Origin of the sequence: Streptomyces sp. A0592, from assembly GCF_004795115.1 — a bacterium.
GTDB lineage: Bacteria > Actinomycetota > Actinomycetes > Streptomycetales > Streptomycetaceae > Streptomyces > Streptomyces erythrochromogenes.
In genome coordinates this window covers 1-111,992 of record NZ_SSBM01000024.1, presented here as the reverse complement: position 1 = coordinate 111,992, position 111,992 = coordinate 1, and the positions used below count along the sequence as shown (strand labels likewise).

Sequence of the window (111,992 nt, the reverse complement as noted above, 5' to 3'; positions counted from 1 at the left end):
CGCCGCGGTGGCCGATGACCGTCGGGTACGGAAGGCCCCGGTAGCCCCTGTGGCCGTGCCCGCCGCCCGCGGCGGACGCGGAGGCCGTTCCCGCCGCGAGGGAGGTGATCCCCGTCCCCGCCGCCAGGACCGCCGCCCCCAGGACCGTGCGCCGCGCTGCCCCACCCTGTGTCATGAGTGCCACTCCTCGTCGTGAAAGGGGCCGGCGGTCCCGGGACCTGTGGCGTCACGGCGTTCCGCGGCCCGCGATCGGCGTGCCGATGGTAGGCAAAAGGGGGTGGCCGCAGGGGGTGCCTCGAAGGCACATTCGGGGAACTTGGCGAAAACGCGCGTCAACAATACGTATCCGACACGTGAACCCGATGTGCGCCGGGAGCTGACCCGCGAGTATCGTCCTCACCTGCGCCACCCGCCGAGCGGTGGGGGCGCGAGCCGCTTTTCGATGCCGGAGGGCCCACGTTGTTCCGTACGAAGCTCATCAAAGCCACTGTCGGACCGGTCATGCGCACGATGTTCCGTACCCGCGTGGAGGGCGTCCGGAACATCCCCGGCTCCGGACCGGTGATTCTGGCGGGCAACCACCTCACCTTCATCGACTCCATGATCCTTCCGCTGGTGTGCGACCGCACGGTCCACTTCATCGGCAAGGACGAGTACGTGACCGGCAAGGGCATCAAGGGCCGGCTCATGGCGTGGTTCTTCACCGGCGCCGGCATGATCCCCGTCGACCGTGACGGTGCCAACGGCGGGGTCGCGGCCCTGATGACCGGCCGCCGGATCCTCGAAGAGGGCAAGATCTTCGGCATCTACCCCGAGGGCACCCGCTCCCCCGACGGCCGGCTCTACCGCGGCCGCACCGGCATCGCCCGCCTGACCCTGATGACCGGCGCCCCCGTGGTGCCGTTCGCGATGATCGGCACGGACAAGCTGCAGCCCGGCGGTGCCGGCATGCCGCGCCCGGGCCGGGTCACCGTCCGCTTCGGCGAGCCGATGGAGTTCTCCCGCTACGAGGGCATGGACCGCGACCGGTACGTGCTGCGGGCCGTCACGGACTCGGTGATGGCCGAGGTCATGCGGCTCTCGGGCCAGGAGTACGTCGACATGTACGCGACCAAGGCGAAGGCGGCATAGGCCCCGTTCCGCGGACCGCCCCGTCGTAGGACGGGAACGGGGTGCTCACTGCCGCCGCAGGGAGCGGCTGACGCCCGCCGCCGTCGTGGTGGCGAGGACCCAGCCGGTCACGATCAGCAGGTACGACAGCCACTGGTGCCAGCCGCTCGGCGCGAAGGCCTGTTCCTGGCCGAAGCCGATGATCGGCAGCATCAGGTCGATGGTGTAGAAGACGGCGTTGAAGTCCGGCGCCTCGCCCTGCTTGAGCGGGCGCGGGGGCTGCAGGCCGAACGCGATCGCCCCGGTGAGCAGCAGCGCCGCGAGCCAGCCCGCCGCGCGCAGGGGCCGGAAGCCGTAGCCGACGGTCGCGTCCTGGAGGAGGCCCCACAGGCGCGTGTGCCGGGGCAGTGTGCGGCGGTGCCTGCGCAGCTTGGCGAGCTGGACGGTTCGGGCGGCCGCCTCGTCGCCCGCGGTGCGGTAGGCCGCGGCCAGCTGCTCGTACGGGTACGGGAGGTACCCGGGCTCGCCGGTCTCCAGCGCGGCCAGCCGCTCCTCGGCGGGCAGGTGCGGCCCCAGCGTGCGGTAGGTGAGGCCGTCCAGGCGCAGCGGGTCCCGCCAGGTTCCGGCCCGCATGTTCAGCAGGTCGAACTGCGAGCGCCGCAGGTTCACGGTGCCCCGTACGTCCTCGCAGGCGGGCAGCCACACCTCGCCGACCGTGCAGCTGGAGGCGCGCAGGGCGATGCCACCCGGGTTCTCCAGGACGGCGTGGGCGAGGTTGAGGCGGCCGGGTATCCGTGCGCCGGTGAGGTTGAGGCGGCCCTGCGTCCGGGCCCGGGCGGCGTGGAGGTTGGTGCCGACCAGGAGGGTCTCGGCCTGGAGGGCGGTGCCGTCGGGGGCGAGGAGACGGGCGTCGTCCAGGTTGATCCGGCCGCCGACGACGGCTCCGTTGAGGCGGAGCTGGCCGTGGACGGTCAGGTCGTTGGCGATGATGTCGGTGCCGACCTCCGCGTGGTTGAGCTGGAGCGGGGGTTCGTCCGCCTCCTCGCCCGACGTGGGGCCGACCACCGCGCCCTGGAGGAAGAGGCCGCCGGATATCTTGGCGCCCTGGAGCCGGACGGGTCCGGTGATCCGGCAGCAGGAGAGCCGCAGGACGACGTCGACGCGCAGGGTGGCCGCGGTGAGGCCCGGCAGGGTGGAGTAGCCGAGGACGAGGGCCTTGAGCTGGGCTCCGTACAGGAGCGGTTTGCGTTCGAACCAGCAGTCGCGCATCCGGATCGGGTGGTCGATCACCGCGTAGCGCAGGTCGAGCTTGCCGACGATCCTCGCGCCCTTGATCTTGAGCCCTGCGACCCGGCCCTCCGCGGCGGGCGCGGCGCCCAGCAGCAGGGCCCGCAGCACCTCCGCCCGCAGCGTGCGGTCGGGTCCCCAGCCGGCCCCGTCGACGGAGCTGTCCTCGGGGTGCTCCCGGAAGTCGACTCCGTCACCGCGCGGGAAGGCCTCCCATACGCGGCGCTCGGCCGGGGTCAGATCGTTGATCTCCATCGCGGGGATGGTGTCCCGGGTTCGACGGGCTGTCAACTCGGTTTGGGAGGAAGGCCCTTGGCCCGAACATCCTCCAGGCGGACCCTGTCACCGCCCCCAGGGGCCCACCGGCCGGGCTTGAGCGACTGGATGCCGTTCAAGCCCCCCGGGAGTGGGCGGTCGCGCCCTCCTAGTACGACAGGTCCTTCTGCTCCGTGATCAGGCGGCCGGCAATGTGCAGGTTGCCGTCGGAGTCCAGGACGGCGATGACCTTTTTCGTGGAGCCGTGGTGGGTCGTGAAGTAGATCTTGTCCGCCTCCTGCGAGGAGGAGAAGTTCGTGTTCACCGACAGCTCGATGCTCACCGGCGAGCTGATGAGCACGTCCTTCTTGGGCGAGTTCGGGTAGGTCTGGTTCGGCCGCAACCTGATGCGGCCGTGGGTGTCGCCCTCGTCCCAGTCCGATGCCTGTCCGAGATCGATATCGGGCATGTGACTTCCCCTCCAGTTCGGGCGGACCGCCACTCCCCTCGCGGGTCTCCAGCCACACCGGTTCATGACTGCAGTCCGGAAAGGACGCGCCCCGCTCCCCCAGCGAAAGAACCTTCCGGCCCGGACGCGTCGCAACGCCTCCCGGCCACAGCGAGAAACTACACGGCCCGTTCACCTGATCATGGGCAAACAGCACGCTTAGCCACAAAAGGCCGAAACACATTCAGATGTCTGAATAAGTGAGTACTGGGGGCGCGGGAAGGCGTCTGCGCGGGTCAGTGCTCGACGCCCTCCTGGAGCCGCTGGCCCCTGAGCAGGAACCAGGCGGCCACGGCGGTGGCGAGCAGTACGGCCGCACCCACGCCGGAGGCGAACCGCAGGCCGTCGACGAAGGCGTCCTGGGCGGCGCCGACCATGTGGGCGGCGGTCTCCGGGTCCAGTGCCTTGGCGGCTTCCACAGCGCCGCCGAGGGACTCGTGCGCGGCGTCGGCCACCGGTCCGCCGACGGAAGCCGGGGCGGTGAAGCCCTGGTAGACGCCGGTGACGATGGAGCCGAGCAGGGCGATACCGAGGGCGGCGCCGAGTTCGTACGCCGTCTCGGAGACGGCGGAGGCCGATCCGGCCTGCTCCTTGGGCACGCTGGAGAGGATCACGTCGGCGGTGACGGTGAAGGAGAAGCCGGCGCCGAGGCCGACGACGAGCAGGGCCGCGCCGAGCAGCGGGTAGCCGCTCTCCTTGTGGATCACGGTCAGGACGGCGAGGGCGGCGCCGATGGCGGCGAGGCCGCCGGTCACTACGGAGCGCACCGAGTACCGGCGGGCGTACCTGCCCGCGACCAGGCCGGTGACCACCGCACCGATGGCGGCGGGCAGTTCGGCCAGGCCGGCCTCCAGCGGGCCGCGGCCCTGGACGAGCTGGAGGAACTGGGAGAGGAAGAAGACCAGTCCGGACAGGCCGAAGACGGTGAGCAGGTCGGCGAGGACCGCGCCGGAGAAGCCGCGGTGCCGGAAGAGCCGCATGTCGAGCAGCGGGGACGGCAGGGTGAACTGGCGGCGGACGAAGGCGTACAGGGCGCCCCCACCGAGGCCCGCGGCGACCGCGACCTCCCACGTCATGCCGTGCGTGGCGGCTTCCTTGACGGCGTAGACCACGCCGATGACGCCGACGAGGGAGAGGCCCACGCTGAGCAGGTCCCAGGGGCCGGCGACGGGGTTCTTGGACTCGGGAAGGAGCTTGATTCCGACGACGACCAGGGCGATCATCACGGGGAGGTTGATGAGGAAGACCGAGCCCCACCAGAAGTGCTGGAGGAGGGCTCCGCCGACGACGGGGCCGACGGCCGCGCCGGCCGAGGCGGTGGCGCCCCAGATGCCGATGGCGAGGCTGCGCTCCCTGGGGTCGGTGAAGATGTTGCGGATCAGCGCGAGGGTCGACGGCATCAGGGTGGCGCCGGCCACGCCGAGCAGGGCCCGGGCGACGATCATCATCTCGGGGCTGGTGGCGTAGGCGTTCAGGACCGAGACGGCGCCGAAGGCGGTGGCGCCGACGAGGAGCAGCTTCTTGCGGCCGATCCGGTCGCCGAGGGAGCCCATGGACACCAGGAGTCCGGCGATGACGAAGGAGTAGATGTCGCCGATCCACAGCAGCTGGGTGCCGGACGGCTTGAGGTCTTCGCTGAGGGAGGGTGTGGCGAGGCCGAGGACCGTGGCGTCGACCGCGACCAACAGCACGGCCAGGACGAGCACGGAGAGCGCGAGCCAGCGTCCGCGGCTCTTCTCCTCCACCCCCGTCTGACGTATCAGCTGTTCGGTACGGCTCATTTCTCCACGCTCCGTCGGGCGCCACCGAGCAGCAGCTCGATGATCATGTATTGGAAGTCCTTGGCTGCGACCCGGCCGTCCATGACGGCCCAGGCGCAGCTGCCGATGAGGCCGTAGAGGGCCTCGGTGAGCCATGCGGGGCTCAGGTCGATGCGGATGTCGCCCTCTTCCTGGCCGCGCCGGAACAGAGCGATGACGCGGGCGTCGAGCCGGGCCCAGCCCTCGTTGACCTCGTCACCCTCGAACAGCTGGTTCTCGGTGACGAGGAAGGCCAGCAGCTGGGCGTTGGGCTCGGCTTCGGCGACGAGGCGCCGGAGCGCCTCCACCGCGGTGCCCTCGTCGAGGCGGGCGTTGTCGAACGCCACCTCGAACTCGCGGATGCCGAGGCCTTCGAGGGCGCGTACGAGGGCGTCGCGCCCGGCGAAGTGCCGATGGAGGGTCGCGCGGCCGATTCCTGCGGCGCGGGCGACCTCGTCCATCGTGGCGGTCGATTTGCGGGAAAGCAGGGCGGCCGCGTCGCGGAGCACCTGGTCACGATCCATGGCCATGAGACAAGCATACCCCGATTGAGACATCCATGTCTCATTCTTTTGGAAAATCGGCTGCCCCCGGGCGGCCGGAAGGAAAGACTGCCGCGATGAAGCCACTGCTGCTGATCGACGTCGATGGACCGCTCAACCCCTACGCGGCCAAGGCGCAGCGCCGCCCCGAGGGGTACTCCACCCACCGGATGCGGCCGACGGGCTGGACGGAGAAGGAGAGCGCGAAGCCGCTGCGGGTCTGGCTGAACCACGGCCACGGCGCCGAACTGCTCGCGCTCGCGGACGCCTACGAGCTGGTCTGGGCGACCACCTGGAAGGACGAGGCCAACGACTGGATAGGCCCGCATCTGGGGCTGCCCCGGCTCCCGTTCATCGACTGGCCGGTGATGCACGGCCGGGCGCCGCGCGGCACCTTCTGGAAGACCCGGTACATCCTGGAGTACGCGGGCGAGCGGCCCTTCGCCTGGATCGACGACGACATCACGGCCATGGACCGCGAGTACGTCGACCAGCGCCACCCCGCGCAGACCCTGCTGATGCGCATCGACGAGCAGATCGGCCTGGTCCGCGGGGACTTCGACGCGCTGGCGGACTGGGCGGCGTGAGGGGCAGCGGCGAACGGCCGTCGCGCACCGGGGTTTTGATCACGCTCCGGCCGCGACTTAGCATGCCCATGCCCCCCACCCCGTACCGACGAAAGCGACTCATGCGCCTTCAGCGGATCCTCGCCGCGACCGCCACCCTCTGTTGCCTGGCCTCACTCCCCGCATGCAAGGAGGGCGGGCAGCCGGGGGCACCGGCCGCGTCGCCGTCCCCGTCCACGTCGACGTCCGCGGCCGCCGGAACGGGCCCGCTCGCCGAGGCCCAGCAGTACCTGCGGCAGTTCGCCAACTGCGACGACCTGAGCGACAGGCCCGACGACCCCCGGCTGCCGAAGGGCGACTTCCCCAAGGCCGGGCAGTGGTCGGTGAAGGAGCTGGGGGTCTGCAGCGACAAGGTCCGGCAGGGCGAGATCGTCATCGCCGTGCCCGGGGACATGAAGCAGTTCCAGGAGGGATACAAGAAGTACGTCCTGGACAGGATGGACGGCGGTGACGGCGCGTACGGGCTGGAGAGCCGGGTCCTGATCGGCAAGGGCTTCGTCGCGTTCCCGACGAGCACGAAGACGGCGCTCGCGCTGGTCCGCTCCGACCTGCGGGTCCTCGCCTGCAACCCGGGCGCTCCCGTCCCCCAGGGCTACAAGCGGGAGAAGCCGCTGGTCGAGCACTGCAGCCTCAGCGACTTCGTCGGCTCCGAGGACGGATCCGGCAGTCCGAACCTGGAGACGCCGCAGGATCCGGCCGGCGGGGGCGAGAAGCTGGGCCAGCCGAAGACGGGCAGCCTCGGGCTGCCCAGCGCCGGCAGCATCGCCGAGCTCCGGATGCTCGTGGGCAACAGCCTCGACTGCGAGAAGCACTTCTCGACCGCCCCCGACGCCGTCGCGATCGAGTCCATCGACTACGCGCCGGTGGTGACGGGCAGCGGCCTGGACTGGGGCGTGACCGGCCGCGCCCTGTGCGGGGAGCCCGCCGGGGCGCAGCGCGCCCGCAACCTCAGCTGGCTCGACACGGTCGTGGACATGAAGCTGCTCCAGACGAGGGCGAAGGCCGCCCAGTTGGCCGACTACAAGGACGACGGCAAGCTGAAGGAGACCGCGAGCCGGCTGCTCGTCGGAGAGAACATCGCGGTGGAGACCAACAGCCCGTCGTCCCGACGCGGCCTCTACCAGCTGCAGTTCCTGTACCTGAACTGCATTCCCGGATTCTCCGCCCCGTCGGGCTACCGGCTGGAGAAGTCCAAGGTCGAGGGCTGCGTCCTGACCAACTGGGAGCCGGACCACCCGCTCGACTGAGCCGGAGCCGGAGCCGGACGCGCCGGAGGGGCGGCGGGAGCACAAGGCTCCCGCCGCCCCTCCGGGCCTGTCCGCCGCGTGCGGACGTACAAGGCCCGGACCGGGACCCGGAGGAGCCGGGTCCGGCGGGCGTGCGGGCCGCAGGGCGGCGGAAGCAGTGGGGGCGCCTACTGCTTGTGGACGGCCCAGGCGTGCTGGATGACCAGGTCGGCCTTCAGCTCGGTGAGCTGGACCGCGACCGCCGAGGGGGCGGTGCCGCCGCGGCCGTTGCGGGAGGCGAGCGCGCCCTTGACGTTGAGGACGGTGCGGACCTCGGGGGTCAGGTGCTCCGAGATCTTCGAGAACTGCTCGTCCGAGAGCTCGTCCAGCTCGATGCCGAGCCCCTCGCACTCCTTGACGCAACTGCCGGCCACCTCGTGCGCCACCCGGAACGGGACGCCCTGCTTGACCAGCCACTCCGCGATGTCGGTGGCGAGCGAGAAGCCGGCCGGGGCCAGCTCCTCCATCCGCTCCCGGTTGACGGTGAGCGTGGCCATCATGCCGGTGAAGGCCGGCAGCAGGACCTCAAGGGTGTCGCAGGAGTCGAAGACCGGCTCCTTGTCCTCCTGGAGGTCCCGGTTGTAGGCCAGGGGCAGCGCCTTGAGGGTGGCGAGCAGTCCCGCGAGGTTGCCGATGAGACGGCCGGACTTGCCGCGCGCCAGCTCGGCGATGTCCGGGTTCTTCTTCTGGGGCATGATCGACGAGCCGGTGGAGAAGGCGTCGTGCAGCGTCACGAAGGAGAACTCCTTCGTGTTCCAGATGATGATCTCCTCCGCGATCCGGGACAGGTTGATCCCGATCATCGCGGTGACGAAGGCGAACTCGGCGACGAAGTCGCGCGAGGCCGTTCCGTCGATCGAGTTGCCCACCGAGCCCCGCTCGAAGCCCAGCTCCGCGGCGACCGCCTCCGGGTCCAGGCCCAGTGAGGAACCGGCCAGCGCGCCCGAGCCGTACGGCGAGACCGCCGTCCGCGTGTCCCACTGCCGCAGCCGCTCCGCGTCCCGGGACAGGGACTGCACGTGGGCCAGTACGTGGTGGGCGAAGAGCACCGGCTGCGCGTGCTGGAGGTGGGTGCGGCCCGGCATCGCCACGTCCGCGTGGCTCTCCGCGAGGCCGACCAGCGCGTCCTGGAGGTCGGCGATCAGGCCGCCGATGATCCGGGCGTGGTCGCGCAGGTACATCCGGAAGAGGGTGGCCACCTGGTCGTTGCGGGACCGGCCGGCCCGCAGCTTGCCGCCGAGGTCGGCGCCGAGCCGCTCCAGCAGGCCCCGCTCCAGCGCGGTGTGCACGTCCTCGTCGGCGACGGTGCCGGTGAAGGAGCCGTCGGCGACGTCCGCCTCCAGCCGGTCCAGGCCGGCGATCATGCGCTCGAGCTCGTCGGCCGTGAGCAGTCCCGCCGTGTGCAGCACGCGGGCGTGGGCGCGCGAGCCGGCGATGTCGTACGGCGCGAGGCGCCAGTCGAAGTGGACCGACGCGGACAGCTTCGCGAGGGCCTCGGCGGGACCGTCGGCGAACCGGCCGCCCCAGAGCCGGACGTCACCAGCGTTGTTGCTGCTCACAGCTACTGCTCCTCAAGACTGCATGTATGGATGTGCAACGGCCTCCCCGCCGCGGAGGTAACGGGGAGGCCGTTCGTGCGGGCTGGGCGGCGGGGGATCAGGCCAGGTCGCGCTTGGCCGCGATCTTCGACGACAGGGCGAAGATGTCGATGAAGCCCTGCGCCTTGGACTGGTCGAAGGTGTCGCCGGTGTCATAGGTGGCGAGGTTGAAGTCGTACAGCGACTCCTGGGACCTGCGGCCGGTGACGACGGCGCGGCCGCCGTGCAGGGTCATCCGGATGTCACCGGTGACGTGCTGGTTGGCCTCGTCGATGAAACCGTCCAGCGCCCGCTTGAGCGGGGAGAACCACAGGCCGTCGTAGACCAGCTCGCCCCAGCGCTGCTCGACCTGCCGCTTGTAGCGGGCGAGTTCGCGCTCGACGGTGACGCTCTCCAGTTCGGAGTGGGCGGTGATCAGCGCGATCGCGCCCGGGGCCTCGTAGACCTCGCGGGACTTGATGCCGACGAGGCGGTCCTCGACCATGTCGATCCGGCCGATCCCATGGGCTCCGGCGCGCTCGTTGAGCTGCTGGATGGCCTGGAGGACGGTGACGGGCCGGCCGTCGATGGCGACGGGCACGCCCTCCTTGAAGGAGATGACGACCTCATCGGCCTCGCGCGGGGTGGCCGGGTTGGAGGTGTACTCGTAGATGTCCTCGACGGGGCCGTTCCAGATGTCCTCCAGGAAGCCCGTCTCGACCGCCCGCCCGAAGACGTTCTGGTCGATGGAGTACGGGGACTTCTTGGTGGTCGCGATCGGGAGGTCCTTCTCCTCGCAGAAGGCGATGGCCCTGTCCCGGGTCATGGCGTAGTCGCGGACCGGGGCGATGCAGGTGAGGCCGGGGCCGAGGGCCTGGATGCCGGCTTCGAACCGCACCTGGTCGTTGCCCTTGCCGGTGCAGCCGTGGGCGACGGTCCCGGCGCCGTGCTTCTTGGCGGCGGCCACCAGGTGCTTGACGATGACCGGCCGGGAGAGGGCCGAGACCAGCGGGTACCGGTCCATGTAGAGGGCGTTCGCCTTGACCGCCGGGAGGCAGTACTCGTCGGCGAACTCGTCCTTGGCGTCGGCGACCTCGGCCTCGACCGCACCGCAGGCGAGGGCGCGCTTGCGGATGACGTCCAGGTCCTCGCCGCCCTGGCCGACGTCCACGGCAACGGCGATGACCTCGGCGCCCGTCTCCTCGGCGATCCAGCCGATGGCGACGGAGGTGTCCAGGCCGCCTGAGTAGGCGAGTACGACGCGCTCGGTCACGGGACTTCTCCTTGCGGTGCATTCAACGACAGGCATAACTATGCACTGCTCCGTATGTTTCGTCAATCGTGGGCGGGCGGCAGGGGCGTGACCAGGACGGATAATCCGAGCAGGGGGGCATGGCGCTGCCTACGATCGGGGCCGTAGGCCTTCGGAAGGGGTGGCGGCGGATGAACCGCACAGGACGCGGCGCAGGACGCGGCACGCAGACCGGCAGCGACGCCGCGACGGGGCGCGCCCTGGCGGAGGAGCTGCTGGACGGGCGCGCGGCCGCGGTGCCGTCGCCCGGTGCCGGGCCGGACGTCTGGCTCGCCTTCGCGGATCAGGTACGCAGCGGGGCCCACGCCGGGCGGCGGCTCCCGGTGCCGGCTCCCCCGGCGCTACGGCTCTGCCACCCGCGGGGGTGGATCCGCGAGGCCGCCCTCGCCGAGCCGGACGCCCCCGTGGAACTGGTCGCCGTCCTGACCACCGACGGGGCCGCGCCCGTACGGGACCGGGCCCGCGCCCTGATCGAGGACGCGCTCCGCATCCACCCGGAGGCCACCCTGCGGGCGGTGACCCCGCTCGTGCTGCGGCTGGGGCGGCGCCGCCGGGGCGACTGGGTCCTGGAGCGGTTCGAGGACGCGCTGCGCCGGCGGGCCGCGGCCGACACGCCGTGGTGGCACCTGCCCGGGCCGTCGACGGCTCCGGGCGGTACGACGGCCCCGGGCAGCGCGAAGGCTCCGGGTGGTACGACGGCCCGCGTCCTCGCCGAACTGCTGGACTGCCCCGACCGGCGGGCCCGGCAGTTCGCCGTCCGGCTCGCCCTCACCGGCCCCGGCCGGGCCGACGCCCTGGAGTGCGCCCGGCGGGCCGCCGCCGAGCCCGACCCGGCGACGGCCGCGCTCTGGACCGACGCCGCCCTCGCCGTGCCGGGATCCGATGGGGACGCGGTGATCGACGCCCTGATCGGCGCCCGTATCCCCGCCGTGCGCGCCGCCGGGGTCACCGCCCTGCGCCGGGCCGGCCGCGCCGCCGAGGGCATCTCGCACCTGGCCGACGCCTCCGGGCTCGTCCGGGCCTGCGCCCGCTGGCTGGTCGGCCAGGACGGCGGCGACGCCCACGGGCACTACCGCTGGCTGGTCTGCGACCCCGCCGGGCCGTCCCCGTACGCCGTGACCGGACTCGCCGAGTGCGGCCGGGGCGAGGACACGGACCTCCTGCGGACGCTCGTGGCACATCCGGTCGGCCCGGTCCGGGCCGCCGCGCTGGCCGGGCTGCGGCGCCGGGAGGCCGTCGTGGAGGACTCCGTCCTGCTCGCGCTGCTCGACGACCCGGCGCCGTCCGTGGCCCGCGAGGCGACCCTGGGCCTGCTGCCCGCGGTCCGGCGCCTGGATCCGTCGTACCTCGCCGCGCGGGTGGACGTCCGCGGCCCGCTGCACGTCCGGCGGACCGCCTTCCGGCTGTTGCGCGCCCGGGGCGGGATCCACGCGCTGCGGGCGGCGGTCGCGCTGATCGACGACTGGCACCCGAGGACGCGTGCGACGGCGCGGGCCGCGGTGTGCGCCTGCCAGTGGCACCCCGCCCAGTTCGAGGGGGAGACGGACACGGCGGAACTGGCAGCCCTGCTGAAGCGGTCCGCGAAGCTCTTCGACGCCTACGGACTGGCCCTGCGACGCAGCCGGTTGGGCCTCAAGACCTGAAACCCTCCGCCCCGCTCTCGGGTGAGGGCCACGTCAACCTGTCCCCCAAGGGCCGCGCCGGCAAGTGCCTCGCCCGCACGACGGACGAGGAGTTCGCCGCGTACTGCGAGAAGAAGGGGCACATCGCGACGAGCCTCGACGGCCTGCCTGCGCTGCCCCTGCCCCTTCCTGCCCGTACCGTCTGACATGTGCTGCGTACCGCTCTTGTCACGGGCTCACTGATCGTCACCGTCCTGCTCCCGCACGGCGCGGGGTCCTCGTCCGGGCCCCTGCCTGCCCGTCTCGCCGACACCGGCGGCGGCAGTCAGCTGATCACCGCCGTCGCGCCCGCGCCCGGATCCACCACCGGCCGGCTGACCTGGTGGGACCGGCGGGCGGGGCGCTGGTACGAGGCCGGGAGCGCGCCCGCCCGGTTCGGGGCGGGCGGCCTGACCGAGGGCGCGACCCGTACGCAGGGCACGAGCACCACCCCGACGGGTCTGTACGAGCTGCCGTACGCCTTCGGGATCCGGCGGGCGCCGGCCGGGACCGAGTACCGCTACCGGCGGGTGGCCGCGGACTCCTGGTGGTGCCAGGACAACGCCTCGACCGCGTACAACCGCTGGGTGGAGCCGCTGCCCGCGGACTGCGCGCCGGGCGAGGCCGAGCACCTGGTCACGTACGAGAAGCAGTACGCGCACGCGCTGCTCATCGCCTTCAACTACGACCGGCCGGTGCGCGGCCGGGGGGCCGGGATCTTCCTGCACGTCAACGGCAGGGGTGCGACGGCCGGCTGCGTGTCGGTGCCCGAGCGGGACATGCGGGCGATCCTGCGCTGGGCGGACCCGGCCCGGCGCCCGCACATCGCGATCGGCACGCAGGAGGGGCCGCTCGCGATCACCCGCTACTAGGAGGTGCGGCGTCGGGCGCGGCGTCGGGCGCGTCCTCGTCGCAGGCCCGGTACTCGTACGCGTCCTCCCACCAGACCTTCTCGTCCAGCCACTCGTCGCCGTCCTCGTCGTCCTCGTCGGCCCCCTCGTGGACGACCGTGTCGACGCCGCGCCAGGTGTGGCGGTCGCCGGTGCTCCGCAGCACCAGCATCCGCTGCTCCTCGTCCAGCGCCGCGAAGGCCGGGTGCGGCGCGGAGCGGACCAGGTCGCCCAGCGGGTCGCCGCAGTCCGTGCGCTCCCGGACGACCCTGCCGGCCTTCTCGGCCAGCAGCAGCGCCGCCAGACCGAGGGCGGCCACCGCGGCCCAGGCCCACTCCCGCGGACCGTGCGGGCGACCGGTCACCAGCAGCGCGCCCGCGAGGAGCCAGAACAGCATCACCAGGGCGATGCCCACGCAGCCGCAGCAGGTCAGAAAGATGTTCCCCCGACCGTCGGGCATCCGCGGGAGCGCGGGCAGCAGGGCGTCCCGTTCGGTCCGGTAGGCGCTGCGCCGCTCCGAATACCCGTCGTCGCACCAGTCGATCCAGCCGATCGACACGGGCTCTGGATCGTGCCTGCGTACGGCCTCCAGCAGGGCGGCGGGCATCGGGTGGGCGGGGGTCCGGGCGGGGTCGCGGCCCTGCCCGGTCAGGAACGCGGCACCCTCTTCGTCGATCCGCAGGTACCCGTCGAGGACGAGTTCGGCGGCGGCCGCCTCGGTCGTCTCCTGCCGCAACTGGGCGGCGTGGTACGGCTCCAGCTCGACGGCGGCGACGAGCCGGAGCGTCCGGCTGCGGACCCGGGCACGGCGCCACCACAGCAGGGCGACGGGCCCGTAGACCGCTGCGGTCACGGCGGAGACCAGTACGGCGAGGGCGAATTGGCGCACGCCTGGAGGCTATGCCGGCGGATGCCGCCGCGGCACCGGGATTTCCGGCGCCCCGGCCCTCCCGGCCGATCCGCCCCCGCTCAGCCCTCCTTCTGCGCCAGCCGCAGGAGGTGGTCGGCGAGGGCCTGGCCGCCCGCCGGGTCCCGGCTGATCAGCATCAGGGTGTCGTCGCCGGCGATCGTGCCGAGGATCTCGCGGAGCTCTGCCTGGTCGATGGCCGAAGCCAGGAACTGCGCCGCGCCCGGCGGGGTGCGCAGGACCACGAGGTTCGCCGAGGCCTCCGCGGAGATCAGCAGCTCCCCGGAGAGGCGCCGCATGCGCTCCTCCTTCGCGGATTCGCCGAGCGGCGCCTGCGGGGTGCGGAAGCCGCCCTCGCTGGGCACGGCGTAGATCAGCTCTCCGCCGGTGTTGCGGATCTTCACCGCGCCCAGCTCGTCGAGGTCGCGGGAGAGCGTCGCCTGGGTGACGCTCAGTCCGTCGTCGGCGAGCAGCTTCGCGAGCTGGCTCTGGGAGCGGACCGGCTGCCGGTTGAGGATGTCCACGATCCGGCGGTGCCGCGCGGTGCGGGTCTGCGGGACGGCCTGCCCGCCGTGCTCGTTGTCCTGCGGCTGGCTCATCGTCGTCTCATTCTCCGGATCCGTCCCCGTTGGCTGCGTCGAGGATGCCGGGCAGCGCCCGGACGAACGCGTCCGCCTCGGCCTCGGTGAGTACGTACGGGGGCATGAGCCGTACGACGTCGGGGGCGGGCGCGTTGACCAGGAAGCCGGCGTCCTGAGCCGCCTGCTGCACCTTGGGTGCGAGCGGCTCGGTCAGCACGATACCCAGCAGCAGTCCGGCGCCGCGGACGTGGGACACCAGTGGGTGCCCCGCGGACTCGACGCCCGAGCGCAGCCGCTCGCCCCGCGCCTTGACCCGGTCGAGCAGGTCGTCGGCGGCGATGGTGTCGATGACGGCGAGGCCGGCTGCGCAGGCGACCGGGTTCCCGCCGAAGGTGGTGCCGTGCTGGCCGGGCTGGAGCAGGTCGGCGGTGGGCCCGAAGGCGACCACGGCGCCGATCGGCAGGCCGCCGCCCAGCCCCTTCGCCAGGGTGACGATGTCGGGCTCGACGCCCTCGTGGGCCTGGTGCTCGAACCACTGGCCGCAGCGGCCGATGCCGGTCTGGACCTCGTCGAGGACGAGCAGGGTGCCGGTGGCCCGGGTGATCTCGCGGGCGGCCGTGAGGTATCCGGCCGGGGGCACGACGACGCCGTTCTCGCCCTGGATCGGCTCGATGACGACGAGCGCGGTCTCCTCGGTGACGGCGGCCCGCAGGGCCTCGACGTCGCCGTAGGGGACGTGGGTGACGTCGCCGGGCAGGGGCAGGAAGGGCTCCTGCTTCTTGGGCTGGCCGGTGAGTGCGAGGGCGCCCATGGTCCGGCCGTGGAAGCCGCCGTCGGTGGCGACCATGTGGGTCCGCCCGGTCAGCCGGCCGATCTTGAAGGCTGCCTCGACGGTCTCGGCACCGGAGTTGCAGAAGAAGACCTTCCCGGGACGGCCGAAGAGCTGGAGCAGCCGCTCGCCGAGCGCGATGACCGGCTCGGAGGCGAAGAGGTTGGAGACGTGGCCGAGCGTGGAGATCTGCTCGGTCACGGCCGCCACGATCGCCGGGTGGGCGTGGCCGAGGGCGTTGACGGCAATGCCGCCGACGAAGTCGGTGTACTGGTTGCCGTCGGCGTCCCAGACCTGGGCGCCCTGACCGCGTACGAGGGCCAGGGCGGGCGTGCCGTAGTTGTTGGCCAGCGCGCCCTGCCACCGTGCGCCGTACTCCTGGTTCCCGGTGCCCTTCGTCATGCTGCTCCCCCTGGCTGTTGGTCGGGCACGACCATCGTGCCGATGCCGGAGTCCGTGAAGATCTCCAGCAGGATCGAGTGCGGGATCCGTCCGTCGAGGACGCGGGCGGTGCCGACGCCGCTGCGCACGGCGTGCAGGCAGCCCTCCATCTTGGGCACCATGCCGCTGGACAGCTCGGGCATCAGCTTCTGCAGCTCGCTGACGGTGAGCCGGCTGATGACCTCGTCGCTGTGCGGCCAGTCGGCGTAGAGGCCCTCCACGTCGGTGAGGACCATCAGCGTCTCGGCGCCGAGGGAGGCCGCGAGGGCGGCGGCCGCCGTGTCGGCGTTGACGTTGTAGACGTGGTGGTCGTCGGCGCTGCGGGCGATGGAGGAGATGACCGGGATCCGGCCGTCGGCCAGGAGCGCCTCGATGGCGCCGGTGTCGACGTCGGTGATCTCGCCGACCCGGCCGATGTCGACGAGCTCGCCGTCGATCTCCGGGCTGTGCTTGGTGGCGGTGATGGTGCGGGCGTCCTCGCCGGTCATGCCGACGGCGAGCGGCCCGTGCTGGTTGAGCAGTCCGACCAGCTCGCGCTGGACCTGGCCCGCCAGGACCATCCGGACGACGTCCATGGCCTCCGGGGTCGTGACGCGCAGGCCGGCCTTGAACTCGCTGACCAGGCCCTGCTTGTCGAGCTGGGCGTTGATCTGGGGGCCGCCGCCGTGCACGACGACCGGCTTGAGGCCGGCCTGGTGCAGGAAGACCACGTCCTGGGCGAAGGCGGCCTTGAGGTCCTCGTCGATCATGGCGTTGCCGCCGAACTTGATGACGACGACCTTGCCGTTGTGGCGCCGGAGCCAGGGCAGGGCCTCGATGAGGATCTGCGCCTTGGGCAGGGCGGTGTGCTTGCGGGCGGTGCCGCCGGAGGCGCCGGGCTGCCCGGCCTTCTCGTCGCTCATGAGGAGTAGGCGCTGTTCTCGTGGACGTACTCGGCGGTGAGGTCGTTGGCCCAGATGACGGCCGACTCGCCGCCGGTGGACAGGTCGGCGGTGATGCGGACCTCGCGGTCCTTCATCGAGACCAGGTCGCGGTCCTCGCCGACCGAGCCGTTCTTGCAGACCCACACGCCGTTGATGGCGACGTTCAGCCGGTCCGGGTCGAAGGCGGCCTTGGTGGTGCCGATCGCGGACAGCACGCGGCCCCAGTTGGGGTCCTCGCCGTGGATGGCGCACTTGAGCAGGTTGTTGCGGGCGATGGAGCGGCCGACCTCGACCGCGTCGTCCTCGCTGGCCGCGCCGATGACCTCGATCCGGATGTCCTTGCTGGCGCCCTCGGCGTCGCCGATCAGCTGGCGGGCGAGGTCGTCGCAGACCTCGCGCACCGCGTCGGCGAAGTCCGCGTACACGGGCACCTGGGCGGACGCCCCGGAGGCGAGCAGCAGCACCGTGTCGTTGGTGGACATGCAGCCGTCGGAGTCGACCCGGTCGAAGGTGGTGCGGGTGGCGGAGCGCAGCGCCTTGTCGAGGGTGGCGCCGTCCACGTCGGCGTCGGTGGTGAGGACGACGAGCATGGTGGCCAGGCCCGGGGCGAGCATGCCCGCGCCCTTGGCCATGCCGCCGACCGTCCAGCCGTCCCGTGAGACGGTGGCGGTCTTGTGCACGGTGTCGGTGGTCTTGATGGCGATGGCGGCGGCCTCGCCGCCGTCCTCGGACAGGGCCGCGGCGGCGGTCTCGATGCCGGGGAGCAGCTTGTCCATGGGGAGCAGGACGCCGATCAGGCCGGTGGAGGCGACCGCGATCTCGCCGGCGTTGTGCTCTCCGCCGAGACCGGTCTCGTTGAGGGCGGCCGCGGCCTTCTCCGCCGTGGCGTGGGTGTCCTGGAAGCCCTTGGGGCCGGTGCAGGCGTTGGCGCCGCCGGAGTTGAGGACCACGGCGCTGACGGTGCCGCCGCGCAGGACCTGCTCGGACCAGTGGACGGGCGCGGCCTTGACGCGGTTGGAGGTGAAGACGCCGGCGGCGGCCAGGCGCGGGCCGTTGTTGACCACGAGGGCCAGGTCCGGGTTGCCGTTGGCCTTGATCCCGGCGGCGATGCCCGCCGCCGTGAATCCCTGTGCAGCCGTAACACTCACGGCGCGACTCCAATCGTGGAAAGCCCGAGCTGCTCGGGGAGCCCGAGGGCGATGTTCATGCTCTGCACCGCACCGCCGGCAGTGCCCTTGGTGAGGTTGTCGATGGCGCTGACGGCGATGATCCGCCGGGCGGACTCGTCGTATGCGACCTGGACGTGGACGGCGTTGGAGCCGTGGACGGACTTGGTGGACGGCATCCGGCCCTCGGGCAGCAGGTGGACGAAGGGCTCGTCGGCGTACGCCTTCTCGTAGGCGGCGCGCAGCGACTGCGCCGTGGTGCCGGGGCGGGCCTTGGCCGAGCAGGTGGCGAGGATGCCGCGGGCCATGGGCACGAGGGTCGGTGTGAAGGAGACGCAGACGCGCTCGCCCGCGAGCGGGCTGAGGTTCTGCACCATCTCGGGCGTGTGCCGGTGGCCGCCGCCCACGCCGTACGGGGTCACGTTGCCCATGACCTCGGCACCGAGCAGGTGCGGCTTGAGGGCCTTGCCCGCGCCGGAGGTGCCGGTGGCGGCGACGATCACGGCTTCGGGTTCGGCGAGCTGTGCCTGGTAGGCCGGGTAGAGGGCGAGGGAGACGGCGGTGGGGAAGCAGCCGGGGACCGCGATCCGCTGGGCTCCTTCCAGTCCGGCGCGGGCGCCGGGGAGTTCGGGGAGGCCGTAGGGCCAGGTGCCGGCGTGCGGGGCGCCGTAGAACTTGTCCCAGTCGGCCGCGTCCTTGAGCCGGTGGTCGGCACCCATGTCGACGACGAGGACGTCGTCGCCGAGCTGGGCGGCGACGGCGGCGGACTGGCCGTGCGGGAGGGCGAGGAAGACGACGTCGTGGCCGGCGAGGGCCTGCTGGGTCGTGGCCTCCAGGGTGCGTCCGGCGAGCGGCACGAGGTGCGGTTGCAGGGAGCCGAGGAGCTGTCCGGCGTTGGAGTTGCCGGTGAGGGCGCCGATCTCCACCTCGGGGTGCGAGAGCAGCAGGCGCAGGACTTCTCCGCCCGCGTACCCGCTCGCTCCGGCCACCGCTACACGTACCACCATCGGACCCTCCTCATCGATGGCATGACTATACGTACCGACGCACGTTTATGCAATGTCGTGGATCTCGGCCGAGGGGCGTCACCGAAGGAAGGGGCGCGTCACGCTCCTTGGAAAGATGTCTAGCAGGAAAGCCCCCGCCGCGGCGGCGATTGCGCCGGTGACGCAGGGAGCCGGTCCCGCAGTTGGACCGTGCTGGACCGTCCGGTGCCGCGACGGGGTCCCGTCGACCGGACGGCTCGGCCCGCCCCCCGTCGAGCGGGGCGGGCCGAGCCGGGCGGGATGTCACGCCGCTTTCATGCGGGGGCCTGCAGGCAGAGGTGCCATTGGCCGGGGCAGCCCGTGAGGGTCAGCGTCGACAAAGGCCGGACGTCCACGTTCCAGTAGGTCAGTGGCGGCGCCTTGAGGGCGTAGACCAGAGCGGCGCGGACCACCGAGGGCTCCGCCACCGCCACGATCGCGCCGCCGTCGTCGGCCGGCCGGGTGTCGAGCCATCCGCCGATCCGGGAGATGAAGGCCAGCAGCGACTCGCCCCCGTGCGGGGCGGCCCGCGGATCGCTGAGCCACTGGTCCACCGCCTCGGGCTCCTGGGCGGTCACCTCGGCGAGGGTCAGCCCCCGCCAGCGGCCCATGTCGCACTCGCGCAGCGCCGGCTGGGCGAGGGGCGCGTACCCGAGGGCCTCGCCCGTGGACCGGCTGCGCGGAGTCGGCGAGCAGTAGCGCAACTCGGCCGCGCCCAGGGGTACGAGGCCCCGGGCGGCGGACTCCACGGCCCGCCAGCCGACCCCGTCCAGCGGGCGGTCGTCGTCGAAGCGCTCGGCGAGCAGCGAGGAACTGCGGGCTGCGGCGACGAGCGAAACCCGAACGTGCATGCGGTGATGGTGGGCCGCGCGGGGCGGCGGGTCAAGCGTCCGGAGTGCGCGCCTCCTCCCCCAGGCCCGCCCGAACCCGCTGCACGGCCTCCACCAGCTCGCCCGGGCCCGAGACCCCGGCGAAGCTGAGGCGGACGTACGGAGCGGGCGGTTCGGCACAGAAGTAGGGGCGGCCGGGGGCCACCGCCACCCCGGCGCGCAGGGCCGTCGCCGCGAAGGAGGCGTCGTCCCCGCCCCCGGTCATCCTGGCCCACAGCTGATAGCCGCCCGAGGGCAGACGGGGCACGGCCAGGCCGGGCAGCTCCCGCCGCAGCGCGCCGGCGAGCACGTCCCGCCGGTGGCGCAGTTCGGCGGCCACCGTGCGCAGGTGGCGCGGCCAGGCGGGCGCGCCGACCAGTTCCAGCGCCGCCTCCTGGAGCGGCCGGGGCACGAAGAAGCTGTCCACGACCTGGACGGCGCGCAGCCGGTCCACCACCGGCCCGCGGGCCGCCAGTGCGCCGACCCGCAGGCTGGGCGAGGTGGCCTTGGTCAGGGACCTGACGTGGACGACCACCCCGTCGTGGTCCTCGGCGGCCAGGGTCGCGGGCAGCGGCCCGGAGTCGTCGTGACCGAGGGCGCGGGCGTAGTCGTCCTCGACCACGAAGGCCCCGGCCGCCCGCGCGATCCGCAGCACCTCGGCCCGGCGGGCGGGAGCCAGTACCGCGCCGGTGGGGTTCTGGAAGAGCGGCTGGCAGACGAACACCCGCGCCCCGGTCGCCTCGAAGGCTGCGGCCAGCAGGTCCGGCCGGACCCCGTCGGCGTCCACCGGTACGGGCACCGGCCGGCACCCGGAGGCGCGGGCGATGGCCAGCAGCCCGGGGTAGGTCGGGGACTCCACGAGGATCGGCGCCCCGGGCGGGGCCAGTGCCCGCAGGGCGGTGGTCAGCGCGCTCTGCCCGCCCGCGGTCACCAGGACGTCGGCGGCCCCGACCGCCCCGCCGATCTCGCGGGCGAACCAGTCGCGGAGCTCGGGCAGCCCCTCCATGGGCGGCCGGTCCCAGGCGCCGGGACGCCGCCCGGCCCGGGCGAGTGCGGCGGCCATGGCCCGCTCGGGCTGGATGGAGGCGTGCAGGTACCCGCTGTTGAGGGGGATCACCGAGGGCGGGGGCGCGGCCAGGCAGGCCAGCACCCCGGAGGCGTCCACGGAACGCGGGACGACGTCCCCGGCCCCCTCGGCGCTGAGCGCGACCTCCTGCCAGGAGGTGTCCCCCGCCTCGGGGAGCGCGGTCCGCGGGGCGGCGCGGAAGACGCCGGCGCCGGGCCGGGTGACGACGAGGCCCTCGGCGGCGAGCTGCGCGAGAGCCCGGGAGACGGTCACGGGGCTGACCCGGTAGCGCTCGACCAGGGCCCTGCTCGACGGGAGCTTTCCACCCACGGAGTAGCGGTTGAGTTCGGATCTCAGAGAATCGGCCAGCTCCGCCACACTGCTACGCTCATACATGACAGCACAGAATAGCGCTACTCTCCCGACGGCGATAGCGGTGAAGAATCCGCTGCTGCGGGGCACGGCCCTGGCCTCGCTCGGCGTCGTCGCCTTCTCGCTGACCTTCCCCGCCACCGCCTGGGGCCTGGAGAGCTTCGGCCCGTGGTCACTGGTGGCCCTGCGCAGCGTCCTGGCGGCCGCGATCGCGGGCGTCTTCCTGCTGGCCCGCCGGGTGGCGGTACCGGCCCGCCAGCACTGGGCAGGCCTCGCCGTCGTTGCCGGCGGGGTGGTCGTGGGCTTCCCGCTGCTGACGACCCTGGCGCTGCAGACCTCCACCACCTCGCACGCCGCCGTCGTGGTCGGCCTCCTGCCGCTGACCACGGCGGCGCTGTCCGCGCTGCGCACCGGCAACCGGCCCCCGCGGGCCTTCTGGGCCGCGGCGGTGGCCGGGGCCGTGGTGGTGCTCGGCTTCACCCTCGCGCAGAGCGGCGGCTCCCTCTCCGCCGGCGACGGCTACCTGTTCGCCGCGCTGCTGGTGTGCGCGGCCGGGTACACCGAGGGCGGGCAGCTGGCCCGCGTCCTGCCGGGCTGGCAGGTGATCGGCTGGGCGCTGGTGCTGTGCCTGCCGCTCACCCTGACCGGCTCCGTGCTCGGGCTGGCGTACGAGCCGGTGCACCTCACCGGCCACGGACTGGCCGGGCTGGTCTGGGCGGCGGCCGGCTCCACCTTCCTCGGCCTGTACGTCTGGTACCGCGGCATGGCCGAGATCGGAGCACCCCGGGCCAGCCAGCTCCAGCTCGCGCAGCCGCTGCTGACGCTGGTCTGGTCCGTGGCACTCCTCGGGGAGCACCTCGCCCCCGCCGCACCGGCCGCGGCCTGCGCGGTTCTCGTCTGTATCGCGGTGACCCAACGGGTCAAACAGCCCCGGAACGACCTAAACTGCTAGCACCGGATCGGAGCGCCACCGAGGAGGTCAGACATGCGAGCTACCGAGGGCGACCAGCTGGTGCAGCACGGCAGGATCGTCGGACAACACGACAAGGTGGGCGAGATCACCCAGGTGCTCGGCGAGAACGGGACGCCCCCGTACCGGGTCCGTTTCCAGGACGGACACGAAGCGCTGATGGCTCCGGGACCCGACTGCGTCGTCCGCCACCCCGAAGAGCCCGGGCACTGAATTCACCGCGGGGGCACGGCCGAGCCGTAGTGGTCGGCGACGACACGTGCCATCGCGCCGTTGGGGTCCGCGGCCACCTGCTTCGCCGAGAAGTAGACGTGGCCGCGGACCTCCGGGTATCCGCGGGCGAACCGCACGTGCTTCGACAGCTCCGCCGGATCCCGCCAGGCCGCGGTGGGGCTGCCCGCGTCGCAGCGGTAGAGCGCCTCCCCCACGTACAGGTCCGCCTTCGTGCCCGCGACGGTCCGGGCCCACCACGGGACGACCGCCGCGTAGTCGGCCGTCGAGTGCCCGATGTGCCAGTAGGCCTGCGGCACCACGTAGTCGATCCAGCCCTCCCTGACCCACTTGCGGGTGTCCGCGTACAGGTCGTCGTACGCCGCGAGCCCGCGGGTCGGCGAGCCGGCCGGGTCACGGTCGGAGTTGCGCCAGATCCCGAAGGGGCTGATGCCGAACCTGACCGCGGGCCGCAGGGCGCGCAGCCGCTGCGACATCTCGCGGACCAGGGTGTCGGTGTTGCTGCGCCGCCATGCCGCCCGCGACGAGAAGCCGCCGCCGTACTCGTCGTAGGCGTCGTCGTCGTCGAAGTACTCGCCCTCGACGGGATAGGGGTAGAAGTAGTCGTCCCAGTGGACGGCGTCCAGCGGGTAGCGGGTGACGGCGTCGAGCATGGCCTCCTGCACGAACCGCCGCACCTCGGGCACCCCGGGGTTGTAGTAGAGCTTCCCGCCGTACTCGACCGTCCAGCCGTCCTGCCGCGCCGGATGCTCGGGCACCAGCCGGTCGAAGTCGGTGTGGTTGGCCACCCGGTACGGGTTGAACCAGGCGTGCAGCTCCAGACCGCGGGCGTGCGCCTCGGCGACGGCCGTACCGAGGGGGTCCCAGCCCGGATCGCCCCCCTGCTCCCCCGTGAGCCACTGCGACCAGGGCTCGAACGGGGAGGGCCACAGCGCGTCGGCCGCCGGCCGGACCTGGAGGACCACAGCGTTGAGCCGGCGGCGGACGGCGGTGTCGAGCAGACCCAGCAGCTCCTTGCGCTGGGTGGCGGCCGACAGCCCGCTGCGCGAGGGCCAGTCCACGTTCGAGACGGACGCGATCCACATCCCCCGGAACTCGGGGGTGCCGGCGCCCCTCCCGGGGAGCGGGCCGGAGCTCCGCGGCGCGGCGAAGGCCGGTCCCCCCGTCACGGCGGCGATCACCCCCGCCGCTCCTGCCAGCAGTGCCCGTCGGCCGATGTGCGCCATGTGACGACTCCGTTTCACTGAGTGACGATGCGAGATGCCCGCCCAGCATGCCCGCCCCGGCCCGCCGGGCCGCGCAAGGTCGGGAGTAACGTCGGGGGGCGTGGCGGGCGCCGGAATCACACGGGGGACCCGCCGACGGATGAGCTGCGAAAGGCACGAAGTGACTGACCTCCCTTCCGACATCACACGGGTCGGCGTAGTGGGCTGTGGCCAGATGGGCGCGGGTATCGCCGAGGTGTGTGCCCGAAGCGGCCTTGAGGTCAAGGTCGCCGAGACCACCGGCGAAGCCCTGGAGATCGGCCGTACCCGGCTCCACAACTCCCTGACCAAGGCCGCCGAGCGCGGCAAGATCACCGAGGAGGAGCGGGACGCCACCCTGGCCCGCCTCACCTTCACCACCGACCTCGGCGAGTTCGCCGACCGCGACCTCGTCATCGAGGCGGTCGTCGAGAACGAGCAGATCAAAACCGAGATCTTCCAGGTCCTCGACCAGGTGATCACCCGTCCGGACGCGATCCTCGCCTCCAACACCTCCTCGATCCCGCTGGTCAAGCTGGCTGTCGCGACCTCGCGGCCCGACCAGGTCATCGGCATCCACTTCTTCAACCCGGCCCCGGTGCAGAAGCTCGTCGAGCTGATCCCGGCGCTGACCACGGGCGAGGAGACGATCAAGCGGGCCGAGGCCCTGGTGCGGGACGTGCTCGGCAAGCACGCGGTCCGCGCCCAGGACCGTTCCGGCTTCGTCGTCAACGCGCTCCTCGTCCCCTACCTGCTGTCCGCGATCCGGATGTTCGAGTCGGGCATCGCCAGCCGCGAGGACATCGACAACGGCATGGAGCTGGGCTGCGCCCACCCGATGGGCCCGCTGAAGCTGTCCGACCTCATCGGTCTGGACACCATCGCCTCGATCGCCGACTCGATGTACGCCGAGTACAAGGAGCCGCTGTACGCCGCTCCCCCGCTGCTCCAGCGCATGGTCGACGCCGGCCGCCTGGGCCGCAAGACGGGCGCGGGCTTCTACCCGTACGGCTGACCGCGCGGCCGGCCGCAGGGTGGACGCTACGGCCGGCCGAGCCGCAGGTGGTGCAGCAGGAGCAGCCCGGCCGCCATGTTGGCGGCCGGGATCTCCCCGTCCGCGATCATGTCCGGCACGAGCTTGAGGGGGACCCACTCCCGGCGCGACGACTCGAAGTCGTCCTCGGGGTGGCCCGTGTAGGTGGCCCCGTCCGCCCAGTACAGGTGGTGGCGGGCGTCGGTCAGCCCGTTGGACGGCTCGACGGTCATCAGGTGGTGGAGCGGGCCGGGCCGCCAGCCCGACTCCTCCTCCATCTCCCGGGCCGCCGCGGCGGCGATGTCCTCGCCGTCCTCGACCACCCCGGCGGGCAGTTCCCAGCCCCAGCTGTCGGTGATGAAGCGGTGCCGCCACAGCAGCAGCACCTCGTTGGCCTCGTTGACGGCCGTGGCCACGGCCACCGGGCGCAGCCGGATCACGAAGTGGTCCAGGTGCCGGCCGTCGGGGAGTTCCACATCGGCGAGATTCACATCGAACCAGCGGTTCTTGTACACAGTCTGCTCACTCAGGTTCGTCCACTGCACGGCTGTGCCACCTTCCGTTCGAGTAGGTGGCAAACATCGCAGCAGCTGCCCTGTCACAGCGGAACGCGCAGCGCCCCGTCGATGAGCCGCACGGTCTCCCGCGCGTCCGAACAACCGCTGGTCAGAAGCTGTTCGCGGACCGCCCACAGCCGGTCGCGCAGCCGCAGCGACTCCATCCCCCGGGCCCGTTCGGCCATCTCGGCCGCGCCCGCCGCGGCCCGGTCCGCCTCTCCCTGACGGAGCTGGATCTCGCAGAGCATCGCCAACCGGTGCACCCGGCCGCGGTCGTGCGCGGGGGTGCCGACGGCGGCGGCCGCCTGGACCCGCGCGGCCTCCAGGTCCCCCAGACTGAGCAGTGCCTCGGCGACCTGCACGTTGACGAGGCCGGGCTGGACGTAGCCGGTCTCGTCCGGTTCGCTGCCCGGGCGGATCCGCGCGGCGGCCGCCTCTGCGCCGCGGATGCACGCCAGCGCGGCCTGCGCATCGCCGAGTTGGGCGTAGGCCTTGGCCTGCATGGCGTGCAGGTCGGCGGCGAGCGCCGGGGTCGTGTGCCGGCCGGCGGCGCGCAGCGCGGCCTCGGCGAAGGCGACGGCCTGGCGGTACTCCCGCAGGTGCAGGGACTGGTTGACGATCAGGGCGATCACGTACGCGCCCAGCCCCCGGTCCCCGCTCGCCTTGGCCAGGCGCAGCGCCTGGTGGAAGTAGCGCTGCGCCAGCCCGTGCGCGTCCGAGTCGTACGCACAGATCCCCGCCACCGCCACGAGGGACCCGGTGGCCCGGTGCAGCCGGCGGCCGAGGTCGTCGGGGTAACTCCCGCGCAGCATCGGCGCGGTCTCCGTGCCGAGGAAGCGGACGATCCGGTCGCGGGTGGCGATGCCTCCGGCCCGGCGGTACATCAGCTCGTAGTGGGCGCGGGCGGCCTTGAGGATCTCGACGTGCTCGGGACCGATCCGGTTCGGGCCGTCGCGCGATACATCGACGTCCTCGGGCGGGTTCTCCCATTCCCAGACCGGGATGACGGCCGGGGTGCCGGTGACCGCCTCGGCGGTGAGCAGTTGGGGCCGCGCCTGGCCGTCGGAGCGCCACAGGGCGGCGGCCCGGTCCACGAACCCGCTGAGCGGGGAGGCATGCAGGGACACCGGGTGGTCGGACACCCCGAGGCCGATGTCGTCCAGCGCGACGGGCCGCCGCAGCCTGCCGCCGAGCACCTCGCAGATCAGGTCGGGGACCTGACCGCGGGGGCGCTGCCCCTTCAACCACCGGGTCACGGCGGTGTGTTCGTAGCGCAGGGCCAGCCCGCGCGTGCGCCCCGCCTGGTTCACGTGGGCGGCGAGCCCGGCGTGGGACATGCCCGCCTCGGCGAGGAGGGCGTCGAGCAGGACATTGGGCTGCATGGGCCGCTCCCGGAGCTCGTCGGTATCAGGCTAGTGGGTGCGCGGTTCACACGGGGTGTGAAGTGAGTACGCGCATAAATGCGATCCGCACTCTGCCGCACGGACCCCTGGAGGCGCTTCACTGAAGACCCTCGCCAAGAGGAGCTCGGGTCGTCGGCTCCCCCTCGAACAGTGCGACGACCCGTCACCGCGCCGCCCGTCCTGCTGTCTGCCCGACACTCCATGGCAGGCGGGCGGCGCCTTCCGGTTCCGCCGGCGCCCGGTTGGTCGCCGGGCCCCGGCGGCGGACCGGACCGGACGCGCGCCGGGCCCATCCACCGGGCCCGGCGTGCGTGGTCAACGCCGGTCGTTGCGGAGCACCAGCAGGGCCACGTCGTCGGCGAGCCGTCCGCCCGTGTGCCGCAGCAGGGCCTCGTGCACGTCGGCGACCAGCCGCGCCGGCGTGAGCGGTGCCCGCGCCCCCGCGAGGACGCTCCGCAGGGGGAAGAACCGCCCGGCCGGGTCGCGTGCGTCCTCGGCCCCGTCGGTGTGCAGGAACAGCGTCTCCCCGGGCCGGAGTTCCCCGCACGCGTGCGCCCGCAGGACCGGCGGTAACGGCACCACGCCGAGCGGCGGCAGAGTATCGCCGCCGAGCGGTCTCACCTCCGGAACCGTGCGCGCGGCCCCCTTCCCCGCGTCGGGCGCCGCACGGACTCCCGCCGCCGCCGGCGGCGCCGGCGCCGGCGGGACATGCAGGCTGCCCGCCGCGCAGGGTTCCGGCACCGGGGCCGGACCGATCAGGTACGGCCAGGGATGGCCGCAGTTCAGGGCCCGCAGGGCACCGTCCGCAGCGATCTGCAGGAGCAGCACGGTCACGAACTCCTCCGCCGCCGGGGACTCCGGCTCGGCCGGACAGGCCGCCGGGTGCTCGGCCCGCGCGCGGTCCCGTACGTGCCGCCCCAGGGCCCGCTCCATCCGCCGCAGGACACCGCCGAGCGAGGGCTCGTCGTACGCCGCCTCGCGGAAGGCGCCCAGGACGGCGGCCGCCGCGCCCAGCGCCGGCAGCCCGTGGCCCCGTACGTCGCCGATGACCACCCGGATCCCGTGGGCCGTCGGCACGGCCTCGTACAGGTCGCCGCCCACCGCGGCGCCCCGGCTCGCGGACAGCTGCGCAGCGGCCAGGGCCAGGCCGTCGATCCGGCCGGGCAGCGGCCGCAGCAGTGCGCGCTGCGCGGCGCCCGCGATCTCCTGCGACCGGCGCAGCTCCGCCAGCAGTCCGCGCCGGATGTGCAGGGCGCACCCGGTCGCCAGCAGCAGGAAGGCGGCGCACGTGGCCAGGCTGGGCACGAGCATGCCAGGGGTGGACAGCTCCCAGGACACGGCGGCGCCGCCCCAGGCCGCGACGCACACCCGGCGCACCCGGGCCGTCTCCCCGCGCGTGATCATCCGTAGGACTCCCCTCCGGCCGGATCGATTGTGTCGACCGGACGGCGGCCCCCGACATGGGCCGGAGGGGTTCTCACCCGAATGAGTGAGGGGCACATCCGGTTGCGGATGTGCCCCTCATCAGGCCTTGAACGGGTCCGGGGACCCTTCGGCTACGCGCCCCGGAGCACCGCCCCGGTGCGCTCCCCGGCGAGCGCCACCGCCGCGTCGCGCGCGGCCGTGGACTCCTCGGCGGTCAGCGTGCGGTCGCCCGCGCGGAAGCGCAGCGCGTACGCCAGGGACTTCTTGCCCTCGCCGACCTGCTCACCGGTGAACACGTCGAACAGGCGCAGCGACTCCAGGAGTTCGCCCGCGCCCTTGCGCAGCGCGGCCTCCACGGAGGACGCGGGGACGGACGCGTCCACGATCAGCGCGACGTCCTGGGTCGCCACCGGGAAGGAGGAGATCCGGGGCGCCTGGACGGGCTCTCCGCCGGCCGCCGCCAGGCGGTCGAGGTCGAGCTCCATCGCGCTGGTGCGGGCCGGCAGGCCCATGGCCTTGACCACCCGCGGGTGCAGCTCGCCGGCGTGGCCGATGACCTGCTCCACACCGTCGAGGGTGACGACCAGCTCGGCGCACCGGCCCGGGTGCCAGGGGCCGTACTGGCCCTGGCGGACGACGAGCTCGGTGCCGGCCTCGACGGCCAGCGCACGGGCCGCCTGGACGGCGTCGGCCCAGTCGGCCGGTCGGCCCTTGCCCCACCAGCCGGCCTGCTCGCGGGCACCGGCCAGCACGACCGCGGCGTACCGCGGCTGCGCGGGCAGAGCCGCGTCCAGGGTGGCGACCTCCTCGTCGGTGGGACGCCGGTCGACGGGCAGCCGTACGGCGACACCCGGCTGCGCGGCGGCCCGGAAGACCGAACCGGTCTCGAAGAGCGCGAGGTCGTGGCTGCCGCGGCTGTCGTTGCGGCGCAGCGCGCCGAGCAGGCCCGGCAGCAGCGTGGTGCGCAGCGCCGGCTCCTCGTCGGAGAGCGGGTTGACCAGCTTGACGACCTGGCGGGCGGCGTCGTGCGCCGGCAGCTGGAGCTGGTCGAAGACGCCCTCGCCGAGGAACGGGTAGCTGAGCGCCTCGACGTAGCCGGCGCCGGCCAGCGCGCGGCCGACCCGGCGGTGCAGCTGCTGCCGGGCGGTCAGACCGCGGCCGGAGGGCACCTGCGGCAGGGTCGACGGGAGGTTGCCGTAGCCCTCCAGCCGGATCACCTCTTCGGCGAGGTCGTTGGGCGCGGCGAGGTCGGGCCGCCACGAGGGCAGCGTGACGACGAGCTCGTCCTGGCCGTAGACGTCGCAGCCGATCTCCTGGAGGCGGCGCACGACGGTCTCGCGGCCGTAGTCCATGCCCGCGACGCGGTCCGGGTGGTCGGCGGCCATCGCGATGGTGCGCGGCGCGCCCGGGGCGATGACCTCGGTGACCCCGGCCTCGGCGGTGCCGCCGGCGAGGAGCACGAGCAGGTCGACGGTCCGCTGGGCCGCCGCGGCGGCGGCCAGCGGGTCGACGCCCCGCTCGAAGCGCTTGGACGCCTCGGAGGAGAGCTTCATCCGGCGGGCGGTGCGCGAGATCGACACGGAGTCGAAGTGCGCCGCCTCGATGACCACGTCGGTGGTCCCGGTGACGGCGCCGGTCTCCGGGTCGGTGACGGAGTCGGCGATCTCGGTGTTGGCGCCGCCCATGACACCGGCGAGCCCGATCGGCCCGCTGTTGTCGGTGATCACCAGGTCCTCGGCGTCGAGCGTGCGCTTGACCCCGTCGAGGGTGGTGAACTTCTCGCCCTGCTCGGCACGGCGGACGCCGATGGTGCCGTCGATCCGCGAGCGGTCGTAGGCGTGCAGCGGCTGGCCGAGTTCGAGCATCACGTAGTTCGTGATGTCGACGGCGAGCGAGATCGGGCGCATGCCGGCCTTCTGGAGGCGGCGCTGGAGCCAGATCGGGGAGCGGGCCTCGGGGTCGAGACCGGTGACGGTGCGGGCCGTGAAGCGGTCGCAGCCGGCCGGGTCGTCGATCTTGACCGGGTAGCCGTACGAGTTCGGCCCGGGCACGTCGAGCAGCGCGGGGTCACGCAGCGGCAGGCCGTACGCGGTGGCCACCTCGCGGGCGATGCCGCGCAGGGACATGCAGTAGCCGCGGTCCGGGGTGACGTCGATGTGCAGCACCTCGTCGACGAGCTGGAGCAGCTCGATCGCGTCGGTGCCGGTCTCGTGCTCCGGCGGCAGCACGATGATGCCGTGCGTGCCGTCGTCGCCCATGCCGAGCTCCTCGCCGGAGCAGATCATGCCGTGCGAGGTCTTGCCGTACGTCTTGCGCGAGGCGATCGCGAAGTCGCCGGGCAGGACGGCGCCGGGCAGGACCACGACGACCTTGTCGCCGACGGCGAAGTTCCGGGCGCCGCAGACGATCTCCTGGGGCTCGCCGGTGCCGTTGGCGGAGCCGACGTCGACCGTGCAGAAGCGGATCGGCTTGCGGAAGCCCTCCAGCTCCTCGATGGTCAGCACCTGTCCGACGACGAGCGGGCCCTTGAGGCCGCCGCCGAGCTGCTCGACGGTCTCGACCTCGAGGCCGGCGTCGACGAGCTTGGCCGCGACGTCGCGACCGGATTCACCGGCGGGGAGGTCGACGTACTCCCGCAGCCACGAAAGCGGGACCCGCATCAGATCTCCATCCCGAAGGGCCGGGTGAAACGAACGTCACCCTCGACCATGTCTCGCATGTCTTCAACGTTGTGACGGAACATCAGCATCCGCTCGATGCCGAAGCCGAAGGCGAACCCGCTGTACTTCTCCGGGTCCACACCGCAGGCGGTCAGCACCTTGGGGTTGACCATGCCGCAGCCGCCGAGCTCGATCCAGCCCTCGCTGGAGCAGGTGCGGCACGGGCGGTCGGGGTTGCCCACCGACTCGCCGCGGCACACGTAGCACTGCATGTCCATCTCGGCGGACGGCTCGGTGAACGGGAAGAAGTGCGGGCGCAGCCGGGTGGTGGTCTCCTCGCCGAACAGCTCCTTGACCATGTGGTCGATGGTGCCGCGCAGGTCCGCCATGGTCAGGCCCTCGTCCACGGCGAGCAGCTCGACCTGGTGGAAGACCGGGGTGTGCGTCGCGTCGAGCTCGTCGGTGCGGTACACGCGGCCCGGGCAGACGATGTAGACGGGGGGCTTGCGCTCCAGCAGCGAGCGCGCCTGCACCGGGGAGGTGTGGGTGCGCAGCACGACGCCGGACTCGTCGCCCTCGGTGCCCTCGGGTCCCTGGACGAAGAAGGTGTCCTGCATCTGGCGCGCCGGGTGGTCGGGCGTGAAGTTGAGGGCGTCGAAGTTGAACCACTCCGCCTCGACCTCGGGACCCTCCGCGACCTCGTACCCCATGGCGACGAAGATGTCCGCGACGCGGTCCATCAGCGTGGTCAGGGGATGCCGGGCGCCCGCGGGCGTGCGGTCGTGGGGCAGCGTGACGTCCACCGCCTCCTCGACCAGCACCCGCTCGTCGCGCTCGGCCTCGAGCTCGACGGTGCGGGCCCCGAAGGCCTTGTTGACGGCGCCGCGGGCCTGGCCCACGCGCTTGCCCGCCTCGGCCTTGGCCTGCGGGGGCAGGGCGCCGATCTCGCGGTTGGCGAGCGCCAGGGGCGAGCGGTCGCCCATGTGCGCGGTCTTCGCCTCACGCAGCGCGTCGAGGTCGCCGGCGGACGCGAAGGCGGCGAGCGCCTCGTCCCGCATGCGCTCGATCTCTTCCGGTTTCAGTGCCTCGACCTCGACAGGGTCGTACGACTTGTTCGGTGCCGACATCTCTTCCCGTACTTCCGATGGCTGGCTGGTTGGGTCCCCCGCGCGACGCGCAGGACGCGCTCGGCACAAGGACACAAAGGTGCCAAAGGACGAGTCTAAAGGTCGCTGGGGGTTGAGGAGCCCGTGGGCCGCCTGCCGGGACGCTCCGCAGGACTACTGCGTGAGGTACGCGGGGGCGCTCACGGGCAGGATAAATCGGAACTCGGCGCCGCCGCCGGGGCCGCGGCCGACCGTGATGGTGCCGCCGTGCGCCTCCACGATGCCCTTGACGATGTACAGGCCCAGGCCGGTGCCGCCGCGCTTGCTCCCCCGCCAGAAGCGGGTGAAGACGCGGGCCATCGACTCCTCGGGGATCCCGGGGCCTTCGTCGGACACGGTGACGGCGGTTCCCTTCTCATGCGGCGATACCCCGATGGTGACCGTTCCTTCGCCGTGGCGCACCGCATTTTCGAGGAGGTTGCCCAGGATCTGGTCGATCTTGTCGGGATCGGCCCACAGATCGGGGAGCGGGCGGCTGACGCTGACGAGGAAGCGCTCGGGGGCCTGGCCGTTCGCGGTGAGCGCCTGTACGTGGCGGCCCACCGCGGTGGCGATGTCGACCGGCTGGCGGCGCACCTCCAGGCGGCCGGAGTCGATGCGCGAGATGTCGAGGAGCTCGGTGATCAGGCGGGTGACGCGGTTGGCGTCGGCGTCGACGGTCTCCAGCATGAGCCGCTTCTGGTCGTCGGTGAACCGCTCCCACTTGGCGAGCAGGGTCGCGGTGAACCCCTTGACGGAGGTCAGGGGGGAGCGCAGCTCGTGGGCGACCGTGGCGATCAGCTCGGCGTGGCTGCGTTCGGTGCGGCGGCGGGCCTCGGTGCCCCGCAGGGTGACGACGAGCCGGCGGACGGGGCCGGTGGGGTGGGTGCGCACGTAGCTGGCGGAGACCAGCACCTCGCGGCCGCCGGGGAGCAGGAGGTTCCGCTCGGGCTGTCCGCGGCGGGTGGCGAGGCCCCCGTACGGGTCCGTCAGCGCCCACCAGCGGCGGCCTTCGAGGTCCTCCAGCGGCAGGGCCCGGTCGATGGGGGCCCCGAGCACCTGCTCCGGCGCCAGGGCGGTGATCCGCGCGGCGGCCGCGTTGAAGCAGACCACCCGGCCGGTGTCGTCGGCGACGACGAGCCCGTCGGGCAGGCTGTCCGGGTCCACGGCGAAGCCGAGGCGGTCGCCGGGGGCCTCGGTGGCCTCGGCGGCCTCCCGGGCGGCGGGGACCGCCGGGCGGGACGGGCGGGCCCGGCCCGAGTCCACCGCCTGCGGCGGTACGCCGCACAGCCCGTCGGCGGCCGCGGCCGGGGGTTCGAGGGCGTCCAGGAACCGCTCCTCGGCCGCGTCCGCGGCTCCGGGTGAGCTGTTCGTTCCGACGGTCATGTCCCCGTACCCCACATCTCCGAGTAGCGCAGTGGGCCCCCGGGCCGCCACATTACTAGCTGGGGGTCACGGAGCGGCACCCTCCGGGCGCCCGCTGTGCACGCGCGGACGCGTAGAGACACACGGCGGCGGCCGTCGCAAGGTTCAGGCTCTCCGCCTTCCCGTGGATCGGGACCCGCACGACGGCGTCCGCGAGGGCCCGGGTCTCCTCCGGCAGGCCCCACGCCTCGTTGCCGAACACCCAGGCAGAGGGGCCGCCCATGGTGCCCGCGTCCAGTTCGGCATCGAGGTCGTCCTCGCCGGCGCCGTCGGCCGCGAGGATCCGTACGCCGGCGGCGCGCAGCCCCTCGACGGCCTGCTCCACCGGGACGCCGACGGCGACCGGGAGGTGGAAGAGCGAGCCCACGGAGGCCCGTACGGACTTGGGGTTGTAGAGGTCCACGGAGGCATCGGTCAGCACCACCGCGTCGGCACCGGCGGCGTCCGCGCAGCGCAGCACCGTGCCGGCGTTGCCGGGGTCGCGGACGTGCGCGAGGACGGCGACGAGCTTGGGCTCGGCCTTGAGGATCTCCTCGAAGGGCGAGTCGAGGAAGTGGCAGACGCCGACGAGGCCCTGCGGGGTGACGGTCTGGGAGACCTCGGCGAGCACCTCGTCGGAGGCGTAGTGCACGCGGGCGCCGGCGTCCAGGGCCGCGCCGATGATCTCGGAGTAGCGCTCGGCGGCCTCGACCGTGGCGAACAGCTCGATCAGGGTCGAGGCGCCCGTGGGGCCTCGGTGCTCGACGGCCTCGCGGACCGCCTGGGGGCCCTCGGCGATGAACCGGCGCTCCTTGGTGCGGAAGTTGCGCCGCGCCAGTCGCCTGGCGGCGGCCACCCGCGGGGATCGGGGGGAGATCAGCTCGGCGGGGTGACCCAGGTCAGCCATGGTCTCTGCGGTTCTCTCTCGGGGTGCGGGCGCGGGGGCGCGATGGTGCGGGCGCGATGGTGCGGGGAAAGCACTCGGACCCGCAGGCGCATCGCCTGCGGGTCCGAGGGTGCCGACCGCGGTGCGGGCGGCCAAGCCTTACGCGGCGGCCTTGGGGGCGTTGACGTCGGCCGGAAGAGCCTTCTGCGCGACCTCGACGAGCGCGGCGAACGCGTTGGCGTCGTTGACGGCCAGCTCCGCGAGGATCTTGCGGTCCACCTCGATGTTGGCGGCCTTCAGACCCTGGATGAGGCGGTTGTACGTCATGCCGTTCTGGCGGGCAGCGGCGTTGATGCGCTGGATCCACAGCTGACGGAAGTCGCCCTTGCGCTTCTTGCGGTCGTTGAAGTTGTAGACCAGCGAGTGGGTGACCTGCTCCTTGGCCTTGCGGTACAGGCGCGAACGCTGACCGCGGTAGCCGGAGGCCGCCTCGAGGATCGCCCGGCGCTTCTTGTGGGCGTTTACTGCCCGCTTGACGCGTGCCACTTTTTAACTCCTTGTAGCGGGGCCGTGGGTGTCTTCACACGACCCGGAAATTCGATGGGGTCCCGGTCTCGACATGCATCCGCTCCCTGCGGGGGAGCGGTGGATGTCAGATGCCGAGAAGCTTCTTGATCTTCGCGGCGTCGCCGGGAGCCATCTCCGCGTTGCCGGTGAGGCGGCGGGTGACACGGGACGACTTGTGCTCGAGCAGGTGGCGCTTGCCGGCGCGCTCGCGGAGCACCTTGCCGGAGCCGGTGACCTTGAAGCGCTTCTTGGTACCGCTGTGCGTCTTGTTCTTCGGCATGGCGCCGTTATCTCCTCGTCGGTGGCGCTCCCTCGCCGGTCCGGGCCGGACCGGCTGGTGGGAGCGTCATGTTGTGTAGGTGATTCGAGACAGGTGCCTCGGAATCAGGCCTCGGCGTTCGCCTCACCGGCGTCGGCCTCGGTGACCTCGGCATCCGTGGCGTCCGTCGCCTCGACCGGAGCGGCCTCCTCGGAAGGAGCCGCCTCGTCGGCAGCGGCGGTGCCCTGGCGCTCGGCCTTGCGGGCGGCCTGCGCCTCGCGGGCTTCGGCCATCGCCTCGGTCTTCTTCTTGTGCGGACCGAGGACCATGATCATGTTTCGGCCGTCCTGCTTCGGGTTCGACTCGATGAAGCCGAGCTCCTCGACGTCCGAAGCGAGACGCTGCAGCAGTCGGTAGCCGAGTTCCGGCCGGGACTGCTCGCGACCACGGAACATGATCGTGATCTTGACCTTGTCGCCCTGCTTGAGGAACCGAACGACGTGACCCTTCTTGGTGTCATAGTCGTGCGGGTCGATCTTCGGCCGGAGCTTCATTTCCTTGATGACCGTGTGCGCCTGGTTCTTGCGCGCCTCACGGGCCTTCATGGCCGACTCGTACTTGAACTTGCCGTAGTCCATGAGCTTGCAGACCGGCGGGCGTGCGGACGCCGCGACCTCGACCAGGTCGAGGTCGTACTCCTGCGCGAGCTCAAGCGCCTTGGCAAGCGGCACGATGCCGACCTGCTCGCCGCTGGGACCGACGAGTCGTACCTCGGGAACGCGAATCCGGTCGTTGATGCGGGGCTCGGTGCTGATGGATCCTCCTCGGTAGCACCACACGACTGCCTGGCAGACAGCCGCTGACGTGTATTTCCGTCAGACCGACCACAGCGGGAGAATGAAAAAAGCCCCGCCGGGCACAGGCAGGGGCTCCAAAACAACCGGAGCACCGCCGCATGCAACACGCGGGGCGCAGACTCGGGCGGCTTTCCATCGTCCGTACGGAACGATGGATGCCGCCTGACCGGTGACCCGCCGCCCCGGAAGGTGGTCGGGTGGGAGAACGGAGCCTCCACTTGTGGGCCGGACACCACAGCATCCGGCCGGTCGATGTACATACTAGCACCCGCGTTGCAAGCCCGCCGCACGGCATATCGTGGACCGCATGACTGACGCGACACCCCCCGCCTCCACCGAATCCGCTGCCGACGGCACCCCCGACTACGACGCCATGACCCGCGACATCGCGGACGTGCCCGCCGTCGAGGTGATCACCACGGTGGCCGTGCACCTGCTGAGCGCCGCGGCGGTCAACCTGGGCCTGGACAAGCCGGACTCCGAGCACAAGGACCTCGACGAGGCCCGCAAGCTGATCACGGCCCTCGCCGGTCTGGTCACCGCGAGCGCCACCGAGATCAGCTCCTTCCACGCCGCCCCGCTCCGCGACGGCCTGAAGTCGCTCCAGCTGGCCTTCCGCGAGGCCTCGATCGTCCCGGACGAGCCGGGCCAGGGCCCGGGCGAGAAGTTCACCGGCCCCGTCTTCGGCTGATCCGGCGGGAGCACGACGCGGGTACGACGCAGGAGGGGCGGGCCGTGATGTCACGGCCCGCCCCTCCTGCGTCGTACCCGCGTGGTACTGCGCGTGCTTCAGCGGGTGAAGAGGGGCTCGCCGGGCGGGGCCGGGGCGTCCGCCGGCAGCAGTGCCAGGTTCAGGCCGCGCACCAGGCGGGCCCGCAGGGTCGTGTCCGCCGCCAGCGCCTCGGCGACGCGGCGGGCCGCGGCCGGGGCCTGGGCGTCGGCGGCCAGCACGATCGCGAGGGTTCCGTCGGCGTCCGCGCCGCCCGGACCGAGGTGGGCCCGCAGCACGGCGGGCTCCCCGGACACGGCGGCCCGTACGGCCTCCCGTACGGCGGGGTCGGCCAGCGGGTCGGTGTCCGTGCGGCCCTCGGCGAGCGCGAGCAGCGCGGGGCCGGTCAGCTGGTAGGCGACCGGGCCGGCCAGGTCCAGTACGACGGTGTCGGCCTTCTCGTGGGCGGCGGCCGCCAGGGCCTGGTGCAACGGGACGGCCACCGGCCGGGCGGCCGGGTCCCAGAGTGCGAGCGAGGCGATCGAGGTGAAGGCGGGCAGCGCCCGCCGGTCGCCCGCCCGCAGCGTCGGGACGGCCATGTCGCTGGTCTTCTCCCGCTTCAGGCCGGTCTCCGGATCGGTCTCCACCTCGCCGAGCACGGCGACCACGGGGACCAGAAGCCGGGCGCCCTTGAGCGCCGCCAGCACCCTCGGCTCCTGCGTGCGGTCCTCGGCCCAGGCGGCGAGGGCCGCGGTCAGCTCGGGATCGGCGGAGCCGTCGTCGTCGGAGAAGCCCGGGTCGGGAATGTTCTTGTTCGCCATGTTCGCCACAGTTACCCGACCCTACTGTGCCGTGTACGCGTGGCCGCCCCGGGGACCCCGTCGCGGGCGCCGGGCCAGTACGGCGGCCAGCACGAGCAGCACGGCCCCGGCGACCGCGGCGGCCGGCGCGCCGAGCCGGGCGCCGCGCTCGGGCGGGCGGACCGGCTCGGGGCCCGGGCCGAAGTACTGGCCGGCGGCCGGGGCCGGGGCGGGAACCGCGGCCTCCGGCTGCATCGCCTCCGCGACCTGGAGTGCGGCGGCGGGATCCACCGTTCCATGGCCCCGGGCGTCGTCGCGGCCGCCGGCCGGGGAGTCGGAGGCGGTGTCCTCCAGCAGCTTCTTGATCTGGGCCGGGGACAGGTCGGGGTGCGCGGCCTTGACGAGGGCGGCCGCCCCGGAGACGAAGGCCGCCGCGGCGCTGGTGCCCCAGCCCTCGTAGTAGGAGCGGTCGGGGTCGGCGATGACCACGTCCACGCCGGGGGCGCTCACGGTGGCGTACCAGTTGCGCGTGGAGAACTTGGCCTTCCGGCCGCGGCGGTCGACCGCCGTCACGGCGATGACTCCCGGGTAGGCGGCCGGGTAGGAGACCCGGTCGCCGGACTCTCCGCCGTTGCCCGCGGAGGCGACGACGACCACGCCCTTGGCGAGGGCGTACTGCACGGCCTCGTCCTCGCCCGCCTCGTGGTGGGCGGAGTCGCTGTCGTCGCCGAGGGACAGGTTGATCACGTCGGCCCCGTGGTCCGTGGCCCAGCGGATGCCTTCGGCGAGGGCGCCGCCCTTGCTCTCGCGGGCCTTGGCCCGGCCCGGGTCGCCCTCTTCGAGGATCACCCGCACGGGCAGGATCCGGGCCTGCGGGGCGATGCCGAGGACGCCCTGGCCGCGGCTGGGGCCGTGGCCGTGCCCGGCGATGATGCTCGCCATGGCGGTCCCGTGCCGGGCCCAGGCGCGGTCGCCGGGGCCGGCGCCCATGCCGATGAGGTCGGTGCCGGCGAGGACCTGGCCGGACAGGTCGGGGTGGGACTCGTCGACGCCGGTGTCGAGGACGGCGACGGTCACGCCGTCGCCCCGGGTGGTGCCCCAGGCCTCCTCGGCGCGCAGGGCCAGGAGTCCCCACTGGCGGTCGCGGATGGTGTCGGCGGCGGCCGGGGCGGCGGTGGCCGTGGCGAGCAGGGCCGCGGCGGCGAGCACGGCCGCGCCGCGGAGGGCGGCCGGGGCGGTTGCCGTGGCGGGGGCGGGGGTCATCGGGCGACCTCGGCCTTCGGCGCGGTGGTGGTGGGGGGTGCGGCGAGAGCGGCCAGGCCGTCTCCGAGGCGGGCGGCGATCGCCTTGGCCTCGTGGCCGAGGCCCGCCTGGGCGGCGGCGCCCGTGGCGTCCTTCTTGACGAGGTCCTCGGCGGGGCGCGGGGCGTCCTGGGGGCGGCCGTCGGCGAAGGCGGAGACGGCGTAGACGACGGCGGGGGCCTCGGGGCGCACGGAGGCGGCCCAGGCGGCCCGCTGGTTGTCGGCGAACCCGTAGGCGGGCGGGGCGGTGAGCCGGCCGCCCAGCGCGTTCATCGTGGGCTCGTCGGCGGGGGTGAAGACCATGCCGACGGCGATCAGGGAGCTGCGGGTGGCGTCGGTGTAGGTGGCGCGGAGTACACGGGTGCAGCCGGTCGCGGCCACCGCGGCCTGCCAGTCGGCCGGGAGGGCGGTGGGGCAGTCGGCGTCGGGGGCGAGCGCGATGCGGGTCCAGGTGCGGTCGGCTCCGCCGGGGCCGGCCGAGGGGCCGGCGAGGACGGGCGGGAGGAGGCTGTCCACGGGGGCCGAGCGCCACAGCGAGCCGGCCTTGCGGTAGGCGGCGTCGGCGGGCAGGGGGCGGTTCGCGGCGCGGTGTTCGGCCCAGGTGGTGACGGCGGCTCCGCCGACGAGGCCGCCGCCGAGGACGACGCAGAGGGTGGCGGCCGCGACGCGGCCGGGGTGGCGGCGCGGTGGGGCGTGGGCGGGCTGGGGCGGCGGGGACCAGGGGTCGGGCTCGCCCGGGATCGTGGTCCGCGGTGTCGTCGTGGTCATCCGGCGGCTCCGCCCCCCGTTCCGTACGGCTGCCTGTCCGTACTCTACGGGGTTCACGGCGAGGCCCGATCGGGCCGGTGCCCTTGGCCCGGGCCGGGCGGGCGGGATCCGGAGCCGGGGCGGGGGTCCCGCCTTCTCGCCCCGTGCGGTTCCTTCCGTGTCCGCTGCGGGTCCTCCTCGGCCGGGCCGGCCGCCTTCAGCCTCGCCGGCGTTCGAGGCGCGGGGTGCGGGGCGGAGCCCCGGGGGATGGGGGCGCGGGCCCCTACCCACCGGTACAGACCTCTGGCAAGCTGCCGCCCATGAACTCCCCCGCCGCCGACCGCGCCCGGTACGACCGGGCGACCGCGCACCTGGACGCGCCGCTGGCCATCGTGGATCTCGAGGCCTTCGACGCCAACGCCGATGATCTCGTGCGCCGGGCCGGCGGCAAGCCGGTCCGGGTCGCGAGCAAGTCGGTCCGGTGCCGCGCCCTCCTCGAACGGGTGCTGGCCCGGCCCGGGTTCGCCGGGATCATGTCGTACACCCTCGCCGAGTCGCTCTGGCTGGCCCGCTCCGGGTTCGAGGACGTGCTCCTCGCCTATCCCTCCGCGGACCGGGCCGGTTTCGGCGAGCTGGCCGACGACGCCAAGCTGGCCGCCGCCGTGACCGTGATGGTGGACGATCCCGCGCAGCTGGAGCTGATCGACGCGGCCCGCGACGGCGGGGCCGAGGAGATCCGGGTGTGCCTGGAGCTGGACACCGCCCTGCAGCTGCTGGGCGGCCGGATCCGTGTCGGCGCGCGCCGCTCCCCGCTGCGCGAGCCGGCCGAGCTGGCCGCGCTGGCCCGCGCGGTCGCCGCGCGGCCCGGGTTCCGGGTGGTGGGGCTGATGGCGTACGAGGGCCACGTGGCCGGGGTCGGGGACGCGCTGGCGGGGCGCCCGCTGCGGTCCAGGGCGATCCGGCTGATGCAGGGCGCGGCCCGCAGGGAGCTGGCGGCGCGGCGGGCCGAGGTGGTGGCGGCCGTACGGGAGGTCGTACCGGCCCTGGAGTTCGTCAACGGCGGCGGTACGGGCAGCGTGCAGCAGACCGCGGCCGAGGACGCGGTGACGGAGATCGCCGCCGGGTCGGGGCTGTACGTGCCGCGGCTCTTCGACAACTACACCTCGTTCAGCGGGCGTCCGGCGGCGCTGTTCGCGCAGCCGGTGGTGCGCCGGCCCGGTGTGGGGGTGGTGACGGTGCTCGGCGGCGGCTATCCGGCGTCCGGTGCGGCCGGCCCGGACCGGCTGCCGGTCCCGCACCTGCCGCAGGGGCTGCGCTACGACCCGCAGGAGGGAGCGGGCGAGGTCCAGACGCCGCTGCTGGGGAGCCCGGCCGACGATCTGCTGATCGGCGACCGGGTCTGGTTCCGCCATGCCAAGGCGGGCGAGCTGTGCGAGCGGTTCGACACCTTGCACCTCGTCGAGGGCGACCGGGTCACGGACAGCGTGCCGACCTACCGGGGCGAGGGCCGCACCTTCCTGTGACGGCCCCTAGAACACCGTGTCCGCCTGGTCGGGGACGACGCTGGTGTCGCCGCGGCGGACCGGTCCGGGGGTGCCGTCGTGGTCGACGTAGCCCGTGGTGGAGCAGGGGTAGGGGCTGGTCCTCCGCTGCTTCGGCTCGATGAACATCGGGTTGACGATCCACTTGCCGTCGCTGTTGTCGTAGGCCCGGCACATCAGCTCGTTCTTGTTCCGGTTCACCGCGAGCCGCAGGGCGGTCGCGTCCCGCAGGAACGAGATGTCGGTGTCGGAGTCGCCCGCCGCGAACACCTGGCGGCGGGCGGCCGGCTGGACCTTCTCGGCGGCGGGGCCGCGCACCCCGAAGATCTCCTGGTTGATCCAGCAGCGCTTTCCGTCGATGTACGTGATCATCGTGTCGGCGCCGTCCCGGACGGATCCGCAGCCCTGGAGGCGGGTGGTGTACGCCCCGCCGCGGGTCGTGGTGTTGCGGATGCCGATGACGTGGTCCGCGCCGATGCCGACGCCCTCGGCCCAGACCTCGACGACCGGCTGCGGGGAGGCCGAGCTGATCCAGACGTCGAAGCCGGCTTTCCGGAGGCTCTTGATCAGGTCCTTCTGCTGGTCGTAGTAGCGCACCCAGCCGGTGGCGCGGCCGGTGCCTACCTGCTGGGTGGCGCCGACGGGCGCGGCGAGGTTCTCGGTGCGGGCGGCGGCGGCGAAGCCGCGGATCTCGCGGGCGGTCCAGCCCTGCATCAGCTGGGGAAGCCAGGCGTACCCGGGTTCCATGGTGCGGCGGTCCCAGCCGGCGAAGGCGGCGGCTCCGGTGCGGGTCGCGGCGGTGCCGTAGACCGCGTTGATCTCGTCCGCGCAGCCGGCTCCGGCGGGGGTCCCGGTGGGCAGCGGGGTGCCGGGGCGGGCGAGGGCGCCGCAGGCGTCGCCGAGGGCCCGGCCGGCGGCGGGGGTGAGGAAGCGGCTGGTGGTGTTCCAGTCGCCGCGGGCGGGCTGGCGGATCCTGGAGTTGCGGAGCAGCCAGAACATGGTGGCGTCGCCGACGTCGTTCTTGACGACGGTGTTGTCCCAGTCGAAGACGGCGACGGGCGCGGCCCGCTCGGCCCGGTACGGGTTGCAGCGGCCGTGGCGGTCGATGAGCTGCTGGAGTCGCGCCTGGTTGTCGCCGTGCCAGCCGGGCTTCAGCTGCGGGGTGGTGCAGGGCGCTCCGGGGTGGGCGGCCTCGGCGGAGGGGGCGACGGCGACGAGGGCCGCCACGGTGATCGCGGCGGCGGCGAGCGCCTGGAGGCGCCGGGTGGTGGTGCGTGGGGACATGGGTGAACACTCCTTGGCGGTGAAGGCGTCACGGGCGGTGGAGCACGACAGCCGGGCGTCGTGCGACGCCCGGCTGTCGGGTGGGTGGTGCGGGGGTGGCGGGGTGTGCGTCTACAGGGGGGTGACGTACGCGCCGGAGATGCCGCCGTCGACGAGGAAGTCGGTGGCGTTGATGAAGGAGGAGTCGTCGCTGGCGAGGAAGGCGACGGCGGCGGCGATCTCGGTGGGCTCGGCGAACCGGCCCAGCGGGATGTGCACCAGCCGGCGGGCGGCGCGCTCGGGGTCCTTGGCGAACAGTTCCTGGAGCAGAGGGGTGTTGACGGGCCCGGGGCACAGGGCGTTGACGCGGATGCCCTCGCGGGCGAACTGGACGCCGAGTTCGCGGGACATGGCGAGGACGCCGCCCTTGGAGGCGGTGTAGGAGATCTGGGAGGTGGCCGCGCCCATGATCGCGACGAAGGACGCGGTGTTGATGATGGAGCCGCGGCCCTGGCGCTGCATGTAGGGCAGGGCGGCCTTGCAGCAGAGGTAGACGGAGGTGAGGTTGACGTCCTGGACCCGGCGCCAGGCGTCGAGCTCGGTGGTGAGGATGGAGTCGTCGTCCGGCGGCGAGATGCCCGCGTTGTTGAAGGCGATGTCGACGGAGCCGTAGGTGTCGAAGGCGGTCTTGAAGAGGGCGTCGACGTCCTCCTTGTCGGTGACGTCGACCTTCACGAAGAGGCCTCCGACCTCCTCGGCGGCGGCCTTGCCGGCCGTCTCGTCGATGTCGGCGCAGACGATGTTGGCCCCTTCGGAGGCCAGTCGGCGGGCGGTGGCGAGGCCGATGCCGCTGCCGGCACCCGTGATGACGGCGGTGCGGCCGACGAGGCGGCGGCAGATGATCTCGGTGGGCTCTACGGACATGGGTCAGGCCTCCGTGCTGATGAAGACGTTCTTGGTCTCGGTGAAAGCGGTGAGGGCGTCGGGTCCGAGCTCGCGGCCGAGTCCGGACTGCTTGTAGCCGCCGAAGGGGGTCCAGTAGCGGACGCTGCTGTGGGAGTTGACGGACAGGTTGCCGGCGGCGACGGCGCGCGAGACGCGCAGCGCGCGGCCGATGTCGCGGGTCCAGAGGGAGCCGGAGAGGCCGTATTCGGTGGCGTTGGCCAGGCGTACGGCGTCCTCCTCGTCCTCGAAGGGCAGGAGGACGGCGACGGGGCCGAAGACCTCCTCGGCGGCGACGGGCGCGGTGGGGGCGACGTCCGTGACGAGGGTGGGCGGGTACCAGAAGCCGGGGCCCTCGGGGGCGGTGCCGCGGATCGCGGTGAGGTCGTCGGTGACGAAGGACCGTACGCGGTCCAGCTGGGTCCGTGAGATCAGCGGGCCCATCTGGGTCTTCTCGTCGAGCGGGTCGCCGACGGCGACGGCGGCGATGCCGGGGGCGACGAGGTCGAGGAAGCGGTCGTACACGGAGCGCTGGACGAGGATGCGGGTGCGGGCGCAGCAGTCCTGGCCGGTGTTGTCGAGGAAGGACATGGGGGCTGCGGCCGCCGCCGCTTCCAGGTCGGCGTCGGCGAAGACGATATTGGGGCTCTTGCCGCCGAGTTCGAGGGTGACGCGCTTCACCCGGTCGGAGCACTTGGCCATGATCTGCTTGCCGACGCGCGTGGAGCCGGTGAAGACGATCTTCGCGACGTCGGGGTGTTCGACGAGGGCGTCGCCCGCGGTGTCCCCGCGGCCGGGGAGCACCTGGAAGAGGTGTTCGGGGATCCCGGCTTCGAGGGCGAGTTCGGCGAGGCGCAGTGCGGTCAGCGGGGTGGTTTCGGCGGGCTTGAGGATGACGGCGTTGCCGGCGGCGAGGGCCGGGGCCAGGCCCCAGGCGGCGATCGGCATGGGGAAGTTCCAGGGGGCGATCACGCCGATGACGCCGAGGGGTTCGAGGAAGGTGACGTCGATGCCGCCGGCGACGGGGATCTGGCGGCCGGAGAGCCGTTCCACTCCCCCGGCGGCGAAATCGAGGAGGTCGCGTACGTTGCCGGCTTCCCAGCGGGCGTTGCCGATGGTGTGGCCGGCTTCGCGGACCTCCAGCTGTGCCAGTTCCTCGATGTGCCCGTCGACGACGGCGGCGAAGCGCCGCAGCAGGCGGGCGCGGTCGGCGGGGGCGGCCGCCGCCCAGGCGCGCTGGGCAGCGGCGGCCCGGGCGACGGCGGCGTCGACGTCGTCCCGTGTGGCGGCCGGGACGACGGCGACGGTTTCCTCGGTGGCCGGATTCAACACTCTCAGATGAGAAGGGGCCAGCGCGTCGGACACGTGGTGCCTCACAGTTTCGTTCGGTGGCGTGCGGTGGCTACAGGCGTTCGAAGGAGCGGCGCAGCTCCCAGTCGGTCACCGCGGAGTCGTAGGCGTCGAGTTCCACGCGGGCCATGTTGCGGTAGTGGGCGACGACCTCGGGGCCGAAGGCGGCCTTGGCGATCTCGCTGTTCTCCCAGAGTTCGGCGGCCTCGCGCAGGGTGGCGGGTACGTGTGCGTAGTCGCCGGTGTAGGCGTTGCCGGTGCAGATCGGCGGCAGCTCCAGGCGGTTCTCGATGCCGTAGAGCCCGGCCGCGACCAGGCCGGCGACGGCGAGGTAGGGGTTGACGTCGCCGCCGGGGAGGCGGTTCTCGAAGCGCATGGAGCGGCCGTGGCCGACGACGCGCAGGGCGCAGGTGCGGTTGTCGAGGCCCCAGGCGACGGCGGTCGGTGCGAAGGATCCCGGCCGGAAACGCTTGTACGAGTTGATGTTCGGGGCGTAGAGAAGGGAGAAGTCGCGCAGCGCGGCCAGCTGGCCGGCCAGGAAGTGGCGCATCACGGGGGACATGCCGTGTTCCTCGTGGCCGTCTCCGGCCATCGCGTTGCGTCCGTCGGCGTCGGTGAGCGAGAGGTGGATGTGACAGGAGTTGCCCTCGCGCTCGTCGTACTTGGCCATGAAGGTGAGCGAGACACCTTCCTGGGCGGCGATCTCCTTGGCGCCGGTCTTGTAGACGGAGTGCTGGTCGCAGGTGGTGAGCGCCTCGTCGTAGCGGAAGGCGATCTCGTGCTGGCCGAGGTTGCACTCGCCCTTGGCCGACTCGACGACCAGGCCCGCGGCCTGCATCTCGTTGCGGATCCGGCGCAGCAGGGGCTCGACGCGGCCGGTCCCGAGGACCGAGTAGTCGATGTTGTACTGGTTGGCGGGGGTCAGGCCGCGGTAGTTGGCGTTCCAGGCCTGCTCGTAGGTGTCCTGGAAGACCATGAACTCCAGCTCGGTGCCGACCATCGCGGTGTAGCCGTGCTCGGCGAGGCGTTCCAGCTGGCGGCGCAGGATCTGCCGGGGTGCGGCCACGACGGGCGTACCGTCGTTCCAGGCCAGGTCGGCCAGGATGAAGGCGCTGCCGGGGTTCCAGGGGATGCGGCGCAGGGTGGCGAGGTCGGGGTGCATGGCGAAGTCGCCGTAGCCCCGGTCCCAGGAGGACATCTCGTAGCCGTCGACGGTGTTCATGTCGGTGTCGACGGCCAGGAGGTAGTTGCAGCCCTCGGTGCCGTGCGCGAGGACCTCGTCCAGGAAGAACTGTGCGGCGAACCGCTTGCCCTGGAGCCGCCCCTGCATGTCGGGGAAGGCCAGGACGACTGTGTCGATCTCACCGCTGGCGACGAGGGCGCGGAGCTCCTCGGGCGCGAGCGGCGGCTTGCGGTCTACCACGGGAATCTCTCCTTCGGTGAGCCGAGGAGCCCTAAGGTATTGAATAGAACCATTGCTTGGGAAGGGGAGGAGTCGAGATGACCGATACGGCGAGCGAAGGCGACGCCGCCCGGCGCCTGAACCCGGTGCTGCGCCAGGTGCGGGCGGGCAACGGGTTCGAGGAGGCGCTGGAGCAGATCCTCCAGGTGGTCCGCCTGGGCCTGGTGCCCGGCGGCGAAAGGCTGCCACCCGAGCGCGAGTTGGCGGAGCGGATGGGGATCAGCCGGGTCACCCTGCGCGAAGTCCTGAAGGTACTGCAGGACCAGGGCCTGGTGGAGGCGCGGCGCGGCCGGTACGGCGGGACGTTCGTGCTGCCCCGCCCCGACACCCCGGCCGGCGGCACCGAGGAGGAGCTGCGCAGACGGGTGGCGGGCGTGGACATCGAGGACGCACTGCGCTTCCGCGAGGTCCTGGAGGTGGGCGCGGCCGGGCTGTGCGCCTCCCAGGGGCTCACCGAGGAGGGCGCCGAGCGGCTGCTCGCCGCGCTCGGGGCCACCCACGACGCCCCGCTCGCCGACTACCGCCGCCAGGACACGCTCTTCCACCTCACCCTGTGCGAGCTCGCCGGGTCCGCCACCCTGACGGCCCAGTACGCGGCCGTCCGGGCCACGGTCAACGACCTGCTCGACTGCATCCCGCTGCTGGTCCGCAACCTGGAGCACTCCCAGCAGCAGCACAGCGCGCTGGTGGAGTCGGTACTGGAGGGCGACGCGGCGGGGGCCCGCGAGACCATGCGCGAGCACTGCTGCGGCACGGCGGCGCTGCTGCGGGGGTTCCTCGCCTGAGCCGGCCGGGAAGGAGGGTTCGCAGGGCGTCCGAGAGGTTTTCGTAACTTCTGTTTTACGCAGAGGTCTTGCGCGCTCCGCTCCACTAGGACAAAGGTACGCCCCACAACCATTGCCCTGAGGCAGGAGCGCACGATGGCCGACGACATCGAGGCACGGCTGGCAGCCGTGCCCGCACCCACCACGTCACCCGCCGGGGGCGACGGCCCGGACGACTACCTGGAGCGCCGCATGCTGCGCCGCGGCAGCGCCGGCTGGCTGCTCCTGACCGGGCTCGGCGTCGCCTACGTCGTCTCCGGGGACTTCTCCGGCTGGAACGTCGGCCTCGACAAGGGCGGCTTCGGCGGTCTCGCCATCGCCACCGTCCTGATGGGCGCCATGTACGCCTGCCTGGTCTTCTCCCTCGCGGAGCTGTCCACCATCCTGCCGACCGCGGGCGGCGGCTACGGCTTCGCCCGCCGCGCGCTGGGCCCCTGGGGCGGCTTCCTGACCGGCACCGCCATCCTCATCGAGTACATCCTGGCCCCGGCGGCGATCGTCATCTTCATCGGCGACTACGTGGAGTCCCTCGGCCTCTTCGGCCTCACCTCCAGCTGGCCCATCTACCTCGGCTGCTTCGTGATCTTCATCGGCGTGCACCTGTGGGGCGTCGGCGAGGCGCTGCGCTTCAGCCTCGTCGTGACCGCCGTCGCCGTCGCCGCCCTGCTGATCTTCGCGGTGGGCGCGTTCACCGAGTTCAGCGCCGACGGCCTCAACGACATCCCGGTCGACCCGAGCGCCTTCGGCTCGAACTCCTGGCTGCCGCTCGGCGTCCTCGGCATCTGGGCCGCGTTCCCCTTCGGCATGTGGTTCTTCCTCGGCGTGGAGGGCGTGCCGCTGGCGGCCGAGGAGGCGAAGGACCCGGTCCGCTCCATGCCGAAGGCACTGTCCATCTCCATGGGCATCCTCGCCCTGCTGGCCCTGATCACCTTCTTCGCGGCGACCGGCGCGCAGGGCGCCGACGCCGTCAAGACGGCCGGCAACCCGCTGGTCGTCGCCCTGGAGGGGGACGGCGGCCCGACCGCGCTGAGCCGGTTCGTGAACTACGCCGGGCTGGCGGGCCTGGTGGCCTCCTTCTTCTCCCTGATCTACGCGGGCTCCCGCCAGCTCTTCGCCCTCTCGCGCGCCGGCTACCTGCCCCGCTTCCTCTCCCTCACCTCGAAGCGCAAGGCCCCGTACCTGGGCCTGATCATCCCCGGAGCGATCGGCTTCGCCCTGGCCGCGTCCACCGGCAACGGCGCCCGCATGCTCAACATCGCGGTCTTCGGCGCCACCATCTCCTACGCCCTGATGGCGCTCTCGCACATCGTGCTGCGCCGCCGGGAGCCGCAGCTGGAGCGCCCGTACCGCACCCCGGGCGGCATCCTGACCTCCTCGGTGGCCTTCGTACTCGCCCTGTCGGCCCTCGTCGCCACCTTCCTGGTGGACAAGGACGCGGCATTCATCGCACTGGCCGTGTACGCCGTCGCCCTGGCCTACTTCGCCTTCTACAGTCGCCACCGCCTCGTGGCGTCGGCCCCCGAGGAGGAGTTCGCGGCCCTCGCCGAAGCCGAGGCGGAACTGGCCCGCGACTGAAACCCTGTCATCGTCCGTCCCCGTTGCTTCCGGAGGTTTTGAACGTGCCCAGGCCGCTCATCGGCATCACCACCTACGTCGAGGAATCCACCCGCTACGGGGTCTGGGACCTCCCGACGTCCCTCGTACCGACCGGGTACCACGAACTCGTCCGGGCGGCCGGCGGCGCGGCCGTCCTGCTGCCCCCGGACGAACCCGGTTGTGCGGCGGAGGTGTTGAGCCGGGTGGACGGCCTGGTCGTCGCGGGCGGCCCGGACCTGGACCCGGTCCACTACGGTGCCGCGCGCGACCCCCGTACGGGCGCCCCCGCCACGGTCCGCGACCACTGGGAGCTGGCCCTGATCAACGCGGCCCTGGAGGCGGACGTCCCCGTCCTCGGCATCTGCCGCGGGATGCAGGCGCTGAACGTGGCCCTGGGCGGCACGCTGGTCCAGCACATCGACGGCCACGTCGACACCCCGGGCGTCATGTCCTGGCACCCGGTCCGCCCGGTCCCGGGCACCCGGTACGCGGACCTGGTCCCGGAGGAGGCGCAGGTCCCGACCTACCACCACCAGGCGGTCGAGCGCCTGGGCCGCGGCCTGGTCGTCTCGGCGCACGCGCTCGACGGCACGGTGGAGGCGATCGAGCTGCCCGATCCGGCGCGCTGGGTGCTGGGCGTCCAGTGGCACCCGGAGCGCGACAAGGACACCCGGGTGATGGCGTCGCTGATCGAGGCGGCCTCGGCGCGCAGCGCCGTGCCGGTGGCCTGACCGACCGCCGGGCGCGGGGCTCCCACCCTTCCCCGGTGTCGGAGCCCCGCGCCCGGCTCCACCGCGTCCCACCCCGCCGCACGAATGGCCCTGCGGCGGGGTGACGTGCAGGCTGGAAAGGTGAGCACACAGGCACACGGCAGGGCCGCCAACCCGGTGGCCGGGTTCCTGGACAACCCGGTCGTGGGCATGGCGCCCTGGATCATCTTCTCCCTGCTGGTCGGCCCGGGACGGTTCGAGTTCGCGGTCGGACTGGCGCTGGCCGTGTCGGTCGCCCTGACCGCGCTGACCCACCTGGTCAACCGCGGCACCTCCTGGAAGCTGCTGGAACTGGCCGACATCACCTTCTTCGCCACCATGGCCGTGATCGGAGCCCTGGCGAGCGAGGGCACCCTGAACTGGCTGGAGACGTACGCGGGCGAAGTCGCCAACATCGCGCTGGCAGTGATCGCCTTCGGCTCGATGGCGGTCCGGACGCCCTTCACCCTCCAGTACGCCCGCGAGCAGGTCGATCCGTCGCTCTGGCACACCCGCGGCTTCCTGCGGACCAACTACATGATCACGGGAGCGTGGGGCATCGCCTTCCTGATCGCGGCGGCCGCAGGGGCGTACGGAGACCTGGTCCTGCACAACCCGAACAACATGTGGACCGGCTGGATCGTCCAGATCCTGGCGATCGTGGCCGCCGTGAAGTTCACCGTCTGGTACCCGGACGTCGCGCGGGCCCGGGCGGTCCGCGAGGCCTCCGGCCTGCCGCCCGAGCCGACGCCGTGGGCGGGCTTCCTGGTGCCGCTGGCGGGCACGCTCGTACCGGTCGGCATCGCCGTCCTGATCTTCGACAACATGTGGTGGCTGGGCGTCGCCCTGATTGTCGCGGGCTCCCTGCTGACGAAGACCCTCCGGTCTCGGGCCGACGAGGAGCCCGCCTGACGGCGGACTCCCGTCCCGTCAGCGGCTGAAGGCGACCGACCGGAGCCCCAGCCGCTCCGAGCCGTAGCCGGTGAGCGGCCGGAGAGTGAAGTGGTCGCCCTCGCAGCCGGGGCCTGCGACCTCCGCCAGGGTGATGCACCCCTCGCTCTGCGGGTCTTCGAGCACCACCCGCAGCGGGCGGCCGTCGAGGCCGGTGACGGTGTACTGGAACTCACCCGCGGCGGCCGAGGCCGGGACGGTGAGCAGGAGGGCCGCCCGTGCCGAATCGATCCGCCTCGCCCTAACGGGCCTGCACCCGCATCCCACGTGTTCCGCGGATCACGGTGACGGGGCGCCCTGCCGCCTCCTACGATGCGTGATCGATACAGCTACTTCCGCTCGAGGAGACCGATCCCGTGACCACCGGCGCCACACGCGAGAGCTACTACGAGCGGACGGGCGAGCACCGCTACAAGCCCACGGCCCACGCGGGCGGTGCGTGGAACACCGACGAGCAGCACTTCAGCCCGCTCGCCGGCCTCGTGGTGCACGCGCTCGACGGCCACCTGGCGCGGCGGCCCGAGCCGTTGGCGCTCGCGCGGATCAGCTACGACATCCTCGGCCGCATCGCCCTCGACGAGTGCGAGATCACCGTCGAGACCGTCCGCCCGGGCCGGACCATCGAGCTCCTGGAGGCGACCGTGGTCATCGGCGGCCGTCCTGTGGTCCGCGCCCGCGCCTGGCTGCTGGCCACCCTGGACTCCTCCGCTGTGGCCGACAGCCCGCACGAGCGCCTCCCGGCCCCCGGGGAACTCGGCGTCTGGGCGATGGACGACGAGTGGGACGGCGGCTACGTCTCCTCCATCGAGGTCCGCCGTACGCCGCCCACCCGCCGGGGCCGCACCGCGGCCTGGGTGTCCTCGCCCCTCGCCCTGGTCGCGGGCGAGCCGAGCAGCGCCCTGGCCTCGTACGTGGCGCTCGTGGACACCGCGAACGGGATCGCGGTCCAGCAGGACCCCACCGCGTGGATGTTCCCGAACCTCGACCTGACGATCCACCTGCACCGTCAGCCGCGCGGCCCGTGGACCGGCCTCGACACCACCGTCACCTTCGGCCCGTCCGGACAGGGCCTCACCAGCAGCGTCCTGCACGACGCCGACGGCCCCGTCGGCCACGCCGAACAGATCCTCACGGTCCGCCCCATCCCCTAAGAGGTACCCCGGGTCAGGGACAGCAGGTCCCGGGCCGGGCCGGCCGGGCGGGCGCCCGCCGGCCAGACCGCCCGCAGGGCCCGGCCGAGTTCGGCGCCCGACACCGGCACCTCCACCAGCCGGCGGGCCGCCAGCTCGTCCACCACGGCCAGCTCCGACAGCACGCACGGCCCGGCGCCGCCCAGCGCGGCCGCCTTGACCGCCGTCGTCGACGCCAGCTCCAGCAGCGGCGCGGCCAGTCCGCCGTGACCGGCGAGTGCGGCGTCCAGCACCTGCCGCGTACCCGAGCCGCGCTCCCGCAGGATGAGCGGGGTCGCCGCGAGTTCCGCCGCCTCCACGCCCCGCGTGCGCCGCGCCCAGGGATGGACCGGCGCCACCGCCACGACCAGCCGGTCCTGCGCGATCACCGCCGAGTCCAGCCCCTCGGGCACCGTCAGCCCCTCCACGAAGCCGAGGTCGGCCTCGTGCGTGAGCACCCGCTGCACGACCACCGCCGAGTTGCCCGCGTGCAGCGACACCGCCGTGTCCGGCCGCTGCCCGCGCAGCGCGATCAGCCACCCCGGCAGCAGGTACTCCGCGATCGTCATGCTGGCCGCCACCCGCAGCCGGGAGTCCCGCCGCCCGCGCAGTGCCTGCGCACCGGCGTCGAAGGCCTCCGCCGCCTCCACCACCCGCCGGGCCCAGTCGGTGACCAGTGCCCCCTCGGCCGTCAGCGTCGAACCCCGCGGCGAACGGTCCACCAGCGCCACGCCCAGCCTGGTCTCCATCGCCCGGATCCGGCTGCTCGCCGCGGGCTGGGTGATGCCCAGCCGCCGGGCGGCGCCGCTCAGGCTCCCCACCCGGGCGACCGCGAGCAGCAGCTCCAGCGCACCCAGGTCCGGTACGCGGTGCGCCAGCGGAACCCACTTCTCATCACCCATAACATCAGTTTATGGCCTTATAGAAAGATGATCCCTGCCGTTCGGCCCGCCCCGACGTGACGCTGGACCCATGGCCACCACCCTCGTGCGACCCCGCACCCTCCCCGGAACCGCGCCCACCGCCCACAAGGCACCGGCGCTGCGACACCTCGGCCCCAACTGGTACGCCACCGTCATGGGCACCGCGATCGTCGCCAACGCCGGCGCGACCCTCCCGTACCAGCTCCCCGGCCAGCGCGTGGCCTGCCAGCTCGTCTGGGCGCTGTCCGCCGCCGCTCTCGCCGTCCTGCTGACCGCCCGGGCCGGACACTGGCTCCACCACCGCGACCAGGCCCGCGCCCACCTCCTCGACCCGGCCGTCGCCCCCTTCTACGGCTGCCTCTCGATGGCCCTGCTGGCCGTCGGCGGCGGCACCCTCATCGTCGGCAAGGACCTCATCGGGACCGGTGCCGCCGTGGCCGTGGACGCCGTGCTGTTCACCGCGGGCACCGCGATCGGCCTCGTCGCGGCCGTGGCCGTGCCCTACCTGATGGTGGTGCGCCACAAGGTCGAGCCGAAGCAGGCCGGCCCCGTCTGGCTGCTCCCCCTCGTCTCCCCCATGGTCTCGGCCGCGCTCGGCCCGCTGCTGATACCCCACCTGCCCGCGGGCCAGCCCCGCGAGGCCATGCTGCTCGCCTGCTACGCCATGTTCGGGATCAGCCTGCTCGCCACCCTGCTGATGCTCCCCCTGATCTTCGGCCGGCTGATCGTGGGCGGCCCCCTGCCCCTGGCCCTCACCCCGACCCTGTTCCTGGTCCTCGGCCCCCTCGGGCAGTCCACCACCGCCGTGAACCAGCTCGCCGACATGGCCCCCCAGGCCATCGGCGCCCCTTACGCCGGTGCGCTCGGCGCCTTCGCGGTCGTCTACGGGGTGCCCGTGATGGGATTCGCCCTGCTGTGGCTGGCCCTCGCTGTGTGCATGCTGGTCCGGGCGGCCCGCGCCGGCATGGGCTTCGCGATGACCTGGTGGGCGCTGACCTTCCCCGTCGGCACCTGCGTCACCGGCGCCGCCGGCCTGGCCCGCCACACCGGGCTCACCGCCCTCGCCTGGCTCGCCGCCGCCCTCTTCCTCGCCCTGCTGACGGCCTGGCTGCTCGCGGCCACCCACACCCTGCGGGGCCTGCTGACGGGCCGCCTGCTCGCCGGCTAGACCTTCCCCTGCCGGGGGCCGGCCGGATCCGCACGCGGTACGCGTCCCCTCGCGGGGGCGGGATCCGGTCGCGGTGCGGGCTCCTTCGCAGGGCAGGGCGGGATCCGTCGCGGTGCGGGCGGGTCGCGGCGCCGCCGAGGGGTATCTGCTCGGCTCGGCGCGCGCGGCCACTTCTCGGCCGTACCCGGTGGTCGCGCGCTCGTCCTGCGGGGACGCCCCTCCCCGTCCCCACTCCAACGGCGCGAGCCGGGTTCCGGGAAGCACGGTCCTGCCCGGACGCAGAGCACCGGCAAGGGTGGGGACACGGCGGAGTGTCCCCGCAAGGAGCGCGCGACCACGGCCGCCTGGCCGAGGCACCCCGCACGCGCCGAGCCGAGGAGACACTCCGGCGGGGCACCGCCCCGCCCGGGCCATCCCACCCCGCGACAACCCGCAACCCCGGCGGGAGCCGAAGGGGGAGCCACCCCGCACCTCGACCGGCGAGGCCGAATGAGCGCGGGGTCCGGGGCGGCACGAGACGCCGCCGCGGGGTCCGGGGCAGCGCCCCGGGACGCCGGCCCGTCAGGTCGCGCGGCGCAGCGCCTGGGCCAGCACCCTCGGCGCGTCGGCCAACGATGGCCCGTACCAGGTCAGATGCCGTCCGCTGACGAGAGCCGCCGGCAGGCCGGGAAAGGCCTCCGGGCCGTCACCGGCCGTGAAGCGGTACGGCTCGTCCGGCAGCACCACCAGGTCGCAGCCGGCCGCGGCCAGCTCCTCCGCCGGAATCCGGGGATACCGCTCCGCGTGCCCTGCGTAGACGTTGCGCACCCCGAGCCGCGCCAGCAGGTCGCCCGCGAAGGTGTCCCGGCCCAGCACCATCCACGGCCGCCGCCACACCGGTACGAAGGCCGTGAGCTCTCCCACCGGCTCCGCGCGGGCCCACGCCGCCTCCGCGTCCGCCAGCCACCCCGGCCTCGTCAGCCCCAGCGCTCCCACCAGCACCCGGTCCAGCTCCCGCAGCGCCTGCGGCAGGTCCCGGACCTCGGTGACGAGCACCTCCGCTCCGGCCGCCCGCAGCGCGGCCAGGTCCGGCGCCCGGTTCTCCTCCTCGTTGGCGATCACCAGGTCGGGGCGCAGCTCCGCGATCCGGCGCACGTCGGGGTTCTTCGTCCCCCCGATCCGCTCCGCCGCCCCGAGGTCGCCGGGGTGCGTGCACCAGTCGGTGACCCCGACCAGCAGCCCCGGCGCGCTCACGGCCACCGCCTCGGTCAGCGACGGCACCAGCGACACGACGCGCCGCACGCCGCCGCTCACTGTCCGGGTGACGGGGGCTCGGACGTCGCGTGGATGTGGTCACCCACGGCCACCACCAGGATCCGGGTGTCCTCGGTGACGGCCCGCCAGCGGTGGCGCACGCCCCCGGACAGGAACAGCGCGTCGCCGCTCTCCAGCCGGTACGCCCGCCCCTCGGCCTCGACCTGGCAGGCGCCCTCGACCACGTACATCAGTTCGTCGTTGCGGTGCTGGTACTCGCGCCCGGCGTCCTGGTCCCCGGTGAACTCCATGGCGTGCAGCTGGTGGTGCCCGCGCACGAGGGGCCGTACGCCGGCAATCGGGGTGAGCCCGGACGCGTCGCCGGCGCGTACGAGGTCCACCGTGCGCGCGGTGTCGGAGGCGGCGAGCAGCTCGACGGCCGTGGTCTCCAGGGCGTCCGCGACGCGCTCCAGGGATCGCATGCTGGGCCGGGCCCGCTCGTTCTCTATCTGACTCAGGAAGGGCACCGACAGGCCGCTCCGAGCCGACACGGCGGCCAGCGTGAGGTGGAGCGCGCGGCGGCGCTTGCGCACGGCCACACCCACCCGCAGCGGTTCCTTGCCGTCCTTGTCCCTGCTCTTGTCGTCCCTGTCGTCCAGCTTGCCGTTCAGGCCGTCCGTGCCGTCCCTGTCGTTCATGTCGGGGCTGCCCTCCCCATGTCCGTCGCACATCGGTGTGCTGTAAGCACCTTACGCAGCAACCGGCTCCGGTTTCGCCCGCACCGGCCTTCCCGTACCCGTCCGCTCACGGTGCGTGGTGTTCGGGGGGCGGACGGGAGCACGCGGGGGCGTCCCGGCGGCCGGGACGCCCCTGCGCCGCGTTGCGGCATCATCGTCTGCGTGACGACACGACGCCTGATGCTCCTGGACACCGCCTCCCTCTACTACCGCGCCTACTTCGGCGTTCCGGACTCCGTGAAGGCCCCCGACGGCACCCCGGTCAACGCCGTGCGCGGGCTCCTCGACTTCATCGCCCGGCTGGTCCAGGACCACCGGCCGGACGACCTGGTGGCGTGCATGGACGCCGACTGGCGTCCGCACTGGCGGGTGGAGCTGATCCCCTCGTACAAGGCCCACCGGGTCGCCGTCGAGACCGAGACGGGCCCCGACGTGGAGGAGACCCCGGACACGCTGGCCCCGCAGGTGCCGATCATCGAGGCGGCCCTGGACGCCTTCGGCATCGCCCGGGTCGGCGTCGCCGGGTACGAGGCGGACGACGTGATCGGGACGCTCACCGCCCGCGCGACGGGACCGGTCGACATCGTCACCGGCGACCGGGACCTGTACCAGCTCGTGGACGACGCCCGGCAGCGGCGCGTGCTGTACCCCCTCAAGGGCGTGGGCACCCTCCAGGTGACGGACGAGGCGTGGCTGCGGGAGAAGTACGGGGTGGACGGCCCCGGTTACGCGGACCTCGCCCTGCTGCGCGGCGACCCGAGCGACGGCCTGCCGGGCGTTCCCGGCATCGGCGAGAAGACGGCGGCGAAACTCCTCGACGCGTACGGCGACCTGGCGGGGATCATCGCGGCGACCGGCGACCCGAAGTCGAAGCTGACGCCCACCCAGCGCAAGCGGCTGGATGAGTCCCGGCCGTACCTCGCGGTGGCCCCGAAGGTGGTCCAAGTGGCCTCTGACGTGCCGCTTCCGGAGTTCGACGCGGCCCTTCCGGCGGTCCCGGCGCAGCCCGAGCTGGTCGACGCACTAGCCCATCGGTGGGGATTGGGCGGCGCTGTGTCCCGTCTGAGCGGCGCTCTGCACTCCTGAGGTGCTAACTTAGGTAAGGCTAAGTTTCATGGGAGTCAGGGAGTCACCGTGGCAGAAGGACGCGGCCGCACTGTCGGCACCGCCGTTGTCGTACGCACCGAGCGGCTGTCGCCGCACATGGTGCGGCTCGTGCTGGGCGGTGAGGGGCTGGCCGACTTCGGTGCGGGCGAGTACACCGACCATTACGTGAAACTCCTTTTCGCTCCCGAGGGTGTCACTTACCCCGCCCCGTGGGACCTGGAACGCATCCGCGCCGACTTTCCTCGGGCGCAGTGGCCGCGCCAGCGCGCCTACACCGTGCGGAACTGGGACCCGGCGCACCGGGAGCTGACCCTCGACTTCGTCGTCCACGGCGACGAGGGCCTGGCCGGCCCCTGGGCGGCCCGGGCCCAGCCGGGCGAGCTCGTACGGTTCCTCGGCCCGGGCGGCGCCTACGCCCCGGACCCGGCGGCCGGCTGGCACCTGCTGATCGGCGACGAGAGCGCCCTGCCGGCGATCGCCGCGGCGATGGAGCGGATGCCGGCGGGTGCGAAGGTCCACGCCATCGTGGAGATCGACGGCCCCGCCGACGAGCTGAAGATCGCCACCCCCGACGGCATCACCCCGCTCTGGCTGCACCGCGGCGACCGCCCGGTCGGCGAGGCCATCGTCGAGGCGGTCCAGGCCATGGAGTTCCCCTCCGCGGACGTCCACGCCTTCGTCCACGGCGAGGCCGGCTTCGTCAAGGACCTGCGCCGCCACCTCCGCCTGGAGCGCGGCATCGCACGCGAGCGCCTGTCGATCTCGGGCTACTGGCGCCTGGGCGAGACGGACGAGGGCTGGCGCGCGATCAAGCGCGACTGGAACGCCACGGTCGAGCAGGAACAAGAGCACCGCGCGGCCGCTTGACCCTTCCGGGGCGGTCCGCGGTCACGGCACCCGCCCCGGCGCGTAGACCCACGCGGCCCGGCCCCGCGGCCACCTGGCCACAGGGCCCCTGGGCTACGGGCCCCGGGCCCGTACACGCCGGCCCTGCCGCCCGTCGGCTCCCCGGCCCCGCCGGGGGGCACCGCCCAGCCGGCCAGGGGAGTTCGAGGCGCCCCGGGTGGGGGGCAGCGCCCGCCCCGTTCCGGCCCCGCCCGCGCTCCAGGTACCTCGGTCCGGAACGCGCCCGCCCGATCCAGCGCCGCCTTTGCCCGAGGCACCGCAGTCCGGGTCAGCCCCGCCCGATCCAGCCCCGCCGGCATTGAGGCGCGGGGGCCAAGGGGCGGCGCCCCCGCGGTGGCACCGGAGCCCCGGCTGCCGCGACGCGCGCGCCAAGGCGCACGGCGGGACAATGTACGCATGCGTACGCTCCGCGCCCTCGGGGCGGCAGGTGCCGCGGTCCTCCTCACCGCCTCGGCGGCCGCGGCGGCACCGAGCCCGCCCCCCGCGCCGCGCCCCCAACTCACGGACGCCGCCGTCGACAAGGCCGTCGCCGCCCTCGACGGCTCCGTCACGGACAAGATGCGCCGCACCGGCGTCCCCGGCGTCGCGGTGGCCGTCGTCCACAACGACAAGGTGGTCTACCTCAAGGGCTTCGGACTCCGCCGCACCGGCGAGAGCGCCAAGGTCGAACCCGACACCGTCTTCCAGCTGGCCTCCGTCTCCAAGCCCGTGTCCTCCACCACCGTCGCCGCCGCCCTGGCCGATCCCGGCGCCTGGGACGAGCCCCTCGCCGGTTCCCTCCCCGGCTTCGCCCTCAAGGACCCCTGGGTCACCTCGCACGTCACGCCCGCCGACCTGTTCTCGCACCGCAGCGGACTCCCCGACCACGCCGGGGACCTCCTGGAGGACCTCGGCTACGACCGGGCGTACATCCTCGGCCACCTGCGCGAAGAGCCGCTGAGCCCCTTCCGCGCGAGCTACGCGTACACCAACTTCGGGCTCACCGCCGCCGCCGAGGCCGTGGCCCGCGACCACGGCGTGAGCTGGCAGAAACTCAGCGAGGACAAGCTCTTCAAGCCCGCCGGGATGACCCGCACCAGCACCGAGTTCGACGCCTACGCCACGTCCCCGGACCGGGCGTGGGGCCACGTGCGCAACCCGGACGGCACCTGGAGCCCGCGCTACGTCCGCGACGCCGACGCCCAGACCCCGGCGGGCGGGGCCAGTTCCACCGTCCGGGACATGTCCCGCTGGCTGCGGCTCCACCTCGACACCGGCAGCCTCGACGGGAAGCGGATCGTCCCCGCCGACGCCCTCGCCCGCACCTACCAGCCCGAGATCGTGTCCCAGCCCGTGACCGGCCGCGGCACCCCGCAGTTCTACGGGCTCGGCTGGAACGTCTCCTACGACGACGCGGGCCGGCTGCGCCTGAGCCACTCCGGGGGCTTCGCCCTCGGCGCGAACACCAACGTCACGATGCTGCCGCTGGAGAAGCTCGGCATCGTCGTCCTGACCAACGCCGCCCCGGTCGGCCTGGCCGACGCCGTCGCCCTGGACTTCTTCGACACCGCCCAGTACGGCAAGCCCACCGCCGACTGGATGTCGCTCGCGGGCGCGAGCTACGCCCAGACGTTCGATGCAGGCCGGTCCGAGACCGACTACGCCCACCCGCCCTCCGGTGCGAAGCCGGCCCGCGACAGCGCCGCGTACACCGGCACCTACGACAACCCGTACTACGGCAGGGCCACCGTCACCGCCGACAACGCAGGCGCGCTCACCCTTGCCCTCGGCCCGAAGCCCCTGCGCTTCCCGCTGACGCACTACGACGGCGACACCTTCAGCTTCGAGACCACCGGCGAGAACGCCATCGGCCGCACCGGCGTGTTCTTCACGGACGGGAAGTTCCGCGTGGAGTACCTCGACGAGAACCACCTGGGCACCTTCACCCGGCAGTAGCCGTAGCCGCATAGCCTGACCCCCGATGAGACGCAGAGCCCAGGCACCCCCCTCGCCCCTCCCCCAGCGGGCCGGCATCGACCCGGTCCGGCTCCGGCTGCCGCCCGACCCGGACGGCACCTGGCCGGACCTCGGCAGCTACCTCGCCGCCCGCTACGCCGGCACCCGCGGCGAGGAATCCATGGCGCGGCTGCTGGCCGCGGGCCGGGTCCTCGGCCCCGGCGGCCGGGTCCTGCACGCGCGGGACCCGTACGAGCCCGGCGCCCACCTGTGGTTCCACCGCGACATGGAACCCGAACCCCGGGTGCCGTTCGCAGTCCGCGTGGTGCACCGGGACGAGCACCTGCTGGTCGTGGACAAGCCGCACTTCCTGGCGACCACCCCGCGCGGCAGCCACATCACCGAGACCGCCCTCGCCCGGCTGCGCGAGGAGCTCGGCCTGCCGGGGCTCAGCCCCGCGCACCGCCTGGACCGGCTCACCGCCGGCCTGGTGATGTTCAGCGTCCGGCCCGAGGACCGCGGCGCCTACCAGCTCCTCTTCCAGCGGCGCGAGGTGCACAAGGAGTACGAGGCCCTCGCACCCCTCGACCCGGCGCTCACCTTCCCGCGCACCGTCCGCAGCCGGATCGAGAAGCTCCGCGGGGTGATCGCCGCGACCGAGGTCCCCGGCCCGCCCAACGCCGAGAGCCTGATCGAGCTCGTCGGCGTCCGCGGCGGCCTGGGCCGCTACCGGCTGACCCCGCACACCGGCCGCACCCACCAGCTGCGGGTGCACATGAACGGCCTGGGCCTGCCCATCCTGGGCGACCCGGTGTACCCGGAGGTGGCCGATCCCGCCCCGGACGACTACCGCCGGCCCCTGCAACTCCTGGCCCGGGTACTGGCGTTCACCGACCCGGTCACCGGCGCCGCCCACCGCTTCGAGAGCCCCCGCACCCTCCAAGCCTGGCACGACCGCCCCGGCTGGGAGACCGGCCCCCCGGCGGACCGCGCCCCCTGCGCCCCCGGCCGCTGACACGACTCGGCCGCCGCGCGGAGGAGTTCCTCCCCGCGGCGGCCGGTCACCGCGTCCCGCAGGACACCCGCTAGCCGACGGAGCTGTACGCCACGACGCCCCGCAGGAGCGCGTCCACAGCCTTGCGGGCGTTCTTCGCGACCGTGCTGCCGTTGTCGCCGGTGGCCGAGGGGGCCGCCGCCGCGATCTGCCCGAGCACGTCGATGACCTGCTTGCACCAGCGCACGAAGTCGCCGGCCGGCATCTCCGCCTCGCGCAGCACCTCGTCCAGGCTCTTGTCGGAGGCCCACTGGTACGCCGCCCAGGCGAAGCCGAGGTCCGGCTCGCGCTGGCCCACGCCCTCCGCCTGGTTGATGCGGTGCTCCTCCTCCAGCGCGTCGAGCCGGCCCCAGATGCGGACCATCTCGCCGAGCGCCGCCTTCGCCGCACCGCCCGGCACCTTCGGCGCGACCGCGTCGTCGGACTGCCGGGCCTCGAAGACCAACGCCGATACACAGGCAGCCAGTTCCGCGGGGCTCAGGCCCTCCCAGATCCTGGCGCGCAGGCATTCGGACGCCAGCAGGTCGAGCTCCCCGTACAGCCGGGCGAGCCGCTTGCCGTGCACGGTGACCTCGTCCTCGCGCAGGTAGTCCAGCTCGGTCAGCAGTGCGTGGATGCGGTCGAAGGTGCGGGCGATCGTGTTCGTCCGGCCCTCGATCCGCCGCTCCAGCGCTTGCGTGTCCCGCTGGAGCCGGTGGTAGCGCTCCGCCCAGCGGGCATGGTCCTCGCGCTCGTCGCAGCCGTGGCAGGGGTGCGCCCGCAGTTCGGTGCGCAGCCTGGCGATCTCGCGGTCGTCGGCGGCAGCCGCCCGGCCGCGGGAGCGCCGCTCCGGGGTGATGTGCCCGGCCTTGCTCCGCAGCTGGGAGGCGAGGTCCCGACGGGACTGCGGCGAACGGGCGTTGAAGGTCTTGGGGATCCGCATCCGGTCCAGTGCCTCGACCGGGACCGGGAAGTCGATCGCGGCGAGCCGCTTGACCTGCCGCTCCGCCGTGAGCACCAGCGGGCGCGGGCCCTCGGCGTACTCGTACCCGCGGTGCCCGTGGACCCGTCCGGCCGGCACGCCCGGGTCCAGGACCAGCGCGAGCCCGGCGAACTTGCCCGTCGGCACGTGGATGATGTCGCCCGGCTTGAGCTTCTCCAGCGAACTGGCCGCCTGCACCCGCCGCTGGGCCGCGCCCTGCTTGGCCAGCTCCGTCTCGCGGTCCTTGAGGTCGCGGCGCAGCTGCGCGTACTCCTCGAAGTCGCCCAGGTGGCAGGTCATGCCCTCCCGGTAGCCCTCCAGGCCCTCCTCGTTGCGCTGCACCTGCCGGGAGATCCCGACGACCGAGCGGTCCGCCTGGAACTGCGCGAAGGAGGTCTCCAGCAGCTCGCGCGAGCGGTGCCGCCCGAACTGGCTGACCAGGTTGACGGCCATGTTGTACGACGGCTTGAAGCTGGAGCGCAGCGGATACGTACGGGTGCCCGCGAGCCCGGCGAGGCCGGCCGGGTCCATGCCCCGCTGCCAGAGCACGACCGCGTGGCCCTCGACGTCGATGCCGCGCCGGCCGGCCCGGCCGGTCAGCTGCGTGTACTCGCCCGGGGTGATGTCGGCGTGCTGCTCGCCGTTCCACTTGACCAGCTTCTCCAGGATCACCGTGCGCGCGGGCATGTTGATGCCCAGCGCGAGGGTCTCCGTGGCGAAGACGGCCTTGACCAGGCCGCGGACGAAGAGCTCCTCCACGACTTCCTTGAAGGTCGGCAGCATGCCCGCGTGGTGGGCGGCGATGCCCCGCTCCAGGCCTTCGAGCCACTCGTAGTAGCCCAGGACGTGCAGGTCCTCGGTGGGGATGGCGGCGGTGCGCGCCTCCACGATCTCGCGGACCCTGAGCCGGGCGGCTTCGTCGTTGAGGCGCAGGCCTGCGTACAGGCACTGCTGGACGGCGGCCTCGCAGCCGGCCCGGCTGAAGATGAAGTTGATGGCGGGCAGCAGCCCGTCGTTGTCGAGGCGGGCGATGACCTCGGGGCGGGACGGGGTCCAGATCCGGCCGCGGGAGCGCCGCTCGCGCTCGCGGTCGGCCTCGCGGACCATCTTGCCGCGCCGCCGGTCCTTCGGGTTGTAGGTGCGGCTGTTCTCCTCGCGCGCCATGCGCAGCAGGTCGGGGTTGACCTCCCGGCGCGCGGAGCCGCGGCCGCCGTGGTCGGACTCCTCCTCGAAGAGGTCGTAGATCCGGCGGCCGGCCATGACGTGCTGCCACAGCGGGACGGGCCGCTCCTCCGAGACGATCACATCGGTGTCGCCGCGCACGGTGTCCAGCCAGTCGCCGAACTCCTCGGCGTTGGACACGGTGGCCGAGAGGGACACCAGGGTCACCGATTCGGGGAGGTGGATGATCACTTCCTCCCAGACGGCTCCGCGGAACCGGTCGGAGAGGTAGTGGACCTCGTCCATCACGACGTAGCCGAGGCCGCGCAGCGACTGGGAGCCCGCATACAGCATGTTGCGGAGCACCTCGGTGGTCATCACGACCACCGGCGCCTCGGAGTTGACGCTGTTGTCGCCCGTCAGCAGGCCCACCTTGTCGGCGCCGTAGCGCTTGACGAGGTCGGCGTACTTCTGGTTCGAGAGCGCCTTGATCGGCGTCGTGTAGAAGCACTTGCGGCCCTGCGCGAGGGCCAGGTGCACGGCGAACTCGCCGACAATGGTCTTGCCCGAGCCGGTCGGGGCGGCGACGAGGACGCCCTTGCCGGCCTCCAGCGCCTTGCAGGCCTCCACCTGGTACGGATCCAGGTCGAAGTCGTACATCTCGCGGAAGGGGGCCAGGGCGGAGGCCTCTTCGGCGGCGCGGATCCGGGCAGCGGCGTACCGCTCGGCGGGTGAGAGTTCTTCGGTCATCTTGCTGTCGAGCCTACCCGCCGGGTCTGACAACAGTCGCGATCATTTATGTGAGGAGGCGGACCGCTCCGGGTACGCACTCGGCGGTCACGGGAAGGGCCCCCAGCGGCTCCCCGTCCGCGTAGGCGGTCAGGCCGGGCGCCTCCAGGGTGATCTTCCGCGCGCGGTGGACGCTCACCTTCGGATGGGAGAGGTGTCCGCCCCGGTAGACCTGCGGGAACACCTTCAGCAGGGTGGCCCGGCTGCAGTCGCCGACGACGGTGACGTCGAAGAGTCCGTCGTCGGCCACGGCGCCCGGGCAGATGCGCATGCCGCCGCCGTAGGAGGAGCCGTTGCCGACGGCGACCAGCGTGGCCTCGGTCTCGATCACCGGGCCGTCGTCGAGGGTGATGCGGTAGGGGAAGGGCCGGAAGGCGGCCAGTTCCGCGATCATCGCCAGGTCGTACTTGAAACGGCCCGCCGGCAGCCGCATCCGGTTGCCGCGGTCGTTGACCTTCGAGTCGAAGCCGGAGCACAGCACGGTCCCGTACCAGGTGGCTCCCACGCGCCCGAGGTCGGTCTCGCGGATCCGGCCCTCCTTGAGCGCCTCGGCGGCCATCCGGCCGGCCTGCGCGGGCTCCCGTACGGGCAGGCCCATCGCGCGTGCGAAGTCGTTGCCGGTGCCCACCGCGACGACCCCGAGCGGCACCGGGGTGCCCGCGAGCGCCTGGAGCGCCAGGGAGACCATGCCGTCCCCGCCGACCGCTACCACGGCGCCGGTGCCCTCGCGCACGGCGGCCGTCAGCCGGGCCAGCGCGTCCGGGGCATCGGCGCCCACCAGGGTCCGTACGGAGAAACCGGCCGCCCGCAGAGCGGAAGCGGCCGGCTGCGCGGCGTGCGCGCCCCGGCCGCGTCCCGCGGTGGGATTGACGAAGAGGGTGACCTCGTAGCTCACCCCCGGGAATGTACCCGAGCCCCTTCCAGGGCCTCGGTCACCCCCGGCTGCACCGCCCGGGCGGGCCCGGGGCCCGCGCGTCAGGTGGCGTCGTCGTACCCGTTGATCCGCTGGCGACCGCCGTCGGCCTGCCCGGGCAGGGCGGTGGGGGCCGGCGCCGATTCGATCTCGCCTATGGGGGCCGGGGTCAGGTCGAGCTCCGAGGCCTCGTCGTCGCTCAGCCCGGCGTCGGGGTCGTTGCGCCGGCGGCGGCGGTCGTTGAGGAGGCAGAGCCCGACGGCCGCGAAGTAGAGGGCCACGATGGGCAGGGCCAGCGCGAGCATCGTCGGCGGGTCACCGGTGGGCGTCGCGAAGGCGGCGAAGACCGTGATGCCGAGGACCATGCCCCGCCACCAGCCCGCCAGGCGCTTGCCGGTGAGGACGCCGGTGAAGTTCAGCAGGATGAGCAGCAGCGGCAGCTCGAAGGCCAGACCAAAGACGATCACCATGCGGGTGACCAGGTCGAGGTAGTCGTCGACCGGCAGCAGGTTGCGCGCGTGGTCGGGCGTGAACTCGAGCATGATCATCGCGGTCTGCGGGAGGATCTTGTACGCGAGCACGGCGCCGGCCATGAACAGGGGCGCGCCGACCGCGACGAAGCTCCGCGCGTACTTCTTCTCGTGGCTGTGCAGCCCGGGCGCGGCGAACGCCCACAGCTGGTAGAGCCACACCGGTGCGGAGAGCACCACGCCGGCCATCAGCGAGACCTTCAGGGCGATCGAGAACGCCGAGATCAGACCGTTCACGGTCATGTCGGCGCAGGGGCGCCCGTTGCGCTGGGTCACCACACCGTTCGTGCAGCCGACGGAGTCCAGCATCGGCTTCAGCAGGAAGTTGATGATGTCCCGGTAGAAGAAGGCCGCGATGATCGTGATGACGAGGATCGCCAGGACCGACTTCAGCAGGCGGTTACGCAGTTCGCGCAGGTGCTCGACGAGAGGCATGCGCCCTTCGGCGTCCTTTGCCTGTCGTTCTTGTTTCCCCTGCTTGCGGGCAGACTTGAGCAACCCACGTCCCTTGTCTCGTTGCAGATGACTGGCGTGACGGGCGTTCGTCAGCCCTGGGCGGTGCGGTTCGGCTCGCTGACCGGCCGGGAGCTGGTGACGTCACCGGGCGCGGCCTGGATGGTGCGCGGGGCGACCGGGGCCTGCGCCGACGGGTCGGCGGCCGGAGCCGCGGCCGCGTCGTCGGACTCGCCGTCCTTCTTCATGGCCTTGGCCTCGCTCTTGAGAATGCGGGCCGACTTGCCGAGGGAGCGGGCCATGTCGGGGAGCTTCTTGGCGCCGAACAGCAGGATGATGACTCCGAGAATGACGAAGATTTCCCAACCCCTGAGGTTGCCGAACATAGGTATCTTCCTTTTCTCCGAGGTTCACAGCACACCGGCACGGGCGCCTGGGACTGTCTCTACCGAGGATCGTAACCCCAGGGGGTTAACGCCCGGCAATCCCCCGGCGTACCCCGTCTTGCGTCCTGGCCGGTTGTCAACCCCCCGGTCACACGGCTGTCGCGTTCACTACGGACGCACGTCGCCGCCCGCCCGCGCCAGCCCCGCCGCCTCCCGCTCCAGATCGGCCGATGCGGCGGTGATCCGGCGGCTGGCCAGCGCGACCTCGGCGGAGAGCCTGCGCACCTCCGCGTACACGCGCACAGCCGCCGCGGCGAGCACGGCGACTCCGAGGAAGCCCAGGGCAATTGCGAACATCGGCCACAGCATGGGGCCGAGCCTAGGCCACCGGCCGCCTCAGATGCTGCGCAGGGTGCTCACGCCGCCACCGGTCAGCAGTTCCACGATGCGGTCGCCGGCAGGTTTGCGGACGGCGGCGCCGCACTCAGGACACGTGAAGGAGTAGAAGGTGGCCCTGCGGCTGCCGCCGATGGCCAGCCGCAGGGCGCCCGCGTCCAGCTCGAAGCGGGCGCGGCACTCGGGACAGGAGGCCTTGAAGGCGACCGGCCCGGACGTTGGCGACATCGACCGCGTTCCCCTCAGGCCTGTTCCCCGTACCCCGCGAGTGCCTCCCGGGCGGCGCTGCGCGCACTGTCCGCCAGCTCGGCGGGCGCCACGATCCGCCCCTCGCGGCCCAGCCGCAGCGCGAGCCTCCGCAGCGAGGCCGGGTCCGGGCTGCGCAGCGTGATGCGCAGGCCACCGTCCGCGAGCTCCTCGGCGCTGTCGTGCGGGTAGTACTCGGCGACCCAGCGCCCGCCCGGCCCGACCTCGACCACGACCTCCGGGTCCTCGGCGGACGGCTGGACGAGGCCCTCGGACAGGTCGCGAGGCTCGATGGCGGGCGGCTCGGCCCGCTCGTCCAGCAGCCGGATCTCGGCCACCCGGTCGAGACGGAAGGTGCGCCGGGCCTCGGAGAGGTGGCACCAGCCCTCCATGTAGGTGTGCCCCACCGCGAAGAGCCGGATCGGGTCGACCTCGCGCTCGGTGAGCTCGTCACGGGCCGGCGAGTAGTAGCGCAGCCACAGCCGCCGGCGTTCCGCGATGGCCCGGTCGACGTCGGCGAAGACCCCGCCCTCGGACTCGAAGGTCACCGACAGCCGGGAGCTGGCCCCGGCCGCCTCGCCCGCGGCCGCCTCCAGCTTGGCGGTCGCCCGCAGCAGGGCGTCGCGGTCGCTCTCGCGCAGCCCCGGCAGCGTCGCCACGGCGCGCGCGGCGACCAGCAGCGCGGTCGCCTCGTCGGCGGCCAGCCGCAGCGGCTCGGCGGTGGACTCCCCCGAGGCGTCGGGATTGCGCCACCAGATGCGCTCCCCGTCGGTGTCGATGTCGAGCAGGTCCCCGCCCCGGAAGCTGGTCCCGCACATGGGCAGCACGTCGAGGTCCGAGATCAGCTCGTCCTCGGTGATGCCGAAGGCACGCGCGACGTCGGCGACGTGCGCCCCCGGGCGCTCGCGCAGGTACGTCACCAGGGACAGCATCCGGCGGGTCTGGTCGATGGCGTTGGCAGCCATGCTGGTACGTCTCCCCCTCAGGGCACGTCTGTGGATGTCGCGGTTTCGAATGGTGCGGCGGGCGGACCGGCCCCGGCCCCGCACCGCGGGCGGTACCCGGACGCCGGGCGGTACCCGGACGGCGGGCGGTACCCGGACAGCGTGTCAGGCGCCGGCGACGGCCCGCAGCCGGTCCACCACGTCCGACCGCAGATCGGCGGGTCCGACCACGACGACGTCGGGGCCGAACTCCACCAGCCAGGCGTCGAGCCCGTGCCCGTAGGGGATCTCCAGCTCGTCCCAGCCGTCCGTGCCCTCGCGCACCGCCGTGGCCTTGGCCCGCAGCGGGTAGCCCGCCCCGGCCCGCAGCCGGATCAGCGCCGAGCGGTCCGCGCTCTCCCCGGCCCAGCTCGCCACGGTCTCCCGCACCGTCACCACGTCCGGTACCTCCGCGGTGTACTTCGCCGCGCGCGAGCGGACCTTCCCGGTGATCCGCGACAGCCGGAACACCCGCTCCGCCCCGCGGTCACGGTCGTAGCCGGCCAGGTACCAGTGGCCGCGCCAGCACTCCAGCGCCCAGGGCTCCACCTGACGGGTCTCGGGCCGGGCCGCGGTGGACTTGCGGTAGTCGAAGACCACCGGCCGGCGGTCCCGGCAGGCCAGCATCAGCGGCTCGAAGGCCGCCTCGTGGACCGGGATGCGCGGCTCGATGGCACTGTGCTGGCCCTCGTACGGGTTGTCCGCCTCCGGCATCCCGCCCGCCCGCAGCTTCTGCAGGGCGCCGCTGGCGGCTCCCGCGAGGCGGGCCTGTTGCCAGACCTTGGCCGCCAGCCCCAGGGCCGCGGCCTCCTCGGCGTCCAGGGAGACCGGGGGCAGCCGGTTGCTGTCCCGGCGGGCCAGATAGCCCGTCTCCCCCTCCAGGTTCTCCACCGTCTCGATCACCAGACCGAGTTCACGCAGGTCGTCCTTGTCCCGCTCGAACATGCGGTTGAAGGACTCGTCGTTGCCGGCTTCCATGTAGGCCTCGATGGAACCGCGCAGCTCGCGCTTGCTCAGCGGCCGGCGGGTCCCCAGCAGACACAGCGCCAGATTCATCAGACGCTCGGCCTTGGCAATCGCCATCGACGCCCATCCCCCGTTCCTCGACACACTCGTGACCGTTGACCGTACCGTCCCGGCGGTCCCGGACAAAAGCGAGGGCCCCCGCCTCACGGCGGGGGCCCTCACGCTGTCGGCGGCCCGGTATCAGGCGGCCATCAGGTCGCAGACGAAGATCAGCGTCTCGCCCGGGGCGATCGCACCGCCCGCGCCACGGTCACCGTAGGCGAGGTGGGCGGGAATCGTCAGCTTGCGGCGGCCGCCGACCTTCATGCCCTGGACGCCCTTGTCCCAGCCCGCGATGACCTGGCCGACACCGAGCTGGAACTGCAGCGCGGAGCCGCGGTTCCAGGAGGCGTCGAACTCCTCGCCGGTGGAGAACGCCACGCCGACGTAGTGGACGGAGACGCGCGAGCCGGCCTTGGCCTCGGCGCCGTCACCCTCCCAGATGTCCTCGATGACGAGGTCGGTGGGGACCGGGCCCTCCGGGAAGTCGATCTCGGGCTTCTCGAGCTTCTCAGGCTTGCTGCTCACGGAACTGCTCCTCAAAACTGATGGGACAACCGGGACAGTCTTACATCACCGCGAGGATGTCGAGGCTGAAGACCAGCGTCGAGTTCGCCGGGATCGTCCCCTGCTCCTTGTCGCCGAAGCCCATGTCCGGCGGGATGACCAGCAGGATGCGGCTGCCGACCTTCTTGCCGACGATGCCGTCCTTGAGACCCTTCACCTGCAGCTGCTCCAGCGGCCACGTCACCGACTGGCCCGAGGTGTAGGTGCTTTCGAACGTCTTGTCGTCCTTCCACGTCTTGCCGTGGAACTTGACGACGACACTGTTCTTGTCCGTCACGGCCGGACCGTCGCCCTCGAGGACGTAGTTGGAGACCAGCTTCGCCGGCGGCGTGACGTCCTTCGGGACGGCCACGGAGACTTCCTTGCCGTCCGTGTTCGTACCGACCTTCGGCAGGTCCTTGTTGTCCTGGGCGACTTCCTTGCCCGTGGCCGAGGCCGGGACCGTGGCGCCCTTGACGATGTCCACGACGAACACCAGCGTGGCGTTGCCCTTGATCTTCGGGGGCGAGCCCTGCTCCCCGTAACCCAGGTCCGGCGGGATCACCAGCTCGACACGGCTGCCGACCTTCTGGCCCTCCAGGCCCTGGTCCCAGCCCTTGATGACGGCGCCCGCGCCGATCGTCACGTCGAACGGCTGGCCCTTGCCGAAGCTCTGGTCGAACGGCTCGGTGCCGTCCCACACCTGGCCGTAGTAGTTGACCTGGGCGATGTCGCCCTTCTTCAGCGCCGGCCCGGTGCCCTCCTTGACGGTCACCACCTTCAGCTCCTTGGGCGGCTCGCCCTTCCCCTTCGACAGGGTGGGAGTCTCCCCGAACTCAGCGCCCTTCGTGATCGCGGGCGCCCCGTTCTTCATCTGGGCGGAGTCGGAGCCGCTGTCGTCGCCACACGCCGCTGTCGACAGCAGCAGAAGGGGTACGACAAGCAGGCCGGCAAGTCGGCGCACGGGTTCCTCAGATCTCAGACGGCAAGGCGGTCGCCCGCCACTCTAAGCCGTGCACAGGGCCCCGTACGAGAAACGTACGGGGCCCTGGTGAGAAGTGGGACGTCACACCCGCTGCCCGCAGACTGCCTACATGCCGGCGATCAGCTTCTCCACACGGTCGTCGACCGACCGGAACGGGTCCTTGCACAGCACCGTGCGCTGCGCCTGGTCATTGAGCTTCAGGTGCACCCAGTCGACCGTGAAGTCCCGCCGCTGCTCCTGCGCCCGGCGGATGAAGTCGCCGCGCAGCCGCGCCCTCGTCGTCTGCGGAGGCACCGACTTGCCCTCGAAGATCTTGAGGTCGTTGCAGATCCGCGCCGCCTGCCCCTTGCGCTCCAGCAGGTAGTACAGCCCGCGCCGGCGGTGGATGTCGTGGTAGGCGAGGTCTATCTGAGCCACCCGCGGATTCGACATGGTCATGTTGTGCTTGCCCCGGTACCGCTCGATCAGCTGGTACTTCATCACCCAGTCGATCTCGGTGCCGATCCGGTCCAGGTCCTCGGCGTCGATCGCGTCCAGCGTGCGGCCCCACAGCTCCAGCACCTGGTCCACCACGCCGGTACGGATGCCCCGGCGCTCGGCGAAGTCCACGGCCTTGTCGTAGTACTCCCGCTGGATCTCCAGCGCGGAGGCCTCCCGGCCGCTCGCCAGGCGCACCTTGCGCTGACCCGTGATGTCGTGGCTGACCTCGCGGATCGCCCGGATCGGGTTCTCCAGGGTCAGGTCCCGCATCACCGTGCCCGCCTCGATCATGCGCAGCACCAGGTCGGTCGCCCCGACCTTCAGCAGCATGGTCGTCTCGGACATGTTCGAGTCGCCCACGATCACGTGGAGGCGGCGGTACCGCTCCGCGTCCGCGTGCGGCTCGTCGCGCGTGTTGATGATCGGCCGCGAACGCGTCGTCGCGGAGCTGACACCCTCCCAGATGTGCTCGGCCCGCTGGCTCACGCAGTAGACCGCGCCCCGAGGGGTCTGCAGCACCTTGCCGGCGCCGCAGATCAGCTGACGCGTGACGAGGAACGGGATGAGAATGTCCGCCAGGCGCGAGAATTCCCCGTGCCGGGCCACCAGGTAGTTCTCGTGGCAGCCGTACGAGTTGCCCGCCGAGTCGGTGTTGTTCTTGAAGAGATAGACGTCGCCCGCGATTCCCTCCTCGTGCAGGCGGCGTTCGGCGTCGACGAGCAGTCCTTCGAGAATGCGCTCGCCTGCTTTGTCGTGCGTGACCAACTCGGTCACGTTGTCACATTCGGGAGTTGCATATTCCGGATGCGAACCCACGTCGAGGTACAGGCGGGCGCCGTTCCGCAGGAAGACATTGCTGCTGCGGCCCCATGACACGACACGGCGGAAGAGGTAGCGCGCCACTTCGTCAGGAGACAGTCGGCGCTGTCCCCTGAACGTGCACGTGACGCCGTACTCGTTCTCCAGCCCGAAAATGCGGCGGTCCATGACTGAACATTACGCCTTCTGCCCTCTTCTGAAACCGGGTTCGGTGCCGCCGTTTCGATCAGTTCCCCCGAGGAGGCCGCCGAACACCGGGCGGACGACCGGTGAGAGCCACGGGCGCGCCGCACCGACGCGCCCGCCCGTCACTGCGCCGACCGGGCCTGCGGGGCCATTTCACCGGCTCCGTCGGGCACTCCCCGCACCGAGCCCGCCACCGCACGGCTGTGGCCCGCAGTTGACAGCACCCCCTGAGTCACCATCAGAACCAGCAGCGCCGCACCGCCCGCGGCACACGCCACGCCGAAGCCCCACGCGGTGCCGCCCAGCTCCACCGCCGGCCCCGCGGCCGCCGTACCGATCGCCGCGCCCACACCGAAGAACGTCACCAGCCACGAGAAGGCCTCCGTCACCGTGCCCGCCGGCGCGTGCCGGTCCACCACGATGAACGCGCACGCCAACGACGGCGCCAGGAACACCCCCGACAGCGCCGCCAGCGCCGTCATCGCCACCGGCCCCGGGATCAGCAGCAGCGGCAGGTAGCCGACCGCGAGCAGCGCCACCAGCAGCCGCAGCCGCCGCTCGGGCGCACCCGCCCACTGGCGCGCCCCGTAGAACACGCCGCCGATCAGCGCACCCAGCCCCAGCGCCGCCATCAGCCAGCCGTACACGGCCTGGCCCCCGTTGTCGTCCGCGTAGGCCACACCGGCCACCGTGATCGAACCCAGCGCCATGCCCACGAAGAAGAACGCGCCCAGCAGCGCCAGCAGCCCCCGCGACCGCAGAGCACCCAGCCAGTGGGCCTCCCGCGGCTCCGAGCGCCACGTCCGCGACGGCTCACTGACCACCACCGACAGCGCACCCAGCACCCCGATCGCGTTCAGCGCCAGCAGCGCCCCGGCCGGCGACCACACCGCCACGAACAGCGTCACCAGCAGCGGACCGACGGTGAACATGACCTCCTGAGCCACCGCGTCCATCGCGTACGCCGCGTGCACCTTCTCCTCGCGGCCCCCCAGCACGCCCGGCCACAGGGCCCGCAGTCCGCCCTCCAGCGGCGGCGTGAAGAGCCCGCCGACCACCACGGCGGCGTACGCCACGGCCACCGACCCGGTGCCCGCGAGCGCCAGCCACAGCATGCCGAGCGCGGACAGCAGCGCCGCCGGCAGCTGCACCCGCGGCTGCCCGAACAGGTCCACGGCCCGTCCCAGCAGCGGCTGGCCCACCGCGTTCGCCAGCCCGTACACGGCGGCCAGCGCCCCCGCCAGGCTGTAGCTGCCGCCCTCCGCGCGCGTGAACAGCACGATCGCGATCGGCGCCGTGGCGTTCGGCAGCCTGCCGACCAGCGTGCCCACCAGCAGCCTCGCGGCGTGCCGGGTCCGCAGCAGCTCCGCGTATCCCGCGGCCATGACGGCCCCCTTCTGCCCGGCTCCAGCCGGGGTAATACGTATAACTTGACTCGTCATACGTACCATGGCCACAGTCCACGGGTCCACCCCACGGACCGCGCAACCACCTCTGACCTCGCACTGCAGGAGCCCCGTGTGACGAGACCCACCAGCCGGGACGTGGCCACCGCCGCCGGGGTCTCCCAGGCCACCGTCTCCCTCGTCCTCGGCGACAAATGGCCCGGCCGCGTCTCCGAACGCACCGCCGCCCTCGTCCGCGAGACCGCCACCCGGCTCGGCTACCGCCCCAACCTCGCCGCCCGCAACCTCCGCCTCGGCTCCACCCGCACCGCCCTCCTCGTCGTCCCCGCCCTCACCAACGAGTTCTTCGCCCGCGTCTACACCGGCGCCGCCCGCGTCGCCGCCGAACACGGCTTCGGCGTCGTCCTCTACCCCTCCCCCGACGGCACCGGCCCCGCCCGCGACCCCTTCGCCTCCGCCCGCGCCGCCCTCGACGGCGTCATCGCCTCCTCCATGGCCGCCCACGCCCTCCACGCCATCGGCGGCGACACCCTCCCCCTCGTCATGCTCGACAGCGACCCCCGCGCCACGGGCTCCGCCGCCCACGTCAACCTCGCCATGGCCGACGGCATGCGCCAGGTCACCGAGCACCTCCTCGCCCTCGGCCACCGGCGCTTCCTCCACCTCGCCTCCGCCGTCGACACCTGGACCTTCACCACCCGCGCCGAGGCCCTCACGACCCTCCTGGGCCCCGGGACCGAGCTGCGCACCGTACGGTCCCGCCTCACCGCCGACGACGCCCGTACAGCCATGGAGGCCGCCCTCGCGGCCCCCCTGGGCAGGCCCACCGCCATCGTCTGCGACGACGACATCCTCGCCGCCGGCGCCTGCAAGGCCGCCCGCCGCCTCGGCCTGCGCGTCCCCGAGGACCTCTCCGTCACCGGCTTCGACGACCTCGCCCTCGCCACCGCCGTCGAACCCGAGCTCACCACGGTCCACCTCCCCGCCGAACGCGTCGGCGAACAGGGCATGACCGCCCTCCTCGCCGTCCTCGAAGGCACCCCCTGGACCGCCCCCGACATCCCCGTCACCCTCGTCGTCCGCGACTCCACGGGCCCGGCCCCCACCGACTGACCTGCGGACACGGCGAAGCCCCGGCCACCCCGCGAGGGGCGACCGGGGCCACGCACCCGATCCTGGTCCTGCCCGCTACTCCGCGTCGTCCTCCGGAGCCTCGTCGTTCGACACCGCGTCCGCCTGCGCCGCGGCCGGCACGTCCGCCTCCAGCAGCCGCGACAGCTGCCGGCCCCGGATCCGCTTGAACTTGCGCTGCTGCGACCTGGTCCGGTCCAGCACCGCCACCTCCAGCCGCTCGGCCGGAATCGCCTTGTCGGCACCGTTGGCCTGGCTGGACAGCGCCGCCACCGCCAGCTTCAGCGCCTCCGACAGGGTCATACCGTCCTGGTGGCGCTGGTCCAGGTAGGTGCTGATCTGCTCGGCGTTGCCGCCGACCGCGACCGAGCCGTGCTCGTCCACGATCGAACCGTCGTGCGGCAGCCGGTAGATCTGGTCGCCGGCGGCCGTCGCACCGACCTCGGCCACCACCAGCTCCACCTCGTACGGCTTCTCACCGGCCGAGGAGAAGATCGTGCCGAGCGTCTGCGCGTACACGTTGGCCAGCCCACGGGCCGTCACATCGTCACGGTCGTAGGTGTATCCGCGAAGATCCGCGTACCGCACACCGCCGATCCGCAGGTTCTCGTACTCGTTGTACTTGCCGGCGGCCGCGAAGCCGATCCGGTCGTAGATCTCGCTGAACTTGTGCAGCGCGCGGGACGGGTTCTCGCCGACGAACACGATGCCGTCGGCGTACTGCAGCACGACAAGGCTGCGACCGCGGGCGATGCCCTTCCGGGCGTATTCCGCCCGGTCGGCCATGGCCTGCTGGGGTGACACATAGAACGGAGTCGACACCGGCTTTCCGTCCCTTTCTTCTGGGCTCCTACGAAGCGACGGATGGTCAGAGCAGGGCGGCGCGCGGGCCGTCGGGCTGCTCCAGCCTGCGGTTGGTGACCGAACGGGCGAGTTCCTGCGACTCCTCGTCGGTCAGCCTTCGGAACCCCTCGTCCGTGATGACGGTGACGATCGGGTAGATGTGGCGGTACAGGTCCGGCCCGCCGGTCGCCGAGTCGTCGTCGGCGGCGTCGTACAGCGCCTGCACCACCAGCGTGGTGGCCTGCTCCTCGGTCAGATCCGGGCGGTAGAGCTTCTTCATGGAGCCCCGCGCGAAGATCGAACCGGAACCGGTCGCCGCGTAGCCGTGCTCCTCGGAGCGGCCGCCGGTGACGTCGTAGGAGAAGATCCGGCCCTTCTCCTTGCCCTCGTCGTAGCCGGCGAAGAGGGGCACCACGGCCAGGCCCTGCATCGCCATGCCGAGGTTGCTCCGGATCATGGTGGAGAGCCGGTTGGCCTTGCCCTCCAGGGAGAGGGTCGCCCCCTCCACCTTCTCGAAGTGCTCCAGCTCCAGCTGGAACAGCTTGACCATCTCCACGGCCAGGCCGGCCGTACCGGCGATGCCGACCGCGGAGTACTCGTCGGCCGGGAACACCTTCTCGATGTCCCGCTGCGCGATCATGTTCCCCATGGTCGCCCGTCGGTCACCGGCGAGCACGACCCCGCCGGGGAAGGTGGCGGCCACGATGGTCGTCCCGTGCGGCGCCTCGATGACACCCTCCGGCAGCTTGCGGTTGCCGGGCAGCATCTCGGGCGAGTGCGCGCCCAGGAAGTCCATGAAGGACGAGGACCCCGGCGTCAGGAAGGCTGCCGGTAGACGCCCTGTGCTACGAGTGTTGGGTTCCACAGGTTTCCTTCCACGTAAGCGGCTGCACGCCGTATGACGTCCGGCCGATCCTTGACTGCCCCAGGGCTGCGTTACAGCTGAAGCACAGTACGCCTCGGACCTTACCCGTCTGATGATCGTGATCCACATGCTCGGCCAGCCCTTCTTGGCAGATCACGCAGACCCCATTCTGAGCAGCGATCATCTCGTCGCGCTGATCCTCGCTCATGCCGTAAGCGCGCTTGAGATGGCCCGCCCTGCCGCGCGCCGCCTTGCACGGCTTGCACGGCTTGCAACAGGTGGCGAGCCCATCAGGTGCGGTTGCGTTCTTGTGCCACTCACTGTGGGGCTTGACCTCCCCGCAGGAACGGCATTGCTTCCAACCCGGTGGCACTTCCGCCCGGACCCAGACCGCCTTGCCCTTGGCGGCCTGCCGGCGCCGGTAGTGCTCTGCCCCATAGGCGGCGACGCATGATCGGCACCGGGCCTGCAGGCCGTCCTTGGTGGAGCGGTTCGCGGCGAACGCACTGAGCGGTTGCTGCTGGCCACACCCACGGCACAGCTTCGATTCGGTCGACATGGCCCTAGCCCACCAGGGCCACCTTCATTTCGAAGGCAGAGGTCTCTACTCGCCACCCTTTTGAACGAAGCTTCGAACAAAATCCTCAGCGTTCTCTTCGAGCACATCATCGATTTCGTCAAGTACGGAGTCGACGTCGTCGGAGAGCTTTTCCTGGCGCTCCTTGAGGTCGGTCGATTCTTCGACCGCGGCCTCCTCGACCTCCTCGGTCGAGCGCGTCGCCTTCTGCTGTCCGCCGCCGGTGTCCTTGGTCGCCATGTCTACCTCACCCCGCTCGGTTCGCACGCTCATGTCGAGAGACCCCGGGATTCGGGATCTCTCAAGATCAGACCCTACGTCGGACCCTATAGGGAGGGTCCGACATTCGTCCCCGTACTTTCACAGTCCGGTTCTTCTCATGATTCCCGGACCGATCGCATTTCAGGCCCGCCGAGGCCCCTTCACTGCCCCGAAAGCACCCGGACCAGGTCCTCCGCCGTGCGGCAGCGGTCCAGGAGCTCCTTGACGTGGTTGCGGGTCCCCCGCAGGGGTTCCAGCGTCGGGACCCGCTGGAGCGAGTCCCGGCCCGGGAGGTCGAAGATCACCGAGTCCCAGGAGGCCGCCGCCACGTCGTCCGCGTACTGCTCCAGGCAGCGGCCGCGGAAGTACGCCCGGGTGTCCTCCGGAGGCTTGCTCTGGGCCCGCTCCACCGCGGACTCCTCCACCAGCCGCTTCATCTTTCCGCGGGCCACCAGACGGTTGTAGAGGCCCTTCTCGGGCCGTACGTCCGAGTACTGGAGGTCCACCAGGTGCAGCCGCGCCGCGTCCCAGTCGAGACCGTCGCGGCGCCGGTAGCCCTCGAGGATCTCCCGCTTGGCGATCCAGTCCAGCTCCCCCGACAGGCTCATGGGGTTGCTCTCCAGCCGGCCCAGCACGTCCTCCCAGCGGGCCAGCACATCCTTGGTCTGCTCGTCCGCGTCCGCGCCGAAACGCTCGTCCACGTACTTCCTGGCCAGCTCGAAGTACTCCATCTGGAGCTGTACGGCGGACAGTGTCCGGCCGCTGCGCAGCGTGATGAGGTACTTCAGCGAGGGGTCGTGGGAGACGTGGTGGAGGGTGCGTACGGGCTGGTCGACGGCCAGGTCGACGCCGATGAACCCGTCCTCGATCATGGACAGGACGAGCGCCGTGGTGCCGAGCTTGAGGTAGGTGGAGATCTCCGAGAGGTTCGCGTCGCCGATGATCACGTGGAGCCGGCGGTACTTCTCGGCGTCGGAGTGCGGCTCGTCCCGGGTGTTGATGATGGGCCGCTTGAGGGTGGTCTCCAGGCCGACCTCGACCTCGAAGTAGTCCGCGCGCTGGCTGATCTGGAAGCCGTGCTCGCGGCCGTCCTGCCCGATGCCCACGCGTCCCGCTCCGGTCACGACCTGTCGCGAGACGAAGAAGGGGGTCAGGTGGCGCACGATCTCCGAGAAGGGGGTCTCCCGCTTCATCAGGTAGTTCTCGTGCGTGCCGTAGGAGGCGCCCTTGTTGTCGGTGTTGTTCTTGTAGAGGTGGATCGGCTGGGCACCGGGCAGCTGGGCGGCCCGTACGGCGGCCTCGGCCATGATCCGCTCGCCGGCCTTGTCCCAGAGCACGGCGTCGAGCGGGTTGGTGATCTCCGGGGAGCTGTACTCGGGGTGTGCGTGGTCGACGTAGAGCCGTGCGCCGTTCGTCAGGATGACGTTGGCGAGGCCGATGTCCTCGTCGGTCAGCTGGCTGCTGTCGGCGGCCTCGCGGGCGAGGTCGAAGCCGCGGGCGTCCCGCAGCGGGTTCTCCTCCTCGAAGTCCCAGCGGGCGCGTCGCGCCCGGTGCATCGCCGCCGCGTAGGCGTTGACGATCTGGGACGAGGTGAGCATGGCATTGGCGTTCGGGTGACCGGGGACGGAGATCCCGTACTCCGTCTCGATCCCCATTACTCGCCGTACGGTCATGCGGCCCTCCTTGCCCGGCGGCGCCCCCCTTCGGGGGCGGCGCTCAAGTACCGCTGGTGCTCCGGTGCGTGTGACTGTGCGGTGCCCGTCCCCGCACTGCGCGACCGGCGGTACGGAAGAGCCTAGAACCACTGCGCGCTCGTGGGGAGATCATTTCCGTCATTGAATCTGCCCTGTCACCGGCTGGAATACGGCCGGTAAAGCGGTCGGGTAAAGCAGTCGGCTGCGGATGCCCGGGGAGGGCATCCGCAGCCGCTCCGCTTCAGAGGTACTGACCGGTGTTCGCCACCGTGTCGATGGAGCGTCCGGTGTCCGCGCCTTGCTTTCCGGTGACGAGCGTGCGGATGAATACGATCCGCTCGCCCTTCTTGCCGGAGATTCGGGCCCAGTCGTCCGGGTTGGTGGTGTTGGGCAGGTCCTCGTTCTCCTTGAACTCGTCCACGCACGCCTGGAGGAGGTGGGAGACCCGGAGGCCCTTCTGGTTGTGTTCGAGGAAGGCCTTGATGGCCATCTTCTTCGCACGGTCCACGATGTTCTGGATCATCGCGCCCGAGTTGAAGTCCTTGAAGTAGAGGACTTCCTTGTCGCCGTTGGCGTACGTGACCTCGAGGAAGCGGTTCTCCTCGGTTTCGGCGTACATCTGCTCGACGACGGTCTGGATCATGCTGTGGACGGTGCCGGCCGTGGAGCCCTGGTGCTCGGACAGGTCGTCCGTGTGCAGGGGCAGCGAGGCCTTGAGGTACTTCGCGAAGATGTCCTTCGCGGCCTCGGCGTCCGGACGCTCGATCTTGATCTTCACGTCGAGGCGGCCGGGGCGCAGGATGGCCGGGTCGATCATGTCCTCGCGGTTGGAGGCGCCGATGACGATGACGTTCTCCAGGCCCTCCACGCCGTCGATCTCGGCGAGGAGCTGGGGGACGATGGTGTTCTCGACGTCGGAGCTGACTCCGGATCCGCGGGTGCGGAAGAGGGATTCCATCTCGTCGAAGAAGACGATGACGGGGGTGCCCTCGCTGGCCTTCTCGCGGGCCCGCTGGAAGACCAGGCGGATGTGCCGCTCGGTCTCGCCGACGTACTTGTTGAGGAGCTCGGGGCCCTTGATGTTCAGGAAGTACGACTTCCCCTGGGCCTGTCCGGTCACTTCGGCGACCTTCTTGGCAAGGGAGTTGGCGACGGCCTTGGCGATGAGCGTCTTGCCGCAGCCGGGCGGGCCGTAGAGCAGGATGCCCTTCGGGGGCCGCAGTTCGTGTTCCTTGAACAGGTCGGGGTAGAGGTACGGGAGCTCGACCGCGTCGCGGATCAGCTCGATCTGGTCGCCCAGGCCGCCGATCTTGTCGTAGTCGATGTCGGGGACCTCTTCGAGGACCAGGTCCTCGACCTCGCTCTTGGGGACGACCTCGTAGACGTAGCCGGAGCGGGGTTCGAGCAGGAGGGCGTCGCCGGGACGGATGGTGATGTCCAGGAGCGGCTCGGCGAGCCTCACCACCCGTTCCTCGTCGGTGTGCCCGACGACCAGGGCGCGCTCGCCGTCCTCGAGGATCTCCTTGAGGGTGACGATGTCCCCGGCCCGCTCGAATTCCATGGCCTCGACCACGTTGAGGGCCTCGTTGAGCATGACCTCCTGGCCGCGCCGGAGGTCTTCCGGGTCGACGCTGGGGCTGACGTTCACGCGGAGCTTTCGGCCTCCGGTGAAGATGTCGACGGTGCCGTCCTCGTTGGCCTGCAGGAAGACACCGAAGCCTGCCGGCGGCTGTGCGAGCCGGTCGACTTCTTCCTTGAGGGCCACGATCTGGTCGCGGGCCTCACGGAGGGTATTCGCCAGTCGTTCGTTCTGTGCGGAGACGCCGGCCAGATTTGTCTGGAGCTCGACGATCCGCTCTTCGAGAATCCTCGTGTGTCGCGGAGAGTCGGCGAGCTTACGTCGCAGGACGGCGATTTCCTGCTCGAGATAGGCAACCTGGCCGGCGGGGTCCTCGGACCCTCGCGCGGGCCGGATGCCGCGGTTGATGTCGTCGTCGTGGGCTGCCACGGTCCTCACCTCCTCCAAGGGGAGCTGGACGCTTCCTGACCCTACCTGGGCTGGTGGTGATTGAAACCCCTAGATCACAAAGACGATAGAGGTGTGTCCGATCTTCACCCTTGCGTACTCCCTCACGCCAAGGAAATACCCACCCATCAAACTCGGGAAGCAGCCGGTTGTAAGGTCGAAGTGTTCAACACCCGTCAGGGCCCGTGCGACTTGCTGCGGCTTGTGACCGGGATGGATCACTCACCGCAGGGAACGGCAGGAGATATGACCGTGCAGCAGGAGGCTCCGACGGGCGGCACCGGTGGGACCGGCGAGCCGCTTGAGGTCTGGATCGACCAGGACCTCTGCACCGGGGACGGCATCTGCGCGCAGTACGCGCCCGAGGTGTTCGAGCTGGACATCGACGGTCTGGCGTACGTGAAGAGCGGGGACGACGAGCTTCTGCAGGAGGTGGGGGCGACCACTCCGGTGCCGCTGCCGCTGCTTCAGGACGTGGTGGACTCGGCGAAGGAATGTCCGGGTGACTGCATCCACGTAAGGCGCGTTTCGGACGGGGTGGAGGTCTTCGGTCCGGACGCGGAGTGACGTTTCAAACACTCCTGGCGGCTGAGTCCGTCAGCTCCTGGCGGAATTTTCCGTCGCTCCAGCGCCACTTGGCGAGCTGCTTCTTGTCGGGGCAGCAGCGGGGCACCTCGGGGCCGGAGTAGCCGAGCAGGCTCGCGGTGACGCTGCGGTCGCGCACGGTCAGTTCCGTGACGGTCTGGCGCTGCGGGGTGTCCAGGAGGGTGGCCACGACGCGGGGGCGGGAGCCTTCGGCCGGCGCCTGGGTGAGGACGTAGAGGGCGTGCGGCGGGGTGCCGGAGCCCGCGTCGCAGCGGACGGCCGCCACGGTTTCGGGGCGGCCGTCGCCGTCGAGGTCGCCCTGGGCGGTGGCGGTGACGGCCTGGGGCGCGCCCTTGCAGTCGAGGGGGTAGGTGACGGCGGCAGCGTCGGGGGCGACGGCCTGCGGCCCCTTGGCGACGGGCTCCTCGGCGGCGGCCGGGCTGCCGGTGGCCGGCTGTACGAATCCCGCTGCGGCTATGACGGCGGCCATGGCGGTGGCCGTGGCGAGCCAGTGGAGGGGCCTGGGCCGGGTGTGGGCCAGGGTGTCCGGGTTTGCCAGCGTGGCGGGGGTGTGCAGCACGCGGGGTGTCTCCTGTGCGAAGGGTGACGGGGAGCCAGCATCGTGCCACACCTCACACGGGGGTGGAACGGCAGGGTCCGAGGTCGGTACGGAGACAACGAAAAGGCGCTGTGGTGCAGTTCCCCCGGGGTCGGGGGAACTGCACCACAGCGCCTTCGTGTTGGGTCGGCGGAGGGGGTGGAGGGTCCCTACGCGGAGCGGTCGCTGCCGGGGCCCTCGTAGTCCTCGCCGTAGGCGCCCTTGGCGGGGCGGCGGCGGCGCATGGGGGGCTCGACGCCGTCGGCGAGGCGGCGGGCGGTGACGAGGAAGCCGGTGTGGCCGATCATGCGGTGGTCCGGGCGGACGGCCAGGCCTTCCACGTGCCAGTTGCGGATCATCGACTCCCACGGCTGCGGCTCGGCGAAGCAGCCGATCTCGCGGATGGACTCGACGGTCTTGGACAGCTGGGTGGTGGTGGCCACGTAGCAGCAGAGGATGCCGCCGGGGACGAGGGCCTTGGAGACGGCTTCCAGGCATTCCCACGGGGCGAGCATGTCCAGGATGACGCGGTCGACGTCGGTGTCGGACAGGTTGTCCTGAAGGTCGCCGACGGTGAGCTGCCAGGCCGGGTGGGGGCCGCCGAAGTAGCGTTCCACGTTGGCGGTGGCGATCTCGGCGAAGTCCGCGCGGCGCTCGTAGCTGTGGAGCATGCCCTGGTCGCCGATGGCGCGCAGCAGGAAGCTGCTCAGGGAGCCGGAGCCCACGCCCGCTTCCACGACGCGGGCGCCGGGGAAGATGTCGGCGAAGGCCAGGATCTGGCCCGCGTCCTTGGGGTAGACCACGGCGGCGCCGCGGGGCATGGACAGGACGTAGTCGGGGAGCAGGGGGCGCAGCGCGAGGTACGCGACGTTCCCCGTGGTACGGACAACACTGCCTTCGGGGGCACCGATCAGCTCGTCGTGGGGGAAGGAACCCTTGTGGGTGTGGAAATTCTTCCCGGCTTCGAGCGTGAAGGTGTAGTGGCGGCCCTTGGGGTCGGTGAGCTGAACCTGGTCCCCGACCTTGAAGGGCCCGCGTCGGCGGGCGGCACCGGTCGGTTCGGACATGTGACCAGTGTATTGGCTTCAGGACTGGGGCCGTGCCATGGCCTTCACGAAGGCCTTCTCGACGTCGAGGGTGGACAGGACGCCGTAGATGGCGCCGCCGGGTTCGAGGACGAGGTATTCGGTGGCGGGGGTGGCGCGGAGGTGGTCGAGGAGTTCTTCGCCGGTGAGTTCCGCGGAAACCTTCATGCCGTCGGTGAGGTCCTGGGAGAGGGTGCTGACGGCGACCCAGGGGCGGCGGTGCTCGGGTACGGAGGCGATGGCGCTCTCGCGGACGATGGCGGTGGGGTCTCCGTGGCCGTCGACGACGACGAGGGCGCGGGCTCCGGCTTCGTTGGCGCGGCGGAGGGCTTCGGAGAGGGGGGTGGCGTTCTCGACGGGGATGGCGCGGCGGGTGAGGCTGCGGGCGCGTAGTTCGGGGAGGTGTTCGCGCAGTCGGGCCATGCGGAGGCTGTTGCCGGCTCCGGTCCAGATGATGGCGGCCAGGATGGCGGCGAGGAGGGCGTCCATGACGGTGTCCATGCCGCCGATCTCCTCGGTGCGGTTGCCGAGGAAGCCGGTGTGGGTGAGCAGGGGCAGGCCGAGGAGGACGGCGACGGCGAGTGCGCGGCCGACCCAGGCGGCGGCGACGGTGCCGGCCATGGGTTTGCCGGTGATGCCCCAGATGACGGCGCGGAGCATGCGGCCGCCGTCGAGGGGGAGGCCGGGGAGCAGGTTGAAGGCCGCGACGAGGAGGTTGGAGATCATCAGGCCGGCGAGGAGGACGCCGGGGACGGTCGCCGGGTCGACGGCCTTCATGCCGAGGTAGAAGCCGCCGGCGAGGAGGAGGGAGAGCAGGGGGCCGACGAAGGCGAGGACGAATTCGCGGCCGGGGGTCTCGGACTCCTTCTCGATTTCGGAGACTCCGCCGAAGAACTGGAGCTGGATGCGGCGGACGGGGAGTTTGAAGCGGAGGGCGGCGACGGTGTGGGCGAGTTCGTGGACGAGGACGGAGGCGTAGAAGGCGACGGCGAAGAAGAGGGAGACCAGGTAGCGGACGGGTCCGAGGTCCGGCAGGACGCGGTCGAGCTGGTCTCCGAAGACCCAGGTGATGAGGGCGGCGACGAGGAACCAGCTGGGTGAGACGTAGACGGGCACGCCGAAGGGGCGGCCCATGAGGAGTCCGCCGCCCGGTCCCGAGCGCCGGTTATCGCGCTCGCCGGTCTGGTCGGTGTCTGCCACGTCTGTCCTTCGTTCGGTGCTGGGGGTTCACGTGTGGTTCTCGTCGCGTACGGCGCGGTGTGTGAGCGCCTGGTGATGCTCCGATCATGCAGTGCGAGGGGGCTTGGCGTCGATGGTATGCGCGTGCTGTCCGTGGCGGGTCGTAGGGTTTTGTGCATGACGACGAGCCCCGGTGCCGTGCCCGGCGCGGCCGAAGCCGCCAGCCCCAGCGCTGTGGCGCCCTCTTCGCTCTCTCCTTCCCGGGCGAGCGATTTCATGCAGTGTCCTTTGCTGTACCGGTTCCGGGTGATCGACAAGCTGCCGGAGAAGCCGAGTGCGGCGGCGACGCGGGGGACGCTGGTGCACGCGGTGCTGGAGCGGCTCTTCGATCATCCCGCGCAGGAGCGGACGGCGCCGCGGGCGAAGGAGCTGATCCCTGGGCAGTGGGACCGGTTGCTGGGGTCGCGGCCGGAGCTGGCGGAGCTGTTCCCGGAGGGTGACGAGGGGGCGGCGCTGGCGCGGTGGCTGACGGAGGCGGAGGGGCTGGTCGAGCGCTGGTTCACGCTGGAGGACCCGACGCGGCTGGAGCCGGTGGAGCGGGAGTTCTTCGTGGAGACGGAGCTGGAGTCGGGGCTGCGGCTGCGCGGGATCATCGACCGGGTGGACGTGGCGCCGACGGGTGAGGTGCGGATCGTCGACTACAAGACGGGGAAGGCGCCGCGGCCGGAGTACGCGGAGGGTGCGCTGTTCCAGATGAAGTTCTACGCGCTGGTGGTGTGGCGGCTGAAGCAGGTCGTGCCGCGGCGGCTGCAGCTGGTGTATCTGGGCAGTGGGGACGTGCTGACGTACGACCCGGTGGTGGCGGATCTGGAGCGGGTGGAGCGCAAGCTGCTGGCGCTGTGGGAGGCGATCCGGGAGGCGACGGCGACGGGTGAGTGGCGGCCGCGGCCGACGAAGCTGTGCGGGTGGTGCGACCACCGGGCGTCGTGTCCGGAGTTCGGTGGTACTCCCCCGGTGTATCCGCTGCCGGTGGTGCCGAGGCCGGGCGGGAGTCCGGAGGGCGCTTAGGGCGTGTCGGTGCGGGCGGCGCCGCGGGCAGGGCCGGTCGATGCCCACCAGGCGACCAGCCGGGCGGCGGTCGCGTCGGCCTGCGGGCACGGGGATTCGAGACCGTAGTGGTCCTGCAGTTCGTGCTGCAGGAAGTCGGCGATCTCCGTCCGGTCGGCGCCGCTGCGGAGCCGTCCGAGGAGGGGGGCGAGCATGCAGTCGTACTCGCCGCGCACGTCGTCGGCGACGCCGATCGGATCCCACGCGTTGATCAGGCGTCGCAGTTCGTTCTCGGTGGCGGTGCTCCAGGCTTTCACCCCCTCAGCCTGTCAGCCGGGAAGGTCCGCCGTGGCAGCGGCCCCGGGGGCGGGAGTTCTTGATCGTCGGGTCAGGGCAGAATGGGCGTGTCCGTCCGAGCCGTCCCACGAATACGAGGTATCGCCCGTGGCCATCCGCGTTCTTCTGGTCGACGACCAGCCACTGTTGCGCACCGGCTTCCGGATGATCCTGGAGGCGGAGGAGGAGCTGGCGGTGGTCGGCGAGGCCGGGGACGGCCTGCAGGCGCTGGACCAGGTGCGGGCGCTCCAGCCGGACGTGGTGCTGATGGACATCCGGATGCCGCGGATGGACGGGGTCGAGGCGACGCGCCAGATCACCGGTCCGGGGCGGGACGGTCCGGCGAAGGTGCTGGTGCTGACCACGTTCGATCTGGACGAGTACGTGGTGGAGGCGCTGCGGGCCGGGGCGAGCGGGTTCCTGCTGAAGGACGCGCCGGCGGTCGAGCTGGTGCAGGCGATCCGGGTGGTGGCGGCGGGTGAGGCGATGCTCGCGCCGAGCATCACGCGGCGGCTGCTGGACAAGTACGCGGGGCACCTGCCGTCGGGTGAGGAGCGGGTCCCGGACACGCTGGGGACGCTGACCGAGCGCGAGGTGGAGGTGCTGAAGCTGGTGGCGCGGGGCCTGTCGAACGCGGAGATCGCGGCGGACCTGTTCGTGAGCGAGACGACGGTCAAGACGCACGTGGGGCACGTTCTGACGAAGCTGGGGCTGCGTGACCGGGTGCAGGCGGCGGTGTACGCGTACGAGAGCGGTCTGGTGCGCCCCGGGGCGCAGTAGCGGACGCGGACGCTGTGGCTGTGGCTGTGGCTGTGGCTGTGGGGAACGGGCACGGGGCCGCACGTGCGAGTGGATCTCGCGCGTGCGGCCCCGTGGTGTGTCCGGGGGCGGCCCGGATCAGCCCTTGCTGATCTCCCAGAAGCGGAAGACCGTGGAGGCGTCGAGGGACCACTGCAGGCCGTTGACGTTCTGGCGGGTGACGGCGTACTGCTTGCCCTGCCAGAGCGGGAGGAGCGGGAGCTCGTCGGCGACGATGTCCTGGAGCCGGTTGTAGTCGGTGTTGGCCGCGGTGCGGTCGGACTTCGCGGAGGTCGACGGGATGATCGTCCCGGTGATCTCCTTGTTGTCGTAGTTGTTGTTCAGGACGTTGCCCGGGCCGAAGAACGGCTGGGTGAAGTTGTCGGCGTCCGGGTAGTCGGGGACCCAGCCCTTGACGTAGATGCCGTACTTGCCCGCCTGGATGTCCTGCTCGTACTGCTCGTACTCGACGGACTTGACGTCGGCCTCGAAGAGGCCGCTGTCGTTGAGCTGCTTGGCGATGACCTCGAACTGCTGGTCGGTGGAGGGGCCGTAGCGGGACGGGGTCGAGTACAGGGTGACCTTGACCTTGCCGTTGATGTTCGCGGCCTTGAGGACGGCCTTGGCCTTCTCGGGCTGCGGGGTGCCGCCGTAGCGGTCGAAGAACGGCGTGGTGTGGCCGGCGATGCCGGTCGGGACGATGGAGTACAGCGCGGTGGCGGTTCCGGCGTACACGTCCTTGACGAGGGCTTCTCGGTCCACGAGGTAGGCGATGGCCTTGCGGACGGGGAGCTTGCCGACGACCGGGTCGTTCATGTTGAAGACCATGTGCTCGACCTCGGCACCGGTGCCCTGGACGACGTCGACCTTCTCGTCGCCGGTCTTGCTGGAGGCGAGGGCGGCGATGTCCTTCGCGGCGAGGCCGCGGAAGGCGAAGTCGACGTCTCCGCTCTCCAGGACGGTCTTGAGGCCGGCCTGGTCGCCGTTGAAGAACTTCAGGGTGACGCCGGTGTTCTTGGCCTTGGCCTTGCCGGTGTAGGACTCGTTGACCGAGAAGGAGGCGCTCTTCTCGCTGAAGGAGTCGAGCTTGTAGACGCCGGAGCCGACGGCCTTGTTGTCGGTGCGGAGCTTGTCGGCCGGGTACTCGCGGTGGTCGACGATGGAGCCCGCACCCGAGGCGATCTTGCTCGGGAACGTGGCGTCGGAGGTCTTCAGGCGGAAGACGACGGTCTTCTCGTCCGGGGCGTCGATGCCGGCGATCGAGGCGAGCATGACGGCGGGGCCGTTCTCGTCGTTGATCTTCAGCGTGCGCTCGAAGGAGTACTTGACGTCCTTCGAGGTGAGCTCGTTGCCGTTGCTGAACTTCAGGTCGGACTTGAGCGTGCACTTGAAGAGCTTGCTGTCGCCGCCCTCGAAGCCGCAGCTCTGGGCCGCGTCGGGCTCGGGGGTGGTTCCGCCCTTGGGGAAGCTCAGCAGCGACTGGAAGACGTTGTTGAAGAGCAGCCAGGAGCCCGGGTCGTAGCCGGAGGCCGGGTCGGTGGACTTCACCTTGTCGGATATGCCCATGACCACGCCCTTGCCGCTGCCGGCATTGGAGCCATCGGTCGAACCGCAACCGCTGAGCAGCGCGGCGGCGGTGGCCGCGCCGAGCGGGGCCGCCAGCCACTGGTTACGTCGATTCACGCGAACGTCCTTCACAGTCGAACTGTTTCGTTGCTCCGGCCCGCGACACCCGCTGCCGGTCTTTGCCTTGCTCAGCCGCTTACGCCACGGCCGAGCTCCCACAACTGGAGGTCGGAGATGGCGTTGACCGACCACTCCACTCCGGTGATCCCGTCGCGTGCGGCGACGTACTGCTTGCCCTGCCACAGGGGCAGGACGGGTACGTCCTCGGCGACGATGTCCTGCATCTCCGTGATCGCGGGTGCGGCGACGTTACGGTCGACCGCGCGCCGGGATTCGGGGAGGAGCCTGGTGCGCACCGCGTTGTTGGCGTACGGCGTGCCCAGGAAGTTGTCCTGCTCCAGGAACGGGGCGAGGAAGTTGTCGGCGTCCGGGTAGTCGGGGAACCAGCCGAGCCCGTAGGCGGCGTGGTCGCCCTTCTTCTGTGCGGGGCGGAATTCCGCCCACTCGCTGCCCTGGACGGTGATGTCGAACAGCTGGGTGGCGTTGAGCTGGGCCTTGAGGGCCTCGAACTCGGCCGCCGTGCCGTCGCCGTAGTGGTCGTTGGTGTAGTGCAGCGTCAGCTTGACCGGGGTCTTGATCCCGGCTTCCTTCAGCAGCGCGGCGGCCTTGGGCGTGTTGCCGTCGCCGTACTTGTTGTAGAAGGAGTTGACGTGGCCGGTCACGCTGGTGGGGACCAGCGAGTAGAGCGGCTGGGCGGACTTGCCGTAGACCTTGGAGATCAGCGCGCCGCGGTCGACGGCGGCGGCGAGCGCCTGGCGCACGGCCTTGTCCTTGACGACGGGCGCGTCGGTGTTGAAGCCGAGGTAGCGGATCTCCAGGCCGGGCATCGGGACCAGCTTGACGCCCTTGGGCGGGTTGGCGCTGAGCTCGGTGATCTGGGCGGGCGACAGGGTGCGGGAGACCATGTGGATCTTCCCGTCCGTGAGGGCCTTGCCCATGGCCGGGGAGTCGGGGTAGGTACGCAGCTCGACCTTGTCGTTCTGCAGCTTGATGTCGCCCTTGTAATGGGGGTTCTTGCTGAAGACGGCGCGGACGAGGCGGTTCTCCTTGACCTCGGCCTTCATGGTGTAGGGCCCGGAGCCGTCCACCTCGAAGCCCTCGCGGAGCTTCTTGGCGTCGTAGTCCTTCTCGCTGACGATGCCGGCGGCGGGGGTGGAGAGCTTGAAGGGGAAGGTCGCGTCCGGGGTCTTCAGGTGGAAGACCACGGTGTCCTCGCCCTTGACCTCGACGTTGTCGAGGGTGGAGAGCAGCGAGGAGGGGCCGTTCTCGTCCTTGATGGCGAGGACCCGGTCGATGGAGAACTTGACGTCCTTGGCGGTGAGCGGGTCGCCGCTCGCGAACTTGAGCCCGGGGCGCAGGGTGCAGCGGTAGCTCTCGTTGCCGGAGTCGGTGAAGCGGCACGCGGAGGCCGCTTCGGGGACGGGCTGGCCGCCGCCGCGGGGGGTGTGCATCAGCGTCTGGACGGTCTGGCGCAGGATGTTCCAGGCGCCGGCGTCGTAGGCGTAGGCGGGGTCGAAGGGGGCGGGAGCGAAGTCTGCGGCCTCGAACCGGTCGGTGGTCCCGACGACGATCGCCGCGGATCCGGCTCCTCCGCCACTCGCGGTGCCGCATGCGGCCAGCGCGGGGGTGAGCAGTCCGGCCGCGGCCGTCAGCACCATGGTCTTGCGGTTCATGCTGGAAGTACTCCCTGTAACCGGCACTTGCTCAAAGCGGTGTGGAGGGCACTCGCGGCGGTCGCCCGTTCAGGGCGGAACGATCGGGCCGGTGTTGTGACGATCGGTCCACGCGGTCCGGAACAGGGGTGTGTGTCCGGGACGCGGCTGGGTGCGGCGCAGTGCCCGGCTCGACACTAGTGGTCCGGGGCGGGATGGCTGGAACTGGCCGGACTTGGGGCGTAATCGCACCGTGATCGGAGCGAACTGCCTGTTCGCAGGCAGGGCTGCGCAGATTCGGTCAGGGGCTGATCAATGTGGACACATTGGAAGCCGTCGGGGTCCCCGGACAGGTCCTTCGGGGGTGTGGCGCGTGACCAAGGTCACCCTGCGCAACAGCACCGGAGGGGATGGAATTTCAGCCTCCGGGGCCTGAGACGGAAGATCCTTCCGTCGGGACGCGGCCCGACGGGGTTCCATTCGGTACAGAGCGTGCTCGGGGGATTCCATTGCGTGGCAATGCATACCGATGTAGGGCACTGCATGCCGATGTGTCCAGTTGGGTGGGTCGCGCGCCTGAGCGGGGCGCGGGCCGGGCTCCGGACCCGCCCGTCGTCACTCTCAGTTCATGGGGGCGATGAGGGAGCGCAGGAAGGCGAGGTCGACGTCCTCCAGCGAGCGGACGACCGTACGCCCGGGGGCCGGTTCGATCACGCCGACCGAGGGGATGGCCACGACCCGGCAGCCGGCGGCCTCCGCGGCCGCCACTCCGGTACGGGTGTCCTCGATGACGGCGCACCGGGAGGGGTGCGCGCCCAGCGTCCGCGCGGCGAGCAGGTACGGGTCGGGGTGCGGCTTGGTACGGGCGACCTCGTCGCCGGCGACCGTCAGCGTGAACCGGTCGCGGCCGAGGGTGAGCAGGACCTGGTCGATGACCCGGCGGTGAGAGGCGGAGACGAGGGCGGTGGGCACGTTGTGCCGGGCCAGCTCGGCCAGCAGCCGCTCGGCGCCCGGCATGAGCGGGACCCGGTCGGCGATGCGGGCCTCGAAGCGCTCGTTGAGCAGGACGCTCAGCTCGGCGATGGTGATGGCGGCCCCGGTGGCTTCGATCAGGAAGCCGGCGCTGCGGGTCATGGGCCCGCCGACGACCTCGTCGCGCCAGGCGTCCTCGAGCCGGTGGCCGAGCTCGCGGAAGACCTGCGCCTCGATCTCCCACCAGAAGCCCTCGGTGTCCACCAGGGTGCCGTCCATGTCGAGCAGAACCGCCTGCAGGGCCGAGCCGTCGGCCGTGCGGGTGACCGGGGCGGGAACGGTGCTCGTCATGCGCGTGCCTCTCGAAGGGACGAGAAGGCCGGTCACCTCTTCCCGCGGGGCATCCCCGGGGGAACAGGCGACCGGCCTGTATGGGACCGACAAGTGTACGTCGCCGGAGCTCAGCGTGCGTTGAAATACTTCGCTTCGGGGTGGTGAATCACGATGGCGTCCGTCGACTGCTCCGGGTGGAGCTGGAACTCCTCCGAGAGGTGGACGCCGATCCGCTCCGGCTGGAGGAGGTCGGCGATCTTCGCGCGGTCCTCCAGGTCGGGGCAGGCGCCGTAGCCGAGGGAGAAGCGGGCGCCGCGGTACTTGAGGTCGAACATGTCCTCGACCTTGGACGGGTCCTCGCCGCCGAATCCGAGCTCGGCGCGGACGCGGGCGTGCCAGTACTCGGCCATGGCCTCGGCGAGCTGGACGGACAGGCCGTGCAGCTCCAGGTACTCGCGGTAGGAGTCGGACGCGAACAGCTTGGCGGTGGCCTCGCCGATCTTCGAGCCGACGGTGACCACCTGGAGGCCGACGACGTCGGTCTCGCCGGACTCCTCCGGGCGGAAGAAGTCCGCGAGGCACAGGCGGCGGCCGCGGCGCTGGCGCGGGAAGGTGAAGCGGGTCCGCTCGTTGCCGGCGTCGTCGAGGATGATCAGGTCCTCGCCCTTGGAGACGCAGGGGAAGTAGCCGTAGACGACGGCAGCCTCCAGGAGGTTCTCGGTGTGCAGCTTCTCCAGGAGGCCGCGCAGCCGCGGGCGGCCCTCGCTCTCGACGAGCTCCTCGTACGTGGCCCCGCCGGCGCGGGCCTGCTTGAGGCCCCACTGGCCCTTGAAGAGGGCGCCCTCGTCCAGCCAGGAGGCGTAGTCCTTGAGCGGGATGCCCTTGACCACCCGGGTGCCCCAGAACGGCGGGGTGGGCACCGGGTTGTCGACGGACACGTCGGAGCGGCCTCCGGTCTCCTCAGGCTCCTCCACCTGGAGGGCGGGAGCGTCGCGCTTGGCGACGCGGCGCTGCTTGAGCTCGGGCAGGGTGGCGCCGGGCACGCCGCGCTTGACGGCGATGAGGGCGTCCATGAGGCGCAGGCCCTCGAAGGCGTCGCGGGCGTAGCGGACCTCGCCCTCGTAGATCTCGTGGAGGTCCTGCTCGACGTAGGCGCGGGTGAGGGCGGCGCCGCCGAGGATCACCGGGTAGTCGGCGGCCAGCTTGCGCTGGTTCAGCTCCTCCAGGTTCTCCTTCATGATCACGGTCGACTTCACGAGCAGGCCGGACATGCCGATGACGTCGGCCTTGTGCTCCTGGGCGGCTTCGAGGATCGCGGAGACGGGCTGCTTGATGCCGATGTTGACGACGTTGTAGCCGTTGTTGGTCAGGATGATGTCGACGAGGTTCTTGCCGATGTCGTGGACGTCGCCGCGGACGGTGGCCAGGACGATGGTGCCCTTGCCCTCGTCGTCGGTCTTCTCCATGTGCGGTTCGAGGTGGGCCACGGCCGACTTCATGACCTCGGCGGACTGCAGGACGAAGGGGAGCTGCATCTGGCCGGAGCCGAAGAGCTCGCCGACGACCTTCATGCCCTCCAGGAGGGTGTCGTTGACGATGTCGAGGGCGGGGCGGGTCTGGAGGGCCTCGTCGAGGTCGGCCTCCAGGCCGTTCTTCTCGCCGTCGATGATGCGGCGCTGCAGGCGCTCGTCCAGGGGCAGGGCGAGGAGTTCCTCGGCGCGTCCCGCCTTCAGGGACTTGGTGTTGACGCCCTCGAAGAGGGCCATCAGCTTCTGCAGCGGGTCGTAGTCCTCGGTGCGGCGGTCGTAGACCAGGTCGAGGGCGGTGGTGACCTGCTCCTCGTCGAACCGGGCGATCGGCAGGATCTTGGAGGCGTGGACGATGGCCGAGTCGAGGCCGGCCTTGACGCACTCGTCGAGGAAGACGGAGTTCAGCAGGACGCGGGCGGCCGGGTTCAGGCCGAAGGAGATGTTCGACAGGCCCAGCGTGGTCTGGACGTCGGGGTGGCGGCGCTTGAGCTCGCGGATCGACTCGATCGTGGCGATGCCGTCCTTGCGGGACTCCTCCTGGCCGGTGCAGATGGTGAAGGTCAGCGTGTCGATGAGGATGTCGGACTCGCGGATGCCCCAGTTGCCGGTGAGGTCCTCGATGAGGCGTTCGGCGATGGCGACCTTGTGCTCGACGGTGCGGGCCTGGCCCTCCTCGTCGATGGTCAGCGCGATGAGCGCGGCGCCGTGCTCCTGGGCCAGCCGGGTGACCTTGGCGAAGCGGGACTCGGGGCCGTCGCCGTCCTCGTAGTTCACCGAGTTGATGACGGCGCGGCCGCCGAGCTTCTCCAGGCCCGCCTTGATGACGGGAACCTCGGTGGAGTCCAGGACGATCGGCAGGGTGGAGGCGGTGGCGAAGCGGCCGGCGAGCTCCTCCATGTCGGCGACGCCGTCGCGGCCGACGTAGTCCACGCAGAGGTCGAGCATGTGCGCGCCCTCGCGGATCTGGTCGCGGGCCATCTCGACGCAGTCGTCCCAGCGGCCTTCCAGCATGGCCTCGCGGAACTTCTTGGAACCGTTGGCATTGGTGCGCTCGCCGATCGCCATGTACGAGGTGTCCTGGCGGAAGGGGACGGTCTGGTAGAGCGAGGCGGCGCCGGGCTCGGGCCGGGGGTCGCGCTGGACGACGGCCGTGCCGCGGACCCGCTCGACGACCTGGCGCAGGTGCTCCGGGGTGGTGCCGCAGCAGCCGCCGACCAGGGAGAGGCCGTACTCGCGGACGAAGGTCTCCTGGGCGTCGGCGAGCTCGGCGGCGGTCAGCGGGTAGTGCGCGCCCTGCTTGGTCAGGACGGGCAGGCCGGCGTTGGGCATGCAGGAGAGCGGGATGCGGGCGTTGCGCGCGAGGTAGCGCAGGTGCTCGCTCATCTCGGCGGGGCCGGTGGCGCAGTTCAGGCCGATCATGTCGATGCCGAGGGGCTCCAGCGCGGTCAGGGCCGCGCCGATCTCCGACCCGAGGAGCATGGTGCCGGTGGTCTCGACGGTGACGGAGCAGATCAGCGGGACGGTGACACCGAGGGCCTCCATGGCCCGGCGGGCGCCGATGATCGAGGACTTCGTCTGCAGGAGGTCCTGGGTGGTCTCGACGAGCAGCGCGTCGGCGCCGCCGGAGATCAGGCCCTCGGCGTTGACCTGGTAGGCGTCGCGGATCTGGGCGTAGCCGATGTGGCCGAGCGTGGGGAGCTTGGTGCCGGGGCCCATGGAGCCGAGGACCCAGCGCTGCTGGCCGGTGGAGGCGGTGAACTCGTCGGCGACCTCGCGGGCGATGCGTGCGCCCGCCTCCGACAGCTCGAAGTTGCGTTCGGCGATGTCGTACTCGGCGAGGGCCGCGTAGTTCGTGCCGAAGGTGTTGGTCTCGACGCAGTCCACGCCCACCGAGAAGTACGCCTCGTGGACGGAGCGCACGATGTCGGGGCGGGTGATGTTGAGGACCTCGTTGCAGCCTTCGAGCTGCTGGAAGTCCTCCATGGTGGGGTCCTGCGCCTGGAGCATCGTTCCCATGGCTCCGTCGGCGACGACCACGCGGGTCGCGAGCGCCTCCCGGAGGGCGTCGGCCCGGGTCTGGGTGTCGGCGGACGGGTTCGGCAACGAGGCCATGGAGTGCTCCCTGGGATGCGACGGCTGTCGGCTTTGCGCCCCCGCTGTGTCAGGGGTGCACGCGGCCAGGGTAACCGCGAGGCACCGGCCCCGGTGTGGGTGTCCCACGTGGCGGACTGCATTCTGTGGCGGGAACGTGGCGCGGGATGTCCCGGCGACCGTACGGCGAACAGATCTCCGACGGTGCGCGAGGTCGGCATCGACCGATACTGTTCAGCATTGTCGAACCGCGTCAAGATGGTCAGTAGTAACGAAGGTCAGCAGGAGGCTGCGCGATGGCACGGAACATCCAGTCGCTCGAACGAGCCGCTGCGATGCTGCGACTCCTGGCGGGCGGAGAGCGCCGGCTGGGGCTCTCCGACGTTGCCTCGTCGCTGGGGCTGGCCAAGGGCACGGCCCACGGCATCCTGCGCACCCTGCAGGCAGAGGGCTTCGTGGAGCAGGACCCGGCCTCGGGCCGCTACCAGCTGGGCGCCGAGCTGCTGCGCCTGGGCAACAGCTACCTCGACGTCCACGAGCTGCGCGCCCGCGCCCTGGTGTGGACGGACGACCTGGCCCGGGCGAGCGGCGAGAGCGTGTACGTGGGCGTGCTGCACCAGAGCGGGGTGCTGATCATGCACCACGTGTTCCGGCCCGACGACAGCCGCCAGGTGCTGGAGGTCGGGGCCATGCAGCCGCTGCACTCGACCGCCCTGGGCAAGGTGCTGTCGGCGTACGACCCGGTCGCGCACACCCAGGCGCTGGAGGTGGAGCGCGACGCCTTCACCCCCCGTACGACCACCGACCCCGTCGGCTTCGAGGAGATCCTGGGCCTGACCCGGGCGCGCGGCTGGGCCGCGGACGTCGAGGAGACGTGGGAGGGCATCGCCTCGGTGGCGGCGCCGATCCACGACCGGCGCCGGATGCCGGTGGGCGCGGTGGCGGTGGCGGGCGCCGTGGAACGGGTGTGCGGCGAGGACGGCGAGCCCCGCGCTGCCCTCGTGGCGTCGGTGCGCGACTGTGCGCGCTCCGTTTCACGCGATCTCGGCGCAGGCCGGTTCTGACCTCCCTTTAGCAGGCTTCGGCCATCACCTGGCCCCCTTCTGCCCATTTTTCGCCATATCCCGGCCTTCGAATGGCTGGATTTGGCTGATCGCACCTATGGGTAACGATCCGACACATTGGCCTGGCCGACCCTTGACGCGTTCTTCACCTGGGCGGAAAACTGCCGTTCATCGGTCGGCATTGTCGAACACCTACCGGCAATACGCGCTAGGATGCGACAAGGCCAAGGACCGGTGCAGCACTCACCGAGTGCGCGGAACCACCGGAGGGACCCGGTGTCCGCCCACCCCTGGACGTACGTAAGGAGTCGCGGGTGTCCAGCTCCGACATCTTCATCGGCGAGACCATCGGTACCGCCCTGCTCACTCTGCTCGGCGGTGGCGTCTGCGCCGCAGTGACACTCAAGAGCTCCAAGGCCCGCAACGCGGGTTGGCTCGCGATCACCTTCGGCTGGGGCTTCGCGGTCCTGATCGCGGCCTACGTGTCCGCGCCGCTCTCCGGTGCGCACCTCAACCCGGCGGTCACCGTCGGCCTCGCCGTCAAGACCGGCGAGTGGGGCGACACGCCCGTCTACTTCGCGGGCCAGCTGCTGGGCGCCATGCTCGGCGCGGTGATCATGTGGGTCACGTACTACGGCCAGTTCCGCGCCCACCTGGCCGACCCGGAGCACATCCGCGACGCCAAGCTCGGCCCGGAGGACCCGCACCCGCACGACGTGGCCGGCCCCGTGCTCGGCATCTTCTCCACGGGCCCCGAGATCCGCAACGTCGTGCAGAACCTCGCGACCGAGATCATCGGCACCGCCGTCCTGGTCCTGGCGATCCTGACCCAGGGCCTCCAGGACGGCGGCAAGGGCCTCGGCGTCATCGGTGTCCTGATCACGTCCTTCGTGGTCGTCGGTATCGGCCTCTCCCTCGGTGGCCCGACCGGCTACGCCATCAACCCGGTCCGCGACCTCGGCCCCCGAATAGTCCACGCCCTGCTGCCGCTCCCCAACAAGGGCGGCTCGGACTGGGGATACTCCTGGATCCCGGTGGTCGGCCCGCTCGTCGGTGCCGTGCTCGCCGGCGGTCTTTACAACATCGCGTTCGCCTGATCAGCATCTGCAGCGCTCGTAAGATCCGCATCGCACTCCTGATTCCGCCTACTCACCAGACCTGCCAGGAGCAGCCATCATGACCAGCAGCACCGGCCCCTTCATCGCCGCGATCGACCAGGGCACCACCTCCTCCCGCTGCATCGTCTTCGACCGCGACGGCCGCATCGTCGCCGTCGACCAGAAGGAGCACGAGCAGATCTTCCCGAAGCCGGGCTGGGTGGAGCACGACGCCACCGAGATCTGGACCAACGTCCAGGAGGTCGTCGCCGGCGCCATCTCCAAGGCCGAGATCACCGCCGCCGACGTCAAGGCGATCGGCATCACCAACCAGCGCGAGACCACCCTGCTGTGGGACCGCCACACCGGCGAGCCGGTCCACAACGCGCTCGTGTGGCAGGACACCCGCACCGACGCCCTGTGCAAGGAGCTCGGCCGCAACGTCGGCCAGGACCGCTTCCGCCGCGAGACCGGCCTGCCGCTGGCGAGCTACTTCGCGGGCCCGAAGGTCCGCTGGCTGCTCGACAACGTCGAGGGCCTGCGCGAGCGCGCCGAGGCCGGCGACATCCTCTTCGGCACCATGGACTCCTGGGTCATCTGGAACCTCACCGGTGGCGCCCAGGGCGGTGCGCACGTCACGGACGTCACCAACGCCTCGCGCACCATGCTGATGAACCTGCACACCCTGGCCTGGGACGAGAAGATCGCCGAGTCGATGGGCGTCCCGCTCAACGTGCTCCCCGAGATCAAGTCCTCCGCCGAGGTCTACGGCCACGTCAAGGACGGCGTCCTCGCCGGCGTCCCGGTCGCCTCGGCGCTCGGCGACCAGCAGGCCGCGCTGTTCGGCCAGACCTGTTTCGCCGAGGGCGAGGCCAAGTCCACGTACGGCACCGGCACGTTCATGCTCATGAACACCGGCGACAAGATCATCAACTCCTACAGCGGCCTGCTGACCACGGTCGGCTACCAGATCGGCGACCAGAAGCCGGTCTACGCCCTGGAGGGCTCCATCGCCGTCACCGGCTCGCTCGTCCAGTGGATGCGCGACCAGATGGGCCTGATCAAGTCCGCGGCCGAGATCGAGACGCTGGCCTCCTCCGTGGAGGACAACGGCGGCGCCTACTTCGTGCCGGCCTTCTCCGGCCTGTTCGCCCCATACTGGCGCTCCGACGCCCGCGGTGTGATCGCCGGCCTCACCCGGTACGTCACCAAGGCGCACATCGCCCGTGCCGTCCTGGAGGCCACCGCCTGGCAGACCCGCGAGATCACCGACGCCATGACCAAGGACTCGGGCGTCGAGCTCGCCGCCCTCAAGGTCGACGGCGGCATGACCTCCAACAACCTGCTGATGCAGACGCTCTCGGACTTCCTGGACGCCCCCGTGGTGCGCCCGATGGTCGCCGAGACCACCTGCCTCGGCGCCGCCTACGCCGCCGGCCTGGCCGTCGGCTTCTGGCCCGACACCGACGCCCTGCGCGCCAACTGGCGCCGCGCGGCGGAGTGGACCCCGCGGATGCCCGCCGACCAGCGGGACCGCGAGTACAAGAGCTGGCTCAAGGCCGTGGAGCGTTCCATGGGCTGGGTCGACGACGAAGACGCCAGCTGATCCGCACCAGCTGAGTCAATCGACGAGGAGCTGAAAGAGATATGAGCACCCTGCAGAGCGTCCCCGCCCTGGGTACGCACCCGACCGCCGGCGCGAACGCGAGCCGTGCCGAGACCCGCGAGCAGCTGGCGAAGGCCACGTACGACCTGCTGGTCATCGGCGGTGGAATCCTGGGCACCTCGGTGGCCTGGCATGCCGCGCAGTCGGGTCTGCGGGTTGCCATGGTGGACGCCGGCGACTTCGCCGGCGCCACCTCCTCGGCCTCCTCCAAGCTCGTCCACGGTGGCCTGCGCTACCTGCAGACCGGCGCGGTCAAGCTGGTCGCGGAGAACCACCACGAGCGGCGGGTGCTGGCCAAGGACGTGGCCCCGCACCTGGTCAACCCGCTCACCTTCTACCTGCCGGTCTACAAGGGCGGTCCGGTGGGTGCGGCCAAGCTGGGCGCGGGCGTCTTCGCCTACTCCGCCCTCTCGGCCTTCGGCGACGGCATGGGCAAGGTCATATCCCCGGCCCGTGCCGTCGCCGACAACCCCGGTCTGAAGACCGACAACCTCAAGGCCGTCGCGGTCTACTACGACCACCAGATGAACGACTCCCGCGTGGCCGTCATGACGGTCCGCGCGGCCGTCGAGTCGGGCGCGGTCGTCCTCAACCACGCCGAGGTCACCGGCCTGCGCAAGACCAACGGCCGGGTCACCGGCGCCGAGCTCAAGGACCGCCTGGACGGCACCGAGTTCGGGGTCGACGCACGCGTCGTGCTCAACGCCACCGGCCCGTGGGTGGACCACCTGCGGCGCATGGAAGACAAGCACTCGCTGCCGTCGATCCGCCTCTCCAAGGGGGCGCACATCGTCATGAAGCGCAAGTCGCCGTGGAAGGCCGCCATGGCCACCCCGATCGACAAGTACCGCATCACCTTCGCCCTCCCGTGGGAGGACCAGCTGCTGCTCGGCACCACCGACGAGGTGTACGAGGGCGACCCGGCGGACGTGCGCGCCACCGAGTCCGACATCCAGCAGATCCTGGACGAGGCGGCCTTCTCGGTGAAGGACGCCGACCTCGACCGCTCGCTGATGACGTACGCCTTCGCCGGCCTGCGCGTGCTGCCCGGCGGCCCCGGCGGCGTGGAGAAGGCCAAGCGCGAGACCGTCGTCTCCGAGGGCGCGGGCGGCATGCTCTCGGTCGCCGGCGGCAAGTGGACCACCTACCGCCACATCGGCCGCGTCGTCATGGACAAGCTGGCAAAGCTCCCCGGCAGCCCGCTGACCGAGGACATGGAGCCCGTGAAGTCCCTCGTGCGCCGGATCGCGCTGCCGGGTGTCGCCAACCCGAACGCGGTCGCGCACCGGCTGCTGGTGGACCGTGAGCCCGGCACCCGCATGGACCCGCTGACCGCGCGCCACCTGGCCTCGCACTACGGCTCCCTCGCCTTCGACATCGCCCGCCTGGCGAACGAGGACCCGGCGCTGGCCGAGCGCATCCACCCGGACGGTCCGGAGATCTGGGCGCAGGTCGCCTACGCCCGTGACAACGAGTGGGCCGAGACGGTCGACGACGTGCTGCGCCGCCGCACGACGGTGACGATCCGCGGCCTGGACGACGACTCCGTGAAGGCCCGGGTCGAGGAGATGCTGGCCCGCAAGGCATAGCTCTCACGCAGGTGGGGAAGAGGGGCGGTTCCGAGGGGAACCGCCCCTCTGTCGTGGGCTGTGGCCGGTGTCCCCTCAAGGCTTAGGCTGGCCCACGTACGCAAGGAACTTCGGAAGGAGACCTGGGTGATCGAGCTTGAGGGCGTGCCCGAGCTGATCGACCCGGTCATGGTGGCCGCGTTCGAGGGCTGGAACGACGCGGGTGACGCGGCCTCCGGTGCGGTCGCACACCTGGACCGGGAGTGGAAGGGCGAGGTCTTCGCGGCTCTGGACGCCGAGGACTACTACGACTTCCAGGTCAACCGGCCCACGGTGTGGCTGGACAACGGGGTACGGAAGATCACGTGGCCGACAACCCGGCTCTCGGTGGTCCGGATCGGCGGGGCCAAGCCGCGCGACCTGGTGCTGGTACGCGGAATCGAACCGTCCATGCGGTGGCGGTCGTTCTGCAACGAGATCCTCGGGTTCGCGCACGAGCTGGGCGTCGAGATGGTGGTCATCCTCGGGGCGCTCCTCGGGGACACGCCGCACACCCGGCCGGTGCCGGTGAGCGGGGTCACCTCGGACGCGGACCTGGCGCGGACCATGGACCTGGAGGAGACCAAGTACGAGGGCCCGACGGGCATCGTGGGCATCCTCCAGGAGGCCTGTACGCACGCCGGGGTGCCGGCGGTGTCGCTGTGGGCGGCGGTGCCGCACTACGTGTCGCAGCCGCCGAACCCGAAGGCGACGCTGGCCCTCCTGAACCGGCTGGAGGACCTGATCGACATCAGGATCCCGCTGGGCGAACTGCCGGAGGACGCCCGCGCCTGGCAGCTGGGCGTGGACCAACTGGCCGCCGAGGACAGCGAGGTGGCGGAGTACGTCCAGACGCTGGAGGAGGCGCGGGACACGGCCGACCTGCCGGAGGCCTCGGGCGACGCGATCGCGCGGGAGTTCGAGAGGTACCTGCGGCGCCGCGACCCGGCGGCGGGCCCGGCGGCGGAGCCGGGCGACGGCTCGTACCTGCGGGACACGAGCGGGGGTCTCCCCCGGCCCCCGAAGCCGCAGCCGCCGGTGTCCCCACCGCCGCCGGAGGCTCCGCCGGAGGAGCCGGGCGAGGACACCCCGGAGGCGTAGCCGGGCGGGGTGGGGTCTCGCCGGGCTCCGCCCCGCACCCCGCGCCTCAACGCCGGCGAGGCTGGATTTCCCGGTGTCCGGGTGCGGAGATGCCCCCGGCCCTGGTGGGGCCGGGGGCATCTCGACGGGTGCTACAGGGCCACGCCCAGGAGGGCGTCGACCGTGCGGGAGACCAGGCCGGGGGCGGACTCGTCATCGCCGTCGGTGGCGTTCTGCAGCTCCACCCAGCGGTCCACGGCCGCGAGCGCCGCGGGGGCGTCCAGGTCGTTCGCCAGGGCCTCGCGGACCTCTTCGAGCACCGCGTCCGCCGGGATGCCGTCCGGCCGGGACACCGCCGCGCGCCACCGCTCCAGGCGGGCCACGGCCTCGTCGAGGACGGCGTCCGTCCACTCCCAGTCCGCCCGGTAGTGGTGCGAGAGCAGGGCCAGGCGGATCGCCGCCGGGTCCACCCCGGCGCGGCGCAGCGCCGACACGAAGACGAGGTTGCCCTTGGACTTCGACATCTTCTCGCCGTGCAGGGCGACCATGCCGGCGTGGACGTACGCCTTGGCCATCGGGAACTCGCCCGTCAGCGCCTGGGCGTGCGAGGCGCCCATCTCGTGGTGCGGGAAGGCCAGGTCGGAGCCGCCGCCCTGGATGTCGAAGCCCATGCCGAGGTGGTCCAGGGCGATCGCGACGCACTCGATGTGCCAGCCCGGCCGGCCGCGGCCCAGCGAGCCGCCGTCCCAGCTCGGCTCGCCCGGGCGCGCGGCCATCCACAGCATCGGGTCCAGCGGGTTCTTCTTGCCCGCACGGTCGGGGTCGCCGCCCCGCTCCGCGGAGAGCAGCCGCATCGCCTCGGCGTCGAGGTGCGAGACCCCGCCGAAGTGCGGGTCGGACTCCACCGAGAAGTAGACGTCGCCGTCGAGCTCGTACGCGGCGCCCGCGTCCCGCAGCCGCTCGACCAGCGGCACGATGCCGGGTATGGCCTCGACGGCTCCGATGTAGTGCTGCGGCGGCAGCATCCGCAGGGCCGTCATGTCCTCGCGGAAGAGTGCGGTCTCGCGCTCGGCCAGCTCGGTCCAGTCGTGGCCGTCGCGCAGCGCCCGCTCCAGGAGCGGGTCGTCCACGTCCGTGACGTTCTGGACGTAGTGGACCTGCCGCTTGGTGTCGAGCCACACGCGCTGCACGAGGTCGAACGCGTTGTAGGTCGCCGCGTGACCGATGTGGGTCGCGTCGTACGGGGTGATGCCGCAGACGTAGATGCGGGCGACGGGACCGGGGGCGAGGGTGATCGTCCCCTGGGTCGCGGTGTCGTGGATCTGGAGGTCGCGGCCCTTGCCAGGAAGGGCGGGGACCTCAGAAGCGGGCCAGGCATGCATGTGTCGAGCCTAACCGGACGGATGTTCCGGAAACGAACTGGACCTGCACTGTTGTCTTGATCGGCGCTCTTGCGGTCTGGCCGGTTCTGTGCGTACAGCCGGTGGCCTGATCAGACCGGTGGCCAGGGGATCGACGGCCACTGCCCTGACGGCAGCGGATGCGTTCCGGTGCGCAGCATGTGCGCCACCCGCTGCCGTACGGCGGCCAGCTCGGCCGCCGTGATCAGTTCGGCCAGCCGGGTGGCGAGGGGGGCTCCCTCGGCCAGCTGCGCGTCCAGCGCGGCGAGCGCCTCGCGGGCCTCGTCGGGCAGCGGCTCCCCCGCCCAGCCCCACAGCAGGGTGCGCAGCTTGTCCTCGGTGTGGAAGCTCACGCCGTGGTCGATGCCGTAGATCCGCCCGTCGGGCGCGGGCAGCAGGTGCCCGCCCTTGCGGTCGCCGTTGTTGATCACGGCGTCGAGGACGGAGAGCCGGCGCAGCCCGGGGTCGTCGGCGTGGACGAGCAGGGCGGTGCGGCCCTCCTCGACCTGGGCGAAGGCCACGGGCTTCCAGCCCTCACCGGCCTCCTCGCCGTCGACGAGCGCGAGGAGCCCGTCCTCGGGAGCGTCCTCCTGCGGCTGCCGGGCCTCGATCCACTGCTGGACCATGCCCTCGCCGTAGGGTCCGTCGCGCAGCACGGTGGCGGGCACCAGGCCCCAGCCGGTGGCCTCGGAGACCAGGTAGGCGGCGACCTCCCGCTGGGCGAGGCTGCCGTCGGGGAAGTCCCACAGCGGCCGCTCCCCCTTGACCGGCTTGTAGACGCAGTCGGCGCTCGCGCCGCCGTACGTGACGGTGCACAGCAGGACCGCGTTGGACGCCTCCCGGATCCGGCCGACGACGGTCAGCTCGCCCTTGGCGAGCAGCTCCTCCATGTGCACCTGCATGTCCCCCTGGCCCGTCACGCCTGGCGCCGGTAGCCGTTCTGGCGCGGGCACACGTGCCCCTCCGGGTCCAGCGGCAGACTGCACAGCGGACACGGCGGGCGGCCGGCGTTGACCACGTCCAGGGCGCGCTTGGCGAAGGCGCGGGCCTGGGCGCCGGTGAGGCGGACCCGCAGCATCGGCGGGCCGTTCTCCTCGTCCTGGAGCAGCCTCTCCTCCGCCTCGGCGAGGTCCTCGTCGGACTCGGCGTCGAGCTCCACCAGGGCCTGGGCCTCGACGATCATCCGCTGTTCCTCGCCGTCCCAGGCCAGGGCCATGGTGCCGACGCGGAACTCCTCCTCGACGGGGACGTCCAGCGGGGCGGTGTCGGCGGCCTCCGTCGGGGCCATGGCGGGGACCGGGGCGTTTCCGCCGGTGCGCCGCACGACCTCGTCCAGCAGCTCGTCCATCCGTTCGGCCAGTGCGGCGACCTGGGTCTTCTCCAGGGAGACGCTGGTGACGCGGGGGCCGGAGGAGGCCTGCAGGAAGAACGTACGGCGTCCCGGCAAGCCGACCGTGCCGGCCACGAAGCGGTCCGGCGGGTCGTAGAGGAACACCTGACGGGGCACGTCCAGTCTCCAAGTCTCGGCGGCAGGGGCGGATCTGCGCCCGTGTGTGGGCCCGTCCACCCTACTGCGCCGCGCGATCACGCCGCGCCTGCGCCGCCCCCCACGACGGCGTTCCCGGAGTCCTCGGCGTCCTTGTCGGAGGCGACGGGCTCGGGTGCGGCCGGGCGCCGCACGAGGGAGCCGAAGTCCCCCGTGTCGCCGAGCCGGAACACGAACGGGCGGGTCGGCGTGTAGCGGATCGCCGTCACCGAGCAGGGGTCGACGTGGATGCGCTGGAAGAGGTCCAGGTGCATGCCCAGGGCGTCCGCGACAAGGGACTTGATGATGTCGCCGTGCGAGCACATCAGGAAGACGGCGTCGCTGCCGTCGCTCTCCTCGATCTGCGCGTTCCAGTCGCGTACGGCGTCCACGGCGCGCGCCTGCATGGCGCGCATGGACTCGCCGCCGGGGAAGGCGGCCGCCGACGGGTGCTGCTGCACGATCTTCATCAGCGGTTCGTCGGAGAGCTCGGAGAGCTTGCGTCCGGACCAGTCGCCGTAGTGGCACTCGCCGATCCGCTCGTCGGTGTGGAGTTCCAGCTCGGGCCTCGCCGCCATCAGGGGCGCGAGGGTCTCCCGGCAGCGTTGCAGCGGGCTGGTGACGGCGGCGGCGAGCGGCACGCCCGCCAGCCGTCCGGGGAGCGCGGCGGCCTGCTCGGCGCCGCGCTCGTCGAGTCCCACGCCGGGGGTCCACCCGGCGAGCAGCCCTGCGGTGTTGGCGGTGGACCGCCCGTGTCGTACGAGGATCAGCGTGGCCATGGGGGCCAGCGTAGGCGGTGCCGGACGGGTGCGGGCCCGTCGGCGGCGGGGGAGAATGTTCGGCGTGATTGTCGACTGCGCGATTTACCGGGACGGTCGCCGCGCCGAGGGTCCCCAGGACTTCTCCGACGCCCTGGACGAGGCCCGGGCGAGCGGTGACGCCTTCCTGTGGATCGGCACGTACGAGCCGACGGAGGCGGAGTTCGATCACGTCCGCCGGGAGTTCGGCCTGCACCCGCTCGCGGTGGAGGACGCACTCAACGCCCACCAGCGCCCCAAACTGGAGGTGTACGACGACTCGCTGTTCGTCGTACTGAAGCCGGTGCTCTACGACGAGGCCACGGACACGGTGTCCGCGGGGGAGCTGATGCTGTTCATCGGCGATTCCTTCGTCGTCACGGTCCGGCACGGCGAGGGGGCCCCGCTGGCCGCCGTGCGCCACCGGCTGGAGCAGGAACCGGAGGTACTGCGGCACGGCCCGACGGCGGTGCTGTACGCCGTGTCCGACGCGGTGGTGGACCACTACATCGAGGTCGCGGCCGAACTCCAGTCGGACCTGGAGGAACTGGAGGCGGAGGTCTTCGCCCCGAACGCCTCGGACACCAAGAACACAGCGGCCCGGATCTACGGCTTCAAGCGGCAGGTGCTGGAGTTCCGGCGGGCGACGAACCCGCTGCTGGCGCCGATGGACCGGCTCGCGTTCGGTCAGGTGCCCTTCGTCCACGAGCACGCCCAGCCGTTCTTCCGCGACGTCGCCGACCACCTGACCAAGGCGAGCGAGTACATCGAGGGCCTGGACCGGCTGCTGTCGGACGCGCTGGCCGCGCACCTCGCGCAGACGGGCCTGCGGCAGAACGACGACGTACGGAAGATCTCGGCCTGGGCGGCGATCGCGGCCGTGCCGACGATGGTGGCGGGGATCTACGGGATGAACTTCGACCACATGCCCGAGCTCCACCAGTGGTGGGGCTATCCGGCGGTACTGGCCCTCATGGCCGGCGCCTGCCTGGGCCTGCACCGGATGTTCAAGCGCCGGGGCTGGCTCTGAACACGGCAGCGCGGCCGGGGCAGCCGCCGCCGGCACCCTAGGCGTACTCGGGAGTGGTGACGGGTGCGCCGCCGAGGGCGTTGCGCCGCTCGGGCATCCGCAGGTCGACCATCCGGTGCCAGCCGCTGAAGCGCTCGTACGCGTACATCGCGCGGATGCCGGCGGCCAGCAGGGCGGCCTTGGGCGCGGGCCAGTGCAGCAGCCGCCCCATGTGGTCCATCACGGCGAGGCTCACGTCGCGGTAGACGGAGATCTCGGCGAGCGCGCTCTCGCGGAGCACCCGCTGGATGGTCCGGCCGTGGCCGGCGCGGGCCAGCCGCAGCAGCTCCTCGTGGCAGTAGGCGAGGTGGTTGTCCTCGTCGTTGCTGATCATGTGGATGGCCTTGCCCACCACGGGGTGGTCGCCGAAGTACCGGACCAGCATGTCCATCTGGTCGGCGGCACGCTGCTCGGTGACGCGGCTGTGTGCGAGGTAGACGACGATGTCGTCCTCGCTCAGTGCCTCCTGGCGGCGCAGCTTGTCGTGGGCGAGGCCGATGCCGCGGCGCTCCAGGAGCATCGTGTAGTCGGTCTCGGGGGGTACCGGGACGGCCTCCAGGCCGCGTCTGCGGAGCAGGGCGTGGAAGATCCGGCCGTGCTTGTCCTCGTCGGCCCCGTGCCGGGTGATCTTGGGCGCGAGGTCGCGCATGGCGTCCGGCACCAGGGCCGCGATACGGGCGTTCTCCCAGCCGCCCTGGGCTTCCCCGCTGGCGGCGATGGAGCAGAACAGCTGGAAGGAGTCGTCGTTGTCGACGATCTCTTGGAACAGGCTGCGGGCAGAGAGCATGCAACGAGTCAAACGCCGGTCCGCCGGGCGGGCAACCGAGGGGTGGCGCTACTCGTCCGAATGAACGAACCCCCGGCCGGGCCCGCGTGCGTAACCCCGCGGGCGTCCGGCGCGTTGTTGGCTGTGTCGGCCGTGGCGGGGAAGACCCCCCGAGCCCCCACCACGGCCGCAGAACCCCTCGGCGGCAGCCGACCGGCTCAGGCCAGGCCCGCGCGCTCCATGGCCTCGGTGCCGGCGCGCAGGGCGGCGATCCGCTCGTCCAGGGTGAAGCCGGCCGGGGCGAGCGTGAGGGTGGTGACCCCGGCCTCCGCGTAGGCCCGCATCCCGTCGGCGATCCGCTCCACCGGGCCGAGCAGCGTCGTCGAGTCGATCAGCGAGTGCGGAACGGCCTCGGCCGCGCCGGCCTTGTCGCCGGCCAGGTACTTGTCCTGGATCTCGGCGGCTTCCTTCTCGTAGCCCATGCGCTGGGCCAGCTGGTTGTAGAAGTTCTGCTTCCGGCTGCCCATGCCGCCCACGTACAGGGCGGTGTACGGGCGGAACATGTCGGCGAGGGCGGTCACGTCCTCGCCGAGGGCCAGCGGGACGGTCGGGCAGACGTCGAAGCCGTCCATCGTCAGCCCGGCCTTCTCGCGGCCCGCCCGGATGTGGGTGAGCGCGGTGGCCTCCAGGTGCTCGGCGGCCGGGAAGATCAGCAGGGCGCCGTCGGCGATCTCGCCGGTCTGCTCCAGGTTCTTGGGCCCGATGGCCGCGATGTAGAGCGGGATGTGCTCGCGCTCGGGGTGCACGGTCAGCTTGATCGGCTTGCCCGGCCCGCCGGGCAGCGGCAGGGTCCAGTGCTCGCCCTCGTAGCTCAGCCGCTCGCGGGACATGGCCTTGCGGACGATCTCCACGTACTCGCGGGTGCGGGCGAGCGGCTTGTCGAACTTGACGCCGTACCAGCCCTCGGAGACCTGCGGGCCGGAGACGCCGAGGCCGAGCCGGAAACGGCCCTTGGTGAGCGAGTCGAGGGTGGCCGCGGTCATCGCGGTCATGGCGGGCTGGCGGGCGGGGATCTGCAGGATCGCCGAGCCGACGTCGATGCGCTCGGTCTGGGCGGCCACCCAGGCAAGGACGGTCGGGGCGTCCGAGCCGTAGGCCTCCGCCGCCCAGCAGACGTCGTAGCCGAGGCGGTCGGCCTCCTGGGCGACGGCGAGGTTGTCGGCGTCCATGCCCGCGCCCCAGTAACCGAGATTGATGCCGAGCCGCATGTGTCGTCCCCTTAGCGGTGTACCGATCAGTAACGTTGGTGTGCGGGGACTGTAGCGCGCCCGGGTGCTCCGCGTCAGCGCCCCAGTAGTCTCAGCGCTCATGGAGCAGAGGCATCTCGGCCGCACCGGACTGCGCGTCTCCCGGATCGGCCTCGGCACCCTCACCTGGGGCCGCGACACCGGCGAGGAAGCCGCCGCCGAGCAGGTGAAGACGTTCTGGGAGGCGGGCGGCACCCTCGTCGACACCGCCGACGTGTACGGCGACGGGGAGGCGGAGTACCTCCTCGGGCGGCTGGTGGGCGGGCTCGTCCCGCGCCGGGACCTGGTCATCGCGACCAAGGCGGGCAGCGTGCCCGATCCGGACCGGCGCTTCGACGGTTCGCGCGGCCATCTGCTCGCCGCCCTGGACGACTCGCTGGACCGGCTGGGCACCGACTACGTCGACCTGTGGCAGGTGCACGCCTTCGATCCGGCGACCCCGGTGGAGGAGACCCTGCAGGCCCTGGACCTGGCGGTGAGCAGTGGCCGGGCCCGGTACGCGGGGGTGGCCGGCTTCTGCGGCTGGCAGCTGGCGAAGGCGGCGACCTGGCAGCTCGCGGCCCCCGGGGTGCGCACCCGGATCGCCTCGACGCAGATGGAGTACTCCCTGCTGCAGCGCGGCGTCGAGCGGGAGGTGCTGCCGGCCGCGCTGGACCTGGGGGTCGGCCTGCTGCCCTCCTCCCCGCTGGGCCGCGGAGTGCTGACGGGCAAGTACCGGGACGGCACGCCGACCGACTCCCGGGGCGCCTCGCAGTCCCTGGCCGCGCTGGTGGAGCCGTACCTGGACGAGGCGGCGGGCCGGATCGTGGACGCGGTGGTGACGGCGGCCCAGGGGCTGGCCGTGACCCCGCTCCAGGTGGCCCTGGCGTGGATCAGGGACCGCCCGGGGGTGGTCGCACCGATCGTCGGCGCGCGGACGTCGGCGCAGCTCGCGGCGGCTTTGTCGGTGGAGGAGCTTAGTCTTCCGGAGGAGATCTGCCGGGCGCTGGACGACGTGTCGGCACCGGAGCACCGCTATCCCGATCAGGACTGGAGCACGCTGTGAGTACGGACCGTCAGGCCGATACCGCTACCGCTGCCGCGGAGGAACCGGCCGGGACGCAGGCCGACACCGCCGACGCGGAAGACCGGGCCGACACGCACGGGCCCGGAGCCACGGCTGCCGCACCGCACGGCGAAGCCGACACCGCTGCCGCGGAGGAACGGGCCGGGGTGCAGGCCGACTCGGACGGGTTCGGGGCCGGCACCGCTGACGCGGGGGACCCGGCCGATGCGGGCGGGCCCGGGTCGGGGCCTGCCGAACCGCATGGCGAAGCCGGCGGGGACGGCCCGGGCGAGGGCGAAGCCGGTGAGGGGGGCCCGGTGGCGGAGCCCCCGGTTCCGGGAAGGGGCGGGGCGGGGGAAAGCCCCGCAGGGCCCGAGGACGACGCCGCACCCGAGGCCGGTGCCGGGGCCGGAGTGGACGGTGGGGCCGAGGGCGGAGCCCAGGAGGCCGGGGCTGAGCCCGCCGCAGGCGGCGGGCTCAGCGAGGCCCAGGCCGAGCTGGCCGCGCAGAAGATCGAGCGGGAGCGGATCGCCCGGCGCAAGGCCGAGCGGGACCACCCCGTCGAGGCCGGCGCGAAGCTCAGCGGGAAGGCCGCCGACCTGCTGGCCGCCGTACGGGCCGTGGAGAGCGGCGAGAAGCCCTCCGCCGTCTACTTCGACGAGGCCCCGGCCGCGCCCCGCAAGCCGGCCCCCGCTCCCCCGGCACCGCGTCCGGCCGCTCCGGCGCCCGCGCCGGCCCCCGCACCCTCCGCCGACGCCGTCGACGCCGTACGGGCCGTCCTGGCCCGCGGTGGCGCTCCCGAGTCACTGGCGGGCGCCGTGGCGGCCGCCCTCGGCGACGGAGCCGCGGAGGAGCTCGCGCAGAACCCGTGGCGGCTGCTGGCGGTCCCCGCCGTGCGCCCGACGCAGGCCGACGGCTTCGCCCGCGCGGTGCTGGGCGCCGGGTCCGGACCTGGGGACGAGCGGCGCACGGGCGTCCTGGTGGGCTGGCTGTTGGACCAGGCGGGCCTGAAGGGGCACACCGCGCTGGAGGCCCCGGTCCTGGAGAAGGCGCTGGCCCAGTACGGCGTACCGGATCCGGCGGAGGCGCTGGAGCGGGCCATCGCGGAGGCCTCGGTCCTGGTCTTCCACGAGCCCCTCGGCCCGCCGGTGGAGGAGGAGGGCGAGGAGCAGCCCGTACGGGTCCTCGTGGGCCTGGAGGGCGCCGCGATGGCCGAGGAGAGCCTGGCCGACGGCCTGGCCCGGCTGGCCGGCACCTTCGGCGGCCCGGCGGACTGGGAGCAGGCCGCCGCGGCCGCGCCGGACCGGTCCACCGCCGAGCTGATCCGCGCGGTGGCCGGCCATGGCCTGGTCACCCATACAGGTGGTGAGGCGGGCCGGGCCGAGCCGCTCGCGCTGGCCGCGGCCGCCCGTGAGCTGGGACTGCGCGTCTGGGTGGCCGCGCACGCCGCAGGCGGCCCGGACGCGGTGACGGTGGCGGGGCTGCTGTCCGGTCAGGAGGGGCCCGGGCGGGACGCGGACGGGCAGTTCGCACTGGACCTGCTGGTCGTGCTGGACGCGCCGCAGCTGGACGTGGAGAGCGCGGCCGCGCTGGTCGAGGGCGTGCCCGACGGGGCCAGGCTGGTCCTGTCCGGGGACCCCGGAGTGCTCGGCTCCGCGGGGGCGGGGCGGGTGTTCGCCGATCTGCTGGCGGCGCGTGCCTGCCCGCAGCTGGTCTCCCGCACCCCGGACCCGGGCCCCCTCGGCGAGCTCGTCTCCGGCGTGGGGATCGGGGAGCTGAACCAGGTCGACGCTCCCGGCAAGGAGGTCGTCATCGTGCCGGTGCAGGACGCCGGGGAGGCCGTGCACCGCGCGGTGCAGCTGGTGGCGGAGTCGGTGCCGCGGGCTTTCGGGATCCCGGCGGACAGTGTGCAGGTGATCGCCCCGGGGCACGGCGGCTCCGCGGGGACGCGGGCGTTGAACGCCGCGCTCAAGGAGCGGCTCAACCCCGGCCCGGGGCGGTTCGGCGGCTTCGACCCTGGCGACCGGGTGGTCCACGTGCCGTCCCCGGGGCGGGCCCTGGCGGCCCGTGTCGTGTCGGCCGACGCCCAGGGGCTGCACCTGGACCGTGCGGGCGCGCGGATCGTCGTACCGAAGGAGCTCGTCGAGTCCCAGGTGCGGCACGGCTGGGCGATGACGGCGCATCAGGCGGTGGGCGCGCGCTGGCCCGCGGTGGTCGTCGTACTGCCGGGTGACGCGGCACAGGCCCTGTCGCGGGACTGGGTCTACACGGCGTTCGGGCGGGCCGAGCGGCACCTGTCGGTGGTGCACGGCGTGGACCAGGCGCTGCCGCGCGCGGTCGCCGAGGTGCTGCCCAAGCCGCGTACGACGCGACTGGCGGGTCTGCTGAAGGCCCTGGCGGCAGCGGGCGAACAGCCGGAGCAGTAGTCGGCCGTGGCCTCCCGCCCCGAGGGGCGGGAGGCCACGGCCATGGTCTGCGGCGCGCGATCAGGCGGGGGTCGTCAGGCCCGGCCGGGCGGTTTCGTCCTTGTCCGCGTCCTCGTCCTCGTCCTCCTCCTCGACGTCGTCGAACCCGTCCGTCTCCTCGTCGAAGACGGAGCTGACGTCGAACCGGTGCAGGACGTCCTGCGGGTCGATGTGCCCGAAGGGCGAGCCCAGCCACTCCCCCGGTTCCGCCACCTCCTCCGAGGCGGCGATCCAGAGCGTGGAGTCGCCCTCCTCCAGCCCGAAGTCCTTGTAGCGGGAGGCGATCTCGTCGGGTTCGTACTCCCCGAAGAGCACCCCGAGGGCGTCGGCGCTGCCCCCGTCGTGGACGAAGTCGGCGTCCCGGTCGTGGGCGGCGACGCGCTCGGCCTGCGCGATCAGCCGCGCCGGTTCGACGACGGCGTAGTCGCGGCGGATGAGCACGCTGAAGGCGGCGGGTTCGGCGGGGCCGGTGTACGGGACGCCGTCCTCAGGCGTCGGGATCTCGAAGGGCGTGACCTCGTCGTAGCGGTCGTAGAGGAGTTCGTCGTACTCCTCGGCGGCGGCGGCGAGTTCGTTGAAGGCGGCGTAGACGTCCGGATCCTCGTCCCCGATCCTGCGCTCGACCGCGGCGAGGTGACGGTCGAGCGCGGCCTTGACCGCCTCGGCGGCGGCGCGGACCTCGGCAACAGTGGGCAGAGCGGCATCAGACATAGAGCAGACGCTATCCGTAGCAGGGCTCTGCCCGCACAATAGATGCGATGCCGGAATACGAATTTGTCGACGTGTACGTGCCCCGCGGGGTTCCTCGCAAGGAAGCGACCCGCCTGCTGACCGACCATGCCGAGTACGGGAACTGGGAGATCGACCGGCTGAGCCTGCACCGGGACGGCAGCCGCCGCGTGCGGCTGCGCCGCCGGATCATCCGCCAGGTCCGCGCGACCTGGTGAGCGCGGGCCCCGGGGGCGGGGCCCGCGTCGTGAGCAACCGTCAGGCGGCGTTCCTGGACCGGCGGTAGAGCACAGTGCCGGCCAGCAGCAGGCCACCCGCGATCGGGAGGCCGGCGGTCAGGACGTCACCGGAGCCGGTGGCGGCGAGACCGGGGTTCGCCCCGGTCCCGGTGCCGGTACCCGGGTTGCCGGGGGTGCCCGTACCGGTGCCCGGGTTGCCAGGGTTGCCCGGGGTGCCAGGCGTTCCGGGGTTGCCGGGGTTCCCGGGGTTGCCGGGGTTCCCGGGGTTGCCGGGGTTCCCAGGGTTACCGGGGTTCCCAGGGTTACCGGGGTTCCCAGGGTTACCGGGGTTCCCAGGGTTACCGGGGTTCCCAGGGTTACCGGGGTTCCCAGGGTTACCGGGGTTCCCAGGGTTACCGGGGTT

103 protein-coding genes and 1 pseudogene (1 of these 104 running past the window's edge) are annotated in these 111,992 nt (G+C 72.1%); 33 read left to right on the top strand and 71 right to left on the bottom strand.

Features of this window, described 5'->3' with window-relative positions; genetic code table 11:
* A protein-coding gene (locus tag E6U81_RS28100; RefSeq protein ID WP_136232860.1) for a glycerophosphodiester phosphodiesterase crosses the window boundary here: on the bottom strand, positions 1-175 show its beginning. The gene continues 1,022 nt to the left of window position 1, outside the view; only the first 175 of its 1,197 coding nucleotides appear in the window; its start codon is at positions 173-175; the stop codon falls past the left edge of the window.
* 326 nt (positions 176-501) lie between these two features.
* Here E6U81_RS28100 and E6U81_RS28095 point away from each other — a divergent pair, with 326 nt between their 5' ends.
* The gene (locus E6U81_RS28095; RefSeq protein ID WP_136232859.1) at positions 502-1,131 is read left to right on the top strand and encodes a lysophospholipid acyltransferase family protein; all 630 of its coding nucleotides are present in this window, start codon (positions 502-504) and stop codon (positions 1,129-1,131) included.
* A gap of 45 nt (positions 1,132-1,176) precedes the next feature.
* Here E6U81_RS28095 and E6U81_RS28090 read toward each other — a convergent pair whose 3' ends face one another.
* The 4 genes from E6U81_RS28090 to E6U81_RS28075 form a co-directional block, all read right to left on the bottom strand.
* Complete coding sequence (locus E6U81_RS28090) at positions 1,177-2,652, bottom strand: membrane-associated oxidoreductase (RefSeq protein WP_136232858.1); 1,476 nt, start codon at positions 2,650-2,652, stop codon at positions 1,177-1,179.
* A 169-nt stretch (positions 2,653-2,821) separates the two neighbouring features.
* Positions 2,822-3,121, bottom strand: coding sequence for a DUF6342 family protein (locus tag E6U81_RS28085; protein ID WP_136232857.1), 300 nt, complete (start codon positions 3,119-3,121; stop codon positions 2,822-2,824).
* A gap of 275 nt (positions 3,122-3,396) precedes the next feature.
* Positions 3,397-4,941: an MFS transporter gene (locus tag E6U81_RS28080; protein ID WP_136232856.1), complete on the bottom strand. Its 1,545-nt coding sequence runs from the start codon at positions 4,939-4,941 to the stop codon at positions 3,397-3,399.
* On the bottom strand, positions 4,938-5,489 hold the full coding sequence (locus tag E6U81_RS28075; RefSeq protein ID WP_136232855.1) for a TetR/AcrR family transcriptional regulator: 552 nt from the start codon (positions 5,487-5,489) through the stop codon (positions 4,938-4,940). The genes E6U81_RS28080 and E6U81_RS28075 overlap by 4 nt, the downstream gene beginning before the upstream one ends.
* Positions 5,490-5,578: 89 nt before the next feature.
* On the opposite strand from E6U81_RS28075, the gene E6U81_RS28070 reads away from it, so the two are divergent.
* Entirely contained in the window at positions 5,579-6,088 is a 510-nt protein-coding gene (locus E6U81_RS28070; protein ID WP_136232854.1) for an HAD domain-containing protein, read from the top strand.
* A 101-nt stretch (positions 6,089-6,189) separates the two neighbouring features.
* Positions 6,190-7,374 (top strand): hypothetical protein, encoded by a 1,185-nt coding sequence (locus tag E6U81_RS28065; RefSeq protein ID WP_136232853.1) that lies wholly within the window; start codon positions 6,190-6,192, stop codon positions 7,372-7,374.
* 167 nt (positions 7,375-7,541) lie between these two features.
* Here E6U81_RS28065 and argH read toward each other — a convergent pair whose 3' ends face one another.
* Together argH and E6U81_RS28055 are read right to left on the bottom strand one after the other, a co-directional pair.
* The gene (argH, locus tag E6U81_RS28060) at positions 7,542-8,972 is read right to left on the bottom strand and encodes an argininosuccinate lyase (RefSeq protein WP_136232852.1); all 1,431 of its coding nucleotides are present in this window, start codon (positions 8,970-8,972) and stop codon (positions 7,542-7,544) included.
* Between the two features lie 97 nt (positions 8,973-9,069).
* Positions 9,070-10,263 carry an argininosuccinate synthase gene (locus E6U81_RS28055; protein WP_136232851.1) on the bottom strand — a complete coding sequence of 398 codons (1,194 nt, stop codon included), beginning with the start codon at positions 10,261-10,263 and terminating at the stop codon, positions 9,070-9,072.
* Between the two features lie 170 nt (positions 10,264-10,433).
* On the opposite strand from E6U81_RS28055, the gene E6U81_RS28050 reads away from it, so the two are divergent.
* Together E6U81_RS28050 and E6U81_RS28045 are read left to right on the top strand one after the other, a co-directional pair.
* Complete coding sequence (locus E6U81_RS28050; RefSeq protein ID WP_136232850.1) at positions 10,434-11,945, top strand: hypothetical protein; 1,512 nt, start codon at positions 10,434-10,436, stop codon at positions 11,943-11,945.
* A 191-nt stretch (positions 11,946-12,136) separates the two neighbouring features.
* Positions 12,137-12,835 carry a L,D-transpeptidase family protein gene (locus tag E6U81_RS28045; RefSeq protein WP_136232878.1) on the top strand — a complete coding sequence of 233 codons (699 nt, stop codon included), beginning with the start codon at positions 12,137-12,139 and terminating at the stop codon, positions 12,833-12,835.
* Here E6U81_RS28045 and E6U81_RS28040 read toward each other — a convergent pair.
* From E6U81_RS28040 to E6U81_RS28005, 8 genes are all read right to left on the bottom strand, one after another.
* Complete coding sequence (locus tag E6U81_RS28040; protein WP_136232849.1) at positions 12,822-13,742, bottom strand: hypothetical protein; 921 nt, start codon at positions 13,740-13,742, stop codon at positions 12,822-12,824. The two genes, E6U81_RS28045 and E6U81_RS28040, sit on opposite strands and share 14 nt — an antisense overlap.
* A gap of 80 nt (positions 13,743-13,822) precedes the next feature.
* Positions 13,823-14,359: an arginine repressor gene (locus E6U81_RS28035; RefSeq protein WP_030841787.1), complete on the bottom strand. Its 537-nt coding sequence runs from the start codon at positions 14,357-14,359 to the stop codon at positions 13,823-13,825.
* 7 nt (positions 14,360-14,366) lie between these two features.
* Positions 14,367-15,572, bottom strand: a complete 1,206-nt coding sequence (locus tag E6U81_RS28030) for an acetylornithine transaminase (RefSeq protein ID WP_136232848.1) — start codon at positions 15,570-15,572, stop codon at positions 14,367-14,369.
* Positions 15,569-16,513 (bottom strand): acetylglutamate kinase, encoded by a 945-nt coding sequence (gene argB, locus E6U81_RS28025; protein ID WP_136232847.1) that lies wholly within the window; start codon positions 16,511-16,513, stop codon positions 15,569-15,571. Before argB ends, E6U81_RS28030 begins: the two co-directional genes overlap by 4 nt.
* Positions 16,510-17,682 (bottom strand): bifunctional glutamate N-acetyltransferase/amino-acid acetyltransferase ArgJ, encoded by a 1,173-nt coding sequence (gene argJ, locus E6U81_RS28020; RefSeq protein ID WP_136232846.1) that lies wholly within the window; start codon positions 17,680-17,682, stop codon positions 16,510-16,512. The genes argB and argJ overlap by 4 nt, the downstream gene beginning before the upstream one ends.
* The gene (gene argC, locus E6U81_RS28015) at positions 17,679-18,707 is read right to left on the bottom strand and encodes an N-acetyl-gamma-glutamyl-phosphate reductase (RefSeq protein WP_136232845.1); all 1,029 of its coding nucleotides are present in this window, start codon (positions 18,705-18,707) and stop codon (positions 17,679-17,681) included. The genes argJ and argC overlap by 4 nt, the downstream gene beginning before the upstream one ends.
* A gap of 293 nt (positions 18,708-19,000) precedes the next feature.
* Positions 19,001-19,576 (bottom strand): histidine phosphatase family protein, encoded by a 576-nt coding sequence (locus E6U81_RS28010; protein WP_136232844.1) that lies wholly within the window; start codon positions 19,574-19,576, stop codon positions 19,001-19,003.
* Between the two features lie 31 nt (positions 19,577-19,607).
* The gene (locus E6U81_RS28005; RefSeq protein WP_136232843.1) at positions 19,608-21,056 is read right to left on the bottom strand and encodes a PLP-dependent aminotransferase family protein; all 1,449 of its coding nucleotides are present in this window, start codon (positions 21,054-21,056) and stop codon (positions 19,608-19,610) included.
* On the opposite strand from E6U81_RS28005, the gene E6U81_RS28000 reads away from it, so the two are divergent.
* Together E6U81_RS28000 and E6U81_RS27995 are read left to right on the top strand one after the other, a co-directional pair.
* On the top strand, positions 21,055-21,984 hold the full coding sequence (locus E6U81_RS28000; protein WP_136232842.1) for a DMT family transporter: 930 nt from the start codon (positions 21,055-21,057) through the stop codon (positions 21,982-21,984). The two genes, E6U81_RS28005 and E6U81_RS28000, sit on opposite strands and share 2 nt — an antisense overlap.
* Positions 21,985-22,017: 33 nt before the next feature.
* Complete coding sequence (locus E6U81_RS27995; RefSeq protein ID WP_136232841.1) at positions 22,018-22,215, top strand: DUF1918 domain-containing protein; 198 nt, start codon at positions 22,018-22,020, stop codon at positions 22,213-22,215.
* A gap of 2 nt (positions 22,216-22,217) precedes the next feature.
* Here the strand turns inward: E6U81_RS27995 and E6U81_RS27990 are convergent, their stop codons facing one another.
* On the bottom strand, positions 22,218-23,459 hold the full coding sequence (locus tag E6U81_RS27990; RefSeq protein WP_136232840.1) for a family 10 glycosylhydrolase: 1,242 nt from the start codon (positions 23,457-23,459) through the stop codon (positions 22,218-22,220).
* A 139-nt stretch (positions 23,460-23,598) separates the two neighbouring features.
* Here E6U81_RS27990 and E6U81_RS27985 point away from each other — a divergent pair, with 139 nt between their 5' ends.
* On the top strand, positions 23,599-24,492 hold the full coding sequence (locus E6U81_RS27985) for a 3-hydroxybutyryl-CoA dehydrogenase (protein ID WP_051893114.1): 894 nt from the start codon (positions 23,599-23,601) through the stop codon (positions 24,490-24,492).
* Positions 24,493-24,518: 26 nt separating this feature from the next.
* Here E6U81_RS27985 and E6U81_RS27980 read toward each other — a convergent pair whose 3' ends face one another.
* From E6U81_RS27980 to infC, 10 genes are all read right to left on the bottom strand, one after another.
* Entirely contained in the window at positions 24,519-25,055 is a 537-nt protein-coding gene (locus E6U81_RS27980) for an NUDIX domain-containing protein (RefSeq protein ID WP_136232839.1), read from the bottom strand.
* Positions 25,056-25,108: 53 nt separating this feature from the next.
* Positions 25,109-26,449 (bottom strand): transcriptional regulator, encoded by a 1,341-nt coding sequence (locus tag E6U81_RS27975; RefSeq protein ID WP_136232838.1) that lies wholly within the window; start codon positions 26,447-26,449, stop codon positions 25,109-25,111.
* Positions 26,450-26,785: 336 nt separating this feature from the next.
* Complete coding sequence (locus E6U81_RS27970) at positions 26,786-27,781, bottom strand: PP2C family protein-serine/threonine phosphatase (protein ID WP_240804054.1); 996 nt, start codon at positions 27,779-27,781, stop codon at positions 26,786-26,788.
* A 245-nt stretch (positions 27,782-28,026) separates the two neighbouring features.
* Positions 28,027-30,555 (bottom strand): phenylalanine--tRNA ligase subunit beta, encoded by a 2,529-nt coding sequence (gene pheT / locus E6U81_RS27965; protein WP_136232836.1) that lies wholly within the window; start codon positions 30,553-30,555, stop codon positions 28,027-28,029.
* Positions 30,555-31,682 (bottom strand): phenylalanine--tRNA ligase subunit alpha, encoded by a 1,128-nt coding sequence (gene pheS / locus E6U81_RS27960; RefSeq protein WP_136232835.1) that lies wholly within the window; start codon positions 31,680-31,682, stop codon positions 30,555-30,557. Before pheS ends, pheT begins: the two co-directional genes overlap by 1 nt.
* A 153-nt stretch (positions 31,683-31,835) precedes the next feature.
* Entirely contained in the window at positions 31,836-33,086 is a 1,251-nt protein-coding gene (locus E6U81_RS27955; protein ID WP_136232834.1) for an ATP-binding protein, read from the bottom strand.
* A 55-nt stretch (positions 33,087-33,141) separates the two neighbouring features.
* Complete coding sequence (locus tag E6U81_RS27950; protein WP_136232877.1) at positions 33,142-34,002, bottom strand: RNA methyltransferase; 861 nt, start codon at positions 34,000-34,002, stop codon at positions 33,142-33,144.
* A gap of 147 nt (positions 34,003-34,149) precedes the next feature.
* Complete coding sequence (gene rplT / locus E6U81_RS27945) at positions 34,150-34,536, bottom strand: 50S ribosomal protein L20 (protein ID WP_007263143.1); 387 nt, start codon at positions 34,534-34,536, stop codon at positions 34,150-34,152.
* Between the two features lie 106 nt (positions 34,537-34,642).
* Positions 34,643-34,837, bottom strand: a complete 195-nt coding sequence (gene rpmI / locus E6U81_RS27940; RefSeq protein ID WP_030012385.1) for a 50S ribosomal protein L35 — start codon at positions 34,835-34,837, stop codon at positions 34,643-34,645.
* Positions 34,838-34,941: 104 nt separating this feature from the next.
* Positions 34,942-35,655, bottom strand: coding sequence for a translation initiation factor IF-3 (gene infC / locus E6U81_RS27935; protein ID WP_136232833.1), 714 nt, complete (start codon positions 35,653-35,655; stop codon positions 34,942-34,944).
* Positions 35,656-35,980: 325 nt separating this feature from the next.
* Between infC and E6U81_RS27925 the strand changes: the two genes are divergently transcribed.
* Positions 35,981-36,364 carry a DUF1844 domain-containing protein gene (locus E6U81_RS27925; RefSeq protein WP_136232832.1) on the top strand — a complete coding sequence of 128 codons (384 nt, stop codon included), beginning with the start codon at positions 35,981-35,983 and terminating at the stop codon, positions 36,362-36,364.
* A gap of 98 nt (positions 36,365-36,462) precedes the next feature.
* Here the strand turns inward: E6U81_RS27925 and E6U81_RS27920 are convergent, their stop codons facing one another.
* From E6U81_RS27920 to E6U81_RS27910, 3 genes are read right to left on the bottom strand one after another with little or no spacing between them, the layout of a single operon-like run.
* Positions 36,463-37,203: an SseB family protein gene (locus E6U81_RS27920; protein WP_136232831.1), complete on the bottom strand. Its 741-nt coding sequence runs from the start codon at positions 37,201-37,203 to the stop codon at positions 36,463-36,465.
* 21 nt (positions 37,204-37,224) lie between these two features.
* The gene (gene mycP / locus E6U81_RS27915; RefSeq protein WP_136232830.1) at positions 37,225-38,445 is read right to left on the bottom strand and encodes a type VII secretion-associated serine protease mycosin; all 1,221 of its coding nucleotides are present in this window, start codon (positions 38,443-38,445) and stop codon (positions 37,225-37,227) included.
* The gene (locus E6U81_RS27910; RefSeq protein WP_136232829.1) at positions 38,442-39,251 is read right to left on the bottom strand and encodes a hypothetical protein; all 810 of its coding nucleotides are present in this window, start codon (positions 39,249-39,251) and stop codon (positions 38,442-38,444) included. Before E6U81_RS27910 ends, mycP begins: the two co-directional genes overlap by 4 nt.
* Before the next feature lie 299 nt (positions 39,252-39,550).
* Here E6U81_RS27910 and E6U81_RS27905 point away from each other — a divergent pair, with 299 nt between their 5' ends.
* Positions 39,551-40,753, top strand: coding sequence for an alanine racemase (locus E6U81_RS27905; RefSeq protein WP_136232828.1), 1,203 nt, complete (start codon positions 39,551-39,553; stop codon positions 40,751-40,753).
* Between the two features lie 6 nt (positions 40,754-40,759).
* On the opposite strand, the gene E6U81_RS27900 is transcribed toward E6U81_RS27905, so the two are convergent.
* From E6U81_RS27900 to E6U81_RS27885, 4 genes are all read right to left on the bottom strand, one after another.
* Complete coding sequence (locus E6U81_RS27900) at positions 40,760-42,055, bottom strand: haloacid dehalogenase-like hydrolase (protein WP_136232827.1); 1,296 nt, start codon at positions 42,053-42,055, stop codon at positions 40,760-40,762.
* A gap of 111 nt (positions 42,056-42,166) precedes the next feature.
* On the bottom strand, positions 42,167-42,958 hold the full coding sequence (locus tag E6U81_RS27895; protein ID WP_136232826.1) for a 3-oxoacyl-ACP reductase: 792 nt from the start codon (positions 42,956-42,958) through the stop codon (positions 42,167-42,169).
* A 3-nt stretch (positions 42,959-42,961) separates the two neighbouring features.
* Entirely contained in the window at positions 42,962-44,308 is a 1,347-nt protein-coding gene (locus E6U81_RS27890; RefSeq protein WP_240804051.1) for an aldehyde dehydrogenase family protein, read from the bottom strand.
* Between the two features lie 70 nt (positions 44,309-44,378).
* Positions 44,379-45,749 carry a glutamine synthetase family protein gene (locus tag E6U81_RS27885; RefSeq protein ID WP_136232825.1) on the bottom strand — a complete coding sequence of 457 codons (1,371 nt, stop codon included), beginning with the start codon at positions 45,747-45,749 and terminating at the stop codon, positions 44,379-44,381.
* A gap of 77 nt (positions 45,750-45,826) precedes the next feature.
* Here E6U81_RS27885 and E6U81_RS27880 point away from each other — a divergent pair, with 77 nt between their 5' ends.
* From E6U81_RS27880 to E6U81_RS27865, 4 genes are all read left to right on the top strand, one after another.
* Entirely contained in the window at positions 45,827-46,573 is a 747-nt protein-coding gene (locus E6U81_RS27880) for an FCD domain-containing protein (RefSeq protein ID WP_136232824.1), read from the top strand.
* A 231-nt stretch (positions 46,574-46,804) separates the two neighbouring features.
* Positions 46,805-48,187, top strand: coding sequence for an ethanolamine permease (gene eat, locus E6U81_RS27875; RefSeq protein WP_240804053.1), 1,383 nt, complete (start codon positions 46,805-46,807; stop codon positions 48,185-48,187).
* Between the two features lie 44 nt (positions 48,188-48,231).
* Positions 48,232-48,939 carry a gamma-glutamyl-gamma-aminobutyrate hydrolase family protein gene (locus E6U81_RS27870; protein ID WP_136232823.1) on the top strand — a complete coding sequence of 236 codons (708 nt, stop codon included), beginning with the start codon at positions 48,232-48,234 and terminating at the stop codon, positions 48,937-48,939.
* Positions 48,940-49,059: 120 nt separating this feature from the next.
* The gene (locus E6U81_RS27865; protein ID WP_168714757.1) at positions 49,060-49,869 is read left to right on the top strand and encodes a hypothetical protein; all 810 of its coding nucleotides are present in this window, start codon (positions 49,060-49,062) and stop codon (positions 49,867-49,869) included.
* Between the two features lie 18 nt (positions 49,870-49,887).
* Here E6U81_RS27865 and E6U81_RS27860 read toward each other — a convergent pair whose 3' ends face one another.
* Complete coding sequence (locus E6U81_RS27860) at positions 49,888-50,175, bottom strand: hypothetical protein (protein WP_240804050.1); 288 nt, start codon at positions 50,173-50,175, stop codon at positions 49,888-49,890.
* Positions 50,176-50,264: 89 nt separating this feature from the next.
* Here E6U81_RS27860 and E6U81_RS27855 point away from each other — a divergent pair, with 89 nt between their 5' ends.
* On the top strand, positions 50,265-51,059 hold the full coding sequence (locus tag E6U81_RS27855) for a thioesterase family protein (RefSeq protein WP_136232821.1): 795 nt from the start codon (positions 50,265-50,267) through the stop codon (positions 51,057-51,059).
* On the opposite strand, the gene E6U81_RS27850 is transcribed toward E6U81_RS27855, so the two are convergent.
* Complete coding sequence (locus E6U81_RS27850; protein ID WP_136232820.1) at positions 51,056-51,979, bottom strand: LysR family transcriptional regulator; 924 nt, start codon at positions 51,977-51,979, stop codon at positions 51,056-51,058. The genes E6U81_RS27855 and E6U81_RS27850 overlap by 4 nt on opposite strands.
* A 70-nt stretch (positions 51,980-52,049) precedes the next feature.
* Here E6U81_RS27850 and E6U81_RS27845 point away from each other — a divergent pair, with 70 nt between their 5' ends.
* On the top strand, positions 52,050-53,168 hold the full coding sequence (locus E6U81_RS27845; RefSeq protein ID WP_136232819.1) for a TDT family transporter: 1,119 nt from the start codon (positions 52,050-52,052) through the stop codon (positions 53,166-53,168).
* Positions 53,169-53,729: 561 nt separating this feature from the next.
* On the opposite strand, the gene E6U81_RS27840 is transcribed toward E6U81_RS27845, so the two are convergent.
* Positions 53,730-54,449, bottom strand: a complete 720-nt coding sequence (locus E6U81_RS27840; protein WP_240804049.1) for a helical backbone metal receptor — start codon at positions 54,447-54,449, stop codon at positions 53,730-53,732.
* A gap of 8 nt (positions 54,450-54,457) precedes the next feature.
* Positions 54,458-55,099 (bottom strand): XRE family transcriptional regulator, encoded by a 642-nt coding sequence (locus E6U81_RS27835; protein WP_240804048.1) that lies wholly within the window; start codon positions 55,097-55,099, stop codon positions 54,458-54,460.
* 219 nt (positions 55,100-55,318) lie between these two features.
* Between E6U81_RS27835 and E6U81_RS27830 the strand changes: the two genes are divergently transcribed.
* The 4 genes from E6U81_RS27830 to E6U81_RS27815 all read left to right on the top strand — a co-directional run bounded on the left by E6U81_RS27830 (position 55,319) and on the right by E6U81_RS27815 (position 60,101).
* Complete coding sequence (locus E6U81_RS27830) at positions 55,319-56,224, top strand: 5'-3' exonuclease (protein WP_206310031.1); 906 nt, start codon at positions 55,319-55,321, stop codon at positions 56,222-56,224.
* A 48-nt stretch (positions 56,225-56,272) separates the two neighbouring features.
* A complete protein-coding gene (locus E6U81_RS27825; RefSeq protein ID WP_136232817.1) occupies positions 56,273-57,112 on the top strand; it encodes a siderophore-interacting protein in 840 nt (279 codons plus the stop codon).
* Between the two features lie 435 nt (positions 57,113-57,547).
* Positions 57,548-59,086: a serine hydrolase gene (locus tag E6U81_RS27820; protein ID WP_136232816.1), complete on the top strand. Its 1,539-nt coding sequence runs from the start codon at positions 57,548-57,550 to the stop codon at positions 59,084-59,086.
* 25 nt (positions 59,087-59,111) lie between these two features.
* Positions 59,112-60,101 (top strand): RluA family pseudouridine synthase, encoded by a 990-nt coding sequence (locus tag E6U81_RS27815; protein WP_136232815.1) that lies wholly within the window; start codon positions 59,112-59,114, stop codon positions 60,099-60,101.
* 70 nt (positions 60,102-60,171) lie between these two features.
* On the opposite strand, the gene E6U81_RS27810 is transcribed toward E6U81_RS27815, so the two are convergent.
* The 12 genes from E6U81_RS27810 to E6U81_RS27755 all read right to left on the bottom strand — a co-directional run bounded on the left by E6U81_RS27810 (position 60,172) and on the right by E6U81_RS27755 (position 72,424).
* The gene (locus E6U81_RS27810; protein ID WP_136232814.1) at positions 60,172-63,012 is read right to left on the bottom strand and encodes a DEAD/DEAH box helicase; all 2,841 of its coding nucleotides are present in this window, start codon (positions 63,010-63,012) and stop codon (positions 60,172-60,174) included.
* Between the two features lie 46 nt (positions 63,013-63,058).
* Positions 63,059-63,946 (bottom strand): diacylglycerol kinase, encoded by an 888-nt coding sequence (locus tag E6U81_RS27805; protein ID WP_136232813.1) that lies wholly within the window; start codon positions 63,944-63,946, stop codon positions 63,059-63,061.
* A gap of 80 nt (positions 63,947-64,026) precedes the next feature.
* Complete coding sequence (gene tatC / locus E6U81_RS27800; protein ID WP_136232812.1) at positions 64,027-64,992, bottom strand: twin-arginine translocase subunit TatC; 966 nt, start codon at positions 64,990-64,992, stop codon at positions 64,027-64,029.
* Between the two features lie 47 nt (positions 64,993-65,039).
* Complete coding sequence (tatA, locus tag E6U81_RS27795; RefSeq protein ID WP_136232811.1) at positions 65,040-65,333, bottom strand: Sec-independent protein translocase subunit TatA; 294 nt, start codon at positions 65,331-65,333, stop codon at positions 65,040-65,042.
* 168 nt (positions 65,334-65,501) lie between these two features.
* On the bottom strand, positions 65,502-65,702 hold the full coding sequence (locus tag E6U81_RS27790; RefSeq protein ID WP_136232810.1) for a hypothetical protein: 201 nt from the start codon (positions 65,700-65,702) through the stop codon (positions 65,502-65,504).
* A 27-nt stretch (positions 65,703-65,729) separates the two neighbouring features.
* A complete protein-coding gene (locus tag E6U81_RS27785; protein WP_030025910.1) occupies positions 65,730-65,957 on the bottom strand; it encodes a hypothetical protein in 228 nt (75 codons plus the stop codon).
* A gap of 14 nt (positions 65,958-65,971) precedes the next feature.
* A complete protein-coding gene (locus E6U81_RS27780) occupies positions 65,972-66,940 on the bottom strand; it encodes a WYL domain-containing protein (RefSeq protein WP_136232809.1) in 969 nt (322 codons plus the stop codon).
* Between the two features lie 144 nt (positions 66,941-67,084).
* Positions 67,085-68,041, bottom strand: coding sequence for a WYL domain-containing protein (locus tag E6U81_RS27775; RefSeq protein WP_136232808.1), 957 nt, complete (start codon positions 68,039-68,041; stop codon positions 67,085-67,087).
* 123 nt (positions 68,042-68,164) lie between these two features.
* Positions 68,165-68,551, bottom strand: a complete 387-nt coding sequence (locus E6U81_RS27770) for an FKBP-type peptidyl-prolyl cis-trans isomerase (protein WP_136232807.1) — start codon at positions 68,549-68,551, stop codon at positions 68,165-68,167.
* Positions 68,552-68,591: 40 nt separating this feature from the next.
* On the bottom strand, positions 68,592-69,533 hold the full coding sequence (locus tag E6U81_RS27765) for an FKBP-type peptidyl-prolyl cis-trans isomerase (RefSeq protein WP_136232806.1): 942 nt from the start codon (positions 69,531-69,533) through the stop codon (positions 68,592-68,594).
* Between the two features lie 126 nt (positions 69,534-69,659).
* The gene (pafA, locus tag E6U81_RS27760; protein WP_031153848.1) at positions 69,660-71,021 is read right to left on the bottom strand and encodes a Pup--protein ligase; all 1,362 of its coding nucleotides are present in this window, start codon (positions 71,019-71,021) and stop codon (positions 69,660-69,662) included.
* A gap of 140 nt (positions 71,022-71,161) precedes the next feature.
* Positions 71,162-72,424, bottom strand: a complete 1,263-nt coding sequence (locus tag E6U81_RS27755) for an MFS transporter (RefSeq protein WP_136232805.1) — start codon at positions 72,422-72,424, stop codon at positions 71,162-71,164.
* A 135-nt stretch (positions 72,425-72,559) separates the two neighbouring features.
* Between E6U81_RS27755 and E6U81_RS27750 the strand changes: the two genes are divergently transcribed.
* Positions 72,560-73,558 (top strand): LacI family DNA-binding transcriptional regulator, encoded by a 999-nt coding sequence (locus E6U81_RS27750; protein ID WP_136232804.1) that lies wholly within the window; start codon positions 72,560-72,562, stop codon positions 73,556-73,558.
* A gap of 75 nt (positions 73,559-73,633) precedes the next feature.
* Here the strand turns inward: E6U81_RS27750 and prcA are convergent, their stop codons facing one another.
* The 6 genes from prcA to arc all read right to left on the bottom strand — a co-directional run bounded on the left by prcA (position 73,634) and on the right by arc (position 79,824).
* Positions 73,634-74,398 carry a proteasome subunit alpha gene (prcA, locus tag E6U81_RS27745; protein ID WP_030655938.1) on the bottom strand — a complete coding sequence of 255 codons (765 nt, stop codon included), beginning with the start codon at positions 74,396-74,398 and terminating at the stop codon, positions 73,634-73,636.
* A 46-nt stretch (positions 74,399-74,444) separates the two neighbouring features.
* A complete protein-coding gene (gene prcB / locus E6U81_RS27740; RefSeq protein ID WP_136232803.1) occupies positions 74,445-75,284 on the bottom strand; it encodes a proteasome subunit beta in 840 nt (279 codons plus the stop codon).
* Positions 75,265-75,843: an endonuclease VII domain-containing protein gene (locus tag E6U81_RS27735; protein ID WP_346766175.1), complete on the bottom strand. Its 579-nt coding sequence runs from the start codon at positions 75,841-75,843 to the stop codon at positions 75,265-75,267. Before E6U81_RS27735 ends, prcB begins: the two co-directional genes overlap by 20 nt.
* Positions 75,844-75,888: 45 nt before the next feature.
* On the bottom strand, positions 75,889-76,101 hold the full coding sequence (locus E6U81_RS27730; RefSeq protein ID WP_030233608.1) for a ubiquitin-like protein Pup: 213 nt from the start codon (positions 76,099-76,101) through the stop codon (positions 75,889-75,891).
* A 182-nt stretch (positions 76,102-76,283) separates the two neighbouring features.
* The gene (gene dop / locus E6U81_RS27725) at positions 76,284-77,795 is read right to left on the bottom strand and encodes a depupylase/deamidase Dop (protein ID WP_136232802.1); all 1,512 of its coding nucleotides are present in this window, start codon (positions 77,793-77,795) and stop codon (positions 76,284-76,286) included.
* A 262-nt stretch (positions 77,796-78,057) separates the two neighbouring features.
* The gene (arc, locus tag E6U81_RS27720; RefSeq protein ID WP_030655926.1) at positions 78,058-79,824 is read right to left on the bottom strand and encodes a proteasome ATPase; all 1,767 of its coding nucleotides are present in this window, start codon (positions 79,822-79,824) and stop codon (positions 78,058-78,060) included.
* Between the two features lie 264 nt (positions 79,825-80,088).
* On the opposite strand from arc, the gene E6U81_RS27715 reads away from it, so the two are divergent.
* A complete protein-coding gene (locus tag E6U81_RS27715) occupies positions 80,089-80,409 on the top strand; it encodes a ferredoxin (RefSeq protein ID WP_136232801.1) in 321 nt (106 codons plus the stop codon).
* A gap of 4 nt (positions 80,410-80,413) precedes the next feature.
* Here the strand turns inward: E6U81_RS27715 and E6U81_RS27710 are convergent, their stop codons facing one another.
* The 3 genes from E6U81_RS27710 to E6U81_RS27700 all read right to left on the bottom strand — a co-directional run bounded on the left by E6U81_RS27710 (position 80,414) and on the right by E6U81_RS27700 (position 83,310).
* Positions 80,414-81,007, bottom strand: coding sequence for a hypothetical protein (locus E6U81_RS27710; RefSeq protein WP_240804047.1), 594 nt, complete (start codon positions 81,005-81,007; stop codon positions 80,414-80,416).
* 188 nt (positions 81,008-81,195) lie between these two features.
* Positions 81,196-82,092: a tRNA (adenine-N1)-methyltransferase gene (locus tag E6U81_RS27705; RefSeq protein WP_030833375.1), complete on the bottom strand. Its 897-nt coding sequence runs from the start codon at positions 82,090-82,092 to the stop codon at positions 81,196-81,198.
* Positions 82,093-82,110: 18 nt separating this feature from the next.
* On the bottom strand, positions 82,111-83,310 hold the full coding sequence (locus tag E6U81_RS27700) for a site-2 protease family protein (RefSeq protein ID WP_240804046.1): 1,200 nt from the start codon (positions 83,308-83,310) through the stop codon (positions 82,111-82,113).
* A 156-nt stretch (positions 83,311-83,466) separates the two neighbouring features.
* Between E6U81_RS27700 and E6U81_RS27695 the strand changes: the two genes are divergently transcribed.
* Positions 83,467-84,357 carry a PD-(D/E)XK nuclease family protein gene (locus E6U81_RS27695; protein ID WP_136232800.1) on the top strand — a complete coding sequence of 297 codons (891 nt, stop codon included), beginning with the start codon at positions 83,467-83,469 and terminating at the stop codon, positions 84,355-84,357.
* Here E6U81_RS27695 and E6U81_RS27690 read toward each other — a convergent pair.
* Complete coding sequence (locus tag E6U81_RS27690) at positions 84,354-84,653, bottom strand: hypothetical protein (protein WP_136232799.1); 300 nt, start codon at positions 84,651-84,653, stop codon at positions 84,354-84,356. The genes E6U81_RS27695 and E6U81_RS27690 overlap by 4 nt on opposite strands.
* A gap of 127 nt (positions 84,654-84,780) precedes the next feature.
* Between E6U81_RS27690 and E6U81_RS27685 the strand changes: the two genes are divergently transcribed.
* The gene (locus E6U81_RS27685) at positions 84,781-85,452 is read left to right on the top strand and encodes a response regulator transcription factor (protein WP_136232798.1); all 672 of its coding nucleotides are present in this window, start codon (positions 84,781-84,783) and stop codon (positions 85,450-85,452) included.
* A 117-nt stretch (positions 85,453-85,569) separates the two neighbouring features.
* On the opposite strand, the gene E6U81_RS27680 is transcribed toward E6U81_RS27685, so the two are convergent.
* The 4 genes from E6U81_RS27680 to metH form a co-directional block, all read right to left on the bottom strand.
* Positions 85,570-87,153 (bottom strand): ABC transporter substrate-binding protein, encoded by a 1,584-nt coding sequence (locus E6U81_RS27680; protein WP_136232797.1) that lies wholly within the window; start codon positions 87,151-87,153, stop codon positions 85,570-85,572.
* Between the two features lie 71 nt (positions 87,154-87,224).
* Positions 87,225-88,829: an ABC transporter substrate-binding protein gene (locus tag E6U81_RS27675; protein WP_136232796.1), complete on the bottom strand. Its 1,605-nt coding sequence runs from the start codon at positions 88,827-88,829 to the stop codon at positions 87,225-87,227.
* A 600-nt stretch (positions 88,830-89,429) separates the two neighbouring features.
* On the bottom strand, positions 89,430-90,131 hold the full coding sequence (locus tag E6U81_RS27670; RefSeq protein WP_136232795.1) for an HAD family phosphatase: 702 nt from the start codon (positions 90,129-90,131) through the stop codon (positions 89,430-89,432).
* Positions 90,132-90,241: 110 nt separating this feature from the next.
* The gene (metH, locus tag E6U81_RS27665) at positions 90,242-93,754 is read right to left on the bottom strand and encodes a methionine synthase (RefSeq protein ID WP_136232794.1); all 3,513 of its coding nucleotides are present in this window, start codon (positions 93,752-93,754) and stop codon (positions 90,242-90,244) included.
* 275 nt (positions 93,755-94,029) lie between these two features.
* Between metH and E6U81_RS27660 the strand changes: the two genes are divergently transcribed.
* The 5 genes from E6U81_RS27660 (at position 94,030) to E6U81_RS27640 (ending at position 100,268) form a co-directional block, all read left to right on the top strand.
* On the top strand, positions 94,030-94,797 hold the full coding sequence (locus E6U81_RS27660) for an IclR family transcriptional regulator (protein WP_136232793.1): 768 nt from the start codon (positions 94,030-94,032) through the stop codon (positions 94,795-94,797).
* A 314-nt stretch (positions 94,798-95,111) separates the two neighbouring features.
* Positions 95,112-95,894, top strand: coding sequence for an MIP/aquaporin family protein (locus tag E6U81_RS27655; RefSeq protein ID WP_136232792.1), 783 nt, complete (start codon positions 95,112-95,114; stop codon positions 95,892-95,894).
* A gap of 79 nt (positions 95,895-95,973) precedes the next feature.
* Complete coding sequence (gene glpK / locus E6U81_RS27650) at positions 95,974-97,500, top strand: glycerol kinase GlpK (protein ID WP_136232791.1); 1,527 nt, start codon at positions 95,974-95,976, stop codon at positions 97,498-97,500.
* Between the two features lie 41 nt (positions 97,501-97,541).
* On the top strand, positions 97,542-99,149 hold the full coding sequence (locus E6U81_RS27645) for a glycerol-3-phosphate dehydrogenase/oxidase (RefSeq protein ID WP_136232790.1): 1,608 nt from the start codon (positions 97,542-97,544) through the stop codon (positions 99,147-99,149).
* A gap of 126 nt (positions 99,150-99,275) precedes the next feature.
* On the top strand, positions 99,276-100,268 hold the full coding sequence (locus tag E6U81_RS27640) for a PAC2 family protein (protein ID WP_136232789.1): 993 nt from the start codon (positions 99,276-99,278) through the stop codon (positions 100,266-100,268).
* A gap of 131 nt (positions 100,269-100,399) precedes the next feature.
* Here E6U81_RS27640 and mshC read toward each other — a convergent pair whose 3' ends face one another.
* The 4 genes from mshC to E6U81_RS27620 all read right to left on the bottom strand — a co-directional run bounded on the left by mshC (position 100,400) and on the right by E6U81_RS27620 (position 103,951).
* Positions 100,400-101,629: a cysteine--1-D-myo-inosityl 2-amino-2-deoxy-alpha-D-glucopyranoside ligase gene (mshC, locus tag E6U81_RS27635; RefSeq protein ID WP_136232788.1), complete on the bottom strand. Its 1,230-nt coding sequence runs from the start codon at positions 101,627-101,629 to the stop codon at positions 100,400-100,402.
* 110 nt (positions 101,630-101,739) lie between these two features.
* The gene (locus E6U81_RS27630) at positions 101,740-102,549 is read right to left on the bottom strand and encodes an SCO1664 family protein (RefSeq protein ID WP_136232869.1); all 810 of its coding nucleotides are present in this window, start codon (positions 102,547-102,549) and stop codon (positions 101,740-101,742) included.
* Positions 102,550-102,563: 14 nt separating this feature from the next.
* The gene (locus E6U81_RS27625; protein ID WP_030963750.1) at positions 102,564-103,154 is read right to left on the bottom strand and encodes a DUF3090 domain-containing protein; all 591 of its coding nucleotides are present in this window, start codon (positions 103,152-103,154) and stop codon (positions 102,564-102,566) included.
* 77 nt (positions 103,155-103,231) lie between these two features.
* Positions 103,232-103,951 carry a histidine phosphatase family protein gene (locus E6U81_RS27620; protein ID WP_136232787.1) on the bottom strand — a complete coding sequence of 240 codons (720 nt, stop codon included), beginning with the start codon at positions 103,949-103,951 and terminating at the stop codon, positions 103,232-103,234.
* Positions 103,952-104,006: 55 nt separating this feature from the next.
* On the opposite strand from E6U81_RS27620, the gene corA reads away from it, so the two are divergent.
* Positions 104,007-104,999, top strand: coding sequence for a magnesium/cobalt transporter CorA (gene corA / locus E6U81_RS27615; RefSeq protein WP_136232786.1), 993 nt, complete (start codon positions 104,007-104,009; stop codon positions 104,997-104,999).
* A 37-nt stretch (positions 105,000-105,036) separates the two neighbouring features.
* Here corA and E6U81_RS27610 read toward each other — a convergent pair whose 3' ends face one another.
* Together E6U81_RS27610 and E6U81_RS27605 are read right to left on the bottom strand one after the other, a co-directional pair.
* Positions 105,037-105,825 carry a ferritin-like domain-containing protein gene (locus E6U81_RS27610; RefSeq protein WP_136232785.1) on the bottom strand — a complete coding sequence of 263 codons (789 nt, stop codon included), beginning with the start codon at positions 105,823-105,825 and terminating at the stop codon, positions 105,037-105,039.
* 197 nt (positions 105,826-106,022) lie between these two features.
* Positions 106,023-107,072, bottom strand: coding sequence for an LLM class F420-dependent oxidoreductase (locus tag E6U81_RS27605; RefSeq protein ID WP_031153904.1), 1,050 nt, complete (start codon positions 107,070-107,072; stop codon positions 106,023-106,025).
* Positions 107,073-107,172: 100 nt separating this feature from the next.
* Here E6U81_RS27605 and E6U81_RS27600 point away from each other — a divergent pair, with 100 nt between their 5' ends.
* Both E6U81_RS27600 and E6U81_RS27595 read left to right on the top strand, forming a co-directional pair.
* On the top strand, positions 107,173-108,156 hold the full coding sequence (locus E6U81_RS27600) for an aldo/keto reductase (protein WP_136232784.1): 984 nt from the start codon (positions 107,173-107,175) through the stop codon (positions 108,154-108,156).
* A 167-nt stretch (positions 108,157-108,323) separates the two neighbouring features.
* Positions 108,324-110,582, top strand: coding sequence for an ATP-dependent RecD-like DNA helicase (locus tag E6U81_RS27595; RefSeq protein ID WP_240804052.1), 2,259 nt, complete (start codon positions 108,324-108,326; stop codon positions 110,580-110,582).
* 60 nt (positions 110,583-110,642) lie between these two features.
* Here E6U81_RS27595 and E6U81_RS27590 read toward each other — a convergent pair whose 3' ends face one another.
* The gene (locus E6U81_RS27590) at positions 110,643-111,332 is read right to left on the bottom strand and encodes a hypothetical protein (protein ID WP_136232782.1); all 690 of its coding nucleotides are present in this window, start codon (positions 111,330-111,332) and stop codon (positions 110,643-110,645) included.
* 47 nt (positions 111,333-111,379) lie between these two features.
* On the opposite strand from E6U81_RS27590, the gene E6U81_RS27585 reads away from it, so the two are divergent.
* Positions 111,380-111,568, top strand: a complete 189-nt coding sequence (locus E6U81_RS27585) for a DUF5703 family protein (protein ID WP_030037337.1) — start codon at positions 111,380-111,382, stop codon at positions 111,566-111,568.
* Between the two features lie 40 nt (positions 111,569-111,608).
* Here E6U81_RS27585 and E6U81_RS40050 read toward each other — a convergent pair.
* A pseudogene (locus tag E6U81_RS40050) lies at positions 111,609-111,992 on the bottom strand (hypothetical protein); the annotation flags it as partial.

What these genes read in the sequence shown, in the direction of transcription:
- E6U81_RS28095 (WP_136232859.1), top strand. Translation starts at nt 502, where the DNA reads ATGCGCACGATGTTCCGTACCCGCGTGGAGGGCGTCCGGAACATCCCC.
- E6U81_RS28090 (WP_136232858.1), bottom strand. Translation starts at nt 2,652, where the DNA reads ATGGAGATCAACGATCTGACCCCGGCCGAGCGCCGCGTATGGGAGGCC.
- E6U81_RS28085 (WP_136232857.1), bottom strand. Translation starts at nt 3,121, where the DNA reads ATGCCCGATATCGATCTCGGACAGGCATCGGACTGGGACGAGGGCGAC.
- E6U81_RS28080 (WP_136232856.1), bottom strand. Translation starts at nt 4,941, where the DNA reads ATGAGCCGTACCGAACAGCTGATACGTCAGACGGGGGTGGAGGAGAAG.
- E6U81_RS28075 (WP_136232855.1), bottom strand. Translation starts at nt 5,489, where the DNA reads ATGGCCATGGATCGTGACCAGGTGCTCCGCGACGCGGCCGCCCTGCTT.
- E6U81_RS28070 (WP_136232854.1), top strand. Translation starts at nt 5,579, where the DNA reads ATGAAGCCACTGCTGCTGATCGACGTCGATGGACCGCTCAACCCCTAC.
- E6U81_RS28065 (WP_136232853.1), top strand. Translation starts at nt 6,190, where the DNA reads ATGCGCCTTCAGCGGATCCTCGCCGCGACCGCCACCCTCTGTTGCCTG.
- E6U81_RS28050 (WP_136232850.1), top strand. Translation starts at nt 10,434, where the DNA reads ATGAACCGCACAGGACGCGGCGCAGGACGCGGCACGCAGACCGGCAGC.
- E6U81_RS28035 (WP_030841787.1), bottom strand. Translation starts at nt 14,359, where the DNA reads ATGAGCCAGCCGCAGGACAACGAGCACGGCGGGCAGGCCGTCCCGCAG.
- E6U81_RS28030 (WP_136232848.1), bottom strand. Translation starts at nt 15,572, where the DNA reads ATGACGAAGGGCACCGGGAACCAGGAGTACGGCGCACGGTGGCAGGGC.
- argB (WP_136232847.1), bottom strand. Translation starts at nt 16,513, where the DNA reads ATGAGCGACGAGAAGGCCGGGCAGCCCGGCGCCTCCGGCGGCACCGCC.
- argC (WP_136232845.1), bottom strand. Translation starts at nt 18,707, where the DNA reads ATGGTGGTACGTGTAGCGGTGGCCGGAGCGAGCGGGTACGCGGGCGGA.
- E6U81_RS28010 (WP_136232844.1), bottom strand. Translation starts at nt 19,576, where the DNA reads ATGCACGTTCGGGTTTCGCTCGTCGCCGCAGCCCGCAGTTCCTCGCTG.
- E6U81_RS28000 (WP_136232842.1), top strand. Translation starts at nt 21,055, where the DNA reads ATGACAGCACAGAATAGCGCTACTCTCCCGACGGCGATAGCGGTGAAG.
- E6U81_RS28005 (WP_136232843.1), bottom strand. Translation starts at nt 21,056, where the DNA reads ATGTATGAGCGTAGCAGTGTGGCGGAGCTGGCCGATTCTCTGAGATCC.
- E6U81_RS27995 (WP_136232841.1), top strand. Translation starts at nt 22,018, where the DNA reads ATGCGAGCTACCGAGGGCGACCAGCTGGTGCAGCACGGCAGGATCGTC.
- E6U81_RS27990 (WP_136232840.1), bottom strand. Translation starts at nt 23,459, where the DNA reads ATGGCGCACATCGGCCGACGGGCACTGCTGGCAGGAGCGGCGGGGGTG.
- E6U81_RS27985 (WP_051893114.1), top strand. Translation starts at nt 23,599, where the DNA reads ATGAGCTGCGAAAGGCACGAAGTGACTGACCTCCCTTCCGACATCACA.
- E6U81_RS27975 (WP_136232838.1), bottom strand. Translation starts at nt 26,449, where the DNA reads ATGCAGCCCAATGTCCTGCTCGACGCCCTCCTCGCCGAGGCGGGCATG.
- E6U81_RS27970 (WP_240804054.1), bottom strand. Translation starts at nt 27,781, where the DNA reads ATGCTCGTGCCCAGCCTGGCCACGTGCGCCGCCTTCCTGCTGCTGGCG.
- pheT (WP_136232836.1), bottom strand. Translation starts at nt 30,555, where the DNA reads ATGCGGGTCCCGCTTTCGTGGCTGCGGGAGTACGTCGACCTCCCCGCC.
- pheS (WP_136232835.1), bottom strand. Translation starts at nt 31,682, where the DNA reads ATGTCGGCACCGAACAAGTCGTACGACCCTGTCGAGGTCGAGGCACTG.
- E6U81_RS27955 (WP_136232834.1), bottom strand. Translation starts at nt 33,086, where the DNA reads ATGACCGTCGGAACGAACAGCTCACCCGGAGCCGCGGACGCGGCCGAG.
- rpmI (WP_030012385.1), bottom strand. Translation starts at nt 34,837, where the DNA reads ATGCCGAAGAACAAGACGCACAGCGGTACCAAGAAGCGCTTCAAGGTC.
- E6U81_RS27925 (WP_136232832.1), top strand. Translation starts at nt 35,981, where the DNA reads ATGACTGACGCGACACCCCCCGCCTCCACCGAATCCGCTGCCGACGGC.
- E6U81_RS27920 (WP_136232831.1), bottom strand. Translation starts at nt 37,203, where the DNA reads ATGGCGAACAAGAACATTCCCGACCCGGGCTTCTCCGACGACGACGGC.
- mycP (WP_136232830.1), bottom strand. Translation starts at nt 38,445, where the DNA reads ATGACCCCCGCCCCCGCCACGGCAACCGCCCCGGCCGCCCTCCGCGGC.
- E6U81_RS27910 (WP_136232829.1), bottom strand. Translation starts at nt 39,251, where the DNA reads ATGACCACGACGACACCGCGGACCACGATCCCGGGCGAGCCCGACCCC.
- E6U81_RS27905 (WP_136232828.1), top strand. Translation starts at nt 39,551, where the DNA reads ATGAACTCCCCCGCCGCCGACCGCGCCCGGTACGACCGGGCGACCGCG.
- E6U81_RS27900 (WP_136232827.1), bottom strand. Translation starts at nt 42,055, where the DNA reads ATGTCCCCACGCACCACCACCCGGCGCCTCCAGGCGCTCGCCGCCGCC.
- E6U81_RS27895 (WP_136232826.1), bottom strand. Translation starts at nt 42,958, where the DNA reads ATGTCCGTAGAGCCCACCGAGATCATCTGCCGCCGCCTCGTCGGCCGC.
- E6U81_RS27880 (WP_136232824.1), top strand. Translation starts at nt 45,827, where the DNA reads ATGACCGATACGGCGAGCGAAGGCGACGCCGCCCGGCGCCTGAACCCG.
- eat (WP_240804053.1), top strand. Translation starts at nt 46,805, where the DNA reads ATGCTGCGCCGCGGCAGCGCCGGCTGGCTGCTCCTGACCGGGCTCGGC.
- E6U81_RS27850 (WP_136232820.1), bottom strand. Translation starts at nt 51,979, where the DNA reads ATGGGTGATGAGAAGTGGGTTCCGCTGGCGCACCGCGTACCGGACCTG.
- E6U81_RS27845 (WP_136232819.1), top strand. Translation starts at nt 52,050, where the DNA reads ATGGCCACCACCCTCGTGCGACCCCGCACCCTCCCCGGAACCGCGCCC.
- E6U81_RS27835 (WP_240804048.1), bottom strand. Translation starts at nt 55,099, where the DNA reads ATGAACGACAGGGACGGCACGGACGGCCTGAACGGCAAGCTGGACGAC.
- E6U81_RS27830 (WP_206310031.1), top strand. Translation starts at nt 55,319, where the DNA reads ATGCTCCTGGACACCGCCTCCCTCTACTACCGCGCCTACTTCGGCGTT.
- E6U81_RS27820 (WP_136232816.1), top strand. Translation starts at nt 57,548, where the DNA reads ATGCGTACGCTCCGCGCCCTCGGGGCGGCAGGTGCCGCGGTCCTCCTC.
- E6U81_RS27815 (WP_136232815.1), top strand. Translation starts at nt 59,112, where the DNA reads ATGAGACGCAGAGCCCAGGCACCCCCCTCGCCCCTCCCCCAGCGGGCC.
- E6U81_RS27810 (WP_136232814.1), bottom strand. Translation starts at nt 63,012, where the DNA reads ATGACCGAAGAACTCTCACCCGCCGAGCGGTACGCCGCTGCCCGGATC.
- tatA (WP_136232811.1), bottom strand. Translation starts at nt 65,333, where the DNA reads ATGTTCGGCAACCTCAGGGGTTGGGAAATCTTCGTCATTCTCGGAGTC.
- E6U81_RS27790 (WP_136232810.1), bottom strand. Translation starts at nt 65,702, where the DNA reads ATGCTGTGGCCGATGTTCGCAATTGCCCTGGGCTTCCTCGGAGTCGCC.
- E6U81_RS27785 (WP_030025910.1), bottom strand. Translation starts at nt 65,957, where the DNA reads ATGTCGCCAACGTCCGGGCCGGTCGCCTTCAAGGCCTCCTGTCCCGAG.
- E6U81_RS27780 (WP_136232809.1), bottom strand. Translation starts at nt 66,940, where the DNA reads ATGGCTGCCAACGCCATCGACCAGACCCGCCGGATGCTGTCCCTGGTG.
- E6U81_RS27775 (WP_136232808.1), bottom strand. Translation starts at nt 68,041, where the DNA reads ATGGCGATTGCCAAGGCCGAGCGTCTGATGAATCTGGCGCTGTGTCTG.
- pafA (WP_031153848.1), bottom strand. Translation starts at nt 71,021, where the DNA reads ATGGACCGCCGCATTTTCGGGCTGGAGAACGAGTACGGCGTCACGTGC.
- E6U81_RS27755 (WP_136232805.1), bottom strand. Translation starts at nt 72,424, where the DNA reads ATGGCCGCGGGATACGCGGAGCTGCTGCGGACCCGGCACGCCGCGAGG.
- E6U81_RS27735 (WP_346766175.1), bottom strand. Translation starts at nt 75,843, where the DNA reads ATGTCGACCGAATCGAAGCTGTGCCGTGGGTGTGGCCAGCAGCAACCG.
- E6U81_RS27730 (WP_030233608.1), bottom strand. Translation starts at nt 76,101, where the DNA reads ATGGCGACCAAGGACACCGGCGGCGGACAGCAGAAGGCGACGCGCTCG.
- dop (WP_136232802.1), bottom strand. Translation starts at nt 77,795, where the DNA reads ATGACCGTACGGCGAGTAATGGGGATCGAGACGGAGTACGGGATCTCC.
- E6U81_RS27715 (WP_136232801.1), top strand. Translation starts at nt 80,089, where the DNA reads ATGACCGTGCAGCAGGAGGCTCCGACGGGCGGCACCGGTGGGACCGGC.
- E6U81_RS27705 (WP_030833375.1), bottom strand. Translation starts at nt 82,092, where the DNA reads ATGTCCGAACCGACCGGTGCCGCCCGCCGACGCGGGCCCTTCAAGGTC.
- E6U81_RS27695 (WP_136232800.1), top strand. Translation starts at nt 83,467, where the DNA reads ATGACGACGAGCCCCGGTGCCGTGCCCGGCGCGGCCGAAGCCGCCAGC.
- E6U81_RS27675 (WP_136232796.1), bottom strand. Translation starts at nt 88,829, where the DNA reads ATGAACCGCAAGACCATGGTGCTGACGGCCGCGGCCGGACTGCTCACC.
- E6U81_RS27670 (WP_136232795.1), bottom strand. Translation starts at nt 90,131, where the DNA reads ATGACGAGCACCGTTCCCGCCCCGGTCACCCGCACGGCCGACGGCTCG.
- metH (WP_136232794.1), bottom strand. Translation starts at nt 93,754, where the DNA reads ATGGCCTCGTTGCCGAACCCGTCCGCCGACACCCAGACCCGGGCCGAC.
- E6U81_RS27660 (WP_136232793.1), top strand. Translation starts at nt 94,030, where the DNA reads ATGGCACGGAACATCCAGTCGCTCGAACGAGCCGCTGCGATGCTGCGA.
- glpK (WP_136232791.1), top strand. Translation starts at nt 95,974, where the DNA reads ATGACCAGCAGCACCGGCCCCTTCATCGCCGCGATCGACCAGGGCACC.
- E6U81_RS27645 (WP_136232790.1), top strand. Translation starts at nt 97,542, where the DNA reads ATGAGCACCCTGCAGAGCGTCCCCGCCCTGGGTACGCACCCGACCGCC.
- mshC (WP_136232788.1), bottom strand. Translation starts at nt 101,629, where the DNA reads ATGCATGCCTGGCCCGCTTCTGAGGTCCCCGCCCTTCCTGGCAAGGGC.
- E6U81_RS27630 (WP_136232869.1), bottom strand. Translation starts at nt 102,549, where the DNA reads ATGCAGGTGCACATGGAGGAGCTGCTCGCCAAGGGCGAGCTGACCGTC.
- E6U81_RS27620 (WP_136232787.1), bottom strand. Translation starts at nt 103,951, where the DNA reads ATGGCCACGCTGATCCTCGTACGACACGGGCGGTCCACCGCCAACACC.
- corA (WP_136232786.1), top strand. Translation starts at nt 104,007, where the DNA reads ATGTTCGGCGTGATTGTCGACTGCGCGATTTACCGGGACGGTCGCCGC.
- E6U81_RS27610 (WP_136232785.1), bottom strand. Translation starts at nt 105,825, where the DNA reads ATGCTCTCTGCCCGCAGCCTGTTCCAAGAGATCGTCGACAACGACGAC.
- E6U81_RS27605 (WP_031153904.1), bottom strand. Translation starts at nt 107,072, where the DNA reads ATGCGGCTCGGCATCAATCTCGGTTACTGGGGCGCGGGCATGGACGCC.
- E6U81_RS27600 (WP_136232784.1), top strand. Translation starts at nt 107,173, where the DNA reads ATGGAGCAGAGGCATCTCGGCCGCACCGGACTGCGCGTCTCCCGGATC.
- E6U81_RS27590 (WP_136232782.1), bottom strand. Translation starts at nt 111,332, where the DNA reads ATGTCTGATGCCGCTCTGCCCACTGTTGCCGAGGTCCGCGCCGCCGCC.
- E6U81_RS27585 (WP_030037337.1), top strand. Translation starts at nt 111,380, where the DNA reads ATGCCGGAATACGAATTTGTCGACGTGTACGTGCCCCGCGGGGTTCCT.